Annotated in this window: 68 protein-coding genes and 11 pseudogenes (1 of these 79 only partly in view); 48 read left to right on the forward strand and 31 right to left on the reverse strand. The window is 58.2% G+C overall.

The features are described from left to right. Positions 1–505, forward strand: the end of a protein-coding gene (locus tag NKJ90_RS19285) for an anti-phage deoxyguanosine triphosphatase (protein ID WP_352486514.1). It extends 836 nt beyond the left edge of the window; the window shows 505 of its 1341 coding nt (coding positions 837–1341); its start codon lies off the left edge, out of view; its stop codon occupies positions 503–505. A 236-nt stretch (positions 506–741) separates the two neighbouring features. After that, entirely contained in the window at positions 742–4956 is a 4215-nt protein-coding gene (locus NKJ90_RS19290; protein ID WP_352486515.1) for a DEAD/DEAH box helicase, read from the forward strand. On the opposite strand, the gene NKJ90_RS19295 is transcribed toward NKJ90_RS19290, so the two are convergent. Both NKJ90_RS19295 and NKJ90_RS19300 read right to left on the reverse strand, forming a co-directional pair. Continuing rightward, positions 4953–6005, reverse strand: a complete 1053-nt coding sequence (locus NKJ90_RS19295) for a DNA methyltransferase (protein WP_352486516.1) — start codon at positions 6003–6005, stop codon at positions 4953–4955. The two genes, NKJ90_RS19290 and NKJ90_RS19295, sit on opposite strands and share 4 nt — an antisense overlap. A 541-nt stretch (positions 6006–6546) precedes the next feature. Then, positions 6547–7292, reverse strand: a pseudogene (locus NKJ90_RS19300) (IS5 family transposase); the annotation flags it as partial. A gap of 215 nt (positions 7293–7507) precedes the next feature. On the opposite strand from NKJ90_RS19300, the gene NKJ90_RS19305 reads away from it, so the two are divergent. Continuing rightward, entirely contained in the window at positions 7508–8014 is a 507-nt protein-coding gene (locus NKJ90_RS19305) for a GNAT family N-acetyltransferase (protein WP_352486517.1), read from the forward strand. 283 nt (positions 8015–8297) lie between these two features. Further along, positions 8298–8591, forward strand: a complete 294-nt coding sequence (locus NKJ90_RS19310) for a hypothetical protein (RefSeq protein WP_352486519.1) — start codon at positions 8298–8300, stop codon at positions 8589–8591. An 88-nt stretch (positions 8592–8679) separates the two neighbouring features. Here the strand turns inward: NKJ90_RS19310 and NKJ90_RS19315 are convergent. Then, positions 8680–9835 (reverse strand): annotated as a pseudogene (locus NKJ90_RS19315) (IS30 family transposase). Between the two features lie 412 nt (positions 9836–10247). Here NKJ90_RS19315 and NKJ90_RS19320 point away from each other — a divergent pair. The 3 genes from NKJ90_RS19320 (at position 10248) to NKJ90_RS19330 (ending at position 11442) form a co-directional block, all read left to right on the forward strand. After that, positions 10248–10715 carry a Ros/MucR family transcriptional regulator gene (locus NKJ90_RS19320; protein ID WP_352486521.1) on the forward strand — a complete coding sequence of 156 codons (468 nt, stop codon included), beginning with the start codon at positions 10248–10250 and terminating at the stop codon, positions 10713–10715. Between the two features lie 34 nt (positions 10716–10749). Next, positions 10750–11040 (forward strand): hypothetical protein, encoded by a 291-nt coding sequence (locus NKJ90_RS19325; RefSeq protein ID WP_352486523.1) that lies wholly within the window; start codon positions 10750–10752, stop codon positions 11038–11040. 198 nt (positions 11041–11238) lie between these two features. Beyond that, on the forward strand, positions 11239–11442 hold the full coding sequence (locus tag NKJ90_RS19330; RefSeq protein ID WP_352486525.1) for a CsbD family protein: 204 nt from the start codon (positions 11239–11241) through the stop codon (positions 11440–11442). Positions 11443–11725: 283 nt separating this feature from the next. On the opposite strand, the gene NKJ90_RS19335 is transcribed toward NKJ90_RS19330, so the two are convergent. The 3 genes from NKJ90_RS19335 to NKJ90_RS19345 form a co-directional block, all read right to left on the reverse strand. Beyond that, positions 11726–12007, reverse strand: a complete 282-nt coding sequence (locus NKJ90_RS19335; protein ID WP_352486527.1) for a hypothetical protein — start codon at positions 12005–12007, stop codon at positions 11726–11728. A 107-nt stretch (positions 12008–12114) separates the two neighbouring features. Then, positions 12115–12381, reverse strand: coding sequence for a hypothetical protein (locus tag NKJ90_RS19340; RefSeq protein ID WP_352486529.1), 267 nt, complete (start codon positions 12379–12381; stop codon positions 12115–12117). 64 nt (positions 12382–12445) lie between these two features. After that, positions 12446–12739, reverse strand: coding sequence for a hypothetical protein (locus NKJ90_RS19345; RefSeq protein WP_352486530.1), 294 nt, complete (start codon positions 12737–12739; stop codon positions 12446–12448). A gap of 93 nt (positions 12740–12832) precedes the next feature. Between NKJ90_RS19345 and NKJ90_RS19350 the strand changes: the two genes are divergently transcribed. The 4 genes and pseudogenes from NKJ90_RS19350 (at position 12833) to NKJ90_RS19365 (ending at position 14428) form a co-directional block, all read left to right on the forward strand. Beyond that, entirely contained in the window at positions 12833–13111 is a 279-nt protein-coding gene (locus NKJ90_RS19350; RefSeq protein ID WP_352486532.1) for a hypothetical protein, read from the forward strand. A 9-nt stretch (positions 13112–13120) separates the two neighbouring features. After that, positions 13121–13803, forward strand: a pseudogene (locus NKJ90_RS19355) (SOS response-associated peptidase); the annotation flags it as partial. Between the two features lie 182 nt (positions 13804–13985). Further along, positions 13986–14186 carry a hypothetical protein gene (locus tag NKJ90_RS19360; RefSeq protein WP_352486534.1) on the forward strand — a complete coding sequence of 67 codons (201 nt, stop codon included), beginning with the start codon at positions 13986–13988 and terminating at the stop codon, positions 14184–14186. Beyond that, the gene (locus tag NKJ90_RS19365; protein WP_352486536.1) at positions 14183–14428 is read left to right on the forward strand and encodes a hypothetical protein; all 246 of its coding nucleotides are present in this window, start codon (positions 14183–14185) and stop codon (positions 14426–14428) included. Before NKJ90_RS19360 ends, NKJ90_RS19365 begins: the two co-directional genes overlap by 4 nt. A gap of 100 nt (positions 14429–14528) precedes the next feature. On the opposite strand, the gene NKJ90_RS19370 is transcribed toward NKJ90_RS19365, so the two are convergent. Both NKJ90_RS19370 and NKJ90_RS33545 read right to left on the reverse strand, forming a co-directional pair. Then, positions 14529–14774: a hypothetical protein gene (locus NKJ90_RS19370; protein ID WP_352486538.1), complete on the reverse strand. Its 246-nt coding sequence runs from the start codon at positions 14772–14774 to the stop codon at positions 14529–14531. Positions 14775–15133: 359 nt separating this feature from the next. Then, positions 15134–15607: pseudogene (locus tag NKJ90_RS33545) on the reverse strand (ATP-dependent DNA ligase); the annotation flags it as partial. A 419-nt stretch (positions 15608–16026) separates the two neighbouring features. On the opposite strand from NKJ90_RS33545, the gene NKJ90_RS19380 reads away from it, so the two are divergent. Continuing rightward, complete coding sequence (locus NKJ90_RS19380; protein ID WP_352486540.1) at positions 16027–16524, forward strand: hypothetical protein; 498 nt, start codon at positions 16027–16029, stop codon at positions 16522–16524. A 156-nt stretch (positions 16525–16680) separates the two neighbouring features. On the opposite strand, the gene NKJ90_RS19385 is transcribed toward NKJ90_RS19380, so the two are convergent. From NKJ90_RS19385 to NKJ90_RS19445, 13 genes are read right to left on the reverse strand one after another with little or no spacing between them, the layout of a single operon-like run. Further along, positions 16681–18819 (reverse strand): type IV secretory system conjugative DNA transfer family protein, encoded by a 2139-nt coding sequence (locus NKJ90_RS19385; RefSeq protein WP_352486542.1) that lies wholly within the window; start codon positions 18817–18819, stop codon positions 16681–16683. Continuing rightward, positions 18816–19832, reverse strand: coding sequence for a P-type DNA transfer ATPase VirB11 (gene virB11, locus NKJ90_RS19390; RefSeq protein ID WP_352486544.1), 1017 nt, complete (start codon positions 19830–19832; stop codon positions 18816–18818). The genes NKJ90_RS19385 and virB11 overlap by 4 nt, the downstream gene beginning before the upstream one ends. Then, positions 19813–21039, reverse strand: coding sequence for a type IV secretion system protein VirB10 (gene virB10, locus NKJ90_RS19395; protein ID WP_352486546.1), 1227 nt, complete (start codon positions 21037–21039; stop codon positions 19813–19815). The genes virB11 and virB10 overlap by 20 nt, the downstream gene beginning before the upstream one ends. Then, positions 21039–21848 carry a TrbG/VirB9 family P-type conjugative transfer protein gene (locus tag NKJ90_RS19400; protein WP_352486548.1) on the reverse strand — a complete coding sequence of 270 codons (810 nt, stop codon included), beginning with the start codon at positions 21846–21848 and terminating at the stop codon, positions 21039–21041. Before NKJ90_RS19400 ends, virB10 begins: the two co-directional genes overlap by 1 nt. Continuing rightward, positions 21845–22537, reverse strand: a complete 693-nt coding sequence (locus NKJ90_RS19405; RefSeq protein WP_107652754.1) for a VirB8 family type IV secretion system protein — start codon at positions 22535–22537, stop codon at positions 21845–21847. Before NKJ90_RS19405 ends, NKJ90_RS19400 begins: the two co-directional genes overlap by 4 nt. Before the next feature lie 38 nt (positions 22538–22575). Beyond that, positions 22576–23607 carry a TrbL/VirB6 family protein gene (locus tag NKJ90_RS19410; protein WP_352486550.1) on the reverse strand — a complete coding sequence of 344 codons (1032 nt, stop codon included), beginning with the start codon at positions 23605–23607 and terminating at the stop codon, positions 22576–22578. A 15-nt stretch (positions 23608–23622) separates the two neighbouring features. Further along, positions 23623–23847, reverse strand: a complete 225-nt coding sequence (locus tag NKJ90_RS19415; RefSeq protein WP_425374551.1) for a hypothetical protein — start codon at positions 23845–23847, stop codon at positions 23623–23625. Next, positions 23837–24541, reverse strand: a complete 705-nt coding sequence (locus NKJ90_RS19420) for a type IV secretion system protein (RefSeq protein ID WP_352486552.1) — start codon at positions 24539–24541, stop codon at positions 23837–23839. The genes NKJ90_RS19415 and NKJ90_RS19420 overlap by 11 nt, the downstream gene beginning before the upstream one ends. A gap of 11 nt (positions 24542–24552) precedes the next feature. Then, on the reverse strand, positions 24553–25578 hold the full coding sequence (locus tag NKJ90_RS19425) for a lytic transglycosylase domain-containing protein (RefSeq protein WP_352486613.1): 1026 nt from the start codon (positions 25576–25578) through the stop codon (positions 24553–24555). Between the two features lie 56 nt (positions 25579–25634). Further along, positions 25635–28046, reverse strand: a complete 2412-nt coding sequence (locus tag NKJ90_RS19430) for a VirB4 family type IV secretion/conjugal transfer ATPase (protein ID WP_352486554.1) — start codon at positions 28044–28046, stop codon at positions 25635–25637. A 3-nt stretch (positions 28047–28049) separates the two neighbouring features. Next, positions 28050–28349, reverse strand: a complete 300-nt coding sequence (locus NKJ90_RS19435; protein WP_182574566.1) for a VirB3 family type IV secretion system protein — start codon at positions 28347–28349, stop codon at positions 28050–28052. A 2-nt stretch (positions 28350–28351) separates the two neighbouring features. Then, on the reverse strand, positions 28352–28699 hold the full coding sequence (locus NKJ90_RS19440; protein WP_352486556.1) for a TrbC/VirB2 family protein: 348 nt from the start codon (positions 28697–28699) through the stop codon (positions 28352–28354). A 12-nt stretch (positions 28700–28711) separates the two neighbouring features. Then, positions 28712–29662 carry a lytic transglycosylase domain-containing protein gene (locus tag NKJ90_RS19445; RefSeq protein WP_352486558.1) on the reverse strand — a complete coding sequence of 317 codons (951 nt, stop codon included), beginning with the start codon at positions 29660–29662 and terminating at the stop codon, positions 28712–28714. 156 nt (positions 29663–29818) lie between these two features. Here NKJ90_RS19445 and NKJ90_RS19450 point away from each other — a divergent pair, with 156 nt between their 5' ends. From NKJ90_RS19450 to NKJ90_RS19475, 6 genes are all read left to right on the forward strand, one after another. Beyond that, positions 29819–30427 (forward strand): hypothetical protein, encoded by a 609-nt coding sequence (locus tag NKJ90_RS19450; RefSeq protein ID WP_352486615.1) that lies wholly within the window; start codon positions 29819–29821, stop codon positions 30425–30427. Further along, positions 30424–30966, forward strand: a complete 543-nt coding sequence (locus NKJ90_RS19455; protein ID WP_182574569.1) for a thermonuclease family protein — start codon at positions 30424–30426, stop codon at positions 30964–30966. The genes NKJ90_RS19450 and NKJ90_RS19455 overlap by 4 nt, the downstream gene beginning before the upstream one ends. Next, the gene (locus tag NKJ90_RS19460) at positions 30963–31676 is read left to right on the forward strand and encodes a thermonuclease family protein (RefSeq protein WP_352486560.1); all 714 of its coding nucleotides are present in this window, start codon (positions 30963–30965) and stop codon (positions 31674–31676) included. The genes NKJ90_RS19455 and NKJ90_RS19460 overlap by 4 nt, the downstream gene beginning before the upstream one ends. Positions 31677–31784: 108 nt before the next feature. After that, on the forward strand, positions 31785–32324 hold the full coding sequence (locus NKJ90_RS19465) for a hypothetical protein (RefSeq protein ID WP_352486562.1): 540 nt from the start codon (positions 31785–31787) through the stop codon (positions 32322–32324). A 12-nt stretch (positions 32325–32336) separates the two neighbouring features. Continuing rightward, on the forward strand, positions 32337–32753 hold the full coding sequence (locus tag NKJ90_RS19470; protein ID WP_352486564.1) for a hypothetical protein: 417 nt from the start codon (positions 32337–32339) through the stop codon (positions 32751–32753). Positions 32754–32777: 24 nt separating this feature from the next. Beyond that, positions 32778–32951, forward strand: a complete 174-nt coding sequence (locus tag NKJ90_RS19475) for a hypothetical protein (protein ID WP_292191162.1) — start codon at positions 32778–32780, stop codon at positions 32949–32951. Positions 32952–33200: 249 nt separating this feature from the next. Here NKJ90_RS19475 and NKJ90_RS19480 read toward each other — a convergent pair whose 3' ends face one another. Further along, a complete protein-coding gene (locus NKJ90_RS19480; RefSeq protein WP_352486566.1) occupies positions 33201–33512 on the reverse strand; it encodes a hypothetical protein in 312 nt (103 codons plus the stop codon). Between the two features lie 114 nt (positions 33513–33626). Between NKJ90_RS19480 and NKJ90_RS19485 the strand changes: the two genes are divergently transcribed. Next, complete coding sequence (locus NKJ90_RS19485) at positions 33627–35240, forward strand: RcgA family putative transporter (RefSeq protein WP_352486568.1); 1614 nt, start codon at positions 33627–33629, stop codon at positions 35238–35240. Beyond that, positions 35230–36237, forward strand: coding sequence for an RcgR family putative quorum lactone hydrolase (locus tag NKJ90_RS19490; protein WP_352486570.1), 1008 nt, complete (start codon positions 35230–35232; stop codon positions 36235–36237). Before NKJ90_RS19485 ends, NKJ90_RS19490 begins: the two co-directional genes overlap by 11 nt. Before the next feature lie 74 nt (positions 36238–36311). On the opposite strand, the gene NKJ90_RS19495 is transcribed toward NKJ90_RS19490, so the two are convergent. After that, positions 36312–36590 (reverse strand): Y4lK-related protein, encoded by a 279-nt coding sequence (locus tag NKJ90_RS19495; protein ID WP_352486572.1) that lies wholly within the window; start codon positions 36588–36590, stop codon positions 36312–36314. A gap of 927 nt (positions 36591–37517) precedes the next feature. Here NKJ90_RS19495 and NKJ90_RS19500 point away from each other — a divergent pair. The 7 genes and pseudogenes from NKJ90_RS19500 to NKJ90_RS19530 form a co-directional block, all read left to right on the forward strand. Beyond that, entirely contained in the window at positions 37518–37967 is a 450-nt protein-coding gene (locus NKJ90_RS19500) for a DUF3846 domain-containing protein (protein WP_352486574.1), read from the forward strand. Continuing rightward, positions 37967–38974 carry a DUF8626 domain-containing protein gene (locus NKJ90_RS19505; RefSeq protein WP_352486575.1) on the forward strand — a complete coding sequence of 336 codons (1008 nt, stop codon included), beginning with the start codon at positions 37967–37969 and terminating at the stop codon, positions 38972–38974. Before NKJ90_RS19500 ends, NKJ90_RS19505 begins: the two co-directional genes overlap by 1 nt. A gap of 321 nt (positions 38975–39295) precedes the next feature. Further along, positions 39296–39682, forward strand: a complete 387-nt coding sequence (locus tag NKJ90_RS19510; RefSeq protein WP_352486577.1) for a hypothetical protein — start codon at positions 39296–39298, stop codon at positions 39680–39682. Positions 39683–39818: 136 nt separating this feature from the next. Then, positions 39819–40358 carry a hypothetical protein gene (locus NKJ90_RS19515; RefSeq protein ID WP_352486579.1) on the forward strand — a complete coding sequence of 180 codons (540 nt, stop codon included), beginning with the start codon at positions 39819–39821 and terminating at the stop codon, positions 40356–40358. Further along, positions 40355–43438, forward strand: coding sequence for an HsdM family class I SAM-dependent methyltransferase (locus NKJ90_RS19520; RefSeq protein WP_352486580.1), 3084 nt, complete (start codon positions 40355–40357; stop codon positions 43436–43438). Before NKJ90_RS19515 ends, NKJ90_RS19520 begins: the two co-directional genes overlap by 4 nt. Before the next feature lie 28 nt (positions 43439–43466). Further along, positions 43467–44114: a hypothetical protein gene (locus tag NKJ90_RS19525; RefSeq protein ID WP_352486581.1), complete on the forward strand. Its 648-nt coding sequence runs from the start codon at positions 43467–43469 to the stop codon at positions 44112–44114. A gap of 897 nt (positions 44115–45011) precedes the next feature. Then, positions 45012–45209 (forward strand): annotated as a pseudogene (locus NKJ90_RS19530) (MucR family transcriptional regulator); the annotation flags it as partial. A gap of 191 nt (positions 45210–45400) precedes the next feature. Here NKJ90_RS19530 and NKJ90_RS19535 read toward each other — a convergent pair. The 5 genes and pseudogenes from NKJ90_RS19535 to NKJ90_RS19555 form a co-directional block, all read right to left on the reverse strand. Beyond that, a complete protein-coding gene (locus NKJ90_RS19535; RefSeq protein ID WP_352486582.1) occupies positions 45401–45556 on the reverse strand; it encodes a hypothetical protein in 156 nt (51 codons plus the stop codon). 2531 nt (positions 45557–48087) lie between these two features. After that, positions 48088–48537 carry an ATP-dependent DNA ligase gene (locus tag NKJ90_RS19540; RefSeq protein WP_352486583.1) on the reverse strand — a complete coding sequence of 150 codons (450 nt, stop codon included), beginning with the start codon at positions 48535–48537 and terminating at the stop codon, positions 48088–48090. Positions 48538–48942: 405 nt separating this feature from the next. Further along, a complete protein-coding gene (gene istB / locus NKJ90_RS19545; RefSeq protein ID WP_352486616.1) occupies positions 48943–49710 on the reverse strand; it encodes an IS21-like element helper ATPase IstB in 768 nt (255 codons plus the stop codon). Between the two features lie 16 nt (positions 49711–49726). Further along, positions 49727–51275: pseudogene (gene istA / locus NKJ90_RS19550) on the reverse strand (IS21 family transposase). A gap of 682 nt (positions 51276–51957) precedes the next feature. Continuing rightward, positions 51958–53190, reverse strand: a complete 1233-nt coding sequence (locus NKJ90_RS19555; protein WP_502904925.1) for a 4-fold beta flower protein — start codon at positions 53188–53190, stop codon at positions 51958–51960. Between NKJ90_RS19555 and NKJ90_RS19560 the strand changes: the two genes are divergently transcribed. Beyond that, positions 53177–53443, forward strand: a complete 267-nt coding sequence (locus tag NKJ90_RS19560) for a transposase (protein WP_502904926.1) — start codon at positions 53177–53179, stop codon at positions 53441–53443. The two genes, NKJ90_RS19555 and NKJ90_RS19560, sit on opposite strands and share 14 nt — an antisense overlap. A gap of 1917 nt (positions 53444–55360) precedes the next feature. Continuing rightward, entirely contained in the window at positions 55361–56917 is a 1557-nt protein-coding gene (locus NKJ90_RS19565; RefSeq protein WP_352486585.1) for an ISL3 family transposase, read from the forward strand. A 144-nt stretch (positions 56918–57061) separates the two neighbouring features. Here the strand turns inward: NKJ90_RS19565 and NKJ90_RS33550 are convergent. Then, positions 57062–57340, reverse strand: a pseudogene (locus NKJ90_RS33550) (ATP-binding protein); the annotation flags it as partial. A gap of 3 nt (positions 57341–57343) precedes the next feature. On the opposite strand from NKJ90_RS33550, the pseudogene NKJ90_RS19575 reads away from it, so the two are divergent. Then, a pseudogene (locus NKJ90_RS19575) lies at positions 57344–57655 on the forward strand (ATP-binding protein); the annotation flags it as partial. Positions 57656–57684: 29 nt separating this feature from the next. Here NKJ90_RS19575 and NKJ90_RS19580 read toward each other — a convergent pair. Beyond that, positions 57685–58268: pseudogene (locus NKJ90_RS19580) on the reverse strand (Mu transposase domain-containing protein); the annotation flags it as partial. A gap of 994 nt (positions 58269–59262) precedes the next feature. Between NKJ90_RS19580 and NKJ90_RS19585 the strand changes: the two are divergent. The 16 genes and pseudogenes from NKJ90_RS19585 to NKJ90_RS19660 form a co-directional block, all read left to right on the forward strand. Next, a pseudogene (locus NKJ90_RS19585) lies at positions 59263–59400 on the forward strand (magnesium chelatase domain-containing protein); the annotation flags it as partial. 1085 nt (positions 59401–60485) lie between these two features. Then, positions 60486–60797 carry a hypothetical protein gene (locus NKJ90_RS19590; protein ID WP_352486586.1) on the forward strand — a complete coding sequence of 104 codons (312 nt, stop codon included), beginning with the start codon at positions 60486–60488 and terminating at the stop codon, positions 60795–60797. A 449-nt stretch (positions 60798–61246) separates the two neighbouring features. Then, positions 61247–62080 (forward strand): hypothetical protein, encoded by an 834-nt coding sequence (locus NKJ90_RS19595; protein WP_352486587.1) that lies wholly within the window; start codon positions 61247–61249, stop codon positions 62078–62080. A 459-nt stretch (positions 62081–62539) separates the two neighbouring features. After that, the gene (locus tag NKJ90_RS19600) at positions 62540–64474 is read left to right on the forward strand and encodes a ParB/RepB/Spo0J family partition protein (RefSeq protein ID WP_352486589.1); all 1935 of its coding nucleotides are present in this window, start codon (positions 62540–62542) and stop codon (positions 64472–64474) included. Positions 64475–65175: 701 nt separating this feature from the next. Next, positions 65176–66444, forward strand: coding sequence for a plasmid replication protein RepC (gene repC / locus NKJ90_RS19605; protein WP_352486618.1), 1269 nt, complete (start codon positions 65176–65178; stop codon positions 66442–66444). Then, entirely contained in the window at positions 66444–66959 is a 516-nt protein-coding gene (locus NKJ90_RS19610; protein ID WP_352486590.1) for a thermonuclease family protein, read from the forward strand. Before repC (NKJ90_RS19605) ends, NKJ90_RS19610 begins: the two co-directional genes overlap by 1 nt. 397 nt (positions 66960–67356) lie before the next feature. Further along, positions 67357–67689, forward strand: a complete 333-nt coding sequence (locus tag NKJ90_RS19615; protein WP_352486591.1) for a DUF736 family protein — start codon at positions 67357–67359, stop codon at positions 67687–67689. A 119-nt stretch (positions 67690–67808) separates the two neighbouring features. Further along, positions 67809–68015, forward strand: coding sequence for an antitoxin VbhA family protein (locus NKJ90_RS19620; protein WP_182574639.1), 207 nt, complete (start codon positions 67809–67811; stop codon positions 68013–68015). A gap of 68 nt (positions 68016–68083) precedes the next feature. Then, positions 68084–69139, forward strand: coding sequence for a Fic/DOC family protein (locus tag NKJ90_RS19625; RefSeq protein WP_352486592.1), 1056 nt, complete (start codon positions 68084–68086; stop codon positions 69137–69139). 224 nt (positions 69140–69363) lie between these two features. Beyond that, positions 69364–70308 (forward strand): ArdC family protein, encoded by a 945-nt coding sequence (locus NKJ90_RS19630; protein ID WP_352486593.1) that lies wholly within the window; start codon positions 69364–69366, stop codon positions 70306–70308. A 754-nt stretch (positions 70309–71062) separates the two neighbouring features. Further along, positions 71063–72271 (forward strand): plasmid partitioning protein RepA, encoded by a 1209-nt coding sequence (gene repA / locus NKJ90_RS19635; RefSeq protein ID WP_352486594.1) that lies wholly within the window; start codon positions 71063–71065, stop codon positions 72269–72271. A 75-nt stretch (positions 72272–72346) separates the two neighbouring features. After that, the gene (gene repB, locus NKJ90_RS19640; protein WP_352486595.1) at positions 72347–73330 is read left to right on the forward strand and encodes a plasmid partitioning protein RepB; all 984 of its coding nucleotides are present in this window, start codon (positions 72347–72349) and stop codon (positions 73328–73330) included. A 156-nt stretch (positions 73331–73486) separates the two neighbouring features. Further along, positions 73487–74692, forward strand: a complete 1206-nt coding sequence (gene repC / locus NKJ90_RS19645; protein ID WP_352486596.1) for a plasmid replication protein RepC — start codon at positions 73487–73489, stop codon at positions 74690–74692. A 90-nt stretch (positions 74693–74782) separates the two neighbouring features. Then, complete coding sequence (locus NKJ90_RS19650) at positions 74783–75214, forward strand: antitoxin Xre-like helix-turn-helix domain-containing protein (protein WP_352486597.1); 432 nt, start codon at positions 74783–74785, stop codon at positions 75212–75214. Then, on the forward strand, positions 75211–75693 hold the full coding sequence (locus NKJ90_RS19655; protein WP_352486598.1) for an RES family NAD+ phosphorylase: 483 nt from the start codon (positions 75211–75213) through the stop codon (positions 75691–75693). The genes NKJ90_RS19650 and NKJ90_RS19655 overlap by 4 nt, the downstream gene beginning before the upstream one ends. A gap of 209 nt (positions 75694–75902) precedes the next feature. Continuing rightward, positions 75903–77687 (forward strand): hypothetical protein, encoded by a 1785-nt coding sequence (locus NKJ90_RS19660; protein ID WP_352486599.1) that lies wholly within the window; start codon positions 75903–75905, stop codon positions 77685–77687. Positions 77688–77769: 82 nt separating this feature from the next. Here the strand turns inward: NKJ90_RS19660 and NKJ90_RS19665 are convergent, their stop codons facing one another. Further along, on the reverse strand, positions 77770–78954 hold the full coding sequence (locus NKJ90_RS19665) for a tyrosine-type recombinase/integrase (protein WP_352486620.1): 1185 nt from the start codon (positions 78952–78954) through the stop codon (positions 77770–77772). Positions 78955–79149: 195 nt separating this feature from the next. Here NKJ90_RS19665 and NKJ90_RS19670 point away from each other — a divergent pair, with 195 nt between their 5' ends. After that, positions 79150–80280, forward strand: a complete 1131-nt coding sequence (locus tag NKJ90_RS19670) for an RHE_PE00001 family protein (protein ID WP_352486601.1) — start codon at positions 79150–79152, stop codon at positions 80278–80280. Between the two features lie 579 nt (positions 80281–80859). After that, a pseudogene (locus tag NKJ90_RS19675) lies at positions 80860–80963 on the forward strand (IS6 family transposase); the annotation flags it as partial.

Consider the following 80963-nt stretch of genomic DNA (forward strand, 5'->3'; position numbering starts at 1 on the left):
GACCTTTCTTGATTCGCTGAAAAAGAAGTACCCGGATGAAAGTAAAAATAACGTCTACGGTACGTTCGTAGAGGGTCTATTTGGCGACGGTAAATCGCGGAAACACTACATAAGCCGTCTGGTTCACCATTTTATTACCAGTATATCCATTGTGGAGCTTGCACAGTTCAGCGAGCCGCTCATCCGATATAAGGCGGTTATGTCAGAAGCGCACAGGGGATTTCTCGATGCCCTCCAGGACCTGGTAGTAGAAAAGGTTATCCGTAGCCCGAATGTCCAACACCTGGAATTCAAAGGGCAGAAGATGGTGGTATCGGTGTTTGAGGCGTTGGAAGTCGACCCGAAATCGCTTCTGCCGTACGACGCGTTTTCGGCCTATGAAGCATCAGGAAACGATAGCCGAATCATATGCGATCACGTGGCAGGAATGACAGATTCTTTCCTTCTCAAAACTTATGATCGCTTGTTTAGTCCTCGAATGGGCTCCGTTTTCGACAAGCACTGATCCGGTGCAAATGATACGCAAGTTCAGGGCATTCATACTGTCGCGTGTCATAGTTTGGTGAAAAATCGGTTAGGCAGATTTTATAACAACACCCTATGACGACACTGGATCGTTTGTTCGTTTACAAGCCATAGAACACTGGAATAGCATTCCAGTGTTGAAAATTGAAATGAGCGGGTGGAATCTAAATGTTAATAGCGCAGCCAAAGAGAGAGCTTGGGAAGAGCAAATTCTCGATGTACCTGCGTACTAAATGCGACCGGGAATTATACCTTTCGCTTTTTTCGAGTAATGAGGCCGCCTTGAAGAGCGCGGGAATACCGATACCACTGAAATCCAGACCAGGTGTTCAGCTCATTACGCAGTCAGGTATTGAATTCGAATACGCTCAATTCGATATTCTGATCGCCAGACTTCCTAATAACGTCATTCACAATAAAAATGGGCGCGGTAACGTCGATCTTGTAACCGCGCTGAAGGTGGCGCAACCGCAAACTTTGATTCTTCAACCTCAAATTGAGCCTGAAGATTTTCGAGATACCGCATTTGCAAATCTCGGTGTAGCCGATAACGCCAAGTCGTTTATTCCAAGATTGAAGGGCCTTAGGCCCGATGTCCTCTACGTCGCCGAACCTGGATCGGCTGAGTACGAAATTCTGCCTGATGGATCGCGCCTAAGGGTTGATCCACAGGATTGGCGACTTCCTATAAGCGTCATTGATTTGAAGAACATCACCGAGGCTAATGCCAGTTACTCCGCCGAGGTGTGTTTGTATGCGTTTTTTCTGGCGAATTGGTTGCAGGAGCAAGATACAGCGATTTCGTCGAAGTTCTTTGTTTGCGATTTAGTCTATCTTTGGCGTCACGTCGAAATGCCTAGGTTCAACAAAATCATGTCGACCAAGGACGGCGGTGATCATTCCAAGCGGATCGTGGCCCTCTTGGACGACTTAGGAGATGGGCTCGTCAACTACCTCGTCTACATGCCCAGCGTGCGCAAATTCTTCGTTGAGGATGTCCCGCGTGTCGTCAGGAGGGGCGACGAGATGGGATGGCAAGCGGTCGAGTATCACGTAAATCCACGTTGTGGTTCATGTGACTGGCTCGGGAACAAAAGCTGGCTTTCGGTCACCGACCTGCCAATCTTTACGGCCAGTCCGAATAACTACTGTTTTCAAAACGCGGAGGCATCTGACCACCTGTCGAAAATGCCGACGTTAAGTAAGGGCGCCGCGCGGGTTTTAGATTTTGGAGGGCATAAGAAAGTTGCCGACCTAGTAGGGATGGCATCGGACGCCTCGTCACTTAAGAAGCATGCCCTACTCAAGAGGGATCGAAATCAGATTGGTGCCCGCGCTGGAGCCTTGGTCAACAATTCAGTCACTGTCGATCAGGTCTCTAAGGTGGGCGTCCTGGCGCGGTCTTGGAATGCCGAATACGACGTTGTTGTTAATTTCGACGCAGGCTCCGGACTCCTAACCGGTATAGCCATTCGCGGTATTCTGTCGGCACCATATGGCAAGTCATTTGACGCTGCTGGGCAGCCTCAGAAATCGCTCGACTTCCTCGGTGAAGCGGCTTTCGTCGTGCCGCAAGACAACGCAACGGCGGAATGGTCGGCAGTTCTCGCTTTCCTCGATCAATTGGCTGAATGGATCGAGAAAGCGGACCAGATATTTGCTTCCAAAGGATGGGGCAAGGTACATACCCAAGTCTGCCTATGGGAGCCTCGACAATACGAAGAGTTGTGCAACGCCTTTGGGCGCCAACTTCTGCGAATTTTAGATTTGTCTGGGAAGACTCAGCGCGCGCTGGCGTGGGTCTTTCCTGCTGAAAAGCTGATGGAGCGGGAAGACGAAATATGTCCCAGCATCGTAGTTATCCGTGACGTTATCAACTCATCAGTGCTTTTGCCTCAGCGCTTCGCAACGACGCTCTTCGGGACGGCAGAACACTATCACCATCCGAAGCTAGAACCCCGCAATGTCGACAAATATTATGTGGAACCGCTCGGAAACGCGATTCCACGAGAGCGAATTTTCGACATCTGGAAGTCACCGACGGGTACCGTCCGGATTTTCGGTAAAGACGTGAGCATCGCAGAAGCGATTCAGCGGTACGGATCAGTGCTGAAAGCGCAGACGTTCGCACTTGGGTCGATCACGGCAAGGCTGCGAAATGATCTGAAGGGAGTTCTCGAAGGGAGTGCTCCGGCACTCAGCACGAGTATTCCTGGTGGGATGAACGGTGTGGCGCATGATTCTAAGCTCTGGAACCAGTGGTCCCAAGTTTCGACAGCAGCGGATGAGACGAACGCTCAACTAGCCTTGATCACCCGTCCTGAGTGGTTGGAGGCTTCCTATAAAGCCATCGTTTTAGAGTCACTCATCGGCAGCAATGGCAATAATACGTATACGTTCAAAGTCAGCGAAGAGTCGACCGAGGCGAAAATCGAAGAGGGCGACTCATTCTGCACAATCGGGATCGCGGGCCGGCCGGGTTTCCCTCTCCAGACAGCAAAGTCTCTCGGCCTCAATGTCGATGAGTCCACCACTGGGTATTGGTCGCGAATGTATAGCGTGATCGCTGTAAAGCTTGAGGTATTCGACCGTGCTGCAAGGACCGCGGTCGTTTCATTTCGAGCACGGTCCTCTTGGGTGCAGGATGTCTTCGACGCTGTGATTGCTGAAGACGTGATTCCGATTGGCAAGGAGCCGATCTACATCATGGATGGTATGCCGTACGACGATTCCCGCATCACGAAGGACCTTTTGGCGGCAATTGGAAATCCGAAGTGCGCGAAAACGGCGCCAGAGGCGCTAGAGGCAATGGGAAAGTCAGCTGCAAAAAAAATTGCGGCTGGAACCGACGATGACACTCCTGTCGCTCGCGTCCTTTGGGCGGCAGACAAACTTAGCGTCGCGCCGGTTCGTACTACCGCCGAGGCGACCACTTTGGCGATTTTTGCCAAAACTGCCAACTCTCACGAATTGAACTCCAGTCAGTTTGCAGCCGTCGAATCATTCGCCGCTTCGCAGCTTTCTATCGTCTGGGGGCCGCCAGGTACGGGAAAGACCGATACCTTGGCCGCCTTCCTTCACGGTGTTGTTCGGGAACAAAAGCAGCGAAAGATTCTGCTCACCGGACCCAATTATCGAACTGTCGAGGAGCTCGCCGGTCGGCTCGCCGCAAACCTGAAAAATGATTCAAATGCGATCTGCGACTTTTGTTGGGTCTATTCGAAGAATCGTGATCCGAAGGAGGTGGCTCCGATTGGGGTTCATGTTGATTTGCGATCATTCAAACTCACGCCCGGATCGAGCGATGTTCTAGCTATGGTTCAGGGCGCCCAAGACGCGTCGCGAACAACGATCATCGCCACCACTGCCCACATCGTGAATCAAATTGTCGAGCAGATCGGGACCACAGGTGATAAAATCGATGGGGTATTCGACCTCATTGTCCTCGATGAGAGTTCACAAATTCCGGTCACACTTGCACTACGCCCGCTCTGTGCCCTACGAGAGGATGGGCAATTAGTCATCGCTGGCGATCACCTGCAGATGCCACCTATCCACAGCCTTGAACCGCCGGTTGGGGCAGAGCACTTGGTATCGAGCATTCAGACGTATCTCATCAAGCGTTTTCAGGTGCCACGGCAGGAACTGCTCATCAACTACCGATCAAACCAAGATCTCGTCGAATACGCTAAGACCCTTGGCTATCCACCCAAACTAAGTGCATTCAGCGCTAAGAAGGATGTTTACCAGCTCCAGCCACTGGACGAGGTAATTGCAACGCTGCCTTCAGGAATTCCGATCACGGATGCGTACAAGACCCTGCTCGACCCCGTGAAGCGAGTCGCAACGCTCATTCACGACGATCCAACTTCGTCGCAGGCTAATGATGTGGAGGCCGGACTTGTAGCGGGTCTTGCATACTGTGCTCGTCACGCGATGGCGAAAGAATTGGATGTTGGGGACGGACAACCCAAGACACCTTTTGACGATGATACATTTTTCGACTTCGGTATTGGAATTGTCACGCCGCATAAGGCCCAAAAGGCGCTTGTCGTGCGTGCGCTTCTAACTCTTTTCCCCAACGCGAATTCCCAGAAAGTCTACGATGCTGTCGACACAGTCGAACGGTTTCAGGGTGGGGAAAGGCAGATGATTATCGTATCGTTTGGCGTTGGTGACACGGACATCATTGAGGGTGAAGAGGCGTTCCTGTTGCAGATGGAACGGACAAATGTTGCTGTGTCGCGTGCGATGGCGAAATGCATTGTCCTCATGCCAAAGTCGCTAGCGTATCACCTTCCTGGTGACAAAAAAGCCGCCGAGGCCTCCGTCGCGATCAAGTCCTATGTGGAAGAATTCTGCAGGAACCGGGCTTCATCAACCATCGAGTTTGACGGTACAATCCGCGACGCAGACGTGCGTTGGCACTAGACGGCCACGGCGTGAAAATCGAACTCTTCGGCGGCACTGGAATCACTTTTCATTTGTTCAGCCTGACGTTTGCCCTCGCTGGCAGTTCGAGCCCGCCGAGTATAAAGAAGCTTCCATCCCCCAGATTCTTCCAAAGATGCGCGCAGCAGTTGGCGCGCATCGCTCTTGATAGAAGGAATTGTCCCAAACCGCACGTAAAGATCAATCCCGTCGGTTGCACTCTTCTTGAGGTGGGTCCAAACGCGCGCGAGGTCGCGAACAAAGTCATCGTGACTTGAATGCCGAATTTGAATATCCGTATTGTAGTCCACGTCGTCAGGGCCGCCCAGAAACCAATTTCTTAGCCATTGATCCTGTACGTAGGTTCTCATCCCATAGTATGGCGGTGACGTGACGGCCAGAATTGACCCCTTAATATTGCGATATGGAGCGGAAAAACGGGCGTCCACGCACCGTATGCGCTCAAAGCTTCCCACGGTCGGCGAGTTTAAATCAGGTATCCTTTCAATCTTTCGTCTAATCACGTCTAGTACCGACACTTTTGGCGCGACGAGTTCTTTTTTTTTCCAAAACCGGACCGAATAGTCGGGCTTTGACGCGAATGTTCGAGGCATTTGATTGGAAAAATAACCCGATCGAGCAAGGTCGCTGGCGCGAGGACCGTGCAAACAGCCCAGCGCCGCTGCTCGGAGCAGGGCAGACTCGTCAGTCTCCTTGTCGAGTCTGAGTAGTCCTTCGCGTAGGCTGCACAACTGTCGCAACGTCGAATTCGAATAGGCCTTTTGGAAGAAAGGTGAATCGGGAATGTTACGTGGCTCGGTCTCCAGCAACTCGGTCGCCAGCATCAAAATATCGCCAGATGATGCACTGGCCAGTTTAGCTTTGGCGATTGCAACGGCTATCGGAGAAGTGTCAAACCCATATGACCGAAGACCACCTTTTCGAGCTGCATAAATGGTCGTCCCCCGACCACAAAATGGGTCGACGACGACGGGGTTATACTTTTTATGCTTCTTGATGATCTGGAGAGGATACTCAAGTGGAAACATCGTAAAGTATGGGCATATGGCGTTTAACGCAAAGTCCCTATTGTAAGCGAGCGGTGATCGCATTCTTTATCTTTGCAAATTCCAAAAAAGTTAAAACTAAAGACCGATATTATCTCGTAAGTTCGCGCTTATTGCAATGATCAAAAGGCGCGGCGCTGCGGCCTGATGCCCTGGAGTTGTATGTCTGACGCGCGGTTCGTAGCTGGGGCCTTGCCTCCGGCGCGCTTCAAGAGCCTTTCGTCCAACTTCAGTCGCTTCGCTCCTTGCAGTCGGTCTCCGCAAAGGCTTTTCCGCTTGCCACCCATTCTCGTAGAAGGACAGAGGTCAGTAGTTTTGCTTGATCACATTCGCGACGATTGCTTTCGCGAGATTGCCATTCAATAGCAGACAGTCCGCTCCCGTGAAACTACGGTCATTCAATGCCTTGTCCCTAAGAGCCTGACTCGAAACTCGGTTAAGTGCGAGGCGGAGCTGCGCTTCGACGCAGCATGAGGCGGATGGAGGCGATGAATATCCATGCCTCGGCGCTGGCGATAGTCGCCTCGAAATCCTTGGCGAGCCGGCGACAACGTCCCAGCCAGGCGAAAGTTCGCTCGACGACCCATCGTCGCGGCAGCACCTCAAAGCCCTTGGCCGTGTCGGAGCGCTTGATGATTTCGATGGTCCATGTGCCGAGATTGGCAAGAGCCTGCGACAGTTTTTCTCCGGCATAGCCGCCGTCGGCGAACAATGGCGCAACCAGGGGTAAAGCCGTCGAATGGAGGCGATGACGCCGACTGCCCCATCCCTGTCCTGGATGTCGGCCGTATGCACCGTCAGCCCGACCAAGTGCCCCTCGGTATCGGTGATGATATGGCGCTTGCGGCCTTTGACCTTCTTGCCGGCGTCGTAACCGCGCAAACCGGCAACGTCCGTGGTTTTTGCCGATTGGCTGTCGATGACACCAGCGCTCGGGCTCGCCTCGCGACCAAGCGCCAGGCGTGCCGCAGCCACCAAGTGGAAGTTGATGGTCTTCCACAGCCCGTTGTCCCGCCAGGCATAGAAATAGCGTTGAACCGTCGAAACCGGCGGGAACCGGTCTGGCAATGCCCGCCACTGGCAGCCGGTCCAGGCGATGTAGAAAAGCGCGTCCACGACCGCCCGAAGTTCTGTCGTCCGCGGTCGTCCCGTTGTCTTCGTTCCCGGCAGGAACGGCTCGATCAACGCCCATTCCCTGTCAGTCAACGCGTTTGCATCTCGCTGTCCCGCGCGGCAATATCGCCGGCGGGTGGTCTCCGTCCAACCCATGTTGCGATCCCGTTCAAGTCTATCAACTCAAGCGAATCACAACGGACGGGGCCACTCAACTGCGTCAACGCCCAACCCCTACGGGTGAAAGCCTGACATTTGGTGCCCGCTTGGAACGTCGCAGAACGACCCCTTGCAAACCTCTTGACCTACCGAGGAAGTCTTATTCTGCGACCTGCTCAAGGCACGAAACCCTCGGCGATACGGGATCGATAATGTCAGATATTGAAATTTTGTCCGCTCGAACGATCACCAGAGCATTCGCGCCGGACGACGCTCCCGAGGTCTTTGCCTGTATCTCCCAGGAGATCACACAATTTATGGCGTGGGAACCCCCGCCCACTTTGGAAGACTTCGAGAGTGTTTGGCGAACTTGGCTCCCCTTGATTGAAAACCGGCAGGATCTTCATATGGTGGCTCGCGACCGAAAAGACGGTCGGTGCCTTGGAATTGTCGGCACACATGCGCTGCAGTCCGGACGGCCAGAGCTAGGGATTTGGCTTCGTCGCGACGTTCATGGAATGGGATATGGCCGCGAATTGATTGGTTCGGTCGTAGTTTGGGTAAGTATGCACGTTCCCGTCGAGTACTTCGAATATCCGGTTGCTGAAGAGAACCTTGCAAGCAGACGGATTGCCGAGGCATTTGGCGGCCGAATTATGGGGCGACGGACCAATCCAAAATACCGCTCGGTCGTCTATCACATCCCGCCTGTCGTGTGAGGTGGACGACAACTCCCCCCACCCATGGCGGCTGTTGTCTTCGGGTACCGAGTGTCGGTAGTTTCGGGTCAGGCTCTAAGGGGCCGCTCATGGCGCTACTTGCTCGTTCCCGTCGATGAGACGAATGGCAACATTTGCGACCCGTTGCGGACGCTCGATCGCAGAAGGCGTACGGTGGAGTTTGACCAATCCGGCCATTGCCGTTGGGAGGCACGAAGGTCTTGGAAGACCGAAGGCGGGATTGGGGTCTCCCGCCGCAGGAGGCAAGTGAGATGGGTATGGCGTGATCGCGGAAGATGGCCCGGAGCACGGCACCGGCTTCTCCGGAAATCGCTTGCTAGTAGCGCCAACCTTGCTTGAATTCGTCAATGAACCATCGCTCGACGTCGTCCCGCACCGAAGTACTGCTTCGGAATTTCAAGTGGTCCGGCGACTTCTGCTCAAGCCAAGAAAAGAAGTCGGAAAATCTTGGATTCTCTGGCTGATGAGGAAGCCCACGCTCTTCAGCCCATTTTGTGCAAAAGTAGCGAACACCCTGTCTGCTTCATCCTTGGTCATGAGCGATGATGACAGGTGATCACCCGAAGGCAAGTGTTCTGCTCCGACACAAAAGCAAGGCACCGACGACGACGGTCCGTCTGAATGGCACGTATGACAGGGTGGGTTCAACCGGTCACTGCAACACCTTGTGGAGCCTATCGGCGGGTGTTTCGAAGTCCAGGGTTTTTCGGGGGCGCTGATTGAGCCGCAGGGCGACGCTGTCGAGTTGGGCCTGCGGGACCTGCGAGAAGTTGGTTGTTCTGGGGAAGTACTGCCTGAGCAGGCCGTTGGTATTTTCGTTGCTGCCTCGTTGCCAGGGACTGCGCGGGTCGCAGAAGTAGACCTGGAGATCGGTTGCGACGGTGAAGCTCTTATGACGAGCCATCTCCTTGCCTTGGTCCCATGTCAACGAGCGCCGCAGCTCTTGGGGCAATGTGCCGATTTTCTCGGCGAGGGCCGCCACGACAGTCGCTGAGTCCCTTCTGGCCAACTTCACAAGCATCGTGAACCGGCTGTGTCGCTCGACCAGGGTGACGATGTTCGTGTCGTTTGCTCCGGTGAGCAGATCACCCTCCCAATGACCTGGGATGGCACGATCCTCTGCCTCGGCGGGACGCTCGCGGATGGAGACCATATCGAGGATTTGTCCTTGCCCCGTCCGGCTCTGTGCGCCTTTGGCGAGACGCATTTGCCGTTTGGTGCGCAGATGCGCTGTCAATTCCTTCTTGAGCACCCCGCGCGACTGGATGAACAGACTGCGATAGATGGCTTCATGAGATATGCGCATGTCTGGATCGCCAGGGTACTCTCGCCTCAGCCAGCCCGCTATCTGCTCGGGCGACCATTCCAGCGCCAGCTTATGCGCCACCAGCCATCGTAGCCGTCCAGAGCATGCCAGGCGACATTGCTTCGGGCGAAGCGCGCGCTGCCAAGCCTGCTTGTCGGCTCGGGTTGCTCGATACGCTTGGGCACCGCCATTGCGCGAGATCTCGCGACTGATCGTTGATGGGGATCGCCCCAGACTTCGTGCAATAGCGCGGATGGCAAGACCTGCCGCAATCCCGCGAGAGATCTCTTCGCGCTCCCCAGCTCGAGCGCCGAGGCCGCTCTACGCCTTGCTGACGGAGCAATGCCGCCGTGTAAGGATACGATCCGCTGAACGCCGCCCTTGGTCCGGCGGTCTAGTGCCCGCGAGATCGATGAAATGCTCTGACCCTGCTTCCACCGCTCCCAAAGCTCGGCCTTCTGCTCCGGGGTACACCAGATCCGTGACGTCACCATGCGACACCTCCCAATCCTCTCAGATTAAAGGTGTTGCGGTGACCGGTTGAACCCACCCAGCCATCCGCGTCGCCACGTCCCGCCGATCAAATTTGTGACGGCAATTGAGAGCGACAACCCGCCGAGCTTTACAGCCAAAAAGGAAAGTCGGCGGCCCATCTTTCAATGAGCATTGCCTGAACCCGCCGACTTGCGGATTGCCAGTGGCCCCGCGATTCGCAGCTTTGCCGAAACGAAGGCGTGCCGTCTAGCAATGTAGGCGTGTAGAGTTCCAGGTGCGGAAGTTTTTCAAGACTCTGCCTTAAACCGCAGCGGCCGGCCGACGATCCCGAGTATTCCATTCTGTGGACCCGCTTCTTGCGCGATCCGACTTTCCGCCATACGAAAGCGGAATAGCTATAGGAGTTGATGAATGACCGAAGAGAACAATCGCCAGAACGCGGAATTGATGGAATTGACCGCGGATATTGTCGCGGCGTTTGTCCAAAATAACGCAGTACCCGTAGCAGTCCTGCCCGATCTTATTTCTTCGGTGAATTCCGCTCTCGTTGGCCTAGTCAAGCCAGCTGTAGTTGAGCAGCCAACACAGACCCCGGCGGTCAATCCGAAAAAATCCGTGTTTCCCGACCATATCATTTCCTTGGAAGATGGGCGCAAGTTCAAGTCGATGAAACGGCACTTGGGCTTGCTTGGCATGACGCCTGACGAGTATCGAGCCAAGTGGGGGTTGGCGCGGGACTACCCTATGGTGGCACCAAGCTACGCTGCGCAACGGTCAGAGATGGCGAAGTCTATCGGACTTGGTCGCAAGGCGAGCGCAAAAATGCCCACCAAGAAGGCGCCAGCCAAGAAGGCACCAGCCAAGCGGGTGAAGGCCTAAGAAGACCCTGCCTCAGGCAAGCGGGCTCGATACGATGACGCGTCAATCTATTGCCGTAGAGCTTGAAAGCGCGGCCGATCGCATTGGGGACATGTCACGTGCGGATCTGCAGATTATATTGCGTCGAGCTGCATTGATGCTCAGAAACGTGACAGGCGTGCCGCTGGAGCCGGCAACCGAGGATGCGCTCAACTCGATTGCCGCCGAGATGAAAATTGGCCGCGCGGACCTCATTCAGATCGTGCTTCGGGAGTGGCTGGAAACGAACGCCTATCTGCCGCTGCGGATGATCGATGAGGAAAGCGAGACGGACGGGAGCGCCTGAGAGGCTCCCGCGATTACACCATAGGTCCCGGAGACCCGCCTGTTATGTTGTTGGGCGGCGGAAGCCCAGCCGCCAGGCCGGCGCCTTACCTTAACAAGGCCCCCCGCCCAACAGGCGCCGGCCATCTTCAGCAAAGGACACCTTGGAACCTCGTTGGCCGGACGACGTTGCGCCTTTTTCGAAACGAAGGAGGCCGTCATGGACTGGAACCGCGTCGAAGGAAACTGGAAACAGGTCAAGGGTAAGGTCAAGGAACAGTGGGGAAAACTCACTGATGATGATCTTGATCGCATCGCGGGAAATCGCGATCAGCTCGAGGGTAAGATTCAAGAACGCTACGGCATCGAAAAGGATCGGGTTCGTCGCGATATCGATGACTGGTATGGGAGGCAAGGGTGGTAGGACGCAAAAAGCCCGCCGCTCCATTTGCGAAGCGGCGGCCCACCCCAACCCACATGCCCCGAGCAGCGGACTTGGCGTCGCCGCGCGGGTCCTCGTCCAAAAGGCTGTATTCCAACAACTCTAGCGAGTGCGCTACACTCACTGCTCGGCGCCGCTCCCCTCAAAGCGCCGCCGGGTAAAGGCTCGGCGCCCCTCTGGTTTGTTTCAGTGTCAAAAGAAGGGCGCCGGCCCGCAGTCAATTCGAAGGCGGACCCGGTGCCCGATTTCGACGTTCGGCCTAGATTCAGCCGCCCATCTTCTTTGCCATCGCGCAGAAATCCGCGTGCGACTTGTTGAGCGTGGTATCGCCGCAGTCTTTCAACACCGCCTTCTGTTCATCGGGTTTCATGGCCATCCATGCGGTCTTGAAATCCTTTTCCGTCCTCAAGGTTTTCATGCCGGCATCGGTGAAGAAGGGCGACATCTTTGCCGGATCGTCGAGTGCGGATGTGTTGCCAGCGGCAAGAGCCGAGCCAGTCATCACCGCAAGCGCCATCGCGCCCATTGTGAGCATCTTGATGTTCATTGTTTCCTCCGTCGTTAGGTCATCCAGAATGACCCTTGGGAAAACGTTGATCTGCTGAACTCGGTTCCCGGCGGCGACTTACGGATTCGTAAGAAGTGCCACCTTGTTCATAAGCCAGAATCTTTGATCGATTCCGTACAGATTTGGGCGCCCTTGGTCCGATCGAAGGTCGGTTTCCAGTCTCGGTTGCGCTCCCGCTGCTGGCCTTCGTAATCAGGAATGACGGTGAAGAAGGCGGGCCGTCGGTCGCGGCCGGCGGTCTTGCATGATGCGCAGCCGAAGAGCCCGACCAGATCCCAATGCATTGAGCCGTGATCCGGGCCGAACGTGTCTATCAACGCCCTGATGTCGAGCTTGGTGGATTTGCAGCACATCGGGTGCCCGCAATTGACATATACATGGTTTCGCGGGCGGCCAGGGTGCCGGCGAGGGTCTTTTTCACCCTCGGAACCGCTCTGTGTACCAGGTGATCTTGCCGTCGACTTTCATCGGCTTGTGGATCATCAGGCGCTTTGGCAGGTGCTCCGGATGCACCTCCATCAGGGTGATTTTCACCTGCGGTTTGCAGCGACTGCAGTCGAATTTCAGGGTCAGGGGATCGACGCCACCGCCGTACACCATCATCAAATCGGCAGATCTGCAGTAGCGGACATTGCCGCAGCTGCATTCCGCCTTCACGAGCATATTGTGCCGGGTCGCCTTGCCCAGCGTGTCGATCGGATCGTGCGCCATGCACTAGAATGAGGAAAATATTCCTGTTTCGTCAAGAGCTATTGACGCTGGTGTTCTCATTTTGTTCGCTGCGGGCAAAATGGAGACACTCCCATGAAACCTCTCATCGCCGACCCGACTAAGCACGCGGACATTATTGCTACCGTGACGCGTGAACGGCCCGCCATCCACAGGACCGTCAGCAAGATGGCCAAGCAAATGCGCGGCCTCTCCGATGTCGGCCAGAAACAAGCCATCGCCGAACTGACGGCTGTGTGGATCCTGGCCGTCTATCCGGAAGACCTCGATCTGGCGTTGTCACTTTCGGACGCGATGCGCCACCAGACCGACATTTACCTGAGAGAAAGCAAGAAGGCTGGCGTACGCCACTAGAGGCAAGACATGTGCAATCTCTACAACTCACCACGTCGCAAGAGGCCATTCGGCAGTTCACAGGTGCCCTGCGCGACATTCTGGGCAACCTGGAACCGTCGATAGACATCTACCCCAACCAATTCGGACCCGTAGTCCGCAACGCATCCGACGGCCAACGCGAGTTGGCGAACCTCCGTTGGGGAATGCCCACACCATTAGAACGAGTTCGAGGCAATTCGGACCCAGGCACCACAAACATACGAAACCCGCAATACGGCCATTGGCAGCAATATGTCGGCGTTGAGAATCGCTGCGTTGTGCCTGTCACCAGCTTTGCCGAGCCGTCCCCTACTCCCGGTGACAAAGACCCTGAGACTGGCATTCAACGCAACTATTGGTTTGCGCGGAACGAGGACCGTCCGCTGTTCTTTTTCGCTGGCCTGTGGACGCCGTGGCACGGGATCCGCAAGGTCAAGGATGGCCCAGGCGACTTCGAGCTTTATGGCTTCATGACGACGGCGCCCAACGCGTTGATCAAGCCGATCCATGAGAAAGCCATGCCGGTGATCCTAACCACGCAGGAAGAGATTGAGACCTGGCTGACCGCGGCGTGGCCGGAAGCGAAGAAACTGCAGCGCACCGCGCCCCACGATGCCCTTGTGATCGTCGAGAAGCCGGCAACCCAGATCAAAATGCCGCAACAGGCACCGACGCAGGGCATCATCACGCTGGACAGCCGCCAGGAGGCGGCATTGCAGGCAGTCGCTGACAAGTTCGTCGCTTTGCACAAGGGCGATACGATGAAGGCCCTGAAGGAAATGATCGTGCTGAATGGCCGTCTTCAGGATCAGCTCGACGCGCTGAACGCGCCGCCTCTCGGCAAGCGATACGGATGAGCGACGAGCCGGCCAGACTTGCGGAAGGCATGACGGCCGTCCCGCGCGAGCGTGCGCGCATCGAAAACCATGTTTGCGAGTTCACCGGATGCGCCATGCGTGCTCCGTTTGGCTTTGCCAAGCCAAGGCAAGAACCGCACTGGTTCTGTTTCGGGCACCGAGAGCACGGCGACCGCTATTTGCAGGGGGCAAGATGATCAGTCCGCCGAAAAGACAGGAAGAATATCAGGACCGCGACATTGATTGCCAGGAGGCCATGGAGCCCGGCTTTCAGGCGATCGTCGATTGCATGCTTGAGGTCGGCTGGACGCGCGGCGAAATCCTGAGATCGTTGAAGCGGCTCATTGCCGCCGACAATATGACCCTGAAAGAGAATGCCAGGACGGAAGCGCAGCTCGCGATCGCGATCGCCATAATACGCGCGGGCAAGCCGCTCTAGCAGGCTGTGGAAAAGGATCGGAGATACCCGTTTTGACTCTGGTTTGTGCTCGGTATGATTCTGATACGTTCCGTGAACAAAACAGTTTTTCAACAGCCTGCTAGGCTTTGCTAACGCCTGCCTCGTCGACCTCCGCTTCCATTTGATCGCTGATCGGCTTCGCCTTACCGGCCCCGGCCCCGGCCCCGGCCCCGGCCATTGGCTCGCCATCAAAGCCCTGCAGCCACGCGTCGGCAAATTCCTCCCAAACGGCTGGGACATCGCGTTCGTTGCCATCCTTGCGGGCCTGTGCGCCATACATCCATGCGTAGGTGATGCGCTCCTGGTCTTTCTTAGCCAGGGCCATTGTCGTCTTCCTCCCGGAAATCCTGCAGCGAAGCGTGCATCTTCCTCCCCGCGCAAGTGCTTCACGCGCCCGATGATGCCCGGCTTAACCCATTGCGTCGCCGGCCGCTTCATGCCGTTCGGCGGCGGCCCGGCGTATTCCTGGACGCGTTTCCACAGCCGGTCTCGGATGGCGCTGCGCGCGTTGATGAAGGCCGAGCCGACGTATTTCCCTGTCGCACGATCCGCCATCAGAGCGAACGCTGGCTTGCCCGCTTCGCGCTCAACTCCGAGCAACTCGTATTCGTCGATCGAATAGCATTTTGCCTTCAGCCAGTTGGTCGACGGACCGCTGCGGTATTTGCTGTCGCGCCGCTTCGACACCATTCCTTCAAGCCCGGCCTTGTCCAGCAGATGGAAGATGGCCGTGGCTTCGCCCGGCAGCGCTTCACTGAACTGGATACGCCCGCCGGGCTCAATCATGCCAGCGAGGATCTCGCGACGCTCCTCGACGCCGAGGTCGCGCAGATCGTGGCCGTTGAGGTGCAGCAGATCGAAGGCGACGAAGTAGAGGTCATGCTGGCGTCGAGTGATTGCTCGCCCAAGCGCAGCGAAATCCGGTAGGCCGGCAACGTTGGTGACGATCGTTTCACCATCGACGATCGCCGTCTCGACATCGAGCGCCTTCGCGGCTTCGACCAGGTCGCGATATTTTTCAGACCAGTCGAGGCCCCGCCTGGTGTAGGTGCGAACATCCGGGCCGTTGATGACGATCTGCGAGCGGTAGCCGTCGAGCTTGACCTCGTGAATCCAGCCATCCCCCTCGGGAGGCTTCGAAACCAGGGTCGGCAACATCGGTGGAATGAACGCCAGCCGGCCAGTGCCGGCACTCACTTGTTTAGGCACGGCATCGAGTCTAGGCCTGCGCGATCTGGCGGCTAGGGGAACGGAACATGATCATCTTATTAAATTAGCAAGCAATGATATATGGAAGGGCCTATATTCACCTCAGCCGGCAAAACTACCCCCCCGTAAGCCGGTTAGGCTCGGCGCCAGTCCCCCCTCGATGCGACGCCGGGCCGCTGTTCTGAAACCGAACGGCGGCGAAGCGTCCTCCGGATAGAATGGCGGTCCGGCTATGACTGCTCTCGACCGAGACCCCATGCAATCGAGAACAGACGCAATGGACGGCTCGATTGAGCCCGAAGCGCTCATACTTGACCGCATCTTGCCGATCGGCTTCCGATACAGTACGGACTTCCAAGGGGTGTGAAATGGAAGTTGATGTCTGGGATCGGGCCTTCTATGACGATGGAGAGTGGGTTTCCTGGTCCGACGTGGAAGAACAGCTCCGATACCAGGAATGGCGAGCAAAGTATCCTGATGCGATAAGATCTTTGATTCCGTATTTTCAGGATCTCTTGTCGCTGGCAGAAAGCTACCACGTTGAGACAGGTCGTCATCTCAATGTGTACGGAGACATTGGGGAGCTCTTCGGCGCTGTCACCTACGGAATAAAGCTGAACAAGAACTATGCGCAGGGTGCTGATGGTAGGCTTGGCAACGATCATGTTGAGATCAAGACCATCACCCCGTTCAAGTCCAAGGACGAGGTTGTCGTGAAGGTATCAGGTAACTTCAGCAAGCTGCTCGTCGTGAAGATCAACGCGGATTTTGAAGTATCATCCCGGATGGTCGATCGCTCGAAGCTTCCCAAAACGGCGAAGCCTTTCCTCAGGATAAGGTGGGCGGATCTGCACGTGGCCAAATGACGGCTTGGTCCGCATTGCAGGCGTTCCACGTGCCAGCCGTGGGTGACTGGTCACCACCTTTCCGCGACATGACATTCCCTCCGCCGCTGGCATTGTGCTTATCTTCTGAGCGAGTTCGATCATGAATTCGCATAAAGACCCGCAATTCGCGGCTCTTTATGCTGGGGCTTCTATGGCCTCCAGGCCGAGTTCGACGGGGTCGGGGACCGTCGTTGCGAAAATGTCGAGATAGTTTCGCCGTTTCGTGGGCGATGCCTGGACGAGCTTTTCGACTTTCTGAGAAACTGTTTCCTTGAGGCGTTCAGCGCTAGGTTTCAGGCTTTCTTCGGCAACCTTAATCCTGGCGTCGATCGCCGCTACCTCCGGTTTCTCCTCCGCTTCGTTTCCAGATCCGCCACTCGATGCCTTAGCGTGTTTCGGTTTCGGCAGGCTAACTTTGCGATTCACGGTGCGAGCTGCGGACTCCTTTGTTGCAGGCGCCGGTTTCACGGCCGCAGCGATAGTTGGCATCGCCTCAGCGTCATTAGCTGGTGATGACATTCTCTTTTCGAAATCAGCCATCCCGGTAGTCGGGGCACCCACATCTTCGGCGGGCTGGTCTGCCCAGTTGTAATTGTCGGTCAAAGCCGGAACCGGCTGTACCGGAAGATATTCGATCGGCGGCACGTCCGGAGTGTGCGCCTGAGAAAAGGCTTCGGCGGATTTGAATGGCTGTGTCTCGAAAAATCGCAGCTTGTCGCCGAAGATCGGGCGCTGGCCTTCAACAAGCAGTATCATCTTTCTCTCCGGCATCTGCCGGATTTCCTGCGGCATCATCAGGTCACGTTCGCGAATCTGCTCGACCTTCGTGCGCCTCGGCAGACCAAGCAGTTCGATCGTGCGCGATTCCGACTGGTAGCGGATGGTCCGCTTGCCGAGCGCACGGGATGCATAGTCGGCCGTCGCCTGATCATTCGCGCCTAGAATGAGCTGATAACCACAATTGCCGAGCAGCGAATGCCGGGAGGTTTCGCCGTAAATCTCGTCGAGATTCTTCAAGTCCTGGATGATGATGGCGAGCTTGATGTTATACCCTGCCACATAGGGCAGCTTGGTCATGATCTCGTCCATCTTCTTCAACTGCCGAAATTCGTCGAGCAGGAAGTAGACCGGCAGCGAGTTCGGATCGTGCTCGAGAGTAAGAATGTCCATTGTCTGTTGCACGAACAGCGTCAGGAGCGGCTTGAGCAGCGTGATATCCGTGATGTTGGGCGCGAGGTAGACGGAGATCGGCCGCCGCTTCATCGCGCGGAGATCCATATCGGTGACGTTCGTCGCAGCGACGATACGTTCGTTCTTGAACGGGCGCATCGCCTTCTGGATGTCGAGCAAGGCCGAAGCGGCGGCGCGCTCAGAAAGGGCCAGATAAGCGTTGAAGCTTTCCAACGTGAATTTGGACAGGTACGGCTCTTTGGCCTTGATGAATTTCATCAAGGCCTGAAGGTCGACGCCGCTGTTGAAGAACGAATTGACCTCCCCGAGATTGCGCCGGCCATTATAAAATGTGCTTTCCAGCACATAGCTGATAGCGCCTGCCATGACCTGTTGAGCGGTCGCCTGCCATACCGAGTTTTCGGATTCAGTGTTTTCGGGAACGAGAATACTCGCAGTGTTCTGGATATCGGTCGTGCGATTTCCGCGTTCCTGGCGAATGAAGTCGAGAGGGTTGTAGCGGTTCGTCCGCTCCGCGCCTGGCGCGAAAAGGAAGACCTGGCTGCCGCTGCGTCGGCGATATCCGGCCGTCGCCTTGAAAATCTCTCCCTTGAGGTCGGTAACAATCATCGACCCTTCATGCATCAGAGCATTGGGGATGACATAGCCGGCGCCTTTGCCCGATCTTGTCGGCCCGATGATCAGATGGTGACGATCATCCTTGGTGCGCAGGATTTTGCGGCCGACGCGACCGAAGACATGGCCGGCTTTGCGAAACCACTTGCCGCGGCGGAGAGAAGCGATGTCCTGAAAGGCCGCGTCACCGAGTGGGCTGCCTTGCGGCCGAACGCCGAGCAATGCAGCCAGGCCGCCGGCAAGTAGGGCAGGGACGAGCGCCCCGATCGCGACCATCTGCAATGTGGTGTTGCTCTTGTAGAGCAAGAATTGTTGCAAAGGGGCGAATGGATTGGTGGTGATCGTCGCTTCGAGAATGCGGCCGTCACGGAAAAAAATCTGGAGGCCAAGGCCATAGCCGAGAATCCAGACTGCAAAGACGATTCCGGTGCAGAAGAGCAGGTAAAAGGCCTTATAGCCCTGGCTCATGATTCATCCCGGGCAAAGAAGATTTCCGACACGCCGCGCTTGCCGCCGTCGCGGCGGAGCTGGATGACGATCGGGATGACCATCTGAATGTAGGACATCAGATCGGCCTTGGAATAACCTGACGACATGCCAGCCTGCTGCATCATCATGGCAAGTTGCTCGTAGGCACCCATCGGCGTATCGGCATGGACCGTGGACATGCTGCCGGGGTGGCCGGTGTTGATCGCGCGCAGGAACGCGAAGGCTTCGGCGCCGCGGATTTCGCCGACAAACAGGCGGTCGGGGCGCATGCGAAGCGATGCTTCGAGCAGGCTTTGAATCGTCACGTCAGCCGTGCCCTGATCGCCCTTTGAGGCGAGGAGGTGCACCTTATTAGCCTGGGGCGGTAACAGTTCGCGTGTGTCTTCAAGCGTCAGAATGCGCTCATTGGCATCGATGCTTTTCAAGCACGCGTTGAGAAACGTCGTTTTGCCGGAGGAAGTGCCGCCGCTGATCAGGATCGATACCCGTTTCGTGATGGCCGTATGGATGAAGTCATAGATGCGGCCGCCGCGCAGATGGGCAATCAAGTCGCGATCGATGTCACTTAGGCCGCCGACGGCGACCGATACTCTGTCTAGCGAGCCGCTGTCGCGATACTCCTCAAGCGTGAAGTTGTTGACCACCTGCTTGCGGATCGAGATTGAGCCGCCTTCGGGAGCGGCCGGCGGCAAGACGACCTGAATGCGTTCGCCAGTCGGCAGCGCCGCGCTGAGAATGGGCTTGGAGTGGCTAATAAACTGACTTGTCGCGCCGGCGACGCGCTCACCGATGTTCTGAATTTCGGCGGCCGTCAGCTCATGAATCTCGTGGTGCTCCATATGGTCGGAGCCGAGACGTTCGACATAGACATGGCCGGGCTTGTTGATCGAAATTTCGACGACGCGCGGGTCTTTCAGGAATGGTTTCAGCGGAACCAGCGCGCGATCGAGAAAGTGATAAGGGTTGGGGGCTCTACCTACGGCGACGTTCACGTTGAATTTCCTTCATCGCTTCGGTGACGGGATCGTCGTACATGGCGCTGAAATCGAGATCCTGTCGGACATAAACAAAGATGCGCTCGCCTTGACCAACGCTGATGGTCGGGGGGATGCGGAGATTTTCGCTCAAAGCCTGGTTGGCCATGTCGCTGAAGGTTTGAGCGATCGTGTCGCGCGCCAGCTCCTCGCCGCGTTTGGCATCGTCGTTGTTTTTGCCGGACGCTCGGTCGCTTCCGAAGCCGGTCAGGTAGCTGGCGCCGGCGCCGACGATGGAAAGGACGATCGCCGACCCGAAACGTTCGCGCCATTTGTTGTCGACCTGACCGGTGAGACCGGAACGGCCGAGACTGTCGCTTCCGATCGAGTTCAGCCGGACACTCACGCCATCATCACGGATAAGCCGCGTCCAGATGACGAAGATACGTTTTTGTCCCCTGGTCACATCGGACTGATACTCACCGATCAGTCGCGTTCCCGTCGGGATGAGGATACGGCGGCCATCGAACGAATAAACATCCTGAGACGTGATCGCCCGAATCTGCCCCGGTAAGTCGCTGTTGATCGCCGTTTCGAGGATGCCGGGAATGAGAGTGCCTTCCGGGATCAAGGCATCAATGCGCTTGAGTTGGGTGGCTTTCGCACCACGGTCGGCCAGGCTCGATGCAGCAGCAAGGTACTTGCTGTTGCGGTCTTCGCCAGCGACCGTAGGGCCGCTGCCATTGGCGCCGCCGAGCCCGCCGGCGCCGTCCTCAGCCTTGGCCTGGTCAAGCGAGATCAGCCCTGATTTGTAGCGTTGCGGAAATTCTTCCGGTGGCGGTTTGTCCGCCGGGGGTGGCGCGACGGCCGGCTCAGCAACCGGGGGAGGCGGCGGTGGTACGTTGAATCCCGTCGTATCGACCTTTGGTTCAACCGGTTCGGGCGGTGGCGGAATATTGATGATCGCCGGGTCGGGTTGCGGCTTCGTCTTATCCTGCTCGCGCACGAACGACGGGGGACGGAACGTCGTGGTCCGAAACTCCTCGTCGCCTTGGGTGATGTCATGAGAGGTTTCCTTGGCGGGCGAGAGGACGAAATAGGCGGCGACGACGCCACCGATTAGCAGCGCAGCACCGCCGAGCAGCTGATTGCGTTTGGCATTCTTGTTGGCGATGGCCGTATCGTCGCCGGCAAGCATGGCCTCTAGTTCTGGAGATTGCTTCATCAGTTGCCGCTCCTCGAGCGCTTCTTAGCCTGGCGGTCGGGAGCCGGGCCGAGGATGTCGGGGTCTGGGGTCCCGAAGTCGGGCTTTCGAAGGTTGAAAATGCACGTCCACTGATCGCCGTCGCGCAGCGTGTATTGAGTGGCGACGCCATCGACGACGAGATAGTCGCCCTCTTTGCGGAAATTGCGCAGCGTCTCGGAAAAATGCGATTGAACGGCAAAGATCGCCGGCACGCGGCCGTTGAATTTGAAGAAGGTCTTCTTGCCGTCATCAAAGACCATCGACGGTTTCAGGGCCGCGTCGCCTGAGAACGAGTAGTCAATGTTGACGTTGGCCTTGTCGATGTTCGAGACGTTGGGGTTTGCCGCTCTATATTCCGCCTCCTTGCGCAAGGCGGCGTTCAGATCCTTCTCTGGATAGACGAAGCGCACGCCAAAGACCTTGTGGCCTGCCTCTGGCGCATAGTCGTGCAGCTCGATGAAATAAATTCGTTTCGTCGTCACCACGTTCATATTGGTGGTCACGTTCTTGGCGACTGGTTTGACGAACAGGATGTTGCCCTTCTCGGAAGGCGCTACCTGCCAGCTTTCCGTATCGCCGAGCGAGATCGTTTCAAATTTCTCGTCTTCGTCGAAAATGATCATAGTCGAAATGCCATAGGTGGCATTGACCGTGACCACGTTGTTCGGCTGATAGACGACACTGGTAACGCGCCCGTCGAGGTTGCCCGGACGAGGCGTTTGCGCACCATGGGCGTGAGTCAGGATGGCGACGGAAAACGCCGCCGAAAATAGCAGGCGCTTCATCATCCCTCGTCCCCCGACGTAACCGTTTCCTGGTCGCGGCGGTAGTTGTAGACTTGGAATCCGAGGGGGTTTTCAAACCGCCATTCATTCGTTTCCGGCGTCTCCGTATACCGGTAGCGCACAACCGAAATGTAGTGCCGGACGATCGACTCCGTGTCGGACTTTTCCGTTGTCGAGAACCTGACCAGCGCCGTGCTGGCATTCGAGAACGTCACGGACTTCACGTCGACCAGCACGCGCTTGTTTTTGCCGTAGACTTTGGTCGGATTGTTCGGGTTGGCTGCGCTGTACTGCTCTGCCAACTCGCGTGCCGCATCCCCGGTCGACAGCAGAGCGGCGATGCCGAAGGTTTCTTCGATGGCGAACGGATCATACCCCTCGCGGTGGCGGATATAGCGCACCACATTGGCTTGCGTGATGGCTTGCGTCTCTGTCAGGGTCAACGGCTTGGTCAGGCCTGTCTTGACCTCGATATAGCCGGTGTTCTTGTCGACTTCGACGATATACGGCTCGAAGCTTTTCAGCGGGACCAAGAGAACGAGTGCTGCGAGCGCCAGCAGCGTGATCGCGCCGAAAAGCAGCGCCACGAACCATGCAAGCGACCGGGAGCGCTTCGCCTTCTTGACGATCTCGTTTTCCCATCGATCGCCGTCCTGAAAATAGCTCCTCAGCGCACCTTCGTTGTCTGCCATATTGATCCAGCCCTTACTTTGCCTGCCAGCGAGCCGCCTCAGCGAGGCATGCTGTTGTTGGAGATTCTGTCCTGCATGGCAGTGCGCTCATTGGCCGTGCGAATGTTGGCAATCATGCCGGAATGGATACGATCGCGTGCGCGCATACCGGCATTGCCGACCACCCCTGCCGCGCCGCGCGTAACGTCGAGTGCCTTCGTTGGAGCCGTCATGCCGGAGTATTGCGCGACAGCTCTGGCGACGTTGCCGATGCCCGCTGAGACGCCGCCGACGATGCTTTGAGCCAACACCTGGATATGGAAAAGAACGAACGCGCCTGCGCAGCACAGCAGCAGGAAAGCCGACACGTCGCTGAGCTGCAGCCGGCGTTGGTTCGCTGCATTCGTAACCTTGGTTAGTTCGGGATCCATGGCGGCGATGAGGAAGGCGGCAACCACATAGATGAACAGCGGTATCAGCGCGTAGAGAAGGACCTGTTGGAACCACGACACGCCGAGGCGTCGCGTCTGCTCGAACAGCATGCAGGCTATGAAGATCGGGGCCGTTCCGATGAGCACCCACATCATCACCTTCGCCAGCAACAGGATCGCCAGCGCGACGGCGATAAAGACTGCCACGCAAAGCATGATGAGAAAGCCGATCATCGACGGCAGAATGGCGAAGTAGCCCGACTGTTCCGCAAACGCCGCCGCTGCTTCATTGGCGGTCTTCCAGATCATCGACAGGCCATTTGTCGGTTCGGTGATGCCGGTTCCCGTGGCAGTCAGGATCGCGCGCCCGACATCCTCGGGCGTGTTGTTCAGCCAACTGTAAAACAGCGTGTCGAAACTGCTCCATTCTCTGACGATCAGCAGAATGATCACCATCCGGGCGACGCGGCCGATGACTTCGGCAACGCTGACCCTGGACGTTCCCATGAAGAGCTGCAGGCCGTAATAAGCGACATAGGCCAGGAACAGGACATTGAGCAGCGGCGTGACTTCGCTGCCGACAATCCCATATGCCCTTTCCGAGAAGGTTCTGCCTGTGTCTTCAATTCGGTCGAGGAGGTTGCCTAAGAAATCTTCCATTGCCGCCGATCGCCCTTACTGAGTTGCCATCGCCTTTATCGCCGCCATGGCCGTGGCCGGGTCACCGTTGACGTACGACATCGGGCCGCATTCCTGGCGAGGATCGGCAGCGTAGGACGTCAGATTTGCGGGTCGCTTGCAGGGGGCCGTTTTCTCTTTGACCGTACCGCAGCCGGCAACGCCGGCCGCGATCACGACCACGAACAAAGCCCTGACTATGTGAGCAGGCTTAGTTGCCACCGTAGGTCAATGCCTTCTTCGAGTTGGAAATGTCGGTGAGCCGGCGCTGGTTATCGGCCTGCAGGGAGCCGACAGCACCGTTCATCACGCCGATCAGCTCGTTGATGGTGAGGCCGGCCTGGACCTGCAGTTGGGTGTTTTGATCGATCGACCCCTTGATGTCCTGAGCCTGGCCGATGCTCTGTCCCGCTTGCTCAAGGGCGCTCCGGCGCGTTGTCACGGCCTGCTGCGATCCGGTCACAAGGGCCGAGACGCCAAGGACCGTGTTCATCAGCTCTTCATAGGACTTGTCGCTGGAAAAGCCGCTGTTTGACTTGCCAGACAGGCTTTTCACAAGCTGCAGGCCATTGATGAAGGTGGTCGCGATCTTGCTGATGTCGCCACCCATTCCGCCGAAGTTTGGCACACCGCCTGACATGATGCTGTCGAAGGACGGCATGGAGGACACGCTGAAACCGTTGCCTACAGCCAGATTCTGCATCTGGTTGGCGTCACCGCCGCGATCGCCGGTGACGGCCTTCAACGTGTCTTCGACAGTCGACAGGATGTCCTTGTTCGTGTTCAGGATCTTGTCGGTGGTCATGGCCGTTTCCTTGGCCACCTTGAGATTGGCACCGTCGATGACCGGCACGCCTGATGCCCATGCCGCGGAAGCAAAGAGAACCGAGCACGCAGTGAGGATAGAGCGCTTCATAGAAGGTCTCCTTATTGAAGCTTGAGTTGCAGGTTGAGGGTGGATTCACGCTCGCGCTTCTGGACACAGGCCTTGTCCGCCGGGCTCCATTCGAGCCCTTCGCGCGGGTCGCACAGACCAGTGGATTCGCGCGGCATTTCGCCTTTGTTTTTGTATCCAGATGACTGAGATGAGCCCGACGTTTCAGTCAGCTGCATCGCGTTTCTTGAATTGAACAGGTCCGCCATTGTCGTCCCGAGCAGGATGGCCTGGTTCATCATTTCGAGATTGGCGTTTCGCGCACCGGAATTGTGGTCCCAACTGTCCTGAATAGTTCCAGTGGTCAGGCCGCCGAGTTGCTGCAGCCATGAGGCGACGTTGGCGCCGCTCTCCTGCGTGGCTTGCGACGTCGCCATGGCGTTGATAGTCGAATCCCGCATGCCAGTGTACGATGTGCTGCCGCCGCCATAATTGATCGGGATGTTCGCCCCATTCGCCCCACCGAGTGCTGGCAGCCACTGTTGCGTGATCTTTTTGACGTAACCCTGTGTTTCCTTGAACGGCGGGATGCCGCCGTATTTCTGGACGTTGCCGTGACCAGAATTGTAGGCGGCAAGTGCCAGATTCACGTTGCCGCCGAACCGCTTGAGCTGCTGTTTCAGATAGCGGGCGCCGCCACGCAAATTGGACTCGATATTGTAGCGATTGACGCCGAGATCGCTTGCGGTCCCCGGCATCAGCTGTGTGAGGCCGTATGCGCCGGCGCCGGATTGGGCGCATGGATTGAAACGGCTTTCCTGGTAGACGAGAGCCATAAACAGGTTCTCGTCGACGCCTTCTTCCCTCGCGACCCTTTTGACCAGGCCGACGATTTCGGGGTTGGCTTGCGCGGCCGCGATCGGATCGTCCTTGCGACCTTCCCTGAAGACGGAGCAGGTCACGCCTTTGTTGATCGAAAACCGGTCCTTGTCGATCTCTTCGATTTCGCCGGTCTTGTCCTTCCGATCTGTTTTTGTACCGAGGTTCGCTCCGTCGATGACGGGAACACCGGACGCCATCGCCGGAACGGGGGTGGCGAGTGTTGTCACCAGCAGGCCAAGGGCCAGACGATTTCTCATTGAGCCTTCTCCCATCCGCAAAATTCGGCCAGCCACTTTTCCGGCTCATCGCCGTATTGTTCCCGAAGTGCGGCGCACTCCTCGATCGTCTTCTTTCGGCCAGACAGGACCTTGACCATGTCGGGCATCGACGACAGATCGAGCCGGGCAATGACCGAGTCGTTCCCGTGCTTGACGAGAAAAGTGCGCTTCTCAGGCGGGGTGTTTTTGATGAAGTTGAATTCTTTGACCGTCAGGCCAAAGCGGGTGATGTAGCTTTCCTCGTCCGCGCGCGGATTAGGGAAGTGGATGTTCGTTGCCGATTGCTCGATCAGCGTGTGTGATGCGCGGGCCTTGGCGATGTCGGCCGCCGACTGCGTTCCGAAACCGACAATGCCGTTGAGCTTGCGGATGGTCTTCATCTTGTCGACGATGAACGCCGAAAAGGTCTCATCCTGGAGCAGCTGCCAGCCTTCATCCATGAAGAACATCACGGGATCGCCGTTCAGCAGCTCATCCAGCCGATGGTAGAGGTACATCAGCGCCGGTGTGCGCAACTCCTCATTTGCGAGGATGTTGGTCATGTCGAAGCCAAAGACACGATGTCCTGAGAACGACAAAACGTCGTGCTGAGCGTTGAACAGCCATGCCTTTTCGCCGTCGATCCAGGGTCGCAGCCGTGCATGAAGGTCGTTGGCGTCTGCGCGAGAGCGACCGACGAGTAGGGTCGACAGGTTCACCAAGTTACGCTCAGCCGCAGGCTCTTGCATGAGCCGAGCCAAGGCCTTTTCGAGCGTATCTTCGTCTTCCTGGCTAAAGTCGCGGCGATCGTTGGCGCGAAGCATTGCCTTTAGCAGCCGCAGGAGAAATTCCCGGTTCGGTCCGGTATTCTCGAGCTGCAGAGGGTTGAAGCCGGTGGGTGTTTCCGGGGACAGTACCTCGTAGGTGCCGCCAACCGCCCGAATGAAGATCTCCGCACCGCGGTCTTTGTCAAAGAAAACTGCCTTGGGTGCGGGATTGATACGCATCGCCTGGGCAAGCAAGAACGTCAGGCCGACGGTTTTGCCCGAGCCGGTTGGACCAGTGACGAGGAAGTGGCCAATGTCGCGTTGATGAAAGTTGAACCAGTACGGCGTTTGCGACGTCGTTTCGAGGATCGTGATCGGCAGGCCCCAATGCGCGCCGTCGGACTGCCCCGTCGCGAAATTGTGCATCGACGACAAACCGGCGAAATTGCCGCTCGACAGCAACGCCTTGCGGGCGATGTAACTGTGATTTCCCGGCAATTGCGCCCAAAAGGCTGCTTCGAGGTTCATATCCTCGCGCAGCCAGTTGATGTTCATGTCGGTGAGGCATGCCCCAAGCTCCGAGACCGCCTTGCTCACGCCCTCCAGATCGCGCGACAGGCACAACAGTGTCAGATGGTGGAAGCCGAAAACGGCTTCCTGGTTCATCAGACTGTTAACTGCGAAATCGATGTCGTGTTCGACCGAGCTACCCGCTTCATCCGAGGCCTGGATTTGACGCTGCAGGCGCGTAATTCGCTCTTGAGCAATGGGCTTGTCCGCGATCGTGAACGATTGCGTCAGAATGAACTCGTGATTGACTTGCAAAAGGCCGTCGAGCATTCCCGGCCCCGTGAAGGGGGGATATTCCTTTACCGACAGAAGCGCGCCGAAACGGCTGTCCTCGTCGACAGCAGCTTGTGCCTGCATGGTCCGCTTGCTGAAATGTAGGCGAGACGTGCCGACGTAGTTGCTGATGCCCATGCGCGGAAGCCGCATCTTACGTGGCACGCCGCAGGTCAGGATTGTGTTGAAGAACTCGCAGGGTTCGGAATATGGCTCGCCGTTGCGGCGAACGATGCCGAGCGCACGTGCGCCGTATTTCTCAAGCTCGCGCGTGATGTTGGTGACCAACTCCTCCAGTTCCGTCACGTTCTCGCGCGACTGCTGAGAGCGGCCGTCGCTGCTGGCGTTGTTGAGTATCCGCTTAAGGGTGTCACCGATGCCGAGCGCACCCCTCATGCCTGACCTGACGATGGTCAGGTAGATCTCGTTCGTGAACATGCGCTTGTGGCGCAACTGTTCCATGTAACGCATGTTGAGCAGGTCGCAGAACGGATCATCAAAAGCGCCTCCGATCTCGGTCTCAACCGCGCGGCGAATGACCGTCGACCACAGCGAAAACCGGCCGGAACCGAGGGCACGGATCATCGTGTTCTGGACGACGGAGCGCATGTTTAGCGTGGCCTGGTCCTCAGTCTGGAAGAACAGGCCGTCGAGCTTGATGACGCTGGTTAAGGCGCCATTTTCCAAGCCGATCACCGTGTCGGAGACATGGCGCAAATACGGGATATGGGTCGACATAGGCCGCTCGTTTTGAGCGGCCTTCCCAAACCCAAGCTCTTCTGTGACGACTTTCAGCATCGGCTATGGTCCGTATGAATTGGCGCCCCAAAAGCTTTTGTTGCGCGTGCGGGGCGTCTTGCGCGACGCAACCTGCATTACGTCGAGGATCTTGCTGTCCCAGGTGCACAGCGTGAAAAGGACGAGGTAGGCGACTGGTGCGGTCAGCAGTGCCCACAGGGAGTTGGAGCCCAACCACCCTATGATCGTGCAACCGACTACGATAACGACGGCCATGTACGGCACGCCCCAAAGCGTCGGTGAGCGGGTCAAGCCGATCACCAGCGGCGTCAGCGCAGGCTTTTCGTCCTCGAACTCAGCCATCGCTATTTGCCGACAGCCGCAATCATTTCATCGACGATGGTCGGTGCGCCGAAGACCAGGCCGATGCCGACAATGACCGCGCCTGCCGTGAACCACGACAGCCGACCGGCGAAGGCGAGGAAACCGAGGCCGATCACTGCGATGATCGCTAACAGCCGGCCGAAAGGACCGGTGATGAAATCCACGATCATTTGAACGGCCGTCTGCAGAGGCGCGAAGGCGCCGCCACCACCACCACTTTGCGCCAAGGCTAGATCGACGCCGGCCATGTGCACGGCCGCAGCCAATCCAAGAACGGCTGCCAGCCTCAATGTGCCGACCCTCGGTCCCTCAATTGCATTGCACTTCATGCGTTCTCTCCTTCAAAAGTGCATCACTCCACCGACAAACTTGCCGGTCTTCTTCACGGCGATGACACCGACGTCGCCGTTCTCACCACCGTCTGCGATTGTTGTGGTCCCGGATACATTGGGCTTTGCCCTCGCCGCCGGCATGGGCAAACCGAGCTGGTAATTGACCACTTTGGCGACGTAGCCGACGGTTTCCCGGAACGGCGGGATGCCGCCGTACGCGTAGATGCGTTGCTCGCCGCTGTTGTAGGCAGCGGCGACAAGCAGAGGATTTTGGAACTCGTCGAGCAGGACCCGCAGGTACTTCATGCCGCCTTCTATGTTCTGCTGCGGATCGCAGATGTCCTCGACCTGGAACCGTTCGGCGATCGCAGGCATGAGCTGCATGGGGCCGCGCGCGCCTTTGTCCGAATTGCGAGTTTGGTCGAAGCCGCTTTCCGCCCAGGCAATCGCGGTAGCGAAAACCTCGTCGACCTTGTGACGCCGCGCCGCATCGACGACTAATTTCTTGATTTCCGAAGGGTTTAGCGGTGACGGACCGCATGCCTGCACGCTTGCCGTGCTGTCTTGAGTCGCATTCGCCACACCATTGTGGGTAATCTGTCCTGTCGGCAGCTTACCCACAATGGCATTTTCGGCAGTGTCGTCCTCCGTCGTGTAAGCCCGCTTCAGTGTACTAATATGGGTATATGCCTGTTGGTCCTTTTTGGCTGACTTCTCTGGTGCGACAACGCCGTCCTCGCTGAGGACGTAATGACCGCCGCTCGGGCTCCATCTAGAATCGAAAATTCTACTGATCGCAGCGTCATTGACGCTTTCGGTTTGCGCGAAAATATTCACAAAAGTGGCGGATTTCTGCGCTTCCTGGGCCATTGCGGCGCCAGTGGCGAGCACATTCAGCAGGGTCGAGCAAATCATAGCCCCGCTGCGCGCAATGATGCTCCTTCCCGCCCTTTTTGTCATCGCGACACGCCCCATTTGCGGTGTTGAGATTGTGGTGAAAACCGATTAGGTTCGCCGCAGTATGAACCTATTTGGTGTAGCGATACAAGTTTTTGCGCCACACTTAAACCCCCAAAAGTGGGATTCGGCATGAACCAATATGGTAAAGGGCTGGAAATGAAACGGACCATCCTTGCTGCATTCGCAGGTTGCGTTATCGCAACGCCGGCCTGGTCGGTGGACAACGTCAACAAGGACTACATCAAGTCGCTGGCGGCACCGGGCAAGACGGTGCTGGTCGTCGAATACTATGACGGCAGCGGCAAAGCCGTGGACCGCAAGGGCTACGCGTCAGCATCCGGATATGTGGCGGTATCGCCCACGGATTTCCGGGTCGATGGCAAGACCAATCTTCACCTTTACGGCCTCCAGCCGTGCCAAGGTGACGTGGTCAACCGGAAGGAAGGCTTTGCCGGCACTTGCGCCGACTTCGCGCAACAGCAGCTGCAAATCATGCTGAAAAGCCCGAAGGTTATCTTCTGCCGGGCCTTCGTCAGCGAGCAGTCGTCACCGACGCAGAATGCCACCTGCTATGGCTACTACAATTATCCCGGCAGCCTCGATTCCGTTGATATGTTCGAGGAGCAGCTTTTGTCCCTTGGCGCGTTGCGCCTGACAAAAAAGCCCGATGGCTCCTATGACCGGCCCGACCTCGCGCAGGCCGAAGATGTCGGCAAAGAAGGGTCCTACGGCATGTGGGCCGATCCGCGAGTGAAGGCCCAATGAGGTGTTCACTCGCCCTTACGCTCACCGTGGCCAGTGTTGCAACGGCGCTTAGTGCGCCTGACGGCTATTTTGACCTGGAGCCGGGCATAACACTGGAAACCGGCGACACCTGGGTTGCAGAGGGCCAACGCTATCGCCTGTTTGGGGTTCAATCCTGCCTTCGCGGCACCAACTACACCGACTTGAAGGGGCAAAAGCGCGATTGTGGCGATGCGTCCCTGGCAATGTTTGCTGCCTATATCAAGGACACCAAGCCGGTTTGCGCGCCGGTCGCCAAGACCGCGGACCTAACCTACGTCATCTGCTATGCCACCGTTGGCAAGGATCGCCTCGACCTCGCCACCATGATGATTTCGAGCGGCTACGCCTTCGCTTCGCTCGATGATCAGGGCATGCCACTTCATCCGCCGTACTCCGTGGCCGAGCTGGACGCCCGCGAACGCAAGGCCGGTCTCTGGCAGTTCCCCGATGTTGTACACCCGGCAGTCCTGTTGGCCAAGACAGCCAACGAGCGCGCCAAGAAGGAGGCGAAGCAATGAAAGCCCAACTCCTCTTGTCGGCAGCAATGCTTGCCCTCACCGCTGAGGCCGTCGAAGCGGCGGATGTCATCGGGAATGAGCCTGTCCGCAAGGTCTACCGGCCAGCCGTAGAACCATCCGCCGCCCAGGTGACCCGGGTGCATCCTGTTCTAAGGGGGCGGGTCGCGGTCATGGACGGACGGACGCTCTGGTACGCTCAGTACGCACAGAGCGTCCAATTGGCCGACATCGACGCTTGCGAGCTGCCGCAATGGGCACTCGATCCCAAGTGGGAAGACCGTGAGAGAGTGAAGGCTCCTCCACCCGTCCCGTGCGGACCATTTGCCAAGGCATGGCTTAAACGGACGGTCGGCAACAAGTCGGTGACCTGCAACGTCGTCTCCTACAGAGTCGACGGTACGGCGATCGCGCGTTGCACCACCTGCGCTCGAGATCTTGCCCTGGAAATGCTTCGTGCCGGTTGGGCGCGAGTTGCCTCTCCCTATCTCGTCAATGGCCAATATGCCGCCTATCAGCGTTACGCCATGGCCGCGCGCTACGGCATGTGGGCAACCTACGTGCTCGACATGAATGAATGGCGCCGCAAGGCGGTCGACAAGACGCCAGATCGCCGGCCGATCGCTGATTTCAATCTGCTGGCCGAACGCGAGAGTGAAATATCCCCGCCTTTTGCCGATGCCCGCAAGCGACCGTTGAGGGCAGACCGATAGCTGCCGGACTTCGTCTGCACGGCAGACGCTTCGAAGCGAACCGCTCCACCCAACGACACACCGTCTGTCGCCTGGGCGACGCCCGCAATAATCAGAGGACCGCCTGACATGAGACACCTGATTTATGCCGCCGGCATCGCCGGCGCCGCGCTCCTTCCAGCCACAGCGGCCAAGGCACAAGACGCATCCTGGGGCTGCCAAGTCCTGCTTTGCGCAGCCTCGCAAAACCCGTCCTGGCAGGGCGTGGAATACTGCGTCCCGCCGATGGTCAAACTTATTGCTGCCATGTCGAAGCCTGGCTTCTCGTGGCCCGTCTGCAACGAAGCAAAGGCTGGTGCACCGGGTCGTGAGAACTATGCCGATTGCCCCGACGGCACCAAGATCGGCTACAGCCAATATGGCCGGGACGGAAATCGCGGCGCACCGGATCGTTGCGTCAAGACCGTCAACGCCTGTCAAACGCACCCCGGTCTAAACGGTCCCGCCCATCAAGCCGGCGTGATCTTGAACCACCGTGCCCCTGACGGAGAAAACTCTTGCATCAAGCAGATTTCCTCGCAGCGGCCGAGGCGCGCTGACCCCTGGTACTTCGACATTCCGAATGATCAGGGCGTCAAGCAACGCCACTGGTTCAATCTGAATCTCTAGTGGGTCAGAGCGATGAACAATGTCGCCCTCCTCGCCATAACAGCCGGCGTCGGCCTTGCGGTCGGCGCCGGCGGAACCTGGCTGGCAATTCCACACCCGACTGTCGAGGCAAGGGCCATCACCAAGGCGGAGCTCACGGCGGCGATAACCGCGGATCCCTCACTGTGTCCTCTGCCAGTCGTGGAGAAACCGTCAGAGGGTGAGGCCCTGGCTGCCTATCAGAACGCGCGATCCAGCTCACCGTTGGTCTGGGATCGCAACGACCTGCCGAAGATCTCGCTTGCCCTTGGCCAGTGCGACAAAAACAACAACGGCCCCGGCGTTTCGTGCATGACCACGGTCAAGATGTCGCCCAAGGCACAGCCTCTCAACCGTGTTGTGGGCTTCGCAAAGGCAGCCAACGGCGGATGGGTTGCCACAATCTTCTAGGCCGATACGGGAAAGGTGTTCGTTATGGAAGATCAGTTTCTCGACTACGTGACGGTCCTTGCAACAGCGGTGGTTTGCTTCGTCATCTCACTCTGCTTCGGCTGGAACTTGCTGGCTGCGTTGCTTTTTGGAATCGTCACCGGCGCGGTACAGGCCGGACTCATCCGCCTGGTGCATGGAAGGCCTGACTTGCTGTGACAGGCCATCAAGGAAACGTCTGCGCTACAAAAGAGCCCGCCTGGGCGGTGGGCCTTTTCCCTTGATGTTGTGCCATCAATCAGTACATGAATTTTTAGGCCAGAACTGTCCCGAATGTCCGGAGTCGACCCGTTGCTGTCGTCGAAGATACGTCCCTCTAAAGACTGCTTCGGCCTACCAGAGCTTTAAGCACCTGTGGCATGCAAAAGTTTTCAACGGGCTTTTGCACCCCCATGACGGCTGATCACCTCACCCAAACGGCGCCGCCATCTCCATAACCGTCGCCATTTCCCTTTCCTCGAGACGCTCCCGCCTCGCGATCAAATATGCCGCGATGTATACCAGCTTCCCGATGGATTCCCGGCGATCGGTGGGCTGATACCCAATCACGTCGCGCCGCGCCGCGGCCTCGTCCAAGGCGATCACGTCGCCAGCCCCGGGCCCCTTCTCAGCCTCTCGGAACGCTTTGGCCTCTCTTTGAGCCGCGACATGTCGTTCGGTTATGTCGGCCAGCCGCGCATAGCGTTCATCGACATCCCACAAACCCGCCTGTCCCTTCATTCGATCCTCTCCCGTGCCGGCCAAAATCGAGTTGATAAAAACGTTGATCAAGGACGAGAGCACGATAGGATACGAAGGCTAGCGAAACGAAACGAAAGCAGCGCCTGTAAGCCATTGATTAAGAATGAAAAAATATTTCTCCCTCCGCCGGGAGACGAGAGTGATTTCAAAGAATTATTCAAGCGGTTGGCCGCGGCGGGTGCTGGTCGGCCATTGGGCAAGGACGGGTTTCCTGCAGGCCCATGGACGCCCGAGCTTCTCGCAGAGGCGATTTCACTGATTGATTCCAACCGGGTTGGGGTCGATCTGCGAACGGTGCAGCTTTGGTTTCAAGATAACGAGAAGGGAATTAGCACTGCCAACATTCGTTGGCTGGCGAGGATTCTTGGATGCGATGATCCGGTCGCAACTAGCGAATGGCAGATGGAGCTTAGTGAGGCCCAATCGCGGTTATCGGCCAAAAGACGAGAATGGAAGAGAGCCGGAAGCAGCGTTGCACAGGAGAGTCCAGATACGGCAGTGACTGCGACCATCGATGACGAGACAGACTCCCCGGCAGAGCTGATACTGGATACTGACCCCAAGGCGCCGAGCCGGCGCTTTGGTTTGACGAGGAAATCGGAGGCGTTTTTTAGTCGCGGATCTCCCCTGAATTTGCCGGCGTCGGTGTTTGCGGGTGTCACCGCTCTTGGGTTTTTGTCGTATCTTACGGGGATTCACAGCGTGACCTATGGCCGGGCGGATGGCGTCGTCAAGCAGGTCGGGTTTCTCTGGACGGCGAATTGGACATTCGTCTTCATGGTGTTTTTACCACTGTTTTTTGCCTTCGTGACCGAGCTGGTGACCTTTTGGAAAGATGAAGGCCGCCCAAAGCTTGCGGCGCAGGGCGACAAGATGGAAAGCGACGATGCCTGGGCGCGCACCGTGCAAGCTTCTTCATATTCATATTGGGCGGTTTTTTTGATTTGTGTGGTGTTCGCCGGTCTTTTTCAGTGGATCGGCGTGTCTTTAATCCCGTTGCTCAAAGGGGGCGGCAACTATGCGACGGACTGGGGCTCGTTAGCGATTGTGCGCCCTGAGGTTATATCGGTGCCGGAAGCGATCGTTTTCACGGGCCTCGCTTACCTGTATATGTGCCTCTGTTTCTATCTGTTCTTTGTAGGCCTGATTTTGCTTTATACCGTGATACATGACCTTTGGAGTATTGCAGAAGCAGCGAGTAATCGACCCGAGGTGGATTATCAACACGAGCTCCATGAAGCCAGTCTCAGGGTTATGCGTACGATTTTTCGGTGTACTGTTTTGGGGCTTCTGATCGCCATAGTCATGAAGCTCCAGAGTGCTTACCTGACATCGCGTGGAGAGAATATTGTGTCTTGGTTGGTTGGCGATATGTCTAGCGCCTTCTATGGGCACAATGATGTGAGCGCCGGGATCATCTACCGTAGGCCAACCCATTACAGTAGCCTTCTTATCTCTATTTCGACCTGTGTGGTATTTATGTACGGCTGCATCCGTTTAGGTGTCGAACGTCGGTTTTGTATGCCTTTGTGGAGGATGTCAGCGATCGTCGCGTTACTCGTGGCCGGCTACTTGCTGATCGATGCATTTGCTGGCTTTTCGATCCTTCTGGGCGTTGGAGTGCTGCTCGCAATATACGGCCTGTTTGATCCAGGGTTGGGGCGATGGCGAGCGAGTAAGTTAGGAAACAATCAAAGTGTATCATAGTTGGCTTGATCATTGGGATGAGCGGCGGGCGCGACGCGGTGAGGAAGGGAAGAAACCAACGGATTTCGTCCTTGACGCGGAACGCGCCTTTCCAGGTGCGAAGAAGATAACAAGTATCGAGGAGTTCTGTGCCCTTGCGGACCAAGCCGTGGCTGATCCAGCCTTTTTCGACGAGCCGAGTGTGAGTGATCAGGGTTTTGAAAGACTAGATGGGTGGCTCAAATTTCCATCGGACATTTCTACTGATATCGAACAGAACAATGTCGTCTCGGCGAAAATCACAGAAAGCCGGTCGTTCGATCAGGCGATGGTGATTTTTCACCATTGGAATGCAAGCGCCCGGAATCGTCAGATTGCCAACTTTTTCTCGCAGCGTGGCATCACGGTTGTCGAGATTGCTATGCCTTATCACTTCGAACGCAGCCGTCCCGGCTCTGTGCACGCCGACTATATGCTTAGCCCTAATCTCGGTCGAACGATCCAATCTGTAAGGCAGGCAGTGTTGGATGGGCGAAAACTCATCCGTTGGTTGAAAAGCGAAGGCTATCGAGAGATTTCGGTTCTCGGAATGAGCTTAGGTTCCTGGGTAGCGGCCATAGTCGCGGCACACGACTTGGCTGTGTCAAAAGCCTCGTTGTTTCTGACGGCGGGGAGTCTAGCGGATATGGTTTGGACGGGTCGCGCGACACGATCGATACGCGCCAGCCTTGAGCCTGAGATTGAGCTGACCGATCTGAGAAGGGCCTGGGGTCCACTTAACTTGGAGAATTACGCGCATAGTTTGGCACGGCCTGATCTCGATCTTCAGGTTGTGTTGGCTAAGAGAGACAAAGTGGTGTTGCCAGCGCTATCGGAGAGGTTCATGCAGAGGCTGAAGGGCGCCGGGGCTAGGCCAAATATTTTAGAGTTAAACTGTGGTCACTATTCGCTCGCCATGCCACCTTACATTTTGTTGGCCGGTTTGAGCTTGAAGCGGTTACTAAGACGCGGCCGTTGAGCGGTTTCTGTCGTCTACTGACAACTCGGCCACAAAGATTTGGAAATCTACATCTGGCCCATTTCCCCGCGCGATCATTGGCGAGTTTTCGTATTCGCCGACCAGTGCTTCGCTGACGAACCGACCTCGAGATAGCGGCCAATCGAGCGCAAATAGGCGGCGATCTCTCGTATCAAGAAATCTCGATCGCCGTAGGTCTGTTCGATCCGCTCCAGCTCCGGCAATGCAAATTGCAATTCACTCGGCGATAGGTCGGCGTCCCCGAAGACGTATTTATCGTGGCCGACAGCGCAGATATCGCAGCCCGTCTTGATCACCTCATCAACGAATGCTGGGATTTCGCTTGTCTTCATGAGCCTTCTGTTTCTTGCCCTCATAACTGCACCCTTCCCTTTCCGATGTTGCCAGCCGCGTCGAAGGTTGGCGCTGATCTCCTTTTCGATGTCTACACTGAGCGTGTGATTGCCGAACGGAGCTTGCGATAGGGCGGTTTGTCGAAGTGAGGATCCCGGACCTCGCGCAAGCCAAGCTGATCTATCCAGTCGTCGAATGATGGTCCTGCCATATCCCGTGCCAATTGGCCCCTTGTCCAATATAATCTGTTCAACCGCATGTAGCCGAAATGGGTAAGCAGTTGCCCCTGACAACTGCATCTGGTGCGGTAGTCTAGGGCACGCCGCTTCGTGGCCGCGCTCTATGCCTAGCGGCACGGCGCCCGGTTTTCAACCGGTCTCCGCCCATTCGGGTAACGATCGCTCGTGCAGGCTGCTTTCCAGCCGGATCGTCATCATCAGTGAACCAAATTGGCGGTATCAGCCGTTTACGGCGTGGAGCAAATTCAGCATAGTGCGCCCCGCACGATAGCTCTGAGTTGGTGATGACAAGTCGCTAGCCCTTCTTGTCATACACCGCGGGGGAGCCGTCCTGGCGTAAGCCGGCGACGGCTCCTTTCAGTTCAGAATGACGGCCGCGATTACGGCCGACGTTAATTAGCTGAGAGAGGGAAAGAGGGCTCCGCCCTCTCTCCCTCGCAAGCGAAAAAGCGGTCTCCCCGTCCTTCCTCCGCGCGGCCCATGCCGCGCTCCGTGCAGGATCGGCGTCGATCCGCATGCGCGGATCAGCGCCGACCCTCCGGCTTCGCCTGCGGGCGGGCGAACCCCCTCCACTTTTTCCCTTGCCTCCCTCTCTCCCGCTGTTCCGCACGAGCTCGGCAGCAGGAGCGGGCTCCTGCCCGTCGGGCAAGAGCAAGACCGCTTCGCGGAGAAAGAAAGGGCTAGACCATGAAACAGACCGGTTACCTATTGGACCCCGAAACGACGATTTTTCGCGCGGTCGAGTTTCCGGCCGGGAACAGCTACAAACCGCTGCATGACCTGATCGGCTGCCGAATGACCGAGGTTGTGCGCTTCGATGAACGGCATTCCCTGTTCGTCGACGAGGAGGGGTTGCGCGAAGGGCTGAGCGCCTTCACCATTTTTGAAGGCTACCCGCAGCCATTGGCCGGGAAAATCGTTCTCGTCGGCGGCGATGGATGCGAGCTCTACGCCTCCCCCTTGATCAGCGTTGAAGATGCAGCGGCCTTTTTCAAGTGCTGTCGCCCGGTACGGGACCCCGTGTTTGCGACCGGCAACGAAGCGACTGCGGGAGGGCTTATCATCGCAGGCGTGTTGATGGGCTTGCAGGTTCGCATCGAGCGCTGCGCTCCTACCATTGTGGAAGGAGAGGCGTGATGACAGTCGCCATTGTCGAAAACGGGACGCTCGTCGTCTCCGTTGGAGGCTTCGCCGCGATTATCGCGGCGAAGTCCATCGAACACCAGTTCGGCGCCCTCACCCATTTTCCGGACCGGCGCGCAAATATCGAGCTCGACGAGCTTGCAGCGCGTCTCAATGACTTTGCGGCCTATGTCGAGGACCTGGCCGGCAAGGGCGATATTACGCCCGAGTTTAATGGCGTCGCCGAGGTTGAGGCGTTCGCGCGGCGTCATATTGATTTGGCTCGGCGGTTTTGGGCGGCAGAAGGACGGTGCATGAACTGGTTCATCACCGGCCCCGCACGCTTTCCCGTCGCCCGCAACGAAAAGCGCATAAAGGTCGCAGACGCCCGCCGTGCCGATCTGGGCGCGCATCCGGTCGCAGCCCGCAAGGCCGTTAAGCGGAAAGCCTTACCGCATGGGGCGGATGACGAGCCGATCCGCTCGGGAGATCCCGCTGCCGTCGAGAAGATCAAGGCCAAGATCGAGGCGCTGGCGCTCTCCATCAACAAGGCCAAGGCGGCGAATGCGATCATCCGGCGCATGGAGAAGGACGGCTCGGACGATGCCGCCATGATCAAGGCTGTGGTCGCGCAAACGGGCATGTCGGCCGCGATCGCCGTGCGCGGCGTCGTGCTGGCCGACTGCCAATGGAAACGCGGTTTCGACACGTCGGGCAACCGGGCCGAAATCCGCCGCCTGCACTCGCGACTGAAATCACTGGCGAGGATGCAGGAGCGGGGAAACGAAAGTCAGACCGTCAAGACCGGAATCGGAGTAGTCGAGATCATCGAAAACGTCGGCATGGCGCGCATTCAGATGATCTTCCCGGCCAAGCCCGACGAGGCAACAAGGCGGGCGCTGAAAGCCAACGGCTTTCGCTGGTCGCCGTCGCAAGGCGCGTGGCAGCGCCATCTTAACGAGGCCGGACGATGGGCGGCCGAACGGGTGATGAAAGCCATCACCGCCGAGGGCACCGCGTGAGCGGTGCCCCATGATCCATGCGAAGACGGAGCATCACCATGACCACGGCACAAGGGCCAGCAATCTTCGAAGTTATAGATTTTTCGGGAATGGCGATCCGTTCTTTGGAGGCGATACCGAGGGGAAACAGTCGATCGAACAGTTTCGCGAGATGCCCGGTCTGCGCGGTCGCGCCAGCCATGCCTTGGCTGCAATGCGGCCAATTGGTGCCATCCATCCTGACATGAATGCGCCGACAGTCGTGCTACGGTGAGAGCACGGCCGGTCGGTGTTGCGACACCGATCTGGCAGCCTGCCATGAAGTGGAGAGGAGGGTTTACCGTGTCCAGGATCAATCGCCGAGCCCTGCTTCTCAACGCCGGCAGCGCCGTTATCGCCTCGACGGTTGCGGCAACAGCTCTCGCCACAAAGCCGCGACGCCGGGACCGGGAACCGTCCCGCGATCTGCGGGCGCTGATTAAGGCGCATAAGGCAACGTACGCGGCGTTCGGCACGGCAATCCACGAAATGGACTGCAGTAACCGCGACCACGACAGAGCCAGCCGGACTGAGGAAAGGGCGCTGCTGGCTGTATGCGCCTATCCTGCGGTCAGGGAAGGTGATCGCCGGGCCAAAGCCCGATATCTTTTGAAGATCGAGGCGCGCGGTGAGCTCGACCTGACAGAGCACATGCAGGCTCTTCTCCGCTCGACGATGTGGACGGGATAGGACCGGCTTCCGCGTCGTCTAAGTTAGACGTCCGCGCCTTAATGCGGCAATACGGTCGCGTCCAGGTTAGAGATCGGGTATGTTACCCATTCTCTAAGGCGAGATCGGGTACAAGACTCGATCTGATGGGATGGCTATGCGACTCGTAACAACACCTAACGCGACGGTGCTCACGGGGCTTTCCACGGCAACGCTGCGAGAATGGACGAGCCGTCGTGCGCTGATCCCAGCGGACTTCCCACCCAAGGGGAAAGGATCACCTGCCGGCTTTACCTGGCAGACAATCCTTCTACTTCGGATCGCCGTGACGCTTCGAGATCGGTTTCATCTGGAGCTGCAGCCACATCGAAACCTATTCGGCAGCCTCAAGAGCGGTCTTCGGCGCACATCATTTATCGCCCTTTGGGGCAAGGCACTGAGACTCCAAGGCGGCAATGACTGGGCTCTCATCGAGGATGCTGACGGTACGCCGCTTAATGACGATGCCGTAATCATTCGGCTTGAGCCGCATCTCGAAACCCTGTCGATTGGCTTCTCTCTACCCCGCCCGGTGCTGTCATCCGGCCAGTTAGAGCTATTCCCTGCGCGTTCGATCGATCCGCCCCATGCCTCGGGCGGCCTGAGGCCTACCAAACGACAGGCTGCTACTTCGAACCCAGGCCGGAGGTTGGCGTGACGAGCGCGGCCTTCAAACAAGCGCTGGAAGCGACAGGCTATCTCGGTCCCAACGGCCGACCGGCGCCTGGGTTCGTACCAGCCGACGACCTTCGCGCCGCTAAGATGCGTGCCATATTCTCAGACGACCGGGTCGGCCTGAATGCGGACGCCGTCTTCTCGGCTCAAAACGCTCCCACCAGCATCTTCAAGGATTCTGGGCGCGCGGAACCTACCGATGAGGACCTCCGCCGGTGGCACGAAGCGGCATGGAACGTCGGCGTCGCCCCGCTTTTGTGGATCGTCACGCCTACGGATGTCCGGCTTTACGATTGTTATGCCTCACCCGAGCAGACCGAAGGGCAAGCGGGCCAAGCACCGCAGGCCTTGGACCGATTCGTCCTTGAGTCCGGCGATCGTCTGCGGGCGTTGGATGCCCAGTGCGGTCGAATTGCCACTGAGACGGGTGCATTCTGGTCAAGCGCGATAGGATCCAAAATAGATCGCCGGCATCGGGTCGATCGCGAACTGCTGTCCGAAATCAGCTCCCTTGAGGATCGCCTTACGGCCCTTGGCGAACCACAAACCGACCGCGCTTTGGCCCACGCCCGCGATATCGCGCAGCGCTTCATCGGTCGCTGCATCTTCACCTGGTATCTCTTGGATCGAGGAATTGCTCAGCCATTCCTGCCATCGAACTTGCCTGCGGACTTGAGCGCGATGTTCGCGACGCCAACCAACGCTTTTGCATTGTTCGAGTGGCTGCGCACGACGTTCAACGGCGATCTGTTTCCAATGGACGACCCTGGTGCTGAGCGGGAGCAGCTTACCCCTCAGCACCTAGAGCTGATCCGCGACTTCGTCGAAGGTCGGAGCCTGATCCCGGAGCGCCATGGGCAGGGACGTCTTTTCAGATTCCGGTTCAATGCCATTCCGGTCGATCTCGTCAGCTCGATCTACCAGCAGTTTGCCCGCACCAGTGCGGCGGACGAGGCTCGGTCCCAGGGTCTTCATTATACGCCGATCGAGCTTGTGCACCTCACACTCGATCCTGTCTTCGAGGGTCTTTCGTCGGACGCGACAGTCATCGACCCGGCGTGCGGGTCGGGTGCCTTTCTGGTCGAGGCGTTCCGACGCCTGGTATGGCGCGCGTCTGACGGCAAACCGGCTAGCCGGCAGGTCGTCCGCCAAATTCTCTACACTCAGCTCTTTGGCATCGACATTAATCGCGCGGCCTTAGCCATCGCGGCGTTCAGTCTCTATTTGGCTGCGCTGGAGCTCGACGACGAGCCGGTCAGCGACATCCGAGACCTCAAATTCGATCGTCTGATCGATACGACGCTGTTCGAGGCGGACTCGCTCGGCGACAATCTTCCGACCCAGATCATCAGCAAAACCTTCGATGCCGTCGTCGGCAATCCTCCCTGGACATTCGTCAAGAAGGAAGGCGGAGCGCAAAAGCGACGCACCTCCGAAACCTCGACCTTGCGGCCAAGGCGAAGCCCCGACCAAGCCTTCCTGGCGCTCGGCGCGAACTTGGCCGGCGACGGCGGTCGCGTCGGGATGGTAATGAAAGCTACCCCCTTCTTTTCCAAAGACACCCACGCCGTGGCGGCGCGGAACTATCTATTGGAGCGCCTCGCGCCCGTCGCGTTGATCAACCTCTCCTACCTTCGTCGCGAAGACTTGTTCCCGGACGCGATTGGTCCGGCGCTGCTCTTCTTCGCACGGTGTGCCCTTGGACCCGACGCTGAGCGCATGCTCGTCGGGTCGATTCCTTGGACACCGGATTTCCGGCGGACAGGCGTGTTTCATCTCGGGCCCGGCGAAATCCGCTCGGTGCCGCTCAAAAAAGTGCTCGCAACACCACCTTTCCTAAAGGCGGCCACCTTTGGAACTGTTCGCGATGGCTGGCTTGTTGAGAGGCTCGAACGCGAGTTTCCCACGTTTGATGAAGTGCTGACAAAACTTGGCGTCGAGCGGCGCGTAAATCGAGGGCAAGGGTTCAAGGTCAAGGGCATCGGTCAAACGGAGAGTCCCGAGGACTATGCCGGACTCCCTGTGGTCACGCCGGACAATTTTACGCCGTTCCGCCTCCAAGCCGGAAATCTTGACAAGTTCGAACACGAGACCTTGCACAGAGTTCGGAGTCGATCGATATTTCGCGGGCCGCTCCTTCTTTGCTCCAAGGTGGGATCGGACGCTGGCGCCCAGCGGGGACGATACAGCGCCGCCGTGAACGATCAGGATGCGCTCTATACCCAAGGCTATTTCGGCATCTCATTCGCCAACAGCGAATCGCGTTTTGCATATCTCCTGTCCGGAGTGATGAACTCGAGTCTGACTGCATTTCAATTCGCGCTGGGCGGACCGACTTGGGGTCTCGAACGACCAACCGTCGAGCCACACGACCTCTTGTCGCTGCGAATGCCCTTCATTGGCGACCTTGATGATGATGTCATCGAAGCCGTCGTTGAAGCAGAGAAGCGAGCGGCATTATCTCCCGATGATCAGGCATGTTTGAATCAACTCGACGATGCAGTATTCGAACTTTATGGACTTGATTGCGACGAACGCACTCTGGCCCGGGACAGCGTAGCGCGCGCCCGCTACCTCATCTTCGAAAACCGCAGCGAGCGAATTCAACTCGTCAAGTCCCCTGACGCCTCAAGTTTGAGAGATTATGCGGGCGAGGTCGCGCGAACGGTCGATGCCTACCTTCGAGCGCGCAACGAGCGCCGGCTTGAGGCCGTCATTTACCCGATGCGCTTGAGCAAGGGTGACCTCGCCACCGGGGTTCCAGGTGTGACCGCCGTCCGCTTCGTCATGGTCGACGGCGGCCCCGGACACGAACCGTCCGTTCGTGAGGGCAATCCGGCCGAACTCGACGCCTTGGCGGCGATGCTGCGGGGTCAGTTGGATGCAGACATTCCGCCATATCTCAATGAGCGACGGCAAATACGGCTTTACGGCGCGAACGATCTCTTCATTTTGAAGCCGACGGAAGTCCGGTATTGGACCCGGACAGCTGGTCTGAACGATGCAGACGTCATCCTCGCCGACCACTGGTTGCGGAGGCGGGATGCCGTTGCTTACACCTGACCTCCCGGTCGGTCTTCCCGCGTTCGCCTTGTCTGGCGACCAGATCGCCACCGTCCTCGATCTCCTTTGCCGCGGGTGCAACGAGGCCAGGCATCATCTGACGCCCGGAATGCTCGAAGTTCCGACAACGATGGTCGTCCGAAAGGCGGTGCGTCGGGTCAAAAAATCGCTCGGCCTTACCAACCTTCAGGTGCGGGGTGAGCACGAGCTTGAAGACATGGCGACCACGGACCCGACCATTCTTGGCCGGATCGATATCACCCTGCAGTTCTTGCACCAGTTCGGCGACGAGGACGCCTATGTCGCCGTCGAGTGCAAGCGGGTGCGGGCTGGCGACGCCACGCTGAATGGAAGCTATGTCACCAAGGGCGTCGATCGGTTCGTAACAGGCCAGTATGCCGCCGGACACGACTGGGGGTTTATGCTTGGCTATGTGCTCGCGCTCCCCGCTTCTGCTGTCATCGACGCGGTCGATGGTCGGATACGAAAGATATATGGCGACTCCGCAGGGCTGACGCCCGAAGCGGCGCACGCGCTCTCTCTTGCCGTTCTGGAAGGTGCGTTGATCCAGAACGGCAGCCACGCCATCCGGATCAAGCATGTATTCATCGACATGTTGCCGGCCGCGCCGGCCCTGCTTGTCCAAGCGCACAATCAAGATGGACCAGGTAGTTAACATTTCTGACGGACTGTGAGCTTTTCCGCGCGAAGGCAATGTTGGCGAATCTCACAGCGAGTTGCCGATCATCTCGGATTTGTCCGGCTTCGGGTCAGGATTTGCCCTTGAAGTTTCCCCGGAGCGAGAGTTTGAAAAGCGTCGGAAATGTTCTTCGCCGGCCGACTGATGCCCATTTGCCTCATTTCTCGATAAACGATGGGGCGGCCAAGACCCAGTTGCCTTGTACTAATCGGCCTCCATCACGATTGACGTGACTTCTCGAAAGGCAGGGGTGACGCTGGATCGTCCAAGCATTAGATTTCCCTGGGCAGGTTTGAGGAGGTTAACGTGAGAATTCACGACATCATTACAGGATGGGAGTTCTTGGCCGAGGCCGAGGCGATCGACGCTGCGATTAACAAATACGGAGAATGGACCCCGTGCGCCAAAGCCGGGAAAGCGCGGACCGTACAAAAAGCGTGAGGAAAAACCAAACGGCGAAACCGAATGAACATGTCAGATGGTTGAGGTCGAAAGCTATTTTCCGACCGGCACCGCTGGTCAGCACCGGCCGATCCACTGTCGACCGACAGCGGGCCAAGGGGCGGCTGGGGTTTCCCACATGGCCAGGCAGACTTTTTGGTTTTGTGGGGAGCATCGAGGTGACTCGGAGAACTTAGGTTGAGCCCTATGCCCAACCCACGTGATCCGATTTTGCGAGCTTTAGAAACAGGTCGAACCAAAACCGATGCTCGGGTCCAACTCGATCGCCAAGCGTCTCGAACGCACAATACGCGACAGACGTCGTCGGGTCTTTGCCCGCAAAGGCTGTCATTGATCAGCGCGTCTGTGACAGGCCCGCTGCCATAGCGCCCGACCAGGCGCAGTTGGTCAGGTTTGCGCAGTCTGGTCGTGTCGCTGAAGCGCCATCTCAACGTCCATTACGGACTGAGGCCCGATGAATACCGTGAGAAGTGGGGTTTGCCGCGGGACTATCCGATGGTCGCTCCGAACTACGCTGCGCAACGATCGGCGCTGGCGAAATCGAGCGGTCTTGGTAGGAAGGCCGCACCTATTAAGGTACCCGCCAAGCGGAAGGCAAAGGCCTCGTAAGGCTGCACATGTCGTGAACGACGTTTGCACGAAGCTGTTGCTTTCCGCTCAGCGAGCTCTTTTTCAGTGCAGTTCCAGAGAATCTTCGAGCAGGCACCTATGATGGGATGCATCGCATATCCGTAGTGGTGTGCAACTGGGGGCATTAACAAGATGATAGTCGGGACGGTGCTGGGTCGTTGAAGACGTGCCTACCCGCGAAATCGCTCTGCGTCCCAGACAGTCTTGCCGTCGACCTTCATCGGCTTGTGGATCATCAGGCGCTTCGGCAGGTGCTCAGGGTGGACCTCGAGAAGCGTAATTTTGATCTGCGGCTTGCAGCGGTTGCAGTGGAATTTCAGCTTCATCGGATCGACACCGCCCCCCATAGACCATCATCAGATCGGCTGATCGACAGGAGCGGACGTTGCCGCAACTGCACTCGGCTTTCACAAGCATGTTGTGCCTGGTCGCCTTGCCCAGAGTGTCGATCGGACCGTGCGCCATGAGAACGGAAAAGGAACAAATTCCTTGCCCGTCAAGCAGGGTCGTGGAATCTTTTATCCGGTGATGACGGACGGTGGCAGACCAACGACGCGAATTGCTGACGGCATTCGCAAAACAGAAAGCCGAAGCGAAAGAACGCAACCTACTTTTCTAGCGGACCGGAATGGATTAATATAAGAATTCGCTAAAAAGGGGCCCACCGTGCGCTTGTTGTGGTTTGCCGTCACCATGGTTTTCGCGCTTGTACTTATGCACGGGGCCGCCCGCGCAGATGTAACCCTCTCTATGAATCTTTGGGATGTTTTGCCGCCTGTCGAGATTCCTCAGGGGCGGAACGATGATTGCGGAGCGAACGACGCAATCAAACGGATATCGGATATGCAATCCGGCTATTCTGAGACATTTCCGGGCACCGGCACCAATGGCGAAGATGTGTGCTGGCGAAGAACAACGGATCCGGGCGTTTCCGCTGATGACGACTTCAGCGATTGGAGTCGGTGCGCTGCCGATGGACCATGCGAAATCAAATGAGCAAGCTAGTCGATTGCCGCGTTGCTGCAGTGGTGGGGATCGTCTCTTTGCTGGCCTTAATTAGCATAACAACAACTGTTAGAGCCCAAGTTTGTTCGGGGAGCGGCTGTCAGTATATTTCTCTCACTAAGCAAAATGGCTGCATGACATTTGTAAATCGTAGCGATTATTTGGTAACGATAAGTACTGGCGCCGGGGGCCACGCGCCAACAGTGTACGCACACTCATCGGAAGTACTGCTAAGTGTTGGCTTCAATGGTATCTATGGGTGCATGAAGAATCTCGTAGGTACATATACGGCAACAGCTCACGGCGTGCCGCCCAAGAGAAAACCGGCTGACACCCCCGCGCCTCGTCAGACCCAGCCTACTAGTCCGCGAAGCCCAGAGCCACCTGCAGAAGAAGCGCCGAGTCAATATACATTCTCTACTAAGAACACATGCAGTCAATCGCTCAACCTAGCAATCCGATACAAAAAGATAAACGGCGAGTGGGTGACGAAATACTGGTGGAAAGTCGCAGGGCCCGATACAAAATCTCATAAGTTGACCATGTCTCATCGGACAGTTGTGACTGAAAACCGGGTAGCTTACTATTACGCGCGATTTATAGACGGCAGTTATGCATGGGAAGGTAGCAGCTCCGCGGATAGGTATTTTGACGTCGAAGACGCCACATACTGGTTTAGAAAGATAACAGCCGGCGGATCGAGCTTCGATATTTCTCTGAACTGCGATAATTATGAGGTGCCGATGAGAGAGCCGATGGCACTGCCCAAGCCAGAACGCGTGCGGCCATAAAACATCCGCAGTTCGGTCTGGGACTGGATGCCCGCAAGAATGCGCAGCGGGGGCTGCCGTTCGATGCCGAAAGAAGTCGCCCGACGGCGTTGCCCCTACACGCGTATGAGATGCGCTCCTGATCCTTCTTAGCCACGGCCATTTATGTCTCCTGTCTCACCTCTGCGTTCAAAAAGTACAAAATCCTGGTCTGTTTCAAGGGAAATTTGCCCCCGCGCTCGTACTATGGTATATTATGTTGCTCTCAAGCAACCAAGAGAAGTTTCGATTGAGATTATAACGGCTTAACTTGGATGCGCAGCTAAACGTGACATAGGCTACTGACCAGAAGGGGATAAAAACCATGACGGCAAGAGCAATAATATTGGCACTAGCGGCGACTCTCATTGGGTCGGTATCACTTGCAGACGAGCAAGGTGCGCAACCGTCAGGAGCCCCCAATCCACCGCCAGCGGCAATACCTCAAAGCACTACGGTCACTCCAGGTATGGCAGGTGGCGCTCAGCAGCCCGGTACCAACCCAAACACGGGGCCGACTAATCCGTCCCAAGCGCCGAGCCCGTCAGCCCCCGGCGTGATAGTGACTGTACCCTTTTAATGAAACCGCTTGCCCTTGCTTTCGACTGGGTGCGTGCCCATAAAGCCGGAACTGCAGCAAGTTTGTGGAGGAAGATGGCGGTTAGTTCAGCAGTTAGGTCAGTTGTACTGACGCTTGCGTGTATCGTCGTTGGCACTGTCTACGCGCAAGACGCAAGACCCCACGCCTTTGTGAATGACGACAGCCAGTTTGTAGATATTTGGTAGAATCAAAACGGAACGGTCGCCATTAAGGCAAGCAATGGAAAGCCAAATAGATATATGAGCATTCGAGTTATTGTGTATTTCTTCTCTAATGGTGCTCAGGTAACTAGCAGGGAGTATCGGAATATCAACTGCGTCGCCCCCGACGGATACGGTCCGGGTAAAGAGTGTTGGTTCGAAAATATGACCGGTCCGGGCGTAAGTGGAGTTACAAAGATAAGTGGTGAAACCCACAAGCAGTCCTGATCGGGAAGGGACGGCTAGGGGGTGAACGACAGTTCAAAGAGGACTATCCCTCGTCGCGGCGTTGCCGGTCGCTTCATACCATTCGGCGGCGTCCCAGGATGATGATCCTGAACGCGTTTCCAAAGCCGCTCGCGGACGTCGCGATTTGCGTTGATGAACGCTGAGCCGACATAGCGCCCTGGTTGCCTGTCGGCCCTGAGGGCGAACGCTGGCTTTCCGGTTTCGCGCTCGACGCCGAGTAGATCATATTCGTTGATCTCGTAGCTCTTGGTCTTCAGCCACGCTGTCGAGCGGCCACTGCGATATTTGCTGTCACGGCGCTTCGACACCATGCCTTCGAGACTAGCCTTGTCGACAAGATGATAAATCGCCTTTGCCTCGCCGGTCAGCGGCTGGCTGAATTGGATGCGGATGTTGGCGGGGATCATGCTCTCAAGGATTTCACGCCGCTCTTCCAGCGCCATACCGCGCAAGTCGTGGCCGTTCAGATGCAAGAGACCGAAGGCGACGAAGTAGAGGATCGGCGGGTGATGGCCTTCCGCAGTTCTGAGAAGTCGGAAAGGCCAGCTTCGTTTAGGACGATGACCCCGCCATCGGACGGGTGTAAATCCGGGTCCCATCCTCGTCGATCATCTGTGAGCGGTAGCCGTCGAACTTCACCTCGTGAGTCCAGGCGTCGCCCTCTGGAGGCTTCTCCACGAGAGTCGGGATCAACGGCTCGACAAACTTCAGACGCATGAACCAGCCCCACCGGCGATTCAGTGCGCATTTCGCAAAAGCCGGACAGGGGGGTTACGCTAATTCCCGGACTTTGGTTCGCTAATGTCGGGACAGTTTGGCGGCGTTGGTCCTCGGGTGCCTTGTTGCGTTCATGGATGATTGATTTCGCCGTTTTCGGTGCCGGTCAAGAGGGGCGCTGCTTTTTGCTTTCGCCCCTGGAGCACGATGCGGTGGGCGTTGTGAACGATCCTGTCGAGAATGGCGTCGGCGACGGTAGGGTCTGCGATCAGGTCATGCCATCTGGCCACTGGGACCTGGGCGGTGATCAGGGTGGATTTGCGGCGATAGCGTTCCTCGACGATTTCGAACAGATGGAAGCGCTGTTGATCGGTGAGGGAGTGGGTTCCGAAGTCATCGAGGATGAGCAGTTGTGCGCGGGTGAGTTTGTCGATGAGGCGTGGAAAGCGGCCATCGAGACGGGCGAGCGCCAAATCCTCGAACAGGCGCGGCACGCGCACATAGAGCACGGAATGATCGAGCCGTGCCGCTTGCGGGCCGAAGGCGCAGGCCAGCCACGACTTGCCGGTTCCGGTCTGGCCGGTGACGATCAGGTTCTCATGCGCCTTCAGCCATTCACCCTGCGCGAGCGCCATGGTGCTGCGCCGGTCGAGCCCGCGCGGCGCGGCAAAGTCGATGTCCTCGATGCAGGCTTCGGGAAAGCGCAGCCTGGCTGAGGCGAGCCGGTTCCGGACGCGCTTGTCGGCCCGTATGGCGACCTCGCGGTCGAGCATCAGGCCGAGCCACTCGTCACGGCTGAGCTCGTTGGCGTTGTTCCGTTCGGCCAGTTCGCGCCAGGCGGCAGCCATGCCGGCCAGACCGAGGGCCTGCATCTGGTCGAGGGTGGGGTTCATGAGAATTCTTTCTTCCTTTCCTTCACTGGTAATAGGTGGAGCCGCGGATGTTGGCGTGCTGGGGTGTCGGCTTTGCCGGTTCTGCGGAGCTGGCTCGGTCGAGGCCGGCTTTGAGGATGGCGGTGACGGAGGAGTAGGCGATCGCGTTGATCAGCAGCGCCCGCTCGCAGGCGGCGTCGAGACGCTCCGGCCCATAGCGCAGCGCCAGCGACAGGATGCCCATGGCCGAGCGGTACCCCTGCTCTGGATGTGGCCGGTCGCGCATCATGCGCTCAACCAGAATGGCGACGTTGGGGCCGATCCTTGCCGCCCGGCTGATCAGGCTGGCCGGTGTGGTGTTGGCGTAGCGCTGGTGCGCCTTGGGCATGTGTTCGTTGACGGTGACATGGCCGGAACGCTGCGAGCGACGCACATGGCTGGCGACACGCTGGTGATCGTGGAAGATCTCGACCACTCGGTGCGTGAGCCGCACCTCGACGGTGCGCCCGATCAGCCGGTGCGGCGCCGAGTAGAAGGTCTTGTCGACCTCGACATGGTAGTCAGGATGGACCTTCGCCGACTTCCACTCGGCGTATTCGAACGGTGCCGCCGGCAGCGGCTTCAAGGCAGCCCGCTCGATCTCCTCGAACAGTTCGCGGCGGCTTTGGCCGACATGGCGCATCGGCCGGTTGTTCAACTCCTCGAGCAGTTCGGCGATCGCCGCGTTGAGCTCGGCGAGCGAGAAGAAGGACCGGTTCCTCAGCCGTGCCAGGATCCAGCGCTCGATGATCAGCACCGCGCCCTCGACCTTGCCTTTGTCGCGCGGCTTGCGGCTGCGGGTCGGCAGGATGGTGGTGTCGTAATGCTCGGCCATCGCGGCAAAGGTCGCGTTCAGCGTCGGCTCGAACCACAGCGCCTTGACGACACCGGCCTTCAGTTTGTCGCACACGATCGCTCTGGTGACGCCGCCGAAGAAGGCGAGCGCTCGCACCTGGCCCTCGATCCAGTCCGGCAGCTTTTGGCTGGAGCTGGCAAAGGCGAAGGTCAGATTGGAGGCGCCCAGCACCGCGACAAAAATCTGCGCCGGGTAAATGGCGCCGGTCGCCGGATCAATCACCGGCACCGTCTGCCCGGCATAGTCCATCTGCATCACCGCGCCCGCCGCATGCCGATTCCGGAATGTCGCGCTCGTCCGGCGCTCGAAAGCGGCGAAGTGCTCGCAGAACCAGGTGTAGCCGTAGCCGTCGGGATGGGCGGCGCGATACTCCTGCCACAACAGCGTCAGCGTCACCCCCCTTGCGCTTCAACTCCCGGGCGATCAGCGCAAAGTCCGGTTCGCTCAGATCTTGCGGCGGACGACCGGCACGGCCGAACAGTAGCCGCTCAAGCGTCGCGTCGTCATGGCCCGGCGGCAGCGGCCAGCATGACAGCCCCTCCTCCCGCGCCCGCAGCAAATAGGTCGATACTGTCGTCTTACTGATCTTGAGCCGTTCCGACACCTCACGCACCGAAAGACCCTGCTCATGGGTCAGGCGCAAGATCGCTTGGATATCCCTCACGCTCGTTCGTCTCGCATGCTTCCGTCTCGGCATGGCCCCTCTCAACATCATCGTGAGAGGCCAAACTGCCAGAACGGCGCAGCCAAGAACCGACCGCTAAATCCGCTCCCGAAAACTGTCCGGGATTTAGCGGAATCGCTGTCCGCGAATTACTGAAATCACTGTCCGGGATTTAGCGAAGGGTGTCCGGGAATAACCGAAACACGCAGATTCAGTTAGCTTGGGCTGAAATAGTTCCCGAATTGAAAAGCCCGGCAAAATGGCCTCAATGCCCACAAGCGGGTCAGAGCCAGAATCGGTGATTCGACCAATTAGAGGACTTCAACGGCTTTAACGGCGACAATTCTCTTAGTTTTTCAGAGGCTTTAGTTTGCGGAGCCCCTTTAATAGCTATCTGCGTCATTGGAAGGCGTGGACCGCTTCGCACAGCCAACCCGAATGGGAGGCTTTCGTCGCTGCTGGGTGCATAGACGATCTAACTGCTAGAAAGTGGGCCGGCTCTGTCCGGTGGGCGAAATGGTAGCTTGCAAACCATAATGATCCTGGCTCGCCGTCCAAGCAGCCTGAGATTGGGCGTCAGCATCGTGGTCCCTCCTGCAGGCGCGCCTATCTCAAACTTTCGGATCAAAATCGTGCAAGGCGCTTAGGCAAGAGGGCGAGGCGATGAGTACTTTTAGCCGATATCCGAGCCGCTCGCGTCGTCGCCGGCTAGTTCTCAGTCGACGTCGCCTGGGTCGGGTGTGTCTCCCCGCTTGAGTAGCAGATTGACGCGATAGAACCCAAAGTTATCCTCGAATTTGTGGTCCCAGGCGATGATGTATATGTCGCCGTCGACCGTGGCGCGCGCTGACGGCCGATCACGGGTAACGAAAAACGCGTTCTTCACTTGGGGCGGGTAGTTCTTGGCCACTCGGTCGCCCGGCTCCTTGATCCAATTCTCACGATGGTCATTGTTTCCACTCGTGATTGGCCCCCCGGCCGCAGGCATAGAAATCAGAATACCGCCCTCTTGACGCGCCTTATGTTGACTCCCTGGGTCCACTCCGAACGCGTCTCTCCTCTTCGTTTTGACTTTCTCTTCCTTCCATTGCTCCTGAGCGTATTTCGTAGCTGCGGTGACCAAGGGAACGATTTCTGGCGCCCCGAATGCCGTGGCAGCGATACCTGCTCCCACACCGACAACACCGATGAAGCCCGCTACACCTTCGTTCTTGGTGTCCTCGGAATATGACGCAATCCCGGACGCGGAAACGACCTCAATCGTGTCACCCTTGGTCACGCCGGTGATGAGAATTCCCAGCACATCGGCGGGGTTCACAAAGGCGACAACGGCCAGTTCCTCATCCGCGGGGTCCCAGGGCAACGTTTGTCCAAAACCCTTCGGCGCGTCGCCGATGACTTTTGGAATGGAGTTCGCCTTGGCATCGCTCCCCGCAAGCGCAAGAATCGTTTCCGACGACTTGAGCGACCGAACCTTTCCATAGATCGCGGTCTTTTTTCTCAGCCAAGCCGACGAGCTTGAGACGACTTTGCCGCCGCCTTTGGCAATGGAAGCCTGGGCTTCAGAATAGTTTCGCCGGAAATCAGTCTTGCTGGTCTTTTGGGCCAGCGTAGGGGCTGCCATGATCAGGCACATGGCAAAAGCAGCCGACGCTAGAACTGAAAAACGGCCTAGAGACCTAGTGGCATACGGGAATGACCAACTCATCGCATCCTCCCTGGGCAAGCTTTCCTCGACCTTTTCGCTGCGTTTCACCGCCAGCTCGACAGAAGCCAACCAATCCGCCACGCTGTCTAAATTTAAGGGCTTCAGTTTTCTGAGTGGTTTCAAGGGGCCACCCGATGAGTCGGGGGTGAAGAGCATCCGATCACCAGCCGTGTCAAAGAGCCAGCCGTCTTGGAACCATCCTCTGTAACGCCCCGAATAGTCGTATATTTTTGCCGTTATTCAGATAGCCAACGGGGTTTCCGGTCGTCCAAGTAAAAAGGTGCTCGGCTTCGAAGTGCTTCCACATCGATGGGTTGTTGAGCCCACCTTCGCTTGGTTCGGTCGCAACCGCCGTCTCGCCAAGGATTTCGAGGCCACCGTTGAAAGCTCAACAGCTTGGCTCCTCCTCGCCTCAACTCGCCCTGACTGGGCGGGGAGCTTCCTGTCGCGAAAGTGTCTCGCTCGGCCCGACTTCAATTGCAATCGATCTTAAGTGCCGCTGCCCCGTGCGGTCCGCCCGACTTATCGACAACCTTTTGAACAGTGGCGTTGGCTCGCATGTTCGCGCTGCAATATGCATTGATTATGTTCGCCTTCTGCTGAGCCCAGCTTTGACTTCCGAAGGCGTTGTTGAAGTCGTTCGTCGTATACTCTTTAGCAGCCGCGATGGGAATGTCGTCTTGTACACCGGGAGCTCCGTCATCTCGCACAACGATATAGATAGACATCATGTAAAGGGATACAACTAGAGCCCTCTGTATCAACATCCTCGCCTCCTATGGGTTTTTGTTACGAACTCATCTTGGCCGGTTAGACTGGCAGCTATAGACGCCACGTCTGCAGTAGATCCTTCCGTTCCTCCAAAGGGTTCGATCAGATTGCCAGCTTAAGGTATTGGGCATTCTCCATCCGCAGAACATCAGGTCCAGGTGTCGTCCAATGGAGAGTTTTGATTTTGTGGGTCGAGAGTTCTACGGAAGCAGACATGTACCCCATTCGTTCCGGTACCAGGAAAAGCCTCTCTATATCCTTTTGCCACCGATTTATCCGCGATTATGGGTTTTTCACAGTCTTGCGCATTGCCTTTGGCAATCTGCAGGCGCGGCGGTTGGTCCCAGCTATCCATAGTTAACGTGACGTCAGCCAAGGCTGCGGTCGACCAAATCGACATTGTTTATCGAAATAACCAAGGTGAAAGTCTTCACTTGAGTCTCCGCCTTCATTTCTTCCATGCAGAAGCGGTCTGCGGCAATCATGGCAGATCGCTGCGGCATCGGCAGAACCGACGGTATTGAATAGTAGGAGCTGCGAATATAATGCGACTCATTTTTTCTAAGTGCAAGTCCAAATCATGTGGTGTTCATTCGAGCTTACTTGAGGGCGTCGACAAGGAACAGGACGCGGGCAGGCGCGGGGCGAGCTTGAAGCGTTCTGCAGGGACCGTGGGCTGACCATTGCTGCCACCTACGAGGAGAACGAGAGCGGTGCGTCGTTGCAATGGCCAGAGCTGCTGCTCATAGACAGCAAGCCGGGCCCGGCTGTGGCGGGAAAAGCCGGCCAGCTGTTCTTGCCCCCCCCCGAGGCGTTTGACTGGATATCCAGCCAGGGTCGTAGCCTGTGCGTGGTGCAACTTTTTCAATCTAGCTGGAGAGATGCAGGGACACGCCCTCCGGAACACGGCCGCGTCACGTGCCGATATATGCCACGGTAACAAACAAGTGATCTTAGACAGCACTGTCGGTCGTGAGGGCAACTGGACATATCACCGCAAATCCTTGTGCGAGAGACAAAAGTCTCACTGCGGACCCGTTGTTTAACACTGCCAACGTGGTATCATCGATAGAGTTTAAGGGGGTTCGCCGTGGCTTCGTCGACTTCACAGATGGCTTTGCCAAGCTTCATCCTTTTATCCCTTCTAGGAATGACTCTCGCCTCTCGCGGCGAAGAAGTCATCGCTCAGAATGCAGCTTCTTCTATTTGTATATGCCAGTACGAAAATGGTAGCCAAGGCGCTTGGTTTAACTTCAGACCAGCTAATTGGGGTACCCCAAACCCGTTGGATGTATACGCCACTGGTTGCGTCGATACTGGTCTATGCGGACCTATCTCTGAAACACAGCGCTACGTGACAGGTTCCTTTATAATTACGCCGACATCATTTTCGACCGTGGGTAACCTGTATGGAGTTATGGGGTCATTGAGTAATCGGAAATAAACTCCATCGCATTTCTTTGCCCTCGTCATCGGTGTATTAATCGTGGCTCCCCAGGCCAGTTCGGATGATAAAGCGACAGCAATTACGTCATCGTTTCCAAAACTGACCCTCGATCGGCGTCCAATTTTGGGTCAGACTCAATCTCGCTGCATGTGCAGGGTGATGTCGCGCAATTTTCGAGAGGGAATCAGCGCGATGGAACAGAGATTTGGGTCGACGAGACTGGCGCCGGCGGGGTTACTCGTCGAGCATGCCGAAATCAACACGGATTGTGTATTTCTTGACGTGCGCGCAACGGCGCTTTCGGCAACGTGCCCGTGCTGCGGGACCACTTCACGCCGAACCCAGAGCCGATATATGCGGCAAGCCGCCGATCTGCCCATCGCTGGCCGGCGGGTGGTCTTGCGGGTGACGGTTCGCCGTTTCTGGTGCGACGCTGTTCTTTGCCGCCGCCGCATTTTTGCCGAACGGTTTGGCGCCGATGTTTTGGCCCCGTTGTCTCGAAGAACCGGACGCCTTGAGACCATCGTTCATCACTTGGGACTGGCGCTTGGCGGCAGGCCGGCTGCGGCCTTTGCCGATCGCCTCATGATGCCGGTGAGCAACGATACCTTGTTGCGTGTCGTGCGCCGCAGGACTGAACAGCCGCGTGATGAGCTCGCCATCATCGGCATTGACGACTTTGCATTCCGGCGCGGTCAGCGATACGGAACGATTGTCTGCGATCTCGAACGCCGCAGGCCAGTGACATTGCTGCCTGATCGCGAGCAGGCGACATCGCAGGCATGGCTCATGGGCCATCCGTCCATCACGACCGTCGCGCGTGATCGAGGTGGTGGATATGGCGAGGCGATCACCAAGGCGTTGCCGCATGCCGATCAGGTGGCCGACCGCTGGCACCTTATGGAAAACGCCAGCCGAGCCTTTCTCGACGCGGTTAGCAAATCCATGCGGCAGATTCGAAAGGCCGTCGGCAGCACCATCATAGATCCGAGGCTTCTCACCTATGCCGAACGGCTACAGTATGAGGGATATCAGCGCCGGCAAGAAACCAACGAGGCCATTCTGGAATTGTCGAAACAGGGCTTTCCGATCAAGCAGATCGTCAAGCGTACCGGGCATAGCCGCAAGCTCGTCCGTAGCGTCCTGCGCGGCCAGCGCTCCGATGTGTTCCGCGTCCGACAAAGCTCGCTCGAGGAATGGCTCTCCTGGCTGGACAGCCGTTGGGGGCAAGGCGCGCACAATGCATCGGCGCTCTGGCGCGAAATGCGAGAGAGGGGCTTCCGCGGCCAGATCGGCGTCGTCTCTGAATGGGCGCGGCGCCGACGGCTGGCCGAAAAGGCCGATCAAAGCGCGCTTGCCCGCACGCCCTCGGCGCGAACCATCGCCAGGCTCATGACGCTGGCGCGTGACGACCTGTCCAAATCGGACGCTGTACTGATCGCGGCAATCGAGAGCAATGTTCCTGACCTCGTCACCGCGCGAACGCTGATCGACGACTTTCAGCAGATGATCCGATCAAAGGCGGTCGCAAAACTGAACCCTTGGCTCGAGGGCGCGAAGGCAAGCCTCGTCGGCTCCTTTGCAAACGGGGTCGAAAAGGACATCGCCGCAGTCCGCAACGCCATTATCTCTCCGTGGTCGAATGGCCAGACCGAAGGCCAGATCACCAAGCTCAAACTCATCAAGCGGCAAATGTACGGCCGCGCCAAGATTGATCTTCTCCAGGCGCGCCTCGTCGGTGCAAGTTAGGCTGTGGCCGCAGCGAGAGTGCGTCAGAGCCCAATTTTGACCCCCTTATGTAATGCGCGGCGGTCAGCGTTCGCCCGGGCGGAGCTGGTCAGGGTTGCGCAGCCCGGGCGAACGCGGATGGCGCTTGGCAGCTTGATGGGGTGATCAGGCGCGGTTCTTGAAGCGCCGGGATTCGTTTCCGGTCTCGATGATCTCGCAATGATGGGTGAGACGGTCAAGCAGCGCTGTCGTCATCTTGGCGTCGCCGAAGAAGGCGGGCCATTCTCCGAACGCCAGGTTGGTGGACGATGATCGAGGTCCGTTCGGCGATACGGCCCTGCTTGCCGCCGCGATGCTCGGTTTCTCGAGCCGGTTGACGAGATCGACGACGTTGAAGAAGCGGCCACGTGCGCCGTTGCGGGTCAGGGCGCGGGCAATGGCGACGGGATGCGGGGCGCCTATGACGAGGTCTTGGCGACAGGCATCAAGCGCCAGCACGAGCCGCCGAGGATCGTCGGCGATCTGGTATCGGCCGAGATCGCCAAGAAGCAGGCCCGCTCCATCAAATACCAGCTCACCGTCGCCAAGCTGCCGATCGCCAAGGACATCGATGAGTTCGACTTCGACGGCACGCCGGTCAATGAGGTGCTGGTCCGGGACCTTGCCAAGGGCACCTTCGTCGCCGATCAGCGCAACGCCGTGCTCATCGGCGGCACCGGAACCGGCAAGTCGCATCTGGCCGTAGAGCTTCAGCGTGCCCATCAGTTCCAGAACCTGCGTGCGTTCCATCAGCTTGCCCTCCTGAGGCTGTCGTAGCGGGCGCAGTCGGCTTGCGGTTCGTGCTGCAGGCGAAGAGCGTCCGGGTGAGAATGGTGACTGCCTGCGCCGGATCGCGCTGCCGCGCCAGGATATTGATGATGACGGCGGATGAGCAGACATTCTGGTCGAGCGCGTCCTGGCAGGCAGCCTCCACGGCATCGATGCCGTCGGTCAATACCGTGGCCAGGATTGACACCATCTGCCGATCGCCGTCATGCGCCGCTTTTAATCGGCGTCGGATACGCTCCATCGCTGGTGGCAGAGCCCAGTCCCGGAATGGCGCGCCATTGCGCAGCGCACCGGGCTTGCGGGCAAGCACAGGGACGTAATGCCAGGGATCGTAGACCGTCTCGTTCCGCCCGAAGGAGCGGGCATGTTCGGCGACGACCACGCCGTCCTGGCGGATGACGATCCTGTCGGCATAGGCATAGATCTCGACCGGGCGGCCGACGGCCGTCGACAGGACCGAGTATTTGTTGGTGTCGAAGCGGACCGTGCAGGTCTTCGACACCGAGGCCGACACCGTGTGGAATCCGTCGAAGGGGCCTCGATATCCGTGCCCTTTGCCTTGCCCGTCATTAAAAAGTGGGCTGTGCAAGACCTTTTCACCGAACAACCCTGCGGTTAGTTCATCCCGTATCTGCGCTGCTTGAAGAGAATGAACGTTGTTGGGAGCAGCCATCCCACATTGTGCCACCGATGCTCTGGAAAACCCGATGGTTTCGGACTGTCCGGGATTGCGGCTTGCCGGAAAATGCCAATTCCCTCGATGCGGCCATCGCGCGCCAGAACGACAAACTCGCCAGCGCCAGCACCTTCAATGATCGACCAATGCCACCGAGGCGCTTTTAGTGTTCCGTCCTTGCGAACCGATCTGTTGGGGCACCATAGCGCCTCGATGCTAATTGCGCGGCGAACCTTTCACCGAGATTGACCCATCAAACGCTCATGACAGCCTCCCCAGCGCTGTAGAAACTCGCAATGCGATGCCTATCCTATCCCCTTCGCTACCCGCAAGATCACCAAAACCCCGGGCTCTGGGGTCCTCGTCGTCAAACATAAACGCTGGTTTATGTTTTAAAGCCTCCTGCTCCGGTGCAATTAAGACACCGCCACTTGTGTCCCACACCGAATCCCGCAGCATGATCCGCCAAGCCCTAGCCTTGTCAACGTACGAGGCACGTGGCTGGACAAACGTTGTAGGGAAGGATGGCTCCCCGCTGGACCGAAACTTCGTGTCGAACAGCCAAGCGGCGGGACGTCGGTCCGGCAAAACGGCGAATAATCTCAGCTCGGGCGATCCTCGTGGCGAGGTGAGCCTACGGCACTTGAGGTGGGAGCGCATGCTTTCAGTATCGAGCGCGTCAGCGACCGCCGATGAAATTCTGCTGAGCTGGCGAGTAAAGGCGCGAGAAAAGCTTGTCTTGGCGCTGCGCAGCTTCGCGCGGGCGTGGTTCGGCGAGAAGGTTGACGGTCGCAACGCGCGTCGACCTTGGCCGGCTGGTGGCTCAGCCTTGCTTTAACGACTAAATTAATTCACCTGCAACATGCAGATCGTCGGCCTGGCCGACAAGGCGGTGGCCGAAAGCCGCGAGCGGGTGCAGGCAGCACTGCACCCATCCGGCCTGTCGATGCCGTCGAAGAAGGTTACGGTCTATCTGGCGCCCGCCGACCTGCCCAAGGAGGTAGCCAGCGGCCACGGCGCCGGCGGAGGGACAAATGATATCGCAAAACGCTTCAGTCCGTGGGGCTTTCCTCGTCAGTGCATAAGGCATTGGCAGGCGACGAGCCAGTCTCCCACGGCATAAGTCACGAACGTTCGGGGCGCACTGCCTCTGCATCGAGCGATCCGGCCGGCAGCGGCCGCAAACGCTCGCCATCGGGCTTCGTTAGATTGAGCCAGGCGGCCCAGTTGTCGGGCTGAAGGACGACGACCTGGCGATTGTGATACGCGCGACATCCGACCCAGGATCAGTCGTCAGCATTGTGAAGGTGGGCGGCGTACTGCCCGCAACTTTACGCCTAGTCGCATGGCAAGGACGAAGCCATCCAAACAGCTTTCAGGAGCTGAGATCAAGCGCTTCCTGGCGGCGGCCGAGAACTGGATAAAAGCATCGTCTCTCCTTTAACTAGCCATCGGATCACGCGCCGCCCGCGGGTTACAATATCCGTTGCTAGGCTTCACGTCCAGGGCAGGTATCATTTTAGGCTCGGACCGCGTTAAGCGCTGGACTTTTCTGACTCATCAGTGTAACGTTTTTTTCCGAAACACACCATTCTTTCGGAACTGCCTGGCTTCGATAGTAAGCGAGCCAAGGCCCGCGATGTTATTGCCTGAAGTCGTGTTTCAATCTGTATTATTCCATAATGCCTGAATGAAGAATGCGGGGGGTGGAATATGCGAAATAGCTTGTCGTTGTTGGCTGCTACACTGTTTTCCATGATGGTGTTACCGTTGCATGCACGCGCCGATTATTATGTGGTCTGGCGATACGTATGCGTAGATGTAAGCTCCGGCGCCGATGCTGGCGATTGTGAAATTACGACGCGCTCACAGAACTCTTGCCAGGAAGCAATCAGCGCTCAGGGGGGGCAGGTTGCGTCGGTTGGCGGCGAACCGTGTGCTGTCTGCGGAAATATCACCGATATGTCCAAAAAGTGGACGGGGGCGATAAATAAGGTCACGGGCGGAGGTCAGTGCCAGGGGATGTAGCGGGATTCTCCCTGAGGCATCAAGCGTTGTAGGCAAGTGGTGTTGCGAGGAGGTTGTATGTCTCGTAAGAAAGCATTGATGTTCGCGCTGATTTTTTCTGCCTCATTGGCTTTCAAAGGCGGTATTGCTGCTGCGGATTATACAAAAAGGGTGTGTTTTGGCTCCGATCAAGCTAATGGGTGCCCAGTGTCCGCGGACATCATGCGAGGATGTACTGACGACGAGGAGACCGCCGCTGTTGTGGCCGCCTGCACAATTGTAAGCAACGGAACAAAGAAGGTTATGGACGGCCATGCCGACCGCCAGGGTACCCATTCAGGCGGCGCTTGTGGGTACACATGGTACTCCGTTACATGCTTCAATAAATGAAGAAATGGGAGAGACGTGATGCTTAACTTAAGAATTATCACGATAATTCTTGGTGGGGTCGTTTTGTTGTCCCCGAGCGCGTCATTAAGTGAAGCGGCGATCAAGGCCAAATTTCAGGACACGCACGCGTCCGCACCACCTATAAGATCGACGGTCTACCAACTGGCTCGCCCTAAGCAAATGTCGGTTATACCCGAGCAGGCTGTGCTGTGCAAAGGAGTTGGTGAGAGCTGCACCGAAGATGCTGATTGTTGCAGCGGTGCTTGCAACACGTTGGCTAACGGCGACAACAAGTGCATATGATTTGTTGCACCTGCTGCCGAGAATCCGCGTCTCCCCATGTGTTATTCGGTCGGAATCGGCACCGGCAGTAGCGTGCCAATTATTTGAAACGAGCCTTCGCCACCAAACGAGCTACCCCGCGGGCCGAGCGTGACGGCTCAAGCCCAATGAGCGGCCGCGCCAATGGTGACGCCCTGCGGAGTTGGAACCAGACAGCCCGTCTCTTTATGTTCCTGTCTGCTGCAGCGTTGGCGAATACGTCAGCAGTTGCGTCCGATATCACCGTAGTGTCCAACTGTCCGAAAACGGGTCTCATCCCAATTAAATTTAGGATCGACTGTTCTCACTTGGAAGATCCTGCAGCCAGGAAGCATTGCGGCATATTCGCGGAAAACCAAGCTTGCAAAGTTTTTCCCACATATCGGAAGATCACGGGAATCTTTGTCGAGCGTTTTTGTCTGACACTTAGCTATACGCTCTATGATCGCGCTAGCTGGCCGCATAATACTGGAGGCGGAACGTCATCCCGATGCCGGATCGACCAGCTGGAGGAATATGCACTCCGAGTGAACGCGAAATCGGCGATCGGTCCGTATGAACTTCATGAAATGCTTCACCAGTATCAGATGGCCGATAGGACATTAGGCCAGCTTACGGCGTTCCATCCGCTTTTCTCCTCCAGCATGCTGGAGGCTGAGTATCAGCTCGACGAGGGTGTGGCGTACGAGTTAGGAACTGAACGTCTCAAGCGAGAGATGCGGCGTTTGCAGACCTCCCTAGAGAAGAAAACAATCGGGGCCGCCGATAGGTGCAGGATCGCGCAGGCTGTGATCGAGGACGGACTCTACCTGCAGGACAGGAACAACGTCTATCAATTCTACCGCGCGCTTGCCCGCGGCCCGGAACGCGAGGCCGTTAATCAGATGAGCGCAATGCTAAATTCCTTGTCAGGCGGTAAGGTCAGGCAATTCTTAATCGCGCACGGCTGCGAGAGCTTCTAAGTTACGGGGGCTGCCACAAAATAAACTCGTGGCGCATCGTCCACCGGCCGAGGTCTCAATGGTTGAGTTCAACGGCAAGCTTGGCAATGACAACCAGCCGTCGTGACCGACGCGCCGTGCCTGCTTCCACAAGGCGCGGCCCCACAGCCGGGCCAGGGTTATTCTTGAAAGAGGGGGAAGGGCGGCTCTGCCCCCTCTCCCCTGCAAGGAGAAAATCGGTCTCCCCGTCCTTCCTCCACGCGGCCAGGGCCGCGCTCCGTGCAGGATCGACGCGGATCCGCATACGCGGATCGGCGCCGACCCGCGGCTTCGCCTTGAGCGGGTGATCCCCCTCCGATTTGTCCCCTTGCCCCCCTCTCCCCCGCTGTTCCGCACGAGCTCGGGAGCAGGAGCGGGGCTCCTGCCCCTTCGGGCAGGATTTCCGCTTCGCGGGAAACGGGAAAACAGGAGAGAAAAGCCATGACCGAGACAATCACCATCCCCCTCAACAAGCTGGATTTGGACCCGAAGAACGTCCGCAAAACCTACAGCGCCGAGGGCATCGCAGCGCTGGCGGCGAGCATCAGGGCTGACGGCTACAGGCTGTTGCAAAACCTTGTTGTCAGGAAGGGCGACAAGAAGGGCCGCTATTTCGTGACTGCTGGCGGGCGACGCCGCGCGGCGCTCAATCTGCTGGCCGAGAAGGCAGAGATCTCGAAGGATTTCCCCGTTGAATGCAAGGAGCGCGCGGGCGAGGACGCGAAGGCGACCAGTCTTGCCGAAAACGTCTTGCGCGAGGACATGCATCCGGTCGACCAGTACGAGGCGTTCCGCGATCTGGCGGACGAAGGCAAGTCGGTCCCCGATATTGCCGCACGGTTCGGCACGACCGAAACGATTGTGCGCCGCCGCCTTGCCCTTGGTCGCGTGTCACCGCGCCTCTTGGAGGCTTACCGCAACGAGGATATGACCTTTGACCAGCTTTCGGCCTTCACGATCAGCGACGATCACGAGGCGCAGGAACGGGTATGGAATGAACTGCCAACGTGGAACCGCTACGCATCAAACATTCGTTCCGCACTTGCTGGCGAGGGCGTTCGGGCAAGCGACAAGCGGCTCAAATTCCTTGGCGGGCTGGACGCCTACGAGGCGGCAGGCGGAACCGTCAAGCGCGATCTGTTTGATGACAAGGAAGGCGGTTTTGCGGTCGATGTCTTGAGGCTAGATGCACTTGTCGCAGCCAAGCTTGAAAGCGCAGTCGAGGCCGTGAAGGCGGAAGGCTGGAAATGGGTCGAGATCATGCCCGATGTATCTTATGACACCTTCCAAGCCTACGGACGGCGCTATCCCGAACAGGTGCCGTTGTCCGAGGCCGAACAAGCCGAACTTGACCAGCTCACCGCAGAATATGACGAGCTGGCGGAGTTGATCGAGGCCGAGGCCGTCGATGAAGGGGCCGACGCGAAGATCGAGGAAATCGACAAGCGGATCACCGCGTTGCAGGATCGCACAGAAGTCTATGCGCCGGAAGTTTTCGAGATCAGCGGCGCGATCGTCACGCTGACGAACTACGGCGATGTGCGAATCGAGCGTGGTCTTGTGCTGCCCGAGGATGACCGGGATGACGAGGCCAATGGCGACGGCAAAGGCGGCAACGGCGTTGAAAAACCACAGGACGCGGGACCGCCGAAGGTGACGCATTCGGCGGCGCTCATAGAGGACCTGACCGCTCAAAAGACGGCGGCGCTACGCGTCGAACTCGCGAACAATCACGATATAGCCTTGGCCGCCGTGGTTCACGCGATGCTGTTGAGCGTGGTCTATGATTGCTGCTCGAACGTAGATAGCGCGCTGCAAATCAGGCTGACACATGAGCATATCGAAACCAGCATGAAGCGGCGCGATGCCTGCCGAGCCGTGGCGGAGCTTGAAAGCATTCGCGAGACATGGGGCGATCATATCCCCGGCAACCCTGCCGATCTCTGGGAATGGTGCTTGCAACGGAACCGCGACGAACTGTTGTCGCTTCTGGCTTTTGCGGCGGCTCATTCCGTCAACGCGGTGCGGAAGCTTCACTGCTATGACAGGAAAGGCGCTTTCGAGCACGCAGACCGGCTTGGACAGGCTCTTGAGGTGAACATGACGAAATGGTTCGAGCCGACCGGCGACAGCTATTTCTCGCATATCAACCGTCAGAGCATCGAGGCCGTCATTCGTGAGGCGCAGGGCGATCAGGCCGCGCTTGCCGTTAAGGCAGCGGGCAAGAAGTCGGAAGCCGTCATCATTGCCGAACGGATGGTCGCGGATAGCGGCTGGCTTCCCGAGCCGGTGCGGATTTCCGTTCCTGCCGTCGAAACGAAGCGCGACGACGCTGATTTCGATGAAGAAACCCCGCATCCCGTAGCGGCTGAATAATCATCAGCCGCTTGCCGGTCGCGCTTTCTCCGGCGCGATCGGTTTGCCGCGCACGCCTGCCGCAAGCTCATCAATGCCTATGTCGAGAACCCTGCACATGTTGATTGGGCCGACATTCAGTATGCGCTTGCAGTGGCGCTTGAAGCCTTCGGCCTCTGGGAACGTTCATCGACGGCCGCTGATGCGATCGCGCCGGATCGACCGGCCCCGATCCGCATTGAGGGGAGGCCGTTCCCCCTCCCTCCGCTCCCCTCAAACTCTCTTCCCGCCCGCAGAAAAACCGGCTTGGAAACCAGGCCGGTTTTGCTGCCGTTCATATATCCGAGAAGGTATAGCAGATAAAGCGCGCACCGGAGAGTGTCGAGCTATGAAGTCCCTGAAAGCCTTGGGAGAGTGGTTTTGTTTGCTACCGGTGGTAGCGCAATTGTTGCGCCAAAATGGATATTCGAGTTATGGTTCTGCAAATCACCCGGGATCATGATTCCGAGTCACGCGAACTAGCGCCTACGACGGAGAAGACGAACCGACCAGAAAAAGAAAACCGCCCCGAAACGAATCCCGGAAGCGGTTTGCGAATAATCATTTTAGCCAAAATCTTTGTCGCAAACCTCCCTTCCTCTGTCAACCTGAAAAGCACCGTTTCGGTGAACGGGATTGTTTGTCTGGTCTCCACGACAAAGGAGACGAGAGTGGGAGAACCTATGCCACCGAAGCGGCCCATCGGCCGCCGAATGACATCGCAACGCGCCGAATATCGGCGACTGGCACAGTCGGCCGAGATCGGAGTGGTGACGCGTGGTCAGCTCGCCGTGCTCGCGCACAACCTGCCCTGCACAGGCTTGATCAACGCGACCGAAAGCCATCTTCTGGTCACCCTGATCAACACCGCGCCGGGCGAGGCCTGCGAGAAAGGCGGGCGGCCGATCATCTTCAAGTCCAACCAGCAGCTCGCCTTCGAAATCAATCGTTCGGCCGGCCGGGTGAGCCGCATGCTGTCGAGCCTCTTCGACACCGGCCTTGTCACCATGCAGGATAGTGGCAACTACAAGCGCTATCCGGTGCGCAGTGCCAGCGGCTCGATTGTCGATGGTTGCGGTATCGATCTGCGTATTCTTATTGTCCGCTACCGCGAACTCGACGATCTGGTGCGGCAGGCGAAGGCGGAGAAGGCGACCGCCCGCGCGGCGTTGCGGCGATATCGTGGCGCACTGCGCAATCTCCGGTGCGCTTTGGCGACCGTTACCGACCTTTCAGAGCGCGCCCGAGCACGGCACGAGGCGCGTCTTGAACGGGTCGTTGCCCTGGTTGGCACAGCCGCAAAAGCATCGAGCGGCGTGTTGCGCCGCGCAACGGCGCTTGTCGAGTGGTTCATCGAACGGGTGTTGCAGCTTCCACGTCGCCCGCAAGTCGCATCGGAAGCGGAAGAGTCGACATGCACGTATGCCGAAAACGACATGCACAAACAGACTACAACCCCTGATCCCATTATAAATAGTAACGAGAATTGGCGTTCGGCTGCCGCCGAACAACTCAATCTGTTAGAGGCGGGCTCCGCCAGCCAATGGGCTTATGAAACAAGCCTGGGGCGAGGTTCATACCAAGTCAACCAGCCGAAGCGCCTGCCGCATGTTGTTGTGGCGTTGCGGGACGTTTTACGGGCGATACCGGCGTTGAGAACTTACGGGTTTGCCCTGCCCCGGACTTGGGCCGATTTGGCGCGGCTGGTGCCCCAAATGTGCTGTATTGCCGGCATTTCCGACGATGCACGGCGCTGCGCTGTCGCCCAAATGGGCGAGCAGCAGGCGGCCGTTGCAATTGCGGTGACGTTGCAGAAATTCGACCGGCAGGAAGTTTCGTCGCCGGGCGGCTATTTGCGGGCGATGACAGACCGCGCAGCCGCCGGCGAGCTCCACCTTGCCCGCTCGGTGTTCGGGCTTGCGGCCCGCAATCTTATGGAGACGGTGAATTGATGTATCTCGTGCGTTATTTTCTCGCGGCCGTTGTTTGCATCAGCGTCGGCGCGGCCGATGCCGATCCGGCCAGTTGGTCTGGCACGGACCGCGTGATCGACGGAGACACGATCAGCGTGCGCCAGCAGCGCATCCGGATCGCGGCGATCGACGCTTGCGAACTCGACCAGACAGGCCTTCGCGACGGGGAGGTCTGGCGATGCGGCCTTGCAGGTCGGGCCTTTCTTCGGCGAATGATCGATGGGAAACACGTCCGTTGTCGGATCATCGACCGCGACCGCTATCGGCGCCTGGTGGGACAGTGCTTCTACGATGAAACCGACATCGGCCTGGCAATGGTCAGCGCCGGCCTTGCCGAATCCATGCTTCGATATCTGCCGTCGTCCCATGCGATCAACCTGGTCGAGTATGGCGAGGCCGAGAACAGCGCCCGAGACAGAAGGCTTGGCATCTGGTCGGCCGAGATCGAGAGTCCGCGTCTCTACCGGCGCGCCAAGAAGTCTCCGGCACCTTGAACTCTCATACCCAAGTCGGCTCCATACACTTTTAGGAGCAGTGAAGCAATGTGCTTCTCGAATCGTGCGACAAACGGCGGGAACGCGTTGCGATGCCGCGAAAGATGAATAAAATAAGACCACCTGTTGCGATTCAGGCCGTCCATCGAACCCGTGAGACATAGCCAATGATGTTCATCCCTCACTCCTCCAAGGCGGTTGCTTTTGACGCTCGTTCGCACGTCGACGCGGCTTGCGCAAATCCGGCGTCCGCAAAAATGTCCCCGCCTGCGGCTTCCTCGCGCAGCAAATTTTCCGGCCTCCCGGCTTCCTCCGCTCTCGCTTCGGCCTGCGGTGCGCACCGCTTTCCGCCGTGCCCGTGAACGATCATTGCAACCACCAAAGAGGAGTGACTGACATGTCCACCACCAACTTCATCCAGTTCGACACCGACGACCTGGACGCCGCCATGGGCAACGGCCTTGTCTCCACCATCGATCGCGACCTGGACATCCACGTTGTCCCGTTCAACTCGAGCAACGAGAAAGCCCCGACGCATCGCGTCTATGCCAAGTCACCGCGCGGGTATGACATCGAGGTCGGTGGCATCTGGAAGAAGACCAGCGAGGCGAAAAAGCCCTACTACACGCTTTCGATCAAGCGACTGGGCTTCAACGCCAATCTCGGCCGCTATCCCGGCCAGGACGATCCCACCCTGCAGGCGATCATCGAATGGGATCCCCGCGATTGATCGACGTGAAGCGCCCGGCCTCGAGCCGGGCGCATCCCTCACAAGGCCGATAAATGCCGCAAACCGCTCGATTTTCAGCGGTTTTTCTGCTAATGTTTGTCGCTATTGGAGATCTGTTAATGAATATCCATTCGACCCGTCCGGACCGCTCGCCGGAAGCCGTTGCAAAGCGCCGGAAGGCGACAGATCAGGCACGCGCGGCCAATATCCGGCAGGGCTACACGCACGATCCGGTACTGGAGGAAGCGACGGCGGCCTACGTCGCCGGCGACATCACACGCGAAGAGTATCGCCTGCGTGTCGTGCGTCCAGCGAAACGGGCATAGCCGAAACACCAACTGTCAAAGGCGAAAGGCCGCCTGCCCTACCCAGGCGGTTTTTTTTGGCCCCGCCGATGTCCGAGAGCCCTGCCAAAGGTTCCTATTTCTACCCGAACACATCGGACGATCCCGATCGTGCTGATGTGCTGCGCAACAGGTTCGGCATCGAGACTCATTCCGAACTCCGCATCGAAGAATACCGCGCCACGGCTTTCCGCATGGCGGAAATTGCCGAAGGTGACGGCCCGCAAGGGCAATTCGACAAGACGCACCTGAAAGCCATCCACAGCCACATCTTTCAGGACGTCTACGAATGGGCCGGGCACACCCGCAACGAAAGTCCGATCGTGGACGGGAAGCGTGTGGAGCCGATCGGTGGCCTCAACAAAGGCGGCACTGCGTTCCTGCACGGCTCGCGCATCGACATGGGGCTCGACGAGGCGTTGAAGCCTATCCGTGATCCCGACGTTTTGCGCGGCTCGACGCCAGAGCAGTTCGCCGAGCGTGCGGGCCAGGTCATGGCCGAGCTCAATTATGTACATCCCTTTCGCGAGGGCAACGGACGCACCCAGGAGGCGTTCATTGCCGAGATTGGCCGTCACTACGGTCATGAGGTCGATTTCACGGTCATCACCAAACCGCGCATGATGGAGGCGTCGATCGAAACCACGAACGACCCGTCAAGTGCCGCCATGAAACATGTGCTCGAGGACGCGGTAGACCCAAACCGCCGCGAAGCCGTTCGCGCCGCATGTTCCGACCTCGAGGCGCGCGGCGAGAATCCGTTTGAACACAACATTCGCACAGCCCGCCCAGGCGAAGAAGTGACCGGCCAGGTGCTCGGGCACGACGACCGTGTCGCCAGCATCGTCTCGGACGAACGGATCATCGCCGTCGATCGCGCGGACCTCCCGGAGCGACTGCCCGATGATGAAGCGGAAATCACCTTCACCGCCCGATCCGACTTTTCCCGCCTTGGCCGTGAGCAACAGGCCATCGAGGCGCCCGTGCAGGCCGAAAGGGCCGAAGCGACCCGGCAAGACACGCCGCCTGCCGAGCTGAAGGCCATCGAGACGGATATCGCGGCGCAGCGAGCGCGTGAGCGCGATAGCGATGACCGCGATCGGTGACAGCGTCCGCAGGCGGCAAGCTGCTCAGCGACCGTAGTTGACCGCCGGCGCGTTCGATGCGGCCGGCCGTCTCCATCCGTTGGGTGATTTGACGGACAAGCTACGACAGCCCCTCCCCCATGCAACCGCTGGCGCGGTCCTCCTCTCCGTTGCGGCCCTACGGGTGCATGGGCTCGTTTCGGCTATCTCCGGTCTTTGCCGTCAACCAACGGATGGAGACGGTCATGCAGAGCATCAAGGACACCTACCAGCGCATCACGGACACCATTGTCGAGCAGCTTGAAGCCGGTACCAAGCCGTGGATCCGCCCCTGGCGCGGCAATGCCCGCCGAAGCTCGATCATTCCGCGGCGCGCTACCGGCGAAGCCTACCGCGGCATCAACGTCATCATGCTGTGGGTCGCCGGCCAGATGTTCGGCTACGAGGAAAACACCTGGATGACCTACCGGCAGGCCCAGGACTTCGGTGGTCAAGTCCGCAAGGGCGAAAGGGGCACCCTCGTAGTCAAGTACGGCACGTTCACGCCGAAGGACCACGAAGACGACGAAGACCGCGCGATTCCATATCTGAAGGGCTACACTGTCTTCAATATTGAGCAGATCGAGAACATGCCGGATCGGTTCTTCAGCCCGGCCGAGGAGCTCCCGAGCAATCCGGTTCCCTACATCCAGACCGTCGAGAGCTTCGTTCAGAACATCGGCGCAAGCGTTAGCTACGGTGGCACCAAAGCTTGCTACCGACCCAGCATCGACGACATCCTCATGCCTGACCGCACGCGTTTCGACAGCGAGGTGCACCTTTACTCAACTTTGCTACACGAGGTTTCGCATTGGTCCGGCGCAAAGCATCGCCTGGACCGCGATCTGACGGGCAGGTTCGGCAGTGAAGGCTACGCCGTCGAGGAGCTCGTTGCCGAGCTCGCGGCATCGTTCCTGTGTGCCGACCTGGGCGTGGCGCATGATCCGCGCGACAACACAGCCGCCTATCTGGCGAGCTGGCTCGCCGTCCTGAAGAATGACAAGAGGGCCATCATCACGGCCGCTGCGAAGGCGCAGGCCGCTGCCGACTGGATGCACGCTCAGCAGTTGCATGTAACCCAGCCTAAGGTGAAGGGCGCGTCGCAATTGGCGCCTTGTACCGACTCATCCGGCGTATGCAGCGGGCGTTGAGTCCCGAACCACAATGCAATAATGCGCATCGCGAGCAGTCTCCGGGCTGGCGGCCCTTCTTAATTGCGATGCGGAGCTCATTTGCCAACAAATACGTCACCGCCTCGGATCAGTTGGGGAACCGGGCGCGATTGGCGCCCTAAGCTAATTGAGCCCCCACCCGGAGAAGTTGCCGAACTTGACAGCATAACATTAGCGCGTACTAATAATTATCTGTGAGCAGGGGCCCCGTCCCCGCTTGCCCGCCACAAATCGGTGCCCAACCGATCGGCCCGCGCTCTCCGCCCGAGGCGCGGGCTTGTTTTCGAAAAACAAACGGACATGCTGCAATCGTCATTGCAGGACAACATTCCCGGATGGGGTGATCGACAAGGCGCCGCCCCCCTGCCCTGCCTAGGGTCCGAAAGCTTCGGTGGGTCTTCTTGGCAAACATAAAGTTTCACGTGAACCCGTCTTCCCTAAGAGTGGAAGGGGTGCGCAGCACTCGTGACGGCTTCCCGCACGGTATGATGATCGGCGATATACTTGCAAAGGACTGACTGACGGCTGCAGAAAGGAGGAAATTTGTCCGCTGACAAAATCGGCAAATTGTGTAGCCTATTCAATTGCATGAATTAGATCACGTGATTCCGCTGCCGCGAGGCCGTTAACCTTTTGTTAACTTAAAATTTCTTGCCGGATCGAACGAATCGGACATAATGACGCTTGCTTGGCGTCTTTGCGCCAAAAATCGTTTTTAGAGAGTGTCGATCGAATGAACGTGAGTTCGCCCGTTCCCACGAAATTCCCGTTGCTGTTCGAGAAAAGCATTCTCGAGCAAGGCGACCAGATTTCGAAGAAGCTGCACCTACTCTCGATGCAGCGCTTCCCTCCGCACGCAAAGAAGAATCTTCGCTCGTTCTCGCTGGCCGAGGTTGCCACATACCTTGGGGTCTCCCAAAGCCATCTGAAGAAACTGCATCTGGAAGGCAAAGGCCCGGTGCCTGAAACCTCAACGTCGGGCAGGCGGTCGTATACTGCTGAACAGATGCTTGAGCTGCGCCAGTATCTCGACCAGTACGGGCGATCCGACGCCCGAATGTATGTTCCCCATCGGCGGCCGGGCGAGAAGCTTCAGATCCTAGCTGTGGTCAATTTCAAGGGCGGCAGCGGTAAGACCACCACCGCCGCCCACCTCGCCCAATATCTTGCGCTGACCGGACACCGTGTCCTAGCTGTCGATCTCGACCCGCAGGCGTCGCTCTCCTCATTGCATGGATTCCAGCCTGAACTCGACCAGACGAAATCGCTTTACGACTCGATTCGATATGACGACCAGAAGGTGCCTCTCTCGGAAATCATCAAGCCAACGAATTTCCCGGGCCTCGATATCGTCCCTGCGAACCTAGAGCTGCAGGAATTCGAATACGACACACCTCTGGCAATGACCGACAGGTCTTCGAATGTGGGCAGGGCGTTCTTCACGCGCATCTCGACGGCGTTGACGGAGGTCGACGATCGCTACGATGTCGTAGTTATCGATTGTCCCCCGCAGCTCGGGTATCTGACGATCACCGCACTGACCGCGGCGACGTCCGTGTTGATCACGATCCATCCGCAGATGCTCGATGTGATGAGCATGGGCCAGTTTCTGCTGATGCTTGGGAACATCCTCGAGCCGATCAGGGCGGCGGGTGCCGAAGTGAACCTGGAGTGGTATCGCTATCTTGTTACTCGATTCGAACCCACGGATCAGCCGCAAGCGCAGATGGTGGCGTTCCTGCATACGCTGTTTGGCGAATTCATTCTCAAGAACCAGATGCTGAAATCAACGGCGATTTCCGACGCGGGGATTACCAAGCAGACCCTCTACGAAGTTGAGAAGAATGCGATGACCCGTTCCACATACGAGCGGGCAATGGATGCGCTGGAAGTCGTAAACGGTGAAGTCGCCGACTTGATTCATAAAGCATGGGGGCGCTGACTTTTGTCCGCTGACAAATTCGGATCTTTTTCGAATGCATTCAATGGACTAGGCGCTGTCTGGAGGTAGACAAATATGGCACGTAAGAACCTTCTTGCAGGCCTCTCAGAAACGGAGACCGACGAGGTGTCGTCTACCTCCACGGCGGCATATCCGATCCGCGGCGCCTCGAAATCCATGATCCGCTCAGTCAACGAGTTGGCAAAGCAAGCGGATGCGTATCTTGAAGGCGAGCATGTGGTCGAACTCGATCCAAACGCCATCGATGGCTCGTTCGTTTCCGACCGCATGGGCGACGACAAGGAGCAGTATCAAGAACTGCTGGAAGCGATCCGGGAGAGGGGGCAGGATTCTCCCATACTTGTTCGTCCGCATCCCGGTATCGACGGCCGCTACATGATCGTTTTCGGCCATCGCCGCGTCCGAGTTGCCGGCGAACTGGGGCGGAAGGTGAGGGCGGTCGTCAAGGAGATCGACGACAAGACTCATGTCATTGCCCAGGGTCAGGAGAATTCTGCTCGGGCAAATCTCAGTTTCATCGAGAAGGCGATGTTCGCAAAGCGCCTTGAAGACTTGGGATACGACAGAGATGTCATCTCGTCGGCATTGGCCTCGAACGCCGCTGCTGTCTCGAAGATGGTGTCAGTTGTCACAAGGATCCCGGCATCTGTCATCGGCAAGATTGGATCAGCTGCGTCTGTCGGTCGCGAGCGGTGGGTCGAACTGTCCCTGCTTGTCGGCAGGAAGTCCGACATGGTTGATGAAATCCAGTCCGACCCCGAATTCGGTGAGTTGGAAAGCAACGCACGCTTCGAAAGGTTGCTTGCGGCCCTGAATGCCAAGGGGAAGCCCGTTCGCAAGACCAGTGAGAAGCGCGAGGCACAATCTTGGGCTCCTGAGGACAAATCAGTTAGCGTCAGTGTCAAGAAGGCAGGCAAGGCCGTCACCATCGCCGTGAAGGAGACAGATGGCGGCCGCTTTGGAACGTGGATTTCCGACAATCTGGGCGACCTTTATGAGGCGTTCAGGAAGTCGGAGAGGACAGCAACAGGAGAATAGAGACCGCAAAAGAAAAAGGCCCCCGACGGCGAACCGTGGAAGCCCTTCTCGATCTTTAGCAAGCCGAGAATCTCATTTCCGCGAATCTGTGTCAAGAGTTTTAAGCGTCGATTCGGCGGACGGATTTCTTTTGCCTAATTGAAGGCGAAGGAAGAAATGGAGACGGGTATTGCAACGACGCCCTTTGGGCGGCGGCCGATGTCGCTTGCCATGCTGGCAGCGCAAAACGATTCACGTGAAATCCCCAAGGGCAGGGTCGTCGACAAGTGGCAGATTTACCGCAACCTCTGCGAGGGCAAAAGCATCGTCGGCATCGGCGATCGCGCTTTGGCCGTGCTGAATGCGTTGCTGTCATTCTATCCTGACAGCGAATTGAGTGAGGAAAACGACCTCATCGTCTTTCCCTCGAACGCACAGCTGTCCCTCAGAGCGCACGGCATGCCCGATTCCACCTTGCGGAGGAACCTGGCGGAACTGGTGGATTGCGGTCTAGTCATCCGTCGGGACAGCCCGAACGGCAAGCGTTATGCACGGAAGGGCAGGGGTGGTGAGATCGAGGAAGCATTTGGCTTCTCGCTGGCGCCGCTGCTGGCCCGTGCTCAAGAGTTCGAGGCGGCGGCCGAGCGTGTTCGCGCCGACAACAGGGCGCTCAGGCTTATGAGGGAACGTATTACGCTACACCGCCGCGATATCCAGAAGTTGGTCGAGGCGGCCGTTGAGGAAGACGTGCCGGGCGACTGGGGAGGACTGTGGAAGCGGTTCCGCGCCGTTGTGGAGACAATTCCGCGCCGAGCCCGCATTGCCGAGTTGGAACCTATCGTGGCCGATCTGGCCGCGTTGCGTGACGACGTGGATAAGCTGCTGGAAATACATATGGAATCTACGAATCCGAGCGGCAATGAGTCCCAAAGCGAGCGGCAGCAATCTGATTCAAATACCGACTCTATTTTTGAATTTGAACCTGCTCCAGAAAAAAGCGGGGCGGCGGCCGAGCCACTAACGAGGACCGCAGAGCCGCCGAAAACCTATCCGCTGGGGCTAGTGCTGAAGGCCTGCCCCGAAATCGCGGACTACGCCGTCGACGGGATCGGCAACTGGCGCGATTTCATGATAACCGCCGCCCAGGTGCGGGGATACCTGGGTGTTTCGCCGTCTGCGTATGAGGATGCCTGCCATGTCATGGGTCAGGAAATCGCCGCGGTGGTGATTGCCTGCATTCTGCAGCGGGCACAGCACATCGAGTCAGCGGGTGGCTATCTGCGCGTGCTGACCGAGAAGGCGAGGGCAGGCGAGTTTTCGGTCGGGCCGATGCTGATGGCGGCATTGCGATCGAACGGCGTGCCAGCAAAGATGACAGGGTAACCGTTGGCGGATCGGTTCGCGCTGATGCAGGGGCTTGTATGTCGCATCATGTGAGGCTATATTTTGCCTCACATGGAATGGAGAGTGAGAATGCTGGCGTTCGGAAATGTCGCCGACGTGTTGGGGCTACCCGTTAAGGAGGTGGCGTCGCGGTCGCTTTTCGGGCTGATTTCCCGGATCGAGAATGGACTTCCCATCGGCGCGCTCGAGCGCGTTGCGCATCTTCTGGCGCCTGGCGATGCTCAGTTCAAATACCGGCTGGTCCCAAAGGCGACCTACGAGCGGCGCAAGGCGGTACATCGTCTCTCGCCGGACGAGGGCACACGATTGGCCCGCGTGGCGCGGGTCTGGGGTCTTGCTGTCGATGTCTGGCAGAACGAAGAGGAAGCGCGCGATTTCTTGTTTCGGCCGCACCCGATGATTGAGGACAGGCGACCGATCGACTTCGTTATCCTGAGTGAGTTCGGCGCCGAAATGGTGGTCGAGATCCTCGCAGGTCTGAAGTACGGCAGTGCTGCGTGACGGCGCAGACTCTCGATCGCACGCTATCGTCCTTTCGCATCGGCGATCCGGCCGGCACCTACCCGATCTTCGACGCGACCGGCTCGACAATCGCGCCAGGGCGATGGAGCACGCCTGGAAGCCCTATCATCTACACCAGCGAGCATTATTCGACGGCCTTGTTGGAAAAGCTGGTGCATGGCAGCGGCCGACTGCCGCCCAACCAGCATTACATCGAAATCACAATCCCGCGCGGGCTGAGCTACGAGGTCTTTTCGCAGCCGTTACTGCCCGGCTGGGACACGATGCCGGCGACGGTGAGCAAGGGATTTGGCGAAACCTGGTGTTTAGAACGGCGCAGCGTCATCCTGCTGGTGCCGAGTGTCGTGGCGCGTTTCGATTGCAATGTGCTGATCAATCCGGCGCATCCGGAGTTTTCGAGGATCCAGACAAGTCTGCACCAACCCGTCTATTGGGACCGGCGGCTGTTTGGCGCGTAGGCTTTCTGCCGGCTACAACCCCGAGCCCTTGGTGAGATTGACACGGAACCCAGATCAGCAGCGCCGGCGGCGATCGGCGTGTGCTAGCCGAAAAGCAACAGCACCGCCGATGCTGATGGCGGCGTTGCGGGCGCAAAGCCGATCAAACGAGGCACGGACAGGGTGAGGCTTCTCGTCTAGCATCGACGCGAACTTTTAGGAGGAAAAATGTGACCAGTGTGGCGCGCGACAGCTTCGAGGCATGGAACAGGCTTTGCGCGGCGGGCGGGCTTGAGCTCGACGATCGCGATGCCGATTTCGGGGAGAACCTACGCACCGCGCTTTCGCCATCGGCCGCCACACTGGAGGAGGCGCTGCGCTCCAGTTCCACCGATCATCTCGTCAGAGCTGTCTTTGACTTGGCGGAGCCCTTCGTGGCCATGTTCCGCGCCATCCTGAGCTTCTTCCAGGCTGCGGGAGTGCAGCAGGGCCGCTCCCAATGGGATATCCATATCGAGGAGGAGCACTTCGAACTGAAGCATTTCGAGAAGTTTCTCGAGACTTGGAACGCGCTCGATTGCGAAGTGGATGTTCCAGCTGTCGATTCCGACGGCGCTTCGGCAATCTTGCGGGCGGGTGATGACCTGATCGATGCAGAATGGCGCGGGAAGACTGGTGTCCCAGATGTCGATGACTGGCAGCAAACGTATCATGATGGGGGACTTTACCTTCCTTTCCCTCGCTCTCTCCACGCCGATCGTGTCCCGGCTGGGTTTCGGGATGCGATCTCGATCGCGACCGTTCTGGTGGACCGCGTTCGCCGTGCTTGGCCAGATCGCGAGACAATGATGCAAGACTACCGGGATCGCAGGCTCGGGTTCGAGAGCGGCGACGGCTTCACCTTAGGAACAATCGCGCAGCACGAGACTGACTTTCAACTTGGCTTCATAGTGGCGCAGCTCGGGCGGTATGTGTCGTTGGATGAGGCAAGCCAACGCATGGTCGGGCAACGGCTCGCCGTTGCATTAAGCCGCTACCCGAGACGCAAGATTGGCATTCGGGCGGAGCTGCCGGAATTGGAGCGCATTCTATCTCTGCCTCTCTGGCAGCGTCGCCACGAGCTCTACGCCGTCTGGATCGCGACCGAGATCGTCAACTCCCTCGACGGCCACGATTGCGCGCTCCATCACGAGAAAGGCCGTATCACCTTCGCGTTTCGAGAGTCTGTCATTGCGACAGTGCGTTCGAGCCACCCGAAAGTGAGGTTATTGGCCGAGCGGCGTAGCCCTCTCATCGCGCCGATCGGGCATGGCCGCACCGGCCACGTCCAACCCGATTACAGCCTGTGGCGCGGCTCCGGAGATCGGGAAGAGTGTGGTCTCGTGATCGAGGTGAAGCATTACAAGCGCGGGTCGCCGGCACGATTCCGCGAGGCACTGATCGACTATGCCCGGGCGCATCGCGCCGCGAAGGTCTTACTCGTCAATCATGGCCCGGCGCGGGAGAGCTTCCACGCAGCCGATCGCGATGTCAGCGGCCGATGCATCGTCATCGGTGATTTGACGCCAAGCCACCTGAGACAGCGCGAAACATTGAAGGAGATTGTGCGGGACTACGTGGGCGAGCCAATCTTCCGCAAGACCGGTGTTGATGCGGGACCGCTCCTCATGCTCGTGGTCGACGTCTCAGCATCGATGTCGGCTGCGATCGACGCGCCAGACTTCGCCGCGCTTTTATCCTCGGTTGCGGAAGGGCGCACAGCAGCCGTCGCCCTGGTCGACTCCGAGATTCAAAGCGTCGGCCAGCTTGACCTCGTCACCAACGACATTAGGCGCTCACGTCGCGGCCATACAAGCCTGCACGATCCCATCACCAGCCTACTCGAAGATCACGAACGTGTTGTCTTGCTAACCGATAGGGATGGCATTGCTGATCTCGTCGGATTCAAGACCAAACATTTGGGCTCCAAGCGCGCTGGCGGGACAAGGGTCGAGGTCATTGGGATTGAACGATGACACCGCACCGATGCTCGCCAGCCGCCGACAGATCTACATCGAGTGAATGCCCTAGGACCAACAGCATCTCAGACATCTCTGGTCAGGCAAGAATCCGCGTCGCTCGACCGAGCGTCCGTTCGGCGTCGTTATAGTAATTCGAGGCCTGCTGCACGGAGCGGTGCTGTGACTGCTGCATGGCTTCCGGCAGCGGAATGCCGCGGCGGGCGGTTTCGGTAAGATAGCCGGAGCGCAGGCCGTGGGCGGAGTACGCTGCCGGATCGAGGCCGGCCTCGGCGATGCGGCGCTTCAGGATCAGATTGACCACCTGCGGCGTCAGGGCGCGTTTTTCGAGATTGCCCCAACGGTCGATGCCGCGGAAGACGGCGCCCTCGGTGATCCCGGCGCGTTCGAGCCACGATTGCAGCACCGTCACCGGCCGGCCAACCAGTAGCACGAATGCGTCGCTGTCGGCCTGTGTCGTCTTGGTCCGACCGAGCCGGATCGAAAGGCACGGCAGTTTGTCGCCGTCGGGAGCTTTGGGATCGGCCGGAACGGGGTCTTCCTCGACCAGTTGTTCGATGCGAAGGGCAGAAATCTCGCTGCGGCGGCGTCCGCCGGAGGCGAAGGCGGTGATGAGAAGTGCGCTGTCGCGCAAGTCGACAAGACGCTCGCCGGCGCAGGCTTTCAGGATGGCGGCCAGAATATCGGCGGTCACCGCCTTTCTGCTCTTGCGGCCGCGGGGACGGGCGCTAGCACGGACCGCCAGTTTTATCGCGCTTTGCAGCCCCGGCGCATTGAATTCTCCCCTAAGACCGCGCCATTTGGTCAGCGTCGACCAACTCGACAGCCGCCGCCGCACGGTGTTGGGCGCATGGGGTCGGTCGCTGCGCAGAAGCCCTTGGGATTTAAGCGTCGCCGCGACGTCGGCCGGCATGCCGTGCGCCGGATCCGTCTCGCGTTTGGCAAAATCCCACAGGTGGTGCGCGACGAACTTGATCAGTAGCGCCTCCGGCGCCGGCCAGGGGAGGGGTGAGCTTGTGGCCGCCTGACACCAAGCTTCAAGATAGCCGAGATCGGAGGCCAGCGCGCGGAGGGAATTTTCGCCGATGCCTTCTTTGGCCAGGTGGCGCAGCGTCTCCACGTCATCGTCGGTTAAAAGTCCGGCGAGAAAATCGCGGCGGTCAAAAGGCAGCACGGAATCGAGCGCGTCGAGGGCTTCGGCGCGCCGCGACACCAGTTCGGTGCTTTGGCGGCCGCCGGCGCCGGCAGGGGGCGTTTTAGGCATCAAGAGGTCTTCCAGGCGGATTTTGCGACCGTTGCGGCCGTGCATACGCCGAGTCTAGCGCCTTTGCGCCGCCAAATCCATCACTATCGATAAGAGGTCATTATCGATAGTGATTTTTGTCCCTGAAGAAAGACGATGTAAGTCCAGTGAGACCTCCACTAGCTTGACCAACGCGAATCAGCCATCATGAAAACAATGGCTTACACGCTCGACAAACTGCCCCTGGAAACCCTGATCGGGCCGGTTGCCCGCGCGACCGAGGTTTTGGTCCGCCTCGACGAGCGGATCGCCCGCTCTCCCGTCCGCGACGGCGTTGTCGAGCGCCAGCATTTTGCCGACGCGGCTTCCGCGCTCTGGCTTGAGGGCGAACTCGTCCACCTCGAGGACCTCGTGCTGCACGACGCCCACATGGACATCCGCACCCCGACCCACGAACTCACCCGGGCGCACGCGGTGCTGCGAACCCGCCGGCGGATTTTTGCGCAAAAGCCGGACTGGGCGCTCAGCCGCGACGGTTTTTTGGCGCTGACCGGTCGCGGCGGCGCCATGCCGGCGGCGTGCCAAAAAAGCCGGGACGGGGAGGGGGCTGCAACTGCCTCTGTGGAAGCCGACGATCGCGATGACACTGAGGCCGACCGGCTGGCCGAAGAATTTGCCGAGATCGATGCTGTCCTGGCACGCTCGTCCAGGATTCTGAGCGGCGCCGGCGTGCCGGCGAAAGCGGCGCGGCTGGACGACCGGCCGGAGCCGCAAAACGGCCTGATCTACGATCTCGACTGGAATGAGGAAGAACGGCTGGCCCAATGGCAGGCCGTGCTCGCCGACACGCGGGGGCAACCAGTCGTGCTGCGCGCCGCGATCCTGGTCGAAGCCTGGTCGGACATCGAGGTGCTGCAGCATGCCACGTGGCTCGGACCGCTGCTCGTGGCTGCACTGCTGCGACAGGAAGGACTCGCCGCCCACCATCTCGCTTGCATTCATCTCGGCGCGAAAAACATTCCGCGCGAGCGGAGGCGGGCGCGCAATCGCGGCGATCGGCTGCTCGCCTTGCTCGATGCCATTCACGACGCAGCAGTGGCTGGCCTGAAGGAACACGATCGGTTGGTGCTGGCAAAAAGCCAGATGGAGCGGCGGCTCAAACAACGGCGCGCCAGCTCGAAACTGCCCGACCTGGTCGAGCTGGTACTGTCGCGGCCGCTCGTCTCGACCGGCATGATCCAGGAGCGGCTAAAGGTGACAAAGCAGGGGGCGCTCAATCTGATCGGCGAGCTTGGCCTGCGCGAGATGACGGGGAGGGGAAGGTTTCGCGCCTGGGGTGTGATCTAACGGTCCTCCCAACCACACGCCTTTGGGAGGCCGATTAGATTGCTGCTCGACTAGCCTCTCAATTGTCCGGCGTTGCGGCGCCTGTTTCGCCTGTGTTGGGCTCGACGTCGATGGTCGCGATCCCAATGTCGACGTGCTTGGCAGTCACATATGAGAATCCCGGCAATCGGATTCTGCTGCCGAAACGTGGCTACGAACCGAAGGTCTGTTCACGTCTGGGAGCTTGGCGGATCGAATTGAACAAGCCTAAGCTCGCACTATTGACTGCAACGATTCGGATCGACGATGGCTGAGCAACCCCGGATCAAATATCTTTCGATCGCGAAGTTTCGGGGCATCGAGTCTCTGGAGTGGCGTCCAGACGATCAAATAAACATCCTTATAGGGGCGGTGACTCTGGGAAGAGCACGGTATACATGCAGTTGCGTTGCTGTTTAGCCTATCAAATACAATCCAAGTGCTCGAAACGGACTATCTCAACCGATCCACGAAAGACGGGTTCTCGATCGGGCTCTGTCGCAAACCTTTCGGTAAGCGGAGCATGGCAAGAAACACTCCTCAGCTGTGGAGGAGCACGTGATGTTCAAGGGCCGCCATTTCGACCAGTCGGTGATCCTGCTGTGCGTGCGCTGGTACCTGGCCTACACTCTGAGCCTGCGCGATCTGGAAGAGATGATGGCCGA

Origin of the sequence: Mesorhizobium sp. M0051 (genome assembly GCF_040323235.1) — a bacterium.
GTDB lineage: Bacteria > Pseudomonadota > Alphaproteobacteria > Rhizobiales > Rhizobiaceae > Mesorhizobium.

Coding starts and splice junctions, on each gene's coding strand:
- NKJ90_RS19320 (WP_352486521.1), top strand. CDS start 10,248: ATGACCGAAGAGAACAATCGCCAGAACGCGGAATTGATGGAATTGACC.
- NKJ90_RS19505 (WP_352486575.1), top strand. CDS start 37,967: ATGACAGTCGCCATTGTCGAAAACGGGACGCTCGTCGTCTCCGTTGGA.
- NKJ90_RS19425 (WP_352486613.1), bottom strand. CDS start 25,578: ATGGCGTCCGGTGTTCCCGTCATCGACGGAGCGAACCTCGGTACAAAA.
- repC (WP_352486618.1), top strand. CDS start 65,176: ATGCCACCGAAGCGGCCCATCGGCCGCCGAATGACATCGCAACGCGCC.
- NKJ90_RS19535 (WP_352486582.1), bottom strand. CDS start 45,556: ATGAAGCTGAAATTCCACTGCAACCGCTGCAAGCCGCAGATCAAAATT.
- NKJ90_RS19430 (WP_352486554.1), bottom strand. CDS start 28,046: ATGCTGAAAGTCGTCACAGAAGAGCTTGGGTTTGGGAAGGCCGCTCAA.
- NKJ90_RS19595 (WP_352486587.1), top strand. CDS start 61,247: ATGAGCGGCCGCGCCAATGGTGACGCCCTGCGGAGTTGGAACCAGACA.
- NKJ90_RS19460 (WP_352486560.1), top strand. CDS start 30,963: ATGAAAGCCCAACTCCTCTTGTCGGCAGCAATGCTTGCCCTCACCGCT.
- NKJ90_RS19455 (WP_182574569.1), top strand. CDS start 30,424: ATGAGGTGTTCACTCGCCCTTACGCTCACCGTGGCCAGTGTTGCAACG.
- NKJ90_RS19385 (WP_352486542.1), bottom strand. CDS start 18,819: ATGAGCCAGGGCTATAAGGCCTTTTACCTGCTCTTCTGCACCGGAATC.
- NKJ90_RS19440 (WP_352486556.1), bottom strand. CDS start 28,699: ATGAAGTGCAATGCAATTGAGGGACCGAGGGTCGGCACATTGAGGCTG.
- NKJ90_RS19325 (WP_352486523.1), top strand. CDS start 10,750: ATGACGCGTCAATCTATTGCCGTAGAGCTTGAAAGCGCGGCCGATCGC.
- NKJ90_RS19330 (WP_352486525.1), top strand. CDS start 11,239: ATGGACTGGAACCGCGTCGAAGGAAACTGGAAACAGGTCAAGGGTAAG.
- NKJ90_RS19500 (WP_352486574.1), top strand. CDS start 37,518: ATGAAACAGACCGGTTACCTATTGGACCCCGAAACGACGATTTTTCGC.
- NKJ90_RS19360 (WP_352486534.1), top strand. CDS start 13,986: ATGAGCGACGAGCCGGCCAGACTTGCGGAAGGCATGACGGCCGTCCCG.
- NKJ90_RS19340 (WP_352486529.1), bottom strand. CDS start 12,381: ATGTGCTGCAAATCCACCAAGCTCGACATCAGGGCGTTGATAGACACG.
- NKJ90_RS19670 (WP_352486601.1), top strand. CDS start 79,150: ATGGCTTACACGCTCGACAAACTGCCCCTGGAAACCCTGATCGGGCCG.
- NKJ90_RS19515 (WP_352486579.1), top strand. CDS start 39,819: ATGCGACTCGTAACAACACCTAACGCGACGGTGCTCACGGGGCTTTCC.
- NKJ90_RS19290 (WP_352486515.1), top strand. CDS start 742: ATGTACCTGCGTACTAAATGCGACCGGGAATTATACCTTTCGCTTTTT.
- NKJ90_RS19380 (WP_352486540.1), top strand. CDS start 16,027: ATGGAAGTTGATGTCTGGGATCGGGCCTTCTATGACGATGGAGAGTGG.
- NKJ90_RS19405 (WP_107652754.1), bottom strand. CDS start 22,537: ATGGCAGACAACGAAGGTGCGCTGAGGAGCTATTTTCAGGACGGCGAT.
- NKJ90_RS19305 (WP_352486517.1), top strand. CDS start 7,508: ATGTCAGATATTGAAATTTTGTCCGCTCGAACGATCACCAGAGCATTC.
- NKJ90_RS19370 (WP_352486538.1), bottom strand. CDS start 14,774: ATGGCCCTGGCTAAGAAAGACCAGGAGCGCATCACCTACGCATGGATG.
- NKJ90_RS19450 (WP_352486615.1), top strand. CDS start 29,819: ATGAAACGGACCATCCTTGCTGCATTCGCAGGTTGCGTTATCGCAACG.
- NKJ90_RS19610 (WP_352486590.1), top strand. CDS start 66,444: ATGTATCTCGTGCGTTATTTTCTCGCGGCCGTTGTTTGCATCAGCGTC.
- NKJ90_RS19540 (WP_352486583.1), bottom strand. CDS start 48,537: ATGGCGCTGGAAGAGCGGCGTGAAATCCTTGAGAGCATGATCCCCGCC.
- NKJ90_RS19590 (WP_352486586.1), top strand. CDS start 60,486: ATGTCTCGTAAGAAAGCATTGATGTTCGCGCTGATTTTTTCTGCCTCA.
- NKJ90_RS19345 (WP_352486530.1), bottom strand. CDS start 12,739: ATGGCGCACGATCCGATCGACACGCTGGGCAAGGCGACCCGGCACAAT.
- NKJ90_RS19435 (WP_182574566.1), bottom strand. CDS start 28,349: ATGGCTGAGTTCGAGGACGAAAAGCCTGCGCTGACGCCGCTGGTGATC.
- NKJ90_RS19600 (WP_352486589.1), top strand. CDS start 62,540: ATGACCGAGACAATCACCATCCCCCTCAACAAGCTGGATTTGGACCCG.
- NKJ90_RS19420 (WP_352486552.1), bottom strand. CDS start 24,541: ATGAAGCGCTCTATCCTCACTGCGTGCTCGGTTCTCTTTGCTTCCGCG.
- repC (WP_352486596.1), top strand. CDS start 73,487: ATGGAGACGGGTATTGCAACGACGCCCTTTGGGCGGCGGCCGATGTCG.
- NKJ90_RS19665 (WP_352486620.1), bottom strand. CDS start 78,954: ATGCCTAAAACGCCCCCTGCCGGCGCCGGCGGCCGCCAAAGCACCGAA.
- NKJ90_RS19650 (WP_352486597.1), top strand. CDS start 74,783: ATGCTGGCGTTCGGAAATGTCGCCGACGTGTTGGGGCTACCCGTTAAG.
- NKJ90_RS19400 (WP_352486548.1), bottom strand. CDS start 21,848: ATGATGAAGCGCCTGCTATTTTCGGCGGCGTTTTCCGTCGCCATCCTG.
- NKJ90_RS19410 (WP_352486550.1), bottom strand. CDS start 23,607: ATGGAAGATTTCTTAGGCAACCTCCTCGACCGAATTGAAGACACAGGC.
- repA (WP_352486594.1), top strand. CDS start 71,063: ATGAACGTGAGTTCGCCCGTTCCCACGAAATTCCCGTTGCTGTTCGAG.
- NKJ90_RS19630 (WP_352486593.1), top strand. CDS start 69,364: ATGCAGAGCATCAAGGACACCTACCAGCGCATCACGGACACCATTGTC.
- NKJ90_RS19620 (WP_182574639.1), top strand. CDS start 67,809: ATGAATATCCATTCGACCCGTCCGGACCGCTCGCCGGAAGCCGTTGCA.
- NKJ90_RS19495 (WP_352486572.1), bottom strand. CDS start 36,590: ATGAAGACAAGCGAAATCCCAGCATTCGTTGATGAGGTGATCAAGACG.
- NKJ90_RS19295 (WP_352486516.1), bottom strand. CDS start 6,005: ATGTTTCCACTTGAGTATCCTCTCCAGATCATCAAGAAGCATAAAAAG.
- NKJ90_RS19335 (WP_352486527.1), bottom strand. CDS start 12,007: ATGAACATCAAGATGCTCACAATGGGCGCGATGGCGCTTGCGGTGATG.
- NKJ90_RS19565 (WP_352486585.1), top strand. CDS start 55,361: ATGGAACAGAGATTTGGGTCGACGAGACTGGCGCCGGCGGGGTTACTC.
- virB10 (WP_352486546.1), bottom strand. CDS start 21,039: ATGAAGCAATCTCCAGAACTAGAGGCCATGCTTGCCGGCGACGATACG.
- NKJ90_RS19475 (WP_292191162.1), top strand. CDS start 32,778: ATGGAAGATCAGTTTCTCGACTACGTGACGGTCCTTGCAACAGCGGTG.
- NKJ90_RS19480 (WP_352486566.1), bottom strand. CDS start 33,512: ATGAAGGGACAGGCGGGTTTGTGGGATGTCGATGAACGCTATGCGCGG.
- NKJ90_RS19350 (WP_352486532.1), top strand. CDS start 12,833: ATGAAACCTCTCATCGCCGACCCGACTAAGCACGCGGACATTATTGCT.
- NKJ90_RS19625 (WP_352486592.1), top strand. CDS start 68,084: ATGTCCGAGAGCCCTGCCAAAGGTTCCTATTTCTACCCGAACACATCG.
- NKJ90_RS19365 (WP_352486536.1), top strand. CDS start 14,183: ATGATCAGTCCGCCGAAAAGACAGGAAGAATATCAGGACCGCGACATT.
- NKJ90_RS19445 (WP_352486558.1), bottom strand. CDS start 29,662: ATGACAAAAAGGGCGGGAAGGAGCATCATTGCGCGCAGCGGGGCTATG.
- NKJ90_RS19470 (WP_352486564.1), top strand. CDS start 32,337: ATGAACAATGTCGCCCTCCTCGCCATAACAGCCGGCGTCGGCCTTGCG.
- NKJ90_RS19615 (WP_352486591.1), top strand. CDS start 67,357: ATGTCCACCACCAACTTCATCCAGTTCGACACCGACGACCTGGACGCC.
- NKJ90_RS19465 (WP_352486562.1), top strand. CDS start 31,785: ATGAGACACCTGATTTATGCCGCCGGCATCGCCGGCGCCGCGCTCCTT.
- repB (WP_352486595.1), top strand. CDS start 72,347: ATGGCACGTAAGAACCTTCTTGCAGGCCTCTCAGAAACGGAGACCGAC.